Source organism: Nocardia sp. A7 (assembly GCF_046549215.1).
Lineage (GTDB): Bacteria > Actinomycetota > Actinomycetes > Mycobacteriales > Mycobacteriaceae > Nocardia.
Genome location: NZ_JAJPWE010000003.1, coordinates 688427 through 799678 on the forward strand (window position 1 = coordinate 688427; position 111252 = coordinate 799678).

At 67.3% G+C, this 111252-nt stretch carries 117 protein-coding genes and 1 tRNA gene (2 of these 118 only partly in view); 55 read left to right on the forward strand and 63 right to left on the reverse strand.

Annotation, left to right across the window (positions count from 1 at the left end; translation table 11 throughout):
- Positions 1-54, forward strand: the 3' end of a protein-coding gene (locus ACLJPD_RS21015; RefSeq protein ID WP_410874317.1) for an HIT family protein. Its footprint begins 372 nt before the window's first position; 54 of the gene's 426 nt are visible here — the last part of the coding sequence; its start codon lies off the left edge, out of view; the stop codon is at positions 52-54.
- 49 nt (positions 55-103) lie between these two features.
- Here ACLJPD_RS21015 and ACLJPD_RS21020 read toward each other — a convergent pair whose 3' ends face one another.
- The 4 genes from ACLJPD_RS21020 to ACLJPD_RS21035 all read right to left on the reverse strand — a co-directional run bounded on the left by ACLJPD_RS21020 (position 104) and on the right by ACLJPD_RS21035 (position 2970).
- Entirely contained in the window at positions 104-853 is a 750-nt protein-coding gene (locus ACLJPD_RS21020) for an SDR family NAD(P)-dependent oxidoreductase (protein WP_410874318.1), read from the reverse strand.
- A gap of 766 nt (positions 854-1619) precedes the next feature.
- Positions 1620-1691, reverse strand: a tRNA-Thr gene (locus tag ACLJPD_RS21025).
- 79 nt (positions 1692-1770) lie between these two features.
- Positions 1771-2007, reverse strand: a complete 237-nt coding sequence (locus tag ACLJPD_RS21030) for an MbtH family protein (RefSeq protein WP_022565839.1) — start codon at positions 2005-2007, stop codon at positions 1771-1773.
- Positions 2008-2136: 129 nt separating this feature from the next.
- Complete coding sequence (locus ACLJPD_RS21035; protein WP_410874319.1) at positions 2137-2970, reverse strand: alpha/beta fold hydrolase; 834 nt, start codon at positions 2968-2970, stop codon at positions 2137-2139.
- A gap of 172 nt (positions 2971-3142) precedes the next feature.
- Here ACLJPD_RS21035 and ACLJPD_RS21040 point away from each other — a divergent pair, with 172 nt between their 5' ends.
- The 4 genes from ACLJPD_RS21040 (at position 3143) to ACLJPD_RS21055 (ending at position 7107) form a co-directional block, all read left to right on the forward strand.
- A complete protein-coding gene (locus ACLJPD_RS21040) occupies positions 3143-3301 on the forward strand; it encodes a hypothetical protein (RefSeq protein ID WP_165610244.1) in 159 nt (52 codons plus the stop codon).
- Between the two features lie 44 nt (positions 3302-3345).
- Positions 3346-4869, forward strand: a complete 1524-nt coding sequence (locus ACLJPD_RS21045) for a trehalose-6-phosphate synthase (RefSeq protein WP_410874546.1) — start codon at positions 3346-3348, stop codon at positions 4867-4869.
- A 64-nt stretch (positions 4870-4933) separates the two neighbouring features.
- Complete coding sequence (locus ACLJPD_RS21050) at positions 4934-5641, forward strand: response regulator transcription factor (protein WP_410874320.1); 708 nt, start codon at positions 4934-4936, stop codon at positions 5639-5641.
- Between the two features lie 68 nt (positions 5642-5709).
- Positions 5710-7107 carry an ATP-binding protein gene (locus tag ACLJPD_RS21055; protein ID WP_410874547.1) on the forward strand — a complete coding sequence of 466 codons (1398 nt, stop codon included), beginning with the start codon at positions 5710-5712 and terminating at the stop codon, positions 7105-7107.
- 1 nt (position 7108) lies between these two features.
- Here the strand turns inward: ACLJPD_RS21055 and ACLJPD_RS21060 are convergent, their stop codons facing one another.
- From ACLJPD_RS21060 to ACLJPD_RS21115, 12 genes are all read right to left on the reverse strand, one after another.
- Positions 7109-7594, reverse strand: coding sequence for a h domain protein (locus tag ACLJPD_RS21060; protein WP_410874321.1), 486 nt, complete (start codon positions 7592-7594; stop codon positions 7109-7111).
- On the reverse strand, positions 7591-8355 hold the full coding sequence (locus ACLJPD_RS21065) for a hypothetical protein (RefSeq protein ID WP_410874322.1): 765 nt from the start codon (positions 8353-8355) through the stop codon (positions 7591-7593). Before ACLJPD_RS21065 ends, ACLJPD_RS21060 begins: the two co-directional genes overlap by 4 nt.
- Positions 8352-9755, reverse strand: a complete 1404-nt coding sequence (locus ACLJPD_RS21070) for an MCE family protein (protein WP_410874323.1) — start codon at positions 9753-9755, stop codon at positions 8352-8354. Before ACLJPD_RS21070 ends, ACLJPD_RS21065 begins: the two co-directional genes overlap by 4 nt.
- Positions 9752-10972: an MCE family protein gene (locus ACLJPD_RS21075; protein WP_410874324.1), complete on the reverse strand. Its 1221-nt coding sequence runs from the start codon at positions 10970-10972 to the stop codon at positions 9752-9754. The genes ACLJPD_RS21070 and ACLJPD_RS21075 overlap by 4 nt, the downstream gene beginning before the upstream one ends.
- The gene (locus ACLJPD_RS21080; RefSeq protein ID WP_410874325.1) at positions 10969-12231 is read right to left on the reverse strand and encodes an MCE family protein; all 1263 of its coding nucleotides are present in this window, start codon (positions 12229-12231) and stop codon (positions 10969-10971) included. Before ACLJPD_RS21080 ends, ACLJPD_RS21075 begins: the two co-directional genes overlap by 4 nt.
- Positions 12228-13295, reverse strand: coding sequence for an MCE family protein (locus tag ACLJPD_RS21085; RefSeq protein WP_410874326.1), 1068 nt, complete (start codon positions 13293-13295; stop codon positions 12228-12230). Before ACLJPD_RS21085 ends, ACLJPD_RS21080 begins: the two co-directional genes overlap by 4 nt.
- A complete protein-coding gene (locus ACLJPD_RS21090; protein ID WP_410874327.1) occupies positions 13288-14316 on the reverse strand; it encodes an MCE family protein in 1029 nt (342 codons plus the stop codon). Before ACLJPD_RS21090 ends, ACLJPD_RS21085 begins: the two co-directional genes overlap by 8 nt.
- On the reverse strand, positions 14313-15515 hold the full coding sequence (locus ACLJPD_RS21095; RefSeq protein ID WP_410874328.1) for an MCE family protein: 1203 nt from the start codon (positions 15513-15515) through the stop codon (positions 14313-14315). Before ACLJPD_RS21095 ends, ACLJPD_RS21090 begins: the two co-directional genes overlap by 4 nt.
- Before the next feature lie 4 nt (positions 15516-15519).
- On the reverse strand, positions 15520-16371 hold the full coding sequence (locus ACLJPD_RS21100) for an MlaE family ABC transporter permease (RefSeq protein ID WP_410874329.1): 852 nt from the start codon (positions 16369-16371) through the stop codon (positions 15520-15522).
- Positions 16372-16376: 5 nt separating this feature from the next.
- On the reverse strand, positions 16377-17141 hold the full coding sequence (locus tag ACLJPD_RS21105; RefSeq protein WP_410874330.1) for an MlaE family ABC transporter permease: 765 nt from the start codon (positions 17139-17141) through the stop codon (positions 16377-16379).
- A gap of 323 nt (positions 17142-17464) precedes the next feature.
- Positions 17465-18367, reverse strand: coding sequence for a 3-oxoacyl-ACP reductase (locus tag ACLJPD_RS21110; protein ID WP_410874331.1), 903 nt, complete (start codon positions 18365-18367; stop codon positions 17465-17467).
- 43 nt (positions 18368-18410) lie between these two features.
- On the reverse strand, positions 18411-18599 hold the full coding sequence (locus tag ACLJPD_RS21115) for a ferredoxin (protein ID WP_410874332.1): 189 nt from the start codon (positions 18597-18599) through the stop codon (positions 18411-18413).
- A 186-nt stretch (positions 18600-18785) separates the two neighbouring features.
- On the opposite strand from ACLJPD_RS21115, the gene ACLJPD_RS21120 reads away from it, so the two are divergent.
- The 4 genes from ACLJPD_RS21120 to ACLJPD_RS21135 all read left to right on the forward strand — a co-directional run bounded on the left by ACLJPD_RS21120 (position 18786) and on the right by ACLJPD_RS21135 (position 21869).
- Positions 18786-19979 carry an acyl-CoA dehydrogenase family protein gene (locus tag ACLJPD_RS21120; RefSeq protein WP_410874333.1) on the forward strand — a complete coding sequence of 398 codons (1194 nt, stop codon included), beginning with the start codon at positions 18786-18788 and terminating at the stop codon, positions 19977-19979.
- 22 nt (positions 19980-20001) lie between these two features.
- Positions 20002-21099 carry an acyl-CoA dehydrogenase family protein gene (locus ACLJPD_RS21125; RefSeq protein WP_410874334.1) on the forward strand — a complete coding sequence of 366 codons (1098 nt, stop codon included), beginning with the start codon at positions 20002-20004 and terminating at the stop codon, positions 21097-21099.
- A gap of 114 nt (positions 21100-21213) precedes the next feature.
- A complete protein-coding gene (locus ACLJPD_RS21130) occupies positions 21214-21453 on the forward strand; it encodes a type II toxin-antitoxin system Phd/YefM family antitoxin (protein WP_378910179.1) in 240 nt (79 codons plus the stop codon).
- The gene (locus ACLJPD_RS21135) at positions 21450-21869 is read left to right on the forward strand and encodes a type II toxin-antitoxin system death-on-curing family toxin (RefSeq protein ID WP_410874335.1); all 420 of its coding nucleotides are present in this window, start codon (positions 21450-21452) and stop codon (positions 21867-21869) included. The genes ACLJPD_RS21130 and ACLJPD_RS21135 overlap by 4 nt, the downstream gene beginning before the upstream one ends.
- Positions 21870-22093: 224 nt before the next feature.
- Here the strand turns inward: ACLJPD_RS21135 and ACLJPD_RS21140 are convergent, their stop codons facing one another.
- Both ACLJPD_RS21140 and ACLJPD_RS21145 read right to left on the reverse strand, forming a co-directional pair.
- Complete coding sequence (locus ACLJPD_RS21140) at positions 22094-22375, reverse strand: hypothetical protein (protein ID WP_410874336.1); 282 nt, start codon at positions 22373-22375, stop codon at positions 22094-22096.
- Between the two features lie 104 nt (positions 22376-22479).
- Positions 22480-24123: an acyl-CoA synthetase gene (locus ACLJPD_RS21145; RefSeq protein ID WP_410874337.1), complete on the reverse strand. Its 1644-nt coding sequence runs from the start codon at positions 24121-24123 to the stop codon at positions 22480-22482.
- Between the two features lie 60 nt (positions 24124-24183).
- Between ACLJPD_RS21145 and ACLJPD_RS21150 the strand changes: the two genes are divergently transcribed.
- Complete coding sequence (locus ACLJPD_RS21150) at positions 24184-24966, forward strand: crotonase/enoyl-CoA hydratase family protein (RefSeq protein ID WP_410874338.1); 783 nt, start codon at positions 24184-24186, stop codon at positions 24964-24966.
- Between the two features lie 52 nt (positions 24967-25018).
- Here ACLJPD_RS21150 and ACLJPD_RS21155 read toward each other — a convergent pair whose 3' ends face one another.
- Positions 25019-25435, reverse strand: coding sequence for a VOC family protein (locus ACLJPD_RS21155; RefSeq protein WP_410874339.1), 417 nt, complete (start codon positions 25433-25435; stop codon positions 25019-25021).
- A gap of 148 nt (positions 25436-25583) precedes the next feature.
- Between ACLJPD_RS21155 and ACLJPD_RS21160 the strand changes: the two genes are divergently transcribed.
- On the forward strand, positions 25584-26582 hold the full coding sequence (locus ACLJPD_RS21160) for a sigma-70 family RNA polymerase sigma factor (protein ID WP_410874340.1): 999 nt from the start codon (positions 25584-25586) through the stop codon (positions 26580-26582).
- A gap of 13 nt (positions 26583-26595) precedes the next feature.
- Here ACLJPD_RS21160 and ACLJPD_RS21165 read toward each other — a convergent pair whose 3' ends face one another.
- Positions 26596-28125, reverse strand: a complete 1530-nt coding sequence (locus ACLJPD_RS21165) for an acyl-CoA synthetase (protein WP_410874341.1) — start codon at positions 28123-28125, stop codon at positions 26596-26598.
- Between the two features lie 21 nt (positions 28126-28146).
- Positions 28147-29184 (reverse strand): LLM class F420-dependent oxidoreductase, encoded by a 1038-nt coding sequence (locus ACLJPD_RS21170; RefSeq protein WP_410874342.1) that lies wholly within the window; start codon positions 29182-29184, stop codon positions 28147-28149.
- A 60-nt stretch (positions 29185-29244) separates the two neighbouring features.
- Between ACLJPD_RS21170 and ACLJPD_RS21175 the strand changes: the two genes are divergently transcribed.
- The 5 genes from ACLJPD_RS21175 to ACLJPD_RS21195 are packed head-to-tail and all read left to right on the forward strand — an operon-like array spanning position 29245 to position 33715.
- Positions 29245-30210, forward strand: coding sequence for a Zn-ribbon domain-containing OB-fold protein (locus ACLJPD_RS21175; RefSeq protein WP_410874343.1), 966 nt, complete (start codon positions 29245-29247; stop codon positions 30208-30210).
- 46 nt (positions 30211-30256) lie between these two features.
- Complete coding sequence (locus ACLJPD_RS21180; protein WP_410874548.1) at positions 30257-31252, forward strand: thiolase domain-containing protein; 996 nt, start codon at positions 30257-30259, stop codon at positions 31250-31252.
- A complete protein-coding gene (locus ACLJPD_RS21185) occupies positions 31249-32418 on the forward strand; it encodes a thiolase domain-containing protein (protein WP_410874344.1) in 1170 nt (389 codons plus the stop codon). Before ACLJPD_RS21180 ends, ACLJPD_RS21185 begins: the two co-directional genes overlap by 4 nt.
- On the forward strand, positions 32415-33305 hold the full coding sequence (locus ACLJPD_RS21190) for a TIGR03619 family F420-dependent LLM class oxidoreductase (protein WP_410874345.1): 891 nt from the start codon (positions 32415-32417) through the stop codon (positions 33303-33305). The genes ACLJPD_RS21185 and ACLJPD_RS21190 overlap by 4 nt, the downstream gene beginning before the upstream one ends.
- Positions 33302-33715 carry a nuclear transport factor 2 family protein gene (locus ACLJPD_RS21195; protein WP_410874346.1) on the forward strand — a complete coding sequence of 138 codons (414 nt, stop codon included), beginning with the start codon at positions 33302-33304 and terminating at the stop codon, positions 33713-33715. The genes ACLJPD_RS21190 and ACLJPD_RS21195 overlap by 4 nt, the downstream gene beginning before the upstream one ends.
- A 65-nt stretch (positions 33716-33780) precedes the next feature.
- On the opposite strand, the gene ACLJPD_RS21200 is transcribed toward ACLJPD_RS21195, so the two are convergent.
- Positions 33781-35070 (reverse strand): cytochrome P450, encoded by a 1290-nt coding sequence (locus tag ACLJPD_RS21200; RefSeq protein ID WP_410874347.1) that lies wholly within the window; start codon positions 35068-35070, stop codon positions 33781-33783.
- Positions 35071-35202: 132 nt separating this feature from the next.
- Here ACLJPD_RS21200 and ACLJPD_RS21205 point away from each other — a divergent pair, with 132 nt between their 5' ends.
- Together ACLJPD_RS21205 and ACLJPD_RS21210 are read left to right on the forward strand one after the other, a co-directional pair.
- Entirely contained in the window at positions 35203-36366 is a 1164-nt protein-coding gene (locus ACLJPD_RS21205) for a steroid 3-ketoacyl-CoA thiolase (RefSeq protein ID WP_410874348.1), read from the forward strand.
- A gap of 365 nt (positions 36367-36731) precedes the next feature.
- A complete protein-coding gene (locus ACLJPD_RS21210; protein ID WP_019044759.1) occupies positions 36732-37148 on the forward strand; it encodes a helix-turn-helix domain-containing protein in 417 nt (138 codons plus the stop codon).
- A 132-nt stretch (positions 37149-37280) separates the two neighbouring features.
- Here the strand turns inward: ACLJPD_RS21210 and ACLJPD_RS21215 are convergent, their stop codons facing one another.
- The 5 genes from ACLJPD_RS21215 to ACLJPD_RS21235 all read right to left on the reverse strand — a co-directional run bounded on the left by ACLJPD_RS21215 (position 37281) and on the right by ACLJPD_RS21235 (position 41909).
- A complete protein-coding gene (locus ACLJPD_RS21215) occupies positions 37281-38315 on the reverse strand; it encodes a hypothetical protein (RefSeq protein WP_410874349.1) in 1035 nt (344 codons plus the stop codon).
- Positions 38312-38827 carry an ImmA/IrrE family metallo-endopeptidase gene (locus tag ACLJPD_RS21220; protein WP_410874350.1) on the reverse strand — a complete coding sequence of 172 codons (516 nt, stop codon included), beginning with the start codon at positions 38825-38827 and terminating at the stop codon, positions 38312-38314. The genes ACLJPD_RS21215 and ACLJPD_RS21220 overlap by 4 nt, the downstream gene beginning before the upstream one ends.
- Before the next feature lie 11 nt (positions 38828-38838).
- Complete coding sequence (locus tag ACLJPD_RS21225) at positions 38839-39957, reverse strand: hypothetical protein (RefSeq protein WP_410874351.1); 1119 nt, start codon at positions 39955-39957, stop codon at positions 38839-38841.
- 202 nt (positions 39958-40159) lie between these two features.
- Entirely contained in the window at positions 40160-41071 is a 912-nt protein-coding gene (locus tag ACLJPD_RS21230; protein ID WP_410874352.1) for an SDR family oxidoreductase, read from the reverse strand.
- Positions 41072-41132: 61 nt separating this feature from the next.
- The gene (locus tag ACLJPD_RS21235; RefSeq protein WP_410874353.1) at positions 41133-41909 is read right to left on the reverse strand and encodes an SDR family oxidoreductase; all 777 of its coding nucleotides are present in this window, start codon (positions 41907-41909) and stop codon (positions 41133-41135) included.
- A 70-nt stretch (positions 41910-41979) separates the two neighbouring features.
- Here ACLJPD_RS21235 and ACLJPD_RS21240 point away from each other — a divergent pair, with 70 nt between their 5' ends.
- Genes ACLJPD_RS21240 through ACLJPD_RS21255 form a run of 4 tightly spaced genes read left to right on the forward strand, consistent with a single transcriptional unit; the run spans position 41980 to position 45477 of the window.
- Complete coding sequence (locus ACLJPD_RS21240) at positions 41980-42744, forward strand: enoyl-CoA hydratase family protein (protein ID WP_410874354.1); 765 nt, start codon at positions 41980-41982, stop codon at positions 42742-42744.
- On the forward strand, positions 42741-43631 hold the full coding sequence (locus ACLJPD_RS21245) for a CoA transferase subunit A (RefSeq protein WP_410874549.1): 891 nt from the start codon (positions 42741-42743) through the stop codon (positions 43629-43631). The genes ACLJPD_RS21240 and ACLJPD_RS21245 overlap by 4 nt, the downstream gene beginning before the upstream one ends.
- Positions 43628-44395 (forward strand): CoA-transferase subunit beta, encoded by a 768-nt coding sequence (locus tag ACLJPD_RS21250; protein ID WP_410874355.1) that lies wholly within the window; start codon positions 43628-43630, stop codon positions 44393-44395. The genes ACLJPD_RS21245 and ACLJPD_RS21250 overlap by 4 nt, the downstream gene beginning before the upstream one ends.
- Positions 44392-45477: an NAD(P)H-dependent flavin oxidoreductase gene (locus ACLJPD_RS21255; RefSeq protein WP_410874356.1), complete on the forward strand. Its 1086-nt coding sequence runs from the start codon at positions 44392-44394 to the stop codon at positions 45475-45477. The genes ACLJPD_RS21250 and ACLJPD_RS21255 overlap by 4 nt, the downstream gene beginning before the upstream one ends.
- A gap of 22 nt (positions 45478-45499) precedes the next feature.
- Here ACLJPD_RS21255 and ACLJPD_RS21260 read toward each other — a convergent pair whose 3' ends face one another.
- The 5 genes from ACLJPD_RS21260 to ACLJPD_RS21280 form a co-directional block, all read right to left on the reverse strand.
- Positions 45500-47461: a molybdopterin-dependent oxidoreductase gene (locus ACLJPD_RS21260; RefSeq protein WP_410874357.1), complete on the reverse strand. Its 1962-nt coding sequence runs from the start codon at positions 47459-47461 to the stop codon at positions 45500-45502.
- 65 nt (positions 47462-47526) lie between these two features.
- Positions 47527-48717 (reverse strand): acetyl-CoA C-acetyltransferase, encoded by a 1191-nt coding sequence (locus ACLJPD_RS21265; protein WP_410874358.1) that lies wholly within the window; start codon positions 48715-48717, stop codon positions 47527-47529.
- Between the two features lie 9 nt (positions 48718-48726).
- Positions 48727-49347, reverse strand: a complete 621-nt coding sequence (locus ACLJPD_RS21270; RefSeq protein WP_410874359.1) for a TetR/AcrR family transcriptional regulator — start codon at positions 49345-49347, stop codon at positions 48727-48729.
- Positions 49348-49393: 46 nt separating this feature from the next.
- Positions 49394-50200: an SDR family oxidoreductase gene (locus ACLJPD_RS21275; protein WP_410874360.1), complete on the reverse strand. Its 807-nt coding sequence runs from the start codon at positions 50198-50200 to the stop codon at positions 49394-49396.
- Positions 50197-51378: an acyl-CoA dehydrogenase family protein gene (locus ACLJPD_RS21280; RefSeq protein ID WP_410874361.1), complete on the reverse strand. Its 1182-nt coding sequence runs from the start codon at positions 51376-51378 to the stop codon at positions 50197-50199. Before ACLJPD_RS21280 ends, ACLJPD_RS21275 begins: the two co-directional genes overlap by 4 nt.
- A 79-nt stretch (positions 51379-51457) precedes the next feature.
- Here ACLJPD_RS21280 and ACLJPD_RS21285 point away from each other — a divergent pair, with 79 nt between their 5' ends.
- The 7 genes from ACLJPD_RS21285 to ACLJPD_RS21315 all read left to right on the forward strand — a co-directional run bounded on the left by ACLJPD_RS21285 (position 51458) and on the right by ACLJPD_RS21315 (position 58931).
- Positions 51458-53011, forward strand: coding sequence for a FadD3 family acyl-CoA ligase (locus ACLJPD_RS21285; protein ID WP_410874362.1), 1554 nt, complete (start codon positions 51458-51460; stop codon positions 53009-53011).
- On the forward strand, positions 53008-53880 hold the full coding sequence (locus ACLJPD_RS21290) for an enoyl-CoA hydratase (RefSeq protein WP_410874363.1): 873 nt from the start codon (positions 53008-53010) through the stop codon (positions 53878-53880). The genes ACLJPD_RS21285 and ACLJPD_RS21290 overlap by 4 nt, the downstream gene beginning before the upstream one ends.
- Positions 53881-55023 carry an acyl-CoA dehydrogenase family protein gene (locus tag ACLJPD_RS21295; protein ID WP_410874364.1) on the forward strand — a complete coding sequence of 381 codons (1143 nt, stop codon included), beginning with the start codon at positions 53881-53883 and terminating at the stop codon, positions 55021-55023.
- 28 nt (positions 55024-55051) lie between these two features.
- Positions 55052-56083, forward strand: coding sequence for an acyl-CoA dehydrogenase family protein (locus ACLJPD_RS21300; protein WP_410874365.1), 1032 nt, complete (start codon positions 55052-55054; stop codon positions 56081-56083).
- A gap of 10 nt (positions 56084-56093) precedes the next feature.
- Positions 56094-57143 (forward strand): acyl-CoA dehydrogenase family protein, encoded by a 1050-nt coding sequence (locus ACLJPD_RS21305; RefSeq protein ID WP_410874366.1) that lies wholly within the window; start codon positions 56094-56096, stop codon positions 57141-57143.
- A gap of 80 nt (positions 57144-57223) precedes the next feature.
- Positions 57224-57676 (forward strand): MarR family winged helix-turn-helix transcriptional regulator, encoded by a 453-nt coding sequence (locus ACLJPD_RS21310; protein ID WP_410874367.1) that lies wholly within the window; start codon positions 57224-57226, stop codon positions 57674-57676.
- A 16-nt stretch (positions 57677-57692) separates the two neighbouring features.
- On the forward strand, positions 57693-58931 hold the full coding sequence (locus tag ACLJPD_RS21315) for an MFS transporter (protein ID WP_410874368.1): 1239 nt from the start codon (positions 57693-57695) through the stop codon (positions 58929-58931).
- 11 nt (positions 58932-58942) lie between these two features.
- Here ACLJPD_RS21315 and ACLJPD_RS21320 read toward each other — a convergent pair whose 3' ends face one another.
- The gene (locus tag ACLJPD_RS21320; protein ID WP_410874369.1) at positions 58943-59365 is read right to left on the reverse strand and encodes a hypothetical protein; all 423 of its coding nucleotides are present in this window, start codon (positions 59363-59365) and stop codon (positions 58943-58945) included.
- Between the two features lies 1 nt (position 59366).
- A complete protein-coding gene (locus ACLJPD_RS21325; protein WP_410874370.1) occupies positions 59367-60542 on the reverse strand; it encodes a Rieske 2Fe-2S domain-containing protein in 1176 nt (391 codons plus the stop codon).
- 207 nt (positions 60543-60749) lie between these two features.
- Here ACLJPD_RS21325 and hsaA point away from each other — a divergent pair, with 207 nt between their 5' ends.
- The 5 genes from hsaA to ACLJPD_RS21350 all read left to right on the forward strand — a co-directional run bounded on the left by hsaA (position 60750) and on the right by ACLJPD_RS21350 (position 64989).
- A complete protein-coding gene (gene hsaA / locus ACLJPD_RS21330) occupies positions 60750-61913 on the forward strand; it encodes a 3-hydroxy-9,10-secoandrosta-1,3,5(10)-triene-9,17-dione monooxygenase oxygenase subunit (protein ID WP_410874371.1) in 1164 nt (387 codons plus the stop codon).
- 4 nt (positions 61914-61917) lie between these two features.
- Positions 61918-62787, forward strand: coding sequence for a 4,5:9,10-diseco-3-hydroxy-5,9,17-trioxoandrosta-1(10),2-diene-4-oate hydrolase (gene hsaD / locus ACLJPD_RS21335; protein WP_410874372.1), 870 nt, complete (start codon positions 61918-61920; stop codon positions 62785-62787).
- On the forward strand, positions 62787-63692 hold the full coding sequence (hsaC, locus tag ACLJPD_RS21340; protein WP_410874373.1) for an iron-dependent extradiol dioxygenase HsaC: 906 nt from the start codon (positions 62787-62789) through the stop codon (positions 63690-63692). The genes hsaD and hsaC overlap by 1 nt, the downstream gene beginning before the upstream one ends.
- 17 nt (positions 63693-63709) lie before the next feature.
- Complete coding sequence (gene hsaB / locus ACLJPD_RS21345; protein ID WP_410874374.1) at positions 63710-64285, forward strand: 3-hydroxy-9,10-secoandrosta-1,3,5(10)-triene-9,17-dione monooxygenase reductase subunit; 576 nt, start codon at positions 63710-63712, stop codon at positions 64283-64285.
- 95 nt (positions 64286-64380) lie between these two features.
- Positions 64381-64989 carry a YdeI/OmpD-associated family protein gene (locus ACLJPD_RS21350; protein ID WP_410874375.1) on the forward strand — a complete coding sequence of 203 codons (609 nt, stop codon included), beginning with the start codon at positions 64381-64383 and terminating at the stop codon, positions 64987-64989.
- On the opposite strand, the gene ACLJPD_RS21355 is transcribed toward ACLJPD_RS21350, so the two are convergent.
- The 3 genes from ACLJPD_RS21355 to kstD all read right to left on the reverse strand — a co-directional run bounded on the left by ACLJPD_RS21355 (position 64933) and on the right by kstD (position 68284).
- A complete protein-coding gene (locus ACLJPD_RS21355) occupies positions 64933-65469 on the reverse strand; it encodes a hypothetical protein (RefSeq protein ID WP_410874376.1) in 537 nt (178 codons plus the stop codon). The two genes, ACLJPD_RS21350 and ACLJPD_RS21355, sit on opposite strands and share 57 nt — an antisense overlap.
- A gap of 199 nt (positions 65470-65668) precedes the next feature.
- On the reverse strand, positions 65669-66529 hold the full coding sequence (locus tag ACLJPD_RS21360; RefSeq protein ID WP_410874377.1) for a MaoC/PaaZ C-terminal domain-containing protein: 861 nt from the start codon (positions 66527-66529) through the stop codon (positions 65669-65671).
- A gap of 51 nt (positions 66530-66580) precedes the next feature.
- Positions 66581-68284, reverse strand: coding sequence for a 3-oxosteroid 1-dehydrogenase (gene kstD, locus ACLJPD_RS21365; RefSeq protein WP_410874378.1), 1704 nt, complete (start codon positions 68282-68284; stop codon positions 66581-66583).
- A 172-nt stretch (positions 68285-68456) separates the two neighbouring features.
- On the opposite strand from kstD, the gene ACLJPD_RS21370 reads away from it, so the two are divergent.
- The 3 genes from ACLJPD_RS21370 to dmpG are packed head-to-tail and all read left to right on the forward strand — an operon-like array spanning position 68457 to position 71228.
- Positions 68457-69242: a 2-keto-4-pentenoate hydratase gene (locus tag ACLJPD_RS21370; protein WP_410874379.1), complete on the forward strand. Its 786-nt coding sequence runs from the start codon at positions 68457-68459 to the stop codon at positions 69240-69242.
- An 18-nt stretch (positions 69243-69260) separates the two neighbouring features.
- The gene (locus tag ACLJPD_RS21375; RefSeq protein ID WP_410874380.1) at positions 69261-70166 is read left to right on the forward strand and encodes an acetaldehyde dehydrogenase (acetylating); all 906 of its coding nucleotides are present in this window, start codon (positions 69261-69263) and stop codon (positions 70164-70166) included.
- 12 nt (positions 70167-70178) lie between these two features.
- Positions 70179-71228: a 4-hydroxy-2-oxovalerate aldolase gene (gene dmpG / locus ACLJPD_RS21380; protein ID WP_410874381.1), complete on the forward strand. Its 1050-nt coding sequence runs from the start codon at positions 70179-70181 to the stop codon at positions 71226-71228.
- A 55-nt stretch (positions 71229-71283) separates the two neighbouring features.
- On the opposite strand, the gene ACLJPD_RS21385 is transcribed toward dmpG, so the two are convergent.
- Complete coding sequence (locus ACLJPD_RS21385) at positions 71284-72042, reverse strand: SDR family oxidoreductase (protein WP_410874382.1); 759 nt, start codon at positions 72040-72042, stop codon at positions 71284-71286.
- 69 nt (positions 72043-72111) lie between these two features.
- On the opposite strand from ACLJPD_RS21385, the gene ACLJPD_RS21390 reads away from it, so the two are divergent.
- Positions 72112-72459 carry a winged helix-turn-helix transcriptional regulator gene (locus ACLJPD_RS21390; RefSeq protein WP_410874383.1) on the forward strand — a complete coding sequence of 116 codons (348 nt, stop codon included), beginning with the start codon at positions 72112-72114 and terminating at the stop codon, positions 72457-72459.
- 48 nt (positions 72460-72507) lie between these two features.
- Positions 72508-73356 (forward strand): GNAT family N-acetyltransferase, encoded by an 849-nt coding sequence (locus tag ACLJPD_RS21395; protein ID WP_410874384.1) that lies wholly within the window; start codon positions 72508-72510, stop codon positions 73354-73356.
- Positions 73357-73366: 10 nt separating this feature from the next.
- On the opposite strand, the gene ACLJPD_RS21400 is transcribed toward ACLJPD_RS21395, so the two are convergent.
- The 13 genes from ACLJPD_RS21400 to ACLJPD_RS21460 all read right to left on the reverse strand — a co-directional run bounded on the left by ACLJPD_RS21400 (position 73367) and on the right by ACLJPD_RS21460 (position 86164).
- The gene (locus ACLJPD_RS21400) at positions 73367-73816 is read right to left on the reverse strand and encodes a hypothetical protein (protein WP_410874385.1); all 450 of its coding nucleotides are present in this window, start codon (positions 73814-73816) and stop codon (positions 73367-73369) included.
- Positions 73813-75087, reverse strand: a complete 1275-nt coding sequence (locus tag ACLJPD_RS21405) for a DUF58 domain-containing protein (protein WP_410874386.1) — start codon at positions 75085-75087, stop codon at positions 73813-73815. The genes ACLJPD_RS21400 and ACLJPD_RS21405 overlap by 4 nt, the downstream gene beginning before the upstream one ends.
- Positions 75084-76046, reverse strand: coding sequence for an AAA family ATPase (locus ACLJPD_RS21410; RefSeq protein ID WP_056818940.1), 963 nt, complete (start codon positions 76044-76046; stop codon positions 75084-75086). Before ACLJPD_RS21410 ends, ACLJPD_RS21405 begins: the two co-directional genes overlap by 4 nt.
- Before the next feature lie 17 nt (positions 76047-76063).
- Positions 76064-76558, reverse strand: a complete 495-nt coding sequence (locus ACLJPD_RS21415) for a hypothetical protein (protein WP_410874387.1) — start codon at positions 76556-76558, stop codon at positions 76064-76066.
- A 70-nt stretch (positions 76559-76628) separates the two neighbouring features.
- Positions 76629-77558, reverse strand: a complete 930-nt coding sequence (locus ACLJPD_RS21420; protein ID WP_410874388.1) for a DUF4129 domain-containing protein — start codon at positions 77556-77558, stop codon at positions 76629-76631.
- Positions 77559-77697: 139 nt separating this feature from the next.
- Entirely contained in the window at positions 77698-78735 is a 1038-nt protein-coding gene (zapE, locus tag ACLJPD_RS21425; protein ID WP_410874389.1) for a cell division protein ZapE, read from the reverse strand.
- Positions 78736-78749: 14 nt separating this feature from the next.
- The gene (locus ACLJPD_RS21430) at positions 78750-79166 is read right to left on the reverse strand and encodes an NUDIX domain-containing protein (RefSeq protein WP_410874390.1); all 417 of its coding nucleotides are present in this window, start codon (positions 79164-79166) and stop codon (positions 78750-78752) included.
- A 44-nt stretch (positions 79167-79210) separates the two neighbouring features.
- Positions 79211-80395, reverse strand: coding sequence for a lipid-transfer protein (locus ACLJPD_RS21435; RefSeq protein WP_410874391.1), 1185 nt, complete (start codon positions 80393-80395; stop codon positions 79211-79213).
- The gene (locus ACLJPD_RS21440; protein ID WP_410874392.1) at positions 80392-80814 is read right to left on the reverse strand and encodes a MaoC family dehydratase; all 423 of its coding nucleotides are present in this window, start codon (positions 80812-80814) and stop codon (positions 80392-80394) included. The genes ACLJPD_RS21435 and ACLJPD_RS21440 overlap by 4 nt, the downstream gene beginning before the upstream one ends.
- A complete protein-coding gene (locus ACLJPD_RS21445) occupies positions 80811-81794 on the reverse strand; it encodes a bifunctional MaoC family dehydratase N-terminal/OB-fold nucleic acid binding domain-containing protein (protein WP_410874393.1) in 984 nt (327 codons plus the stop codon). Before ACLJPD_RS21445 ends, ACLJPD_RS21440 begins: the two co-directional genes overlap by 4 nt.
- 14 nt (positions 81795-81808) lie before the next feature.
- Entirely contained in the window at positions 81809-82972 is a 1164-nt protein-coding gene (locus ACLJPD_RS21450; protein WP_410874394.1) for an acyl-CoA dehydrogenase family protein, read from the reverse strand.
- Positions 82957-84036: an acyl-CoA dehydrogenase family protein gene (locus tag ACLJPD_RS21455; RefSeq protein WP_410874395.1), complete on the reverse strand. Its 1080-nt coding sequence runs from the start codon at positions 84034-84036 to the stop codon at positions 82957-82959. The genes ACLJPD_RS21450 and ACLJPD_RS21455 overlap by 16 nt, the downstream gene beginning before the upstream one ends.
- Before the next feature lie 4 nt (positions 84037-84040).
- Positions 84041-86164, reverse strand: a complete 2124-nt coding sequence (locus ACLJPD_RS21460) for an acyl-CoA dehydrogenase family protein (protein ID WP_410874396.1) — start codon at positions 86162-86164, stop codon at positions 84041-84043.
- 125 nt (positions 86165-86289) lie between these two features.
- Here ACLJPD_RS21460 and kstR point away from each other — a divergent pair, with 125 nt between their 5' ends.
- The 7 genes from kstR (at position 86290) to ACLJPD_RS21495 (ending at position 94645) form a co-directional block, all read left to right on the forward strand.
- Entirely contained in the window at positions 86290-86904 is a 615-nt protein-coding gene (kstR, locus tag ACLJPD_RS21465; protein ID WP_410874397.1) for a cholesterol catabolism transcriptional regulator KstR, read from the forward strand.
- Between the two features lie 344 nt (positions 86905-87248).
- Positions 87249-89819 (forward strand): trehalose-phosphatase, encoded by a 2571-nt coding sequence (otsB, locus tag ACLJPD_RS21470; RefSeq protein ID WP_410874398.1) that lies wholly within the window; start codon positions 87249-87251, stop codon positions 89817-89819.
- 134 nt (positions 89820-89953) lie between these two features.
- A complete protein-coding gene (locus ACLJPD_RS21475; RefSeq protein WP_410874399.1) occupies positions 89954-90838 on the forward strand; it encodes a metal ABC transporter solute-binding protein, Zn/Mn family in 885 nt (294 codons plus the stop codon).
- 8 nt (positions 90839-90846) lie between these two features.
- Entirely contained in the window at positions 90847-91686 is an 840-nt protein-coding gene (locus ACLJPD_RS21480; RefSeq protein WP_410874400.1) for a metal ABC transporter ATP-binding protein, read from the forward strand.
- A complete protein-coding gene (locus ACLJPD_RS21485) occupies positions 91686-92552 on the forward strand; it encodes a metal ABC transporter permease (protein WP_410874401.1) in 867 nt (288 codons plus the stop codon). Before ACLJPD_RS21480 ends, ACLJPD_RS21485 begins: the two co-directional genes overlap by 1 nt.
- 99 nt (positions 92553-92651) lie before the next feature.
- Positions 92652-93827, forward strand: a complete 1176-nt coding sequence (locus tag ACLJPD_RS21490; RefSeq protein ID WP_410874402.1) for an acyl-CoA dehydrogenase family protein — start codon at positions 92652-92654, stop codon at positions 93825-93827.
- Between the two features lie 14 nt (positions 93828-93841).
- Positions 93842-94645: an enoyl-CoA hydratase/isomerase family protein gene (locus ACLJPD_RS21495; RefSeq protein ID WP_410874403.1), complete on the forward strand. Its 804-nt coding sequence runs from the start codon at positions 93842-93844 to the stop codon at positions 94643-94645.
- On the opposite strand, the gene ACLJPD_RS21500 is transcribed toward ACLJPD_RS21495, so the two are convergent.
- The 6 genes from ACLJPD_RS21500 to carD form a co-directional block, all read right to left on the reverse strand.
- The gene (locus ACLJPD_RS21500) at positions 94642-94920 is read right to left on the reverse strand and encodes a DUF4190 domain-containing protein (protein WP_410874404.1); all 279 of its coding nucleotides are present in this window, start codon (positions 94918-94920) and stop codon (positions 94642-94644) included. The genes ACLJPD_RS21495 and ACLJPD_RS21500 overlap by 4 nt on opposite strands.
- A gap of 50 nt (positions 94921-94970) precedes the next feature.
- Positions 94971-95960, reverse strand: coding sequence for a 23S rRNA (guanosine(2251)-2'-O)-methyltransferase RlmB (gene rlmB / locus ACLJPD_RS21505; RefSeq protein WP_410874405.1), 990 nt, complete (start codon positions 95958-95960; stop codon positions 94971-94973).
- Positions 95960-97363, reverse strand: coding sequence for a cysteine--tRNA ligase (cysS, locus tag ACLJPD_RS21510; RefSeq protein ID WP_410874406.1), 1404 nt, complete (start codon positions 97361-97363; stop codon positions 95960-95962). The genes rlmB and cysS overlap by 1 nt, the downstream gene beginning before the upstream one ends.
- A 134-nt stretch (positions 97364-97497) precedes the next feature.
- Complete coding sequence (ispF, locus tag ACLJPD_RS21515; RefSeq protein WP_410874407.1) at positions 97498-97965, reverse strand: 2-C-methyl-D-erythritol 2,4-cyclodiphosphate synthase; 468 nt, start codon at positions 97963-97965, stop codon at positions 97498-97500.
- Positions 97962-98702 carry a 2-C-methyl-D-erythritol 4-phosphate cytidylyltransferase gene (gene ispD / locus ACLJPD_RS21520; RefSeq protein WP_410874408.1) on the reverse strand — a complete coding sequence of 247 codons (741 nt, stop codon included), beginning with the start codon at positions 98700-98702 and terminating at the stop codon, positions 97962-97964. Before ispD ends, ispF begins: the two co-directional genes overlap by 4 nt.
- Before the next feature lie 15 nt (positions 98703-98717).
- Positions 98718-99206 (reverse strand): RNA polymerase-binding transcription factor CarD, encoded by a 489-nt coding sequence (gene carD, locus ACLJPD_RS21525; RefSeq protein WP_019044685.1) that lies wholly within the window; start codon positions 99204-99206, stop codon positions 98718-98720.
- Positions 99207-99559: 353 nt separating this feature from the next.
- Between carD and ACLJPD_RS21530 the strand changes: the two genes are divergently transcribed.
- Complete coding sequence (locus ACLJPD_RS21530; RefSeq protein ID WP_410874409.1) at positions 99560-100306, forward strand: hypothetical protein; 747 nt, start codon at positions 99560-99562, stop codon at positions 100304-100306.
- A gap of 79 nt (positions 100307-100385) precedes the next feature.
- Entirely contained in the window at positions 100386-101786 is a 1401-nt protein-coding gene (gene radA / locus ACLJPD_RS21535; RefSeq protein WP_410874410.1) for a DNA repair protein RadA, read from the forward strand.
- 154 nt (positions 101787-101940) lie between these two features.
- On the opposite strand, the gene ACLJPD_RS21540 is transcribed toward radA, so the two are convergent.
- Positions 101941-102609, reverse strand: a complete 669-nt coding sequence (locus ACLJPD_RS21540; protein ID WP_410874411.1) for a hypothetical protein — start codon at positions 102607-102609, stop codon at positions 101941-101943.
- 81 nt (positions 102610-102690) lie between these two features.
- Positions 102691-103314: a carbonic anhydrase gene (locus ACLJPD_RS21545; RefSeq protein WP_410874412.1), complete on the reverse strand. Its 624-nt coding sequence runs from the start codon at positions 103312-103314 to the stop codon at positions 102691-102693.
- A gap of 91 nt (positions 103315-103405) precedes the next feature.
- Here ACLJPD_RS21545 and ACLJPD_RS21550 point away from each other — a divergent pair, with 91 nt between their 5' ends.
- Complete coding sequence (locus ACLJPD_RS21550; protein WP_410874413.1) at positions 103406-104284, forward strand: A/G-specific adenine glycosylase; 879 nt, start codon at positions 103406-103408, stop codon at positions 104282-104284.
- 24 nt (positions 104285-104308) lie between these two features.
- Here the strand turns inward: ACLJPD_RS21550 and ACLJPD_RS21555 are convergent, their stop codons facing one another.
- Positions 104309-105052 (reverse strand): alpha/beta fold hydrolase, encoded by a 744-nt coding sequence (locus ACLJPD_RS21555; RefSeq protein WP_410874414.1) that lies wholly within the window; start codon positions 105050-105052, stop codon positions 104309-104311.
- A 168-nt stretch (positions 105053-105220) separates the two neighbouring features.
- On the opposite strand from ACLJPD_RS21555, the gene ACLJPD_RS21560 reads away from it, so the two are divergent.
- From ACLJPD_RS21560 to ACLJPD_RS21575, 4 genes are all read left to right on the forward strand, one after another.
- Entirely contained in the window at positions 105221-105544 is a 324-nt protein-coding gene (locus tag ACLJPD_RS21560) for an antibiotic biosynthesis monooxygenase family protein (protein ID WP_410874415.1), read from the forward strand.
- A gap of 227 nt (positions 105545-105771) precedes the next feature.
- Positions 105772-105972, forward strand: coding sequence for a CbtB domain-containing protein (locus ACLJPD_RS21565; RefSeq protein WP_019044677.1), 201 nt, complete (start codon positions 105772-105774; stop codon positions 105970-105972).
- Positions 105963-106739, forward strand: coding sequence for a CbtA family protein (locus ACLJPD_RS21570; RefSeq protein ID WP_410874416.1), 777 nt, complete (start codon positions 105963-105965; stop codon positions 106737-106739). Before ACLJPD_RS21565 ends, ACLJPD_RS21570 begins: the two co-directional genes overlap by 10 nt.
- Positions 106740-106776: 37 nt before the next feature.
- A complete protein-coding gene (locus ACLJPD_RS21575) occupies positions 106777-107229 on the forward strand; it encodes a hypothetical protein (RefSeq protein ID WP_410874417.1) in 453 nt (150 codons plus the stop codon).
- A 38-nt stretch (positions 107230-107267) separates the two neighbouring features.
- Here the strand turns inward: ACLJPD_RS21575 and ACLJPD_RS21580 are convergent, their stop codons facing one another.
- Both ACLJPD_RS21580 and ACLJPD_RS21585 read right to left on the reverse strand, forming a co-directional pair.
- The gene (locus ACLJPD_RS21580) at positions 107268-107705 is read right to left on the reverse strand and encodes an OsmC family peroxiredoxin (RefSeq protein ID WP_410874418.1); all 438 of its coding nucleotides are present in this window, start codon (positions 107703-107705) and stop codon (positions 107268-107270) included.
- Between the two features lie 95 nt (positions 107706-107800).
- Positions 107801-108247: an SRPBCC family protein gene (locus tag ACLJPD_RS21585; RefSeq protein WP_410874419.1), complete on the reverse strand. Its 447-nt coding sequence runs from the start codon at positions 108245-108247 to the stop codon at positions 107801-107803.
- Between the two features lie 135 nt (positions 108248-108382).
- On the opposite strand from ACLJPD_RS21585, the gene ACLJPD_RS21590 reads away from it, so the two are divergent.
- Entirely contained in the window at positions 108383-109684 is a 1302-nt protein-coding gene (locus ACLJPD_RS21590) for a sensor histidine kinase (protein ID WP_410874420.1), read from the forward strand.
- Between the two features lie 45 nt (positions 109685-109729).
- On the opposite strand, the gene ACLJPD_RS21595 is transcribed toward ACLJPD_RS21590, so the two are convergent.
- Positions 109730-110377, reverse strand: a complete 648-nt coding sequence (locus tag ACLJPD_RS21595) for a vWA domain-containing protein (protein WP_410874421.1) — start codon at positions 110375-110377, stop codon at positions 109730-109732.
- A 234-nt stretch (positions 110378-110611) separates the two neighbouring features.
- On the opposite strand from ACLJPD_RS21595, the gene ACLJPD_RS21600 reads away from it, so the two are divergent.
- Positions 110612-111252, forward strand: partial view of an MFS transporter gene (locus ACLJPD_RS21600; protein WP_410874422.1) — the 5' portion only. 550 nt of this gene lie beyond the right edge of the window; 641 of the gene's 1191 nt are visible here — the first part of the coding sequence; its start codon is at positions 110612-110614; the stop codon falls past the right edge of the window.

A 111252-nucleotide genomic window follows, 5' to 3' on the forward strand; every position in this document is an offset into this window, starting at 1 on the left:
AAGATCAAGTCGGCCCTGCGCGACCTCGGCTACGGAGCCAACGTCCCCGCCTGATCGCCCGTTGATGCGAACGACCAGGCCATCAACTCCTCGGACGAGGTGATCACTGCGCGGTGTAACCACCATCCACGAGTTGGTAACCGCCGGTGATGAATGTGGATGCGTCACTGACCAGGAAAAGCACCAGATTCGCCACCTCCTCCGGGGTGCCCAACCGCCCGACGGGATGCTTGTCGGCCAGGAACTTCGTGGCCTCGATGGTGTCGTCCAGCAGCGGGGTGCGAATAAATCCCGGGGCTACGGCATTGACCCGAACACCTTGCTTCGCATATTCGAGCGCCGCGTTCTGCGTGAGCCCGACCACGCCGTGTTTGGCAGTGACATACGCCGACGACATCGGAAAACCGACGCTGCCAAGAATCGACGCCATATTCACAATGGATCCGCCACCGGCGGCGACCATCACCGGCAGCTGGGCGCGCAACGCGTAGAACACCGAATCCAGGTTCACCGACATCACCTTGCGCCAACTCTCGGTCGAGTAGTCGCCGATCAGGTTCGATTCGCCGCTGATACCAGCGTTGTTGACCGCGATCCGCAATGGCCCGAGGTCCTGAGCGGCCGCAACACTGCGCCCCACAGTCTCCGGATCCGCGGCGTCCCCATCGAACGGAACCGCGATTCCGCCCGCCCCGACAATTTCGTCAGCGACCTTCTTCGCAGCCTCGCCGTTCAGATCGAACACCAATACCGAAGCCCCGTTGGCCCCCAGTTCGAGCGCCACCGCCCGCCCGATCCCCGACCCGGCCCCGCTGACAATCGCCGAACGACCACCCACGTCATATACAGCCATGCGCCATTCTCCTATCTCAACGTTTCCGCGGACAGAACAAGAAGAGCTTCACCGATCACCGTACGGCAGGCGATGACCGCCATGACATCTCCGATTTCGCGCCGGTGTTCGCACTGACCAGTCGGGTGCCGCGATCGACGCGATGTCCTTGCCGATCAGTACGCGGCCACCGGCAGCGCTGCCCGCCACAATCGGACCGCGCCGTCGTGCCGTCCCCGGCATCGGCGGTCGTCAACTAGGCAGTGTGCTGCAGCTCGGGTCGGAGGTTCGATTCCTGCCGCGAGCGAAGCGCCGAGCCCACTCGCCGTGTGATGCAAAAAAACTATCGTGGCGGATGTAGACATCCTCGAAGTTGGCGTATACAGTCGCTGTTGTTCAGCAAATCAGAGGGCCGGGCAGGCGAGCTGCCCGGGACAGTTCGACCGTTCCGCCTGGCGGAGAAGAGGATCCGGTGCAGTCGGCCGGACCGCTGGCGGTGCGATGAAGCAAGTGAAGTAGAAGTACCAGTAAGTGAAGTAAGTGCAGTACCAGCAAGTGCAGTGTAGTAACGCAGGAAAGGCCCCGGCGCCAACGCGCCGGGGCCTTCCGTCGTTGAACCGAGAAACCCTGCGCAGCACTCGAACACCCATCCCGCCGACGATGCAGGCCGCGGAGTTCCGCCTCGACAGAGGCGAGCGTGATGGGCGTCCAGATGCTGGGGCACAAGTCGGTACCGGCTAGCGCGCAAAGAAGGCTCTGACCTTAGTCAGAGCCTTCTTTCGAGATGAGCCCCCTGTCAGGATTGAACTGACGACCTTCGCTTTACAAGAGCGGTGCTCTACCACTGAGCTAAGGAGGCGGGTACTGCGGCGACAACTATAGCCGCATACGCCGACCGCGCGACACCGGATCGGTGTCACGCGGTCGTGCGGAGGAGATCAGGACTGGGCGCGGGCTGCGTCGTCGGCGGCCATCGCGTCACGCAGGCTCTTGGGCCGCATGTCGGTCCAGTTCTTCTCGACGTACTCGACGCACGCTGCCCGGCTTTCTTCGCCGAACACGACACGCCAGCCCGCCGGGACCTCCGCGAACGCGGGCCACAGGGAGTGCTGCTCTTCATCGTTGACCAGAACGAAGAAGCGGCCGTCCTCGTCGTCGAAGGGGTTGGTGCTCATTTCACCTCACTGGATACTGGCGCTGTGTACAGGGTCACTGCGCGGCTGCTGAGCCACGAGCGTTGTGTCGACAGTAGCAAGGCATAGGTTACCGGTAGGGAGTTACCCAATGCTGCCTCGCCTAAGCGATCAGGCGGCGAAGAAGTCGAGCAGGATCTTGTTGACCGCCTCGGGCCGTTCCAGGTAGCCGTAGTGGCCCGTATCGGGGACCTCCTGGTAGCGGGCGCCGGGAATGGCCTCGGCCACTTCGCGCGACAGATACGGCGGGATCATCCGGTCATCGGCGAACCCAATTGCCAAGCAGGGCACCGTAATCGAGCGGTATGCGGCAACTCGATCGAAATTGTGATCCATCGCCCGCTGGGCCCGGATGCCGGGTGACGGGGTGCCCACGGTGAACTCGAACAGGTCCAGCCAGTCGCGCGCCGCGTTGGCGTCGGCCATCGTCGCGGGCGACAGGTTCATCACCGCCGCCAGTGCCGCCTCGAACTTCGGCGGCAGCTGCACCGCCGAGGCGTCGAGGTCCTGCTCACCCGCCGAGAGCGTCTTCTGGAACTGATCCAGCCGCCCGTGACCGGCCATGAACACGGCCTTGCGCACCAGATCGGGCCGGGCCAGCGCCAACTCCTGCGCCACTCGCGCACCCATCGACGTCCCCGCGATCAGCGCGGGCCCTTCGTCGAGGAACTCGATCAGCGCGGCGGTATCGGCGACCAATTCCTCGATCCGCATCCCACCCGCGGCCTCGAACGACGGCGCGATCCCGCGGTTGTCGAACACGCAGACCCGATAGCCCGCCGCGACCAACGCGGGCACCTGGTGCAGCTCCCATACCCGGCCCGGCGACCCGGTCCCCATGATCAACACCACCAGCGGACCCCCACCCTTGACGTCGGTGCCCTTGGTACGGTCGCCCTTGACCTGATAATTCAGTGCGATGCCGTTCACCGTGGCCACTGGCATGAAGAAACCTCTCTGCGGGGTGGATCGTGTACTGGCACCACGGTAACGGGACCGCCACGACACGGCACCGGGGCGGGGTGTTACGCGTCGCTTGTTCATCGGCCGTGCGCCGGCGCCCGATAGTATTGGCCACTCGCAGGTAGAGCGCAGGGAAACCGGGAGGACGAACCATATGGCCGCGAAGAGCACCGCCAACGACATCGCCGATGATGAGCTCGAGCCGCTTGCCGACGAAACCGCCCGCCAGGCACAGAAGGTCGTCGCGGCACACGCCGAAGACGCCGACGAGTGCCGCATGCTGCTGTCCATGCTCGGCATAGCCCCCGCCTGACACAGCGCACCCCTGCGACGCATAAGGATGCGTAAGTGGACCAAATGATCGATCAACCGTCCAACGACCGTCCGTCTGAAGAAACCCTCGCACCGAGCGGATCCGGTCCGGGATTCGTTGTCGTCGCCAACCGGCTGCCGGTCGACCTCGAGCGCCTGCCCGACGGCACCACCAAGTGGAAGCGCAGCCCCGGTGGGCTGGTAACCGCGCTGGAACCGGTGCTGCGCAGTAACAAGGGCGCCTGGGTCGGCTGGGCCGGTGTGCCCGATGCCGAGGTCGAACCCATCATCGAGGATGGGCTCGAGCTGTATCCGGTGCCGCTCACGGCGCAGGAGGTGGAGGACTACTACGAGGGGTTCTCCAACGGCACCCTGTGGCCGCTCTACCACGATGTGATCGTGCGCCCGGTGTACGACAGGGCATGGTGGGCTGCCTATGTCGAGGTCAACCGCCGTTTCGCCGAGGAGACCGCGAAGGTGGCCGCCGAGGGCGCGACGGTCTGGGTGCAGGACTACCAGTTGCAGCTGGTGCCCAAGATGTTGCGCATGCTTCGGCCCGATCTGACCATCGGCTTCTTCCTGCACATCCCGTTCCCGCCGGTCGAACTGTTCATGCAGATGCCGTGGCGCACCGAGATCGTCGAGGGCCTGCTCGGCGCCGACCTGATCGGTTTCCACCTGCCCGGCGGCGCGCAGAACTTCCTCTACCTGGCCCGTCGCCTGGCCGGTCAGCCCACCTCGCGCGGCACGATCGGTGTTCGTTCGAAGCTGGGTGTCGTGCAGGTCGGTTTCCGCACGGTGCGCGTCGGCGCGTTCCCCATCTCGATCGATTCCGCCGAACTCGACGAGTCCTCGCGTCACCGTTCGGTGCGGGAACGGGCCGCGCAGATACGTGCTGAGCTGGGCAATCCCAAGAACATCATGCTCGGTGTCGACCGCCTCGACTACACCAAGGGCATCGACATCCGGCTCAACGCGCTGCAGGAACTCCTCGAAGAGGGTCGGATCGATCCGTCCGAGACGGTGATGGTGCAGCTGGCCACCCCCAGCCGCGAACGCGTACAGAGCTACATCAAGATGCGTGGCGACATCGAACGTCAGGTGGGCCGGATCAACGGCGAGTTCGCCCGCGTCGGCTACCCGGTCGTGCACTACCTGCACCGCCCGATCCCCCGCGACGAGCTGATCGCGTTCTTCATCGCCGCCGACGCCATGCTGGTCACACCGCTGCGCGACGGCATGAACCTGGTCGCCAAGGAGTACGTGGCCTGCCACAGCGACCTCAACGGCGCCCTGGTGCTGAGCGAGTTCACCGGTGCCGCGGCCGAGCTGCGCCAGTCCTACCTGTGCAACCCGCACGATCTGGACAGCGTGAAGGACGCGATCATCGGCGCACTCGACGACGACCGCGACACCAAACGCCGACGCATGCGGTCGCTGCGCCGTCAGGTGCTCACCCACGATGTCGAACGGTGGGCGCGCGCGTTCCTCGACGCCCTCTCGCACGGCAGTGTGGCGGGTTCGGCACTGATGAGCGACGAGCAGACCTACCCGGCCGACGCTCACTGACCTACACAGCGACCTCACAGCGTCGGTCCAGCCACTTCCCAGCGGGGTGGTGGACCATAGGGGTATGAGTGGTGTGCCGGAAGCGCGGGTGCTCGTCGTCGACGATGAGCCGATGATCGTCGAGCTACTGGCGGTGAGCTTGCGCTACCAGGGGTTCGAGGTGGCGACGGCGGCCGACGGTGCGCAGGCACTGGATCGGGCGCGCACGTTTCGCCCGCAGGCGCTGATCGTCGACGTGATGATGCCCGGCATGGACGGCTTCGGCCTGCTGCGCCGGTTGCGCGCCGACGGTATCGACGCGCCGGTGCTGTTTCTGACCGCGCGCGACGATGTGGACGACAAGATCACCGGGCTCACCCTCGGCGCCGACGACTACGTCACCAAGCCGTTCAGCCTGGAGGAGGTGGTGGCGCGGCTGCGGGTGATCCTGCGGCGAGCCGGCCATGCCGAACCGAAGCAGGCGAGTACGCGGTTGCGCTTCGCCGACATCGAACTCGACGACGACACGCACGAGGTGTGGAAAGCCGGCGAGCCGGTTGCGTTGTCCCCCACCGAGTTCACGCTGTTGCGCTACTTCATGGTGAACGCCGGCAGCGTACTCAGCAAGCCGCGAATCCTGGATCACGTGTGGCGCTACGACTTCGGTGGTGAAGTCGGAGTCGTGGAGACGTACGTGTCGTATCTACGCAAGAAGGTCGACACCGGCGAGCATCGGTTGATCCACACGCTGCGTGGGGTCGGCTATGTGATGCGCGAGCCGGCGAGCCGGTGACGGCGCCGTCGCGCACCGGGATCGGCCGACGGCTGGCCGCGATCCCGCTGCGGGTGACGCTGGTGCTGATGCTGGTCGCGATGGCCGGATTCGGTTTGGTCGCTTCCGGTTTCGTCGTCACCACAGCGATGAAGAACTCGCTGCAGGACCGCACCGATCAGCAGCTGCACGACGCCGCGCTCGAATGGGAGCGGCGGGTGAGCAATCCCGCGCCGCCGCCACCGCCCTCACACGAGATCAGGCAGCTCCCCAGCCAATACTTCCTGCGTGCCGAAAGTGCCGACGGAAAGCAAACTTTCGGCTTCGACAATGTCTTCGGAACCAGCGCCACCCCTGCCCTGCCCGACCCGCCGTCCCTCCAGCCGGTCACGGTGGGCTCGGTGGGCGAGGACACCGAGCAGTGGCGCGTGCTCACATTGCAGACCCCAGAGGCGAAGGCGACGGTCGCACTGCCGCTGACCGACAACATCGAGACGGTGCGCAACCTCATCGTGCTGCAATTGCTCGTCGGCGCGATTGTGCTGACCGCCTTGGCGGTTGCCGCCTATTTCGTCGTCCGAAGCAGTTTGCGGCCGCTGCGCCGGGTCGAGGTGACCGCCGCCGCGATCGCCGAAGGTCAGCTGCATCGCCGGGTTCCGGTGCGCGGCAACGATACCGAGGTCGACCGGCTGTCCCGCTCGCTCAACAGCATGCTGACCCAGATCCAACAGGCCTTCGCCGCCACCGAGGCCTCCGAAACCGCCGCGCGCGAATCCGAGGCGAAGATGCGCCGTTTCGTCGCCGACGCCAGCCACGAACTGCGCACCCCACTCACCACGATCCGCGGCTTCGCCGAGCTGTACCGCCAAGGCGCGACCACCGACCCCGCGATGTTCATGAACCGCATCGAGCACGAGGCCCAGCGCATGGGCCTGCTGGTCGAGGACCTGCTCATGCTGGCCCGCCTCGACGCCCAGCGCCCCGTCGAACTGAGCCCGGTGGACCTGCTGGCCGTGGCGGGCGACGCCGTCCACAGCGCCCGCGCGGTCGAAGCCGCCGAAGGACAACACCGCCCGATCACCCTGGAAATCGCCGATGGCCCCGGCACCCTGGAAATCCTCGGCGACGAACACCGCCTCCGCCAGGTCCTCACCAACCTCCTCGACAACGCCCGCACCCACACCCTTGACGGCACCTCGATCACCGTCCGCCTGACCCCCGCTCCCGACGAGGTCCAGTTCGAGGTCGCCGACACCGGCCCCGGGCTCACCACCGAAGACGCCAACCACGTCTTCGAACGCTTCTACCGCGCCGACATCTCCCGCACCCGCCGCAGCACCGGCAGCGACAGCGCCAAAGGCAGTGGCAGCGGGCTCGGGCTGTCGATCGTGGCCGCACTCGTCGCGGCCCACGGCGGCACAGTGCGCGTGGAAACCACCCCGGGCGGCGGCGCCACCTTCGTGGTCCGCCTGCCGCGTGGGGAGTAGATCAGACCGGGGTGACCTGGGAGACCAGCCAGCGGTTGTCGGCCTTGTCCAGGGTGACCCGTACGCGGCTGCCCGAGGTGGTGCCCTGCGGCGAATCCTTGCTGGTGGTCAGCTGATTCAGGTACAGCAGCACGACAGCGTGTTCCGGGTCGGCCGACACCACGCCCTCGGCCTGGGTGGTGGCCTTGACGGTGAGCTGCTTCTCCTTGGCGCCCGGCGCGATGGCCTGTTCGATCAGTTTCAGGTACTCGGTCCGGAACTGTTCGGTGAGATTGTCCGCGGCCCTTGGCAGTTCGGTGTCGACGGTGGCGGGCTCGTAGGTGAACATCGCGCTCACCGTGCGGCCTGCGGTACTCATCGCATCGGTGCGCGCCTGCTCGGTCTTGTCCTGCTGCCAGAGCTGGAACCCGCTGACGCCCAGCACGACGGCCGCGATCACGCCGACCGCCGCGAGGGCGCTGAAGACGATCTTGATTCGCTTGCTCATCCGACGAACTCCACCTTCGACACGGTCATCCCGGAATCGCCCTTCGACACGGTGATCCGGAATCGGTACTGGCGCGCCTGCGGTTCGGCCGACCCGGTATTGCTCACCATCTGCTTCGCGGCGACCAGCACCTTCGCCGAATTCTCGTCGACGGACTCGATGCCCGACTCGACGACCTCACCGCTGGAGACCACCTTGGCCTGCTTCACCACATCCATGAACGGGTCGACGCGGCCGTCGAACTCGTTCTTGAACTCCCCCGAGGCCACCGCCAGGATCCGGTCGATGTCCTCCTTGGCGGAGTCGGCGCGAATGGTGGTCAGGTTGATGACCGCCTGACGCGCGGTCTGCGTGTACTGCGCGCGCAGCTCCTCGTCCTGACTCCCCGACCGAGCGGCGAGCGCGGTGAACGTGGCACCGACGACCAGTGCCAACACCAGCACCGCCGCGGCGGCGAGCCCGACGATCTGGCCGAGCCGAGCCAGCTTCACATCTTCTTCGTCGAGTTCGGCCGAATCATCGTCGGCCTCGGAGTCCACCACTTCGGACTTCGTCAGCCCCACGACAGCGGTCTCGGTGTCTTTCGCCGGCCCGACAGCAGCCGTCTCGTCAACGACGTCCTTCGCGGACTTCACCAGTTCGACCGTGGCAGCGGGCGCCGCCGCGTCCACCGACCGGTCGACGACCGTCGCATCCTCCACCGGCGGACCCGCCGACCGTGCTGCCCGCCGACGCGGGCGGCGGTTGCTGTTCTCACTCATTGTTGCTGCTCCTCCAACATCGCCTGCCAGCTGGCCGGGACGGTGCCCGAACCATCGGTGGCGATATCACCTTGGCGGTACATGCGACCGTCCGGGCCGAGATAACTGCCGGTGGACGGATCATAGGGGCGCGCGGCGGCGGGGGTGACTCCGCCGGTGGACGCGCCGGTGGGGGCCGAGGCCGGGGCTACCGGCTGCGGCGCGCCGAACGGCGGGTTCGTGCCCTGCGGCACGTACCCCGTCCGGCACAGTTCGGGAGTGGGCGCCCGGACACCGGGATACTCCATGCACGGCGTATTGCGGATACCGCGCACCTCGATCGGGGAATCCTGCGCCACCTTGCAATACAACCCCGGCGGGGTGTCCATCGGGGTGAGATCGCTTGGCTCACGCCATTGGTCCGCGGGCAGGAAGCCGGTGGTGCAGGCAGGCGGGTCGTTGACGACGGTCATGAAGTCGACCATCACACCGTATTGGGTCGGTCCGCGCATGACCGTCTTCAATGCCGCGATCAACGGCGGGAAAACGACCAGGAGCTGTTCGATACCAGCGTGATACGTCACGCCGACCTGCCCGAGGCTGACCAGGTTGCTCATCAACAGCGGCAGGGTGGGCCGCAGACTCTGGAACTGCTCGTTGACTTTCTGCATCGCGGAAGGGCTGTCGTGCAACAGGTTTCGCAGCGACGGATCGTGTGCGCGGAGCTGATCGGTGACGATCGCGAGATCCATTGTCCAGGAACGAATATTGGCATCGGATTGGATCTGGGTGTCCAGCAGTGGGCCGATCTGATCGAGCAGCTTCTTCGTCGGTTCCACATCGGTCTCGGCCTGCTGCACCAGCAGCGCCGCCGAGTCGATGAACCGCTGCAGATCAGGGCCCGCGCCGTTGAACGCCTTGAAGGCCTCGTCGATCACCTGCCGCAGCCGGGTGTCGGCGACCGTCGCGAGCAGTTTGTCGGTCTGGTCGAGCAGCGAACCGACATCCTGGGGCAGCCGGGTGCGCTGCACCGGGATCACCGAACCGTCGCGCAGATCGCCCGAGCTGGAATCGGCCTCGGGCACCAGGTCGACGTACTGCTCACCGATCGCCGAAACACTGCGCACCCAGGCGGTCGAATCCGACGGCACCTTGTAATCGCTGTCGATCGACAGATCCGCCTCGACCCCGGCCGGGGTGAGGCGCACTGCCTCGACCTTGCCGACGTTGGTGCCACGGTAGGAGACATTGGCGGTCGGGTAGAGCCCGCCGGTGGCGGCGAGTTGCACCGTCACGTTGTAGCGACCGATCCCGAACATCGCGGGGAGCTGCACATACATCCCGCCCATCACGACCAGACCGATCACGGTGAGGACCGCGAAGATCGTGAGCTGAACGTGGACGAACCTGGTGAGTTTCATCGTCCCGCACCTTCCTGGCCGGGCAGCGGCACGGTGATTCCGGGGATGGCGGGCAGGCCGGGCAGTGTCGGCAGTCCGGGCAGTGTCGGCGTCGGTTGCGCACTGGGCGCGGGCGCCTCCGGGAGTTTGGTCGGATCGCCCGCGTCGGTCGCCGTAGTAGGCGCGAAACTACCGACCACGCCTTCGACGCCACCGAAGCGCCCGCCCAGCGGAGTACCGGTGAGCCAGTTGCTGTCCAGGCGCTTACCGGTCATGTCGACGGTGATGTAGAGATTGAGGTAGTCGCCCATGATCGCGTTGCCGATGTTCTTGATCGGGAACGGAAAGGTCGGCAGGATGCGCATCGATTCGATGAGATTGGTGCCGGTGTTCGCCAGCGTTTCCAGTACCGGGCCGAGGCTGGCCAGGTTCGCCTTCAGGTCGTCGCCGCTGGTCTGGATGATCCGCTCGGTGACATCGCCGAGCTCGCCCAGCGCCGTGACCGCCCTGGTGATGTTGGCGGTGCGGTCGGCGAGCGCGGTCAGCGCGGGATGGATCTCCTCGATCGCGCGGGCCAGCACCTGCTTCTGGTCGGCGAGGTTGCCCGCGAGCCGGTCCAGGCCGCTCATCGCGGCGATGATGCTGCCGGTCTGCTTGTCCAGACCGGTGGTCAGCTCGTTGAGCTGGGGCAGCAGATCCGCGATCTCGGCCTCACGACCGTTGAGCGCGGCGTTCATTTCCCTGGTGATGGTCTCGAGCTGAGCGATGCCGCCGCCGTTGAGCACCACCGACAGCGAGGACAGCACCTGCTCGGTGGTCGGGTAGGCCCCGGCCCGCTCCAGCGGGATCACGTCGTTGTCGCGCAGCTGACCCTGGGCGGGCGTCGTGGTCGGCGCGGACAGTTCGACGTGATTGCTGCCGAGCAAGCTGGTCTGGCCGATCTTGGCGACGGCGTTGGCGGGCAGTTTCACCTCGGGATTCAGCGAGACCGTGACCAGCGCGTGCCAGCCTTCGACATCGATCCCGGTGACATTGCCGACCTCGACGTCGTCCACCCGCACCGGCGAATTACGGGTCAGGGTCGTGACATTGGGCATCTGGATCCGCACGGTGTACGAACCAGGGCCGCTGCCCTCGGAGCCCGGCATGGGCAGCGAGTTCAGCCCGTCCCACTGACAACCGGTCGCACCGAGCGTCACCGCGACGCTCACCGCCAGCCCGGAGATTATCCGTTTCACCGCTGTCCTCCTGGAACCGCAAGTCCGGCAAGCCCGTTCGGAATGGTCACCGGAGCAACCGCGGGCGGGGCATCCGGTTCCGCCTGCCCGGCCAAGCTCGGCGGGCTGTACACCAACTGGTCGGGGAAGGCCGTCACGCCGCTGGCCGGATTGATCATGATCGGCGCGTAGTTCATCCCGAGCGAACTGATCACCGGGGCGAGGAATTCCGCGCACAGATCCGCCGACCGGTCCGAGTTGTTGTGTTCGAGCGCCCGGATGGAACCGCAGAGGAAGCTCAGCGGATTGGCCGTATTGTTCAGCGAGACAGCGCCGGTGAGCGAACCCTGGGCCGGCTTGTAGATCTGGTAGAAGTTCACCAGCGCGGTCGGCGCGGAATGCAGCACCCGTTCGATTTCCGGGCGCTTGTCGACCAGGATCTGGGTGACATCGGCAAGCCGCTCGACACCGTCGGTGAGCTCGGCGCCGCTGCCTTCGAGGAAGCGCTTCACATCCGCGAGCGCCACGTCCAGACTGTCCAGGCCCGCACCGAGTTCCGCCGAGGCGCCCGCGAGCACCGAGGCCACCGAAGCCAACCTGCCGCCGAACTGCACGATCTGCTCGTTGCTCGCCGAGAGCACCTCGACGAACTTCTGCAGGTTGCGGATGGTGCCGAACAGGTCGGTTCGCCCGTCGGACAACGTATTCAACGTCGCCGACAGTTCACGCAGGGTGTCACGGAACCGCTGGCCGTTGCCGTCGAGGTTGTCGGCGGCGGTGTCGACCAAGCGGCCGAAGGAGCCCTTCGCGTCGTCGCCCACCGGCCCGAGAGCCGTTGCGAGATTGGACAACTCGGCCTTGATGTCGTCCCACTCCACCGGGACCGCGGTGCGCTCGATCGGGATCTGGGCACCGTCGGCCAGCTTCGGGCCACCGGTGTAAGCGGGCGCCAACTGGATGAAACGAGCCGACACCAGCGAGGGCGCGATGAGCACGGCGCGGGCGTCGGCGGGCAGGTCGATGCCACTGTCGACGCTCATCCGCACCTGCACTCGACCTTCGCCCGGCTCGATCGCGTCGATCTTGCCGATCGTCACACCGAGCATCCGCACCTCGTCACCGGCGTAGAGGCCGGTGGTCGTGGCGAAAGCGGCGGTGATCTTGGTCTTGCCGACGCCGAGGCCGATGTAGACCCCGACCGCGACCAGCGCGACGATCACCACCGCGGCGACGGCCAGGGTCCAACGCGGCACGCCGCGCACTGTCGATGCGATGCTCATCGCGGCGGATCCTCCTCGGAAGGCACGATGGCCGGCGGCGCCGGATGCGTGAAGATGTCGATCAGGTCCTGTGGCACCTGCTCGGGCCAGACCAGCGCGTCCACCAGCGGGCGCAGCTCGGTACTCGTCGCGTTCACCACGTAGGCGTTGAACCACGGCCCGTTGCCGACCTGCTCGCCGAGCGCCGTGGCGTAGGGGCCGAGATTGTCGACCGCCTCCGTCAGGTTCTGCCTGTTGCGCTGCAGCAGGGCGAGCACCGAATTGAGCCGGTCCAGTGTCGGTTTCATCTGCGCCTCGTTGTCGGCGACCAGCCCGGAGAGCTGCTTGGCGACCGAGTCGATGTAGACGATCAGCTGGTTGATCGCGGCGCGCCGGTTGTCGAGCTCGCCGAGCAGGGCGTTGCCGTCGAGCAGTAGCGCGTTGAGCTGCGAACTACGGTCGGCCAGGATCTTGGTGACGTTCTGCGCCCGGCCGAGCAGATCGGTCAACGCCTGGTCGCGGGTATTGATGCTGCGCGAGAGCGCGGTGACACCGTCGAGGGCGTTACGCAGTGGGCCCGGTGTGTCGGCGAAGGCGGCCGAGAGCGTGTCCAGTGTCTTGTCGACCTGGTCCAGGTCGAGGTCGCGCACGGTCGCGCCGAGGTCGCTGAGCGCCTCGTTGAGCGAGTACGGCGAGGTGGTCCGATCGAGCGGGATGGTGTCGGCGGTGCGCAACTCGCCCGGTCCGGTCGGCACCACGTCCAGGGACTTGCGACCGAGCACCGTGTTGGTCTTGATCGCGGCGGATGTCTTCTGGCCCAGCACGATCGACTCGTCGAGAGTGAACTTCACCAGCACCTTGGGGCCGTCGAGCGACACCTGGTCGACTTCGCCGGAGCGCACACCGGCCACATGCACCGGATCGCCCGGCACCAACCCGCCCGCGTCGACGAAGTGCGCGGTGAAGGTCGCGCCGGAGCGGATGAACGGCAGCTTGGTGTACTGCAGCGTGGCCAGCGAGATCGTCACCACCAGCACGATGCCGACGATGCCGACGGTGACGGCCGACGAATTCTTCTCACTCATTGGGCGTACACCTTCCGGTCGCCTGCAGACCCGGCATCTTGACCTCCAAGGGCTTGCCGTCCGGGCCGTCGATCAGGAAGTTGGTACCGCACACGTACAGCTGCAGGAACGAGCCGTAGGCGCCGATGCGGACGAGCTGCTTGTAAGTCTCGGGCAGTTTGTCGAGCACCCACTGGATGTCGTCGGAGCCGTTGTCGAGGTTGGTGGCGAGCCTGCCGGTCTGCTCGATGGTGTTGCGCAGGTCGGGACGCGCGGTGGTCAACAGGTCGTTGATCTCCTTTGTCGCACCGGCGATCCGCGGCAGGGCCGCGCCGATCGGGTCACGTTCGGCGGCCAATCCGCTGACCAGGCGCTGCAGTTCGGCGATCGTGGTGGAGAACTGCTCGTCGCGATCGTCGATGGTGGCCAGCACGGTGTTCAGGTTGTCGATCACGCTGCCGATCAGGGCGTCGCGATCGGCGAGGGTCTTGCTGAAGCTGCCACCGCTGTTGAGCAGCGAGACCAGCGTGCCACCCTGGCCCTGGAAGATCTGCAGCAGCGCGGAGGTCAGGTCGTTGACCTGACCCGGATCGAGGCCGCGCAACAGCGGCTTGAACCCGCCGAGCAGCAGATCCAGATCCAGCGCGGGCGTGGTCTGCTCTTTGCCGATAGTGGAGCCGTCGGGGAGCTCGCGCGCCGATCCCGGCCCTTCCTTCAACTCCAGGTACCGGTCACCGACGAGGTTCTCGTACTTGATCGCCAAGCGCGTGCTGGAGAGCACCGAGTACTTGGTGTCCACGTCGAACTCGACGTGCGCTAGATCGTCGTCGCCGACCTTCACCGAGCTCACCGACCCCACCGGCACACCGGCGATGCGCACCTTCGAACCGGGCAGCATGCCCGAGGAGCTGGTGAACACCGCCTTGTAGCCGTTCTCACTGGAGAACCGTGCCTGACTCAGCACGATCGCCAGGCCGGCGAATACCAGCGACATCACCACGGTGAAGATCGCGAGCTTGACCGTCGTGGCCGTGTTCTTCACCGTGTCACTCCCGGCAATCCTTCCAGCAAGAGCTGGAAAACCTTTGGCGCGCTGTTCAATTCGGGCGAACCGGTGCGCGGCGTGTAGGGCGCGCCCTGGCTGGTATCGGTCACCACGTAGTTCGCGTGGCTGTCGGGCACCCGGTCGAGGATGCCCTCGCAGTGCGGACCACCGGTGGCGTTCACCCTGGGTAGGTCCTCCGGGTAGGTGTAGGGCTTGTCGCCGAACATGAAGTTGGTGTTCATACCGACACCCGGCATGCGACCGCCGAACATCTCCTCGGCGAGCGGCATCAGCGGGCCGATGCCGTCGATGATGCATGTCAGCGCGGGCGCGTATTCGAACAGCAGGCTGGTGGTCGGCCGCAGCAGGTCGAGCGCGGTGACGAGCTGGTATTCGTTCTCCCGCAACACCGAACCGGTGGTGTCGGACAGGCCGATCACGTTCACCAGCACATCATCGAGCTGGCCTTGCAACTCCGACAACGTCTTCGCGGTGACCGTGGCGTTGTCCACGGTCCGCAGCAGCGCGCCGGAGGCATCGGCGTAGATCTCGGTCACCTGAGCCGTCTTGTCCATATCCTGTTGCAGCGTGGGCAGATACGGGTTGAGCTCGCGCAGGTAGCGGTCCGACCGGACGAGCAGGTCGCCGAACTTGTCGCCGCGGCCCTCCAGCGCGGTACCGAGTGCGGTCAGGGTGGCGTTGAGCTTCTCCGGTTCCACCTGGGCGAGCACATCGGACAGGTGCTGGAACAGCGTGTTGAACTCCACCGTCACCGAGCTCGCCGCCACCGTGCTGCCGGGCTTCAGCGAGCTCGACGAAGGGTTTTCGGGGACAACGAAATTCACGTACTTGGCGCCGAACACCGTGGTCGAACGAATGTCGACACCCGCGTTCGACGGCACCAGTTTCAGCTGTTCGGGGTCCACCTCGAGCAGGATCTGTGCGCCGTCCTCGCGCAGGTTGATCTCGGCGACCCGGCCGATCTCGACGCCGCGCACCTTCACCTTGGCGTCGGGGTCGAGCACGAGGCCCGCGCGCGGTGCGTCGACCAGTACCTGCGCGGTGGTGGTGAACGCGCCTTGGAAGAGGGCGAACGCGAAGGCCGCGAGCCCGACGAGCATGCCGACCATCGTGAGCGCGGCGAGCTTGCGCCCGAGCCCGCCCTGCAATGCGGCAACGATCCGTGAAGTGTCCATCACGCTATCCCGAGAGGTGGAAGTTGCCGGAGGTGCCGTAGATGGCCAGCGAGATCAGCAGCGTCACTGTGACGACCGCGATCAGCGACGACCGCACCGCGTTACCGACCGCGATGCCGACGCCGACCGGACCACCCGCGGCGTGGAAGCCGTAGTAGGTGTGGATCAGCATCACGGCCAGTGCCATCACGATCGCCTGCGCGAACGACCAGAGGATGTCGCTCGGGATGAGGAAGGTCGAGAAGTAGTGGTCGTAGACGCCGCCCGACTGGCCGTAGATCACCACGGTCGCGAAGCGGCTGGCGATGAACGAGGCGATCACGGCGAGTGCGTAGAGCGGCACGATCGCGATCATGCCCGCCAGCACCCTGGTGCCGACCAGGAACGGAATCGGCCGGATCGCCATCGATTCCAGCGCGTCGATCTCCTCGGCCACCCGCATCGCGCCGAGCTGGGCGGTCGCGCCCGCGCCGATGGTCGCGGCCAGACCGATGCCGGAGATCACCGGCGCCGCGATGCGAACATTGATGAGCGCGGCGAAGAAGCCGGTCAGTGCTTCGACGCCGATATTGCCGAGCGAGCTGTAGCCCTGCACCGCGATGGTGCCGCCCGCCATCAGGGTCAGGAAGCCGACGATCACCACGGTGCCGCCGATCACGGCCAAAGCACCACTGCCCATGCTGATCTCGGCGATGAGCCGGATGGTCTCGGTGCGGTAGTGCACCAGCGCGCGGGGCACCGAGGCGAGTGCCTTGACGTAGAAGATCGCCTGATTGCCCAGGGCATCCAGCGATTTCGACATCCGGTCGAAACGACGGACCGTGCGCGGAAACTTGCTGCGAACTATGAATGCCATCGTGGTCACCGCACCGTGAATTTCAGGCCGATCGCGGTGACGACCACATTCACCACGAACAGCGCCATGAATGCGAATACCACTGTTTGGTTCACCGCGTCACCGACGCTCTTCGGGCCACCTTTGACTCCGAGCCCGAGATAACAGGCGACCATTCCGGCGATCAGGCCGAACATGCCCGCCTTGATTTCGGAGATGATCAGCTCCGGCAGATTCGTCAGCAGCGGAATCCCGTTGACGAACGCGCCGGGGTTCACGCCCTGGAGGAAGACCGAGAACACGAAGCCGCCGACGATGCCGATGGTGCACACCAGGCTGTTGAGCATCAGTGCCACGAACATCGAGGCGAACACGCGCGGCACGACCAGTCGGCTGACCGGGTCGATGCCGAGCACCTTCATCGCGTCGATCTCTTCGCGAATCGTGCGCGCGCCCAGGTCGGCGCAGATCGCGGTGGCGCCCGCGCCCGCCACGATCAGCACCGTGACGATCGGGCCGACCTGCGTGACGGCACCGAACGCGGCGGCCGCTCCACTGAGATCCGCGGCACCGATCTCGCGCAGCAGGATGTTGAGCGTGAAGACCACCAACACGGTGAACGGGATGGCCACGAGCAGAGTCGGCACGATCGAGACGCGCGCCACGAACCAGGCCTGGTCGATGAATTCGCGCCATTGGAACGGCTTGCGGACGGTGGCACGCGCCACTTCCGCGCCGAGTTCGAAGAATCCGCCAACCGCCCGCAACGGGACAGCAAGGAGGTTGTTCATTCCGAAACCTCCTCAATCGACGGGCGGACCGATGTGTCCGCGTACCCGTACTTCACCGCCACCCCGATCTGAAGACTGCCCAAAGACTAGAACATGTTCCTGTTAATGTCTGCCATTTTCGTAGACTCAGAACAGGACTTTTCTCGTGAAACGCCGTCAAAACTGAAACGGACACTTATCCAAATCGCGCGACCTTGCTGTGAGGCGCCACACACCTGACGGTCATGTCTACCAATACCTGGACTGGTGATCAACACGACAGGCGAGACAAGAACGCGCGGTTGCGCGGTGGGCCAACTTCGGGCAAACCGCGATGGGCTGCCTCAGCCCAGATCGCGCAGGTCGCGCGCCGAAAAGGTGTGGTCGGCGGGGCGCTCCGCGAAATAACCACCGAGGGCGGCGGCCAGGTCTGCCTCGGACCATTCGGCACCCTCGGCGTCGAAGCGCTGCTCGACCGTCGGTGCCGCCATCAACGCCACCATCGGTCCGTAGACGACGAAGACCTGCCCGTTCACCAGGTCGGCGGCGGGTGCGGCGAGGTAGGCGACGAGCTTGGCCACGTGCTCGGGCGCCAGCGGATCGACCGCGCCGTCGGGCGCTTCGGCGAAGACCGCCTCGGTCATAGCCGTCCTGGCCCGCGGGCAGATCGCGTTGGCGCGCACACCGAACCTGGACAGCACGCGCGAGGCGGTCAGCGTGAGGGCGGTGATGCCCGCCTTGGCCGCGCCGTAGTTCGCCTGACCCTCCGGTCCGAGCAGACCCGCCTCCGAGGAGGTGTTGATCAGCCGGCCGTAGACCGGCGCGCCCGCCGCCTTCGACGCCGCGCGCCAGTGTGCGGCGGCGTTACGGGTGAGCAGGAAGTGTCCGCGCAGGTGCACCGCGATCACCGCGTCCCAGTCCTCGTCGGACATGTTGAACAGCATGCGGTCGCGGGTGATGCCCGCGTTGTTGACGACGATGTCGAGGCCGCCGAGCGATTCCTGCGCGGTCGCGACGAGCGCGTCGGCGGTGGCCCGTTCGGCGATGGAGCCGCCGACGAATTCTGCCTTGCCACCGAGCTCGCGGATCGCGGCGATGGTTTCGGCCGCCGCGTCCTCGGTAAGGTCATTGACGACCACGGCCGCGCCTGCCGACGCCAGCGCGAGAGCTTCGGCCCTGCCGAGCCCGGCGCCCGCGCCGGTCACGATCGCGACCCGGCCCTCCAATGAAATCTGCGTCACACTCATTCGGCCGACTCTAGAACGTGTTCCACCATCCGACAAGAGCGGATCACGCCAACCTCAACGCGGCCTTGGGGCACTGCGCGACGGCTTCCTCCGCGTCGGCGAGACGATCGGGCTCGACATCGCCCTCGGCGGCGGTCAACATGTCGTCGTCGTCAAGTTCGAACATGTCAGGGGCAATTCCGACACAGACGCCGTTCGCTTCACACCGGTCGAAATCGACGATGATCTTCATGAGAACTTCCTTCCACACGGTCTTCGCGACACTAACCCAGACAGCCCGGACCGCGGAGCGGAACAGGCGACTGATCACCACCAATACTGGAACATGTTCCAGTTCATATGCAATGATCGGTTTCGGCGGGGCTCATTCCCTGCGCCCCGCCACCCGCCCTTTCAGCTCGACACCGAGGTAGGAAGCATGCGCGTCGCGTATACGCCGCAGCAGGAAGAATTGCGCGCCGAGCTGCGCGAATATTTCGCGAAGCTGATGACGCCGGAACGCCGCGCGGCCCTGAGCCTGCAGACCGGCGAGTACGGCGAAGGCGGTGTCTACCGCGAGGTCGTGCGTCAGATGGGCCGCGACGGCTGGCTCACGCTGAGCTGGCCCAAGGAGTACGGCGGCCAGGACCGCACCACGATGGATCAGCTGATCTTCGTCGAAGAAGCCGCCATCGCGGGCGCGCCGGTCCCGTTCCTGACGCTCAACTCCGTGGCGCCGACGATCATGCAGTACGGCACCGAGGAGCAGAAGAAGTTCTTCCTGCCCAAGATCGCCTCCGGTGAGCTGCACTTCGCCATCGGCTACTCCGAGCCGGGCGCCGGTACCGACCTGGCCTCGCTGCGGACCGCCGCGGTGCGCGACGGCGACGACTTCGTGATCAACGGCCAGAAGATGTGGACCAGCCTCATCGCCTACGCCGACTACATCTGGTTGGCCGTGCGCACCGATCCGACGGCCAAGAAGCACAAGGGCATCACGATGCTCATCGTGCCGACCGACGCCGACGGCTTCTCCTGGACACCGGTGCACACGATGGCCGGGCCCGACACCAGCGCCACCTACTACCAGGACGTGCGGGTGCCCGCCTCGTCGGTGGTCGGGCCGGAGAACGGCGGCTGGTCGCTGATCACCAACCAGCTCAATCACGAGCGCGTCGCCCTCACCTCGGCGGGTCCGCTGTCGCTGGCGGTCGCCCAGACCGTGGCGTGGGCACGCGAGACCGTCGGTTCCGACGGCACACGCGTGATCGACCAGGAATGGGCCCGGCTCAACCTGGCCCGGGTGCACGCCAAGGTCGAATACCTCAAGCTGCTGAACTGGGAGATCGCCAGCCGCGCCGATCAGGGCGGTGAGGCCGCGCCGAAGCCGTGGGATGCCTCCGCCTGCAAGGTCTACGGCACCGAACTGGCCACCGAGGCCTACCGCCTGCTGATGGAAGTCGTCGGCCCGCACGCCTATCTGCGCCAGGACTCCCCCGGCGCCGTCCTGCGCGGCCGGCTCGAGCGGATGCACCGCGCCGCACTGATTCTCACCTTCGGCGGCGGCACCAACGAGGTGCAGCGCGACATCATCGCCATGACCGCCCTGCGCCAGCCCGCGTCCGCCCGCTGATCTCGAAAGCCGGTATCTCCCGATGGATTTCACTCCCACCGAAGCCCAGACCGATCTCGCCCGGCTGACCGGCGAGATCTGCGCCAAGCTCGTCACCGCCGATCGGCTGCGTGAACTCGACACCGCCGCCCGCTTCGACGAACAGCTCTGGCGCTCGCTCGCCGAGACCGGCGTGCTGGCCGCGGCGCTGCCGGAAGCACTGGGCGGCAGCGACTTCGGCATGCTCGAGCAGACCGCGATCCTGCGCGAACTCGGCCGCGTCGTCGCCGCGGTGCCCTACCTGTGGTCGATCGTCCTCGGCGCGGGCGCGCTGGCGAAGTTCGGCGATGCCGACCAGCAGGCGCTGGCGGCGCGGGCAGGTGCAGGCGAGATCGTGCTCACGGCCGCGCTCGCCGAGGAACTGCGCGCCAGCACCGACGCACCCGGCATCGTCGCCGAGGCCGCCGGTGCCGCGTGGACACTCACCGGCACCGCGACCACCGTCGCCTACGCCGACCGCGCCGAACGAATCCTGGTGCCCGCCATCACGTCCCACGGTGTCGGGGTCTTCGTGATCGATCCAAAGCACGCGTCGGTCACCCGCACCGCCCAGCAGGTCGTCGACCTGAGCCCCGAGTTCGTCGTCGAACTCGCCGCCACCCCGGCCGACCTGCTCGGCACCATCGAGGCAGGCGCCGACATCCTCACCTGGCTGCGCGAACACGCCTGGCTCGGCCTCTCGGCCCTGCAACTCGGCACCCTGGAACGCGCACTCGAACTGACCGCCGAGCACGCCCGCACCCGCGAGCAGTTCGGCAAGCCGATCGGCTCGTTCCAATCGGTCGCCCAGCGCCTGTCCGACGCCTACATCGACATCGGCGGCCTACGCCTCACCGTCACCCAGGGCGCCTGGCGCCTCGCGGAGGACCTCCCCGCCGCCGAGGCCATCCACATCGCCAAGTTCTGGGCCGCCGAAGCAGGCCACAAGGTCGCCCACACCGTCGTCCACATCCACGGCGGCCTCGGCATCGACCGAGACCACATCACCCACAACTACTTCACCGCCGCCAAACACCACGAATTCGCCCTCGGCGGCGCCACCCCCCACCTCCTCGCCCTCGGCGCGGAACTGGCGCAGTAGTTGAACTAAACGTGCTCGCACCTCGCCAGGTAACCACGCGAGGTGCGGGCGGCGCTGTGTGCGTACAGGACGCGTAGTTCGTACGAACTTCACGCGAAGATGTACAATTCGTCAATGACTGCAGCCCCCACGCCTGAGAACTGGGAGCTCCCGGTAAGCGAAGCCAGGGAGCGCCTCGCCGACGTGATCGCGGCCGCCGAGGCCGGTACCGTCGTGCACTTGACCCGCCACGGCCGCCGCGTGGCGGCCGTTGTGCCGGACTCGATGGCCGAAACCGCAGACAGCCAAGTCCGCGCACTATCGCGACAATTCGCCGAGCGTCACAGGAGCCTGCTCGACAGGCTCGCCAAGTGAGCAAAGCGGACATCTACTTCCTCACGGTCGCTGACCTGCGAGCAATCGCCGAGGATGCGGCAGGGCAATACGTCGTACGCGACGCGGGACTGCTTGCGTCGGCGGCCGCCCGCCCGGCTACCACGGTGTACGGCACCGACGCTTACCCAGGCATCTGGGAGAAGTCCGCGGCGCTCCTACATTCGATCGCAGCCAACCATCCACTTGTCGACGGCAACAAGCGCCTTGCCATCGCAGGCGCGATCGTCTTCCTCGCCTACAACGGCATCGACACGAGCTCTCTCGACGAAGACCTCGTCTACGACCTCATGATCGACGTCGCCAGTGGCACAGTTGTCGATGTCCCAGAGATCGCATCCCGCCTCGCTACCGCGTTGAAGCACGATCCGACCTCAACTGAATCCCGAGTGCTTTAGGCCACCCGCCCGCGTCCGGGCAGGCAACCGTCATGCCGACCAGCAGGCGCGGGCAGGTGCCGGCGAGGTCGTACTCACCGCCGCGGTCGCCGAGGAACTGCGCGCCAGCACCGACGCACCCGGCATCGTCGCCTAGGCCGCCGGTGCCGCGTGGACACTCACCGGCACCGCGACCACCGTCGCCTACGCCGACCGCGCCGGCCGAACAGCTTTACGTCGCCGACTCATCGCGGGCGCCGCTCCCGCCGCTCGAGTACCCGGCGCATCAACTCGTCGCGATCCTTGATTGCGTTCGAACCGTCCATTTGGCCGGCGAGAGCGCTGTGCGCCGCCTCGACAAGGCCCTGATCGGCGTCTGGATACGCCCCGGCGACCCGGTTCAGCGCAGCGATCGTCCGCATGTCCAGATCAACGCACGACGGGACCACACAGCCCTTCAGCGCGCGGCTCAGCAAGACCTCGAACTGGCCTGGCAGGTCGGGCGGAATGTGCCCGGGTCTCCCCATCGTGGCCACGATACTCGGGAACCTTCGACGACAGTTTCGGAAACGTACACCACGAATGCCCGCCCGGCGACGCTGCCGAGCGGGCTCCTTCGTGTCGAGCGGTCCTACGCCGAGCCTGCCTCGGCGTGTTCGTCGGCGGGGCGCTCGTCGGTCTGGGATTTCGCCCAGCGGTAGTCGGGCTTACCCGCCGGTGAGCGCTTGATCTCGTCGACGAACCACAGGCTGCGTGGCTGCTTGTAGGAGGCGATCTCCTGGGCGAGGATCGGCTTCAGATCGGCCAGGGTGGGGCGGTTCTCGCCGCGACACTGCACGACCGCGCAGACCCGCTGGCCCCAGCGCTCGTCCTCGACACCGACCACCAGCGCGTCGAAGATCTCGGGGTGCGCCTTGAGGGCGCCCTCCACCTCTTCGGGGTAGATCTTCTCGCCGCCGCTGTTGATGCTCACCGAGCCGCGGCCGAGCATGGTGACCGAGCCGTCCTCCTCGACGCGCGCGTAGTCTCCGGGAATCGCGAAGCGAACTCCGTGGAACTCCTTGAACGTCGCGGCCGACTTGACCTCGTCCTTGTAGTAGCCGAGCGGGATGTGCCCGCTGCGCGCCAGCAGGCCGACGACACCGGAACCCGGTTCCACCGGATTGCCTTCCTCGTCGAGCACCTGGGTGGCCGCATCGATCTTCACCCGAGGGCCACCGGTGTGGGTGGCGCCCTTGGCGACCAAGGAGAGCCCGCCGAAGCCGGTCTCCGAGGAGCCGATGGAGTCGGAGATCATCCGGTTGGGCAGCACTTCGAGGAACTTGTCCTTGAGTGTGGGCGAGAACAGCGCCGCACTGCTGGCCAGTACGTACAGGGTCGAAAGATCGTAGGGCTCACCGGTTTCCGGGTTGCCTTCGGCGAGGGCGTCGAGCATCGGGCGGGCCATGGCGTCACCGGTGATGAAGATCAGGTTGATGCCGTGCTTGTCGACGGCCTGCCAGACACCGTGCCCGCTGAACTCGGGGATCATCACGGCCTTGCCACCGCCGAAGAGGCTGTGGAAGGTGGCCCACTGCGAGCCGCCGTGGATCATCGGCGGGATCGGGAAGCGCACCATCTGCGGGTTGGCCGCGCCGATCTTGGCCAGCTCCCATTCGTCCTTGGTGTACTCGCCGGTGACGAAGTTGATGCCGGCACCGAGAACCCGCCAGACATCCTCGTGCCGCCACATCACGCCCTTGGGCAGGCCGGTGGTGCCGCCGGTGTAGAGCATGTAGATGTCGTCGGGCGAGCGTTCCTCGAAGTCGCGTTCACCCGACGAACCGGCCAGCGCCGCTTCGTACTCCACGGTGTCCGCGCCGGTGGGCCCCTCGGTGCCGTCGTCGACGACGATCACCGTTTTCAGGGCGGGCACCTGCGCCCGCACCGCGGCCACCCTGTCGGTGTAGCGGCGCTCGTGGATCAGCGCGACCATGTCGGAGTTGTCGAAGATGTGCAGTAGCTCGTTCTCGACATAGCGGAAATTGACATTGATCATCACCGCCCGCGCCTTGAAGACGGCCACCATCGCTTCGACGGCCTCGACGGTGTTCCTGGAATAGATTCCGACTTTGTCGCCGGGACGCACACCCTGTTCCAGCAGGTAGTGGGCCAACTTGTTGGCCCGCTCCTCTAGTTCGGCGTAGGTCGACTCTCGATGTTCGCCGACCAGCACGATCCGGTCGGGCATCAAGTCGACGGCATGTTCGACGAGATCGGCTATGTTGTAGCTCACAAGGACAAAAATAGAACGTGTTACTGTTTCTGACAAGACCAGATCGTCAGGAGAATTCAGATGGCCCACTGCTTGGTCGAGAAGCGCGACCATGTCCTCATCGTCACCATGAATCGGCCGGAGGCCCGCAACGCCCTGTCCCGCGAGATGATGGCGATCATGCTCGACGCCTGGGACCAGGTAGACAGCGATCCCGACATCCGCGTCGCGATCCTCACCGGTGCGGGCGGGGCCTTCTGCGCGGGGATGGATCTGAAGTCGATGAGCTCGCAGCATCCGGGGGACACCGCCGCCAGCGGCAGCTGGGACCCGGCCTACCTCCCCGCACTGCTGAAGGGGCGGCGACTGGCCAAGCCGCTGATCGCGGCAGTCGAGGGCCCGGCCATTGCCGGTGGTACCGAGATCCTGCAGGGCACCGACCTGCGCGTGGCCGGGGAAAGCGCCAAGTTCGGCGTCTCCGAGGCCCGCTGGGGCCTGTTTCCGCTTGGTGGTTCCGCGGTGCGGCTGGCCCGGCAGATCCCGTACACGGTGGCCGCTGATCTGCTGCTGACCGGTCGGCATATCACCGCTGCCGAGGCCAAGGAGATCGGCCTGATCGGACACGTTGTCCCCGACGGAACCGCCCTCGACAAGGCCATGGCGCTGGCAGGCCAGATCGCCGACAACGGCCCGCTCGCCGTCCAGGCGATGCTGCGCACCCTGCGCGAAACCGAGGCCATGCCGGAGAACGAGGCGTTCCCCATCGAGGCCAAGATCGGCATCGAGGTGTTCAAATCAGCCGACGCCAAGGAAGGTCCGCGAGCCTTCGCCGAGAAGCGCAAGCCGAACTTCACCGGCTCCTGACACGCCACCGGGGCGCCGGGCTCTGTGCCGGGCGCCCTGTGGGCATCGGTGCTTATGCCCCCGGGTAGTTCATGTAGAACGGCTCCCACTGGTGGCCGTCGGGGTCGATGAACGTGCGACCGTGCATCCCGACCTCGGCCTCCTGGGCGCGCTTGTCGTCGTTGGTCTCCTCGGTGGCGCCCGCGGCGACGGCGGCGTCGGTCAGCGCGTCCACCTCATCGGCGCTGGCCAGCGACAGCGCGTACCCGGCGGCGGCGGTGTTGATGGTGTCGGCGATCGGACGCGTGCTGAAGGTCGAGAAGAACGGCTTGGTCAGCAGCATCAGGCAGATGTTGTCGTCGATGACGATGCACGACGCGTTCTGATCGGTGAAATCCTCGTTGACCTTCCAGCCCAGCGCCTCGTAGAAGCTCTTCGAGCGGTCGAGGTCGGCGACGGGCAGGTTGATGAAGATCATCTTGTTGCTCATGGGGATCAGCCTTTCGGGGCGTCGTTGCGGTCTCGAACATGTAGACGCGGCGGCGAACGAGGATTCATCGCAACCGAGCAGAGTTCGCGAATCGAGACAGTCCGGTTCACCACTGTCAGCTGTCGGACCCCTGTGGCATCGTGAAACTATGAGCGACGCCACAACCGCCACCACCGGCCCCGATCCCGCTGTACTCGCCGAATTCGAGACGCATCGGCGCGAGTTGTGCGCGTATGCCTATCGCATGCTCGGCTCCTCGTTCGAGGCCGAGGACGCGGTGCAGGAAACCTTCACCCGCGCCTGGCGCTCCTACGATTCCTTCGAGGGCCGCGCGAGTCTGCGCTCGTGGCTGTACAAGATCGCCACCAATATCTGTTTGGACATGCTCGACCGTCCACAGAGCCGCGCCAGACCGATGGATCTCAACGGGCCGGGCCGCCCGGATTCGCCGCTGCCCATGCCCCAGCCCGATTACGTGTGGATCGAGCCGATCCCGAACGCGCTGGCCTTCGGCGCCGACCCGGCCGACCACGCCTCCACCAAAGACACGTTGCGCCTGGCCTTCGTCGCGGCCTGCCAGCATCTGCCCGCCACCCAGCGCGCGATCCTGATCATGCGCGAGGTGCTGCGATTCTCCGCGGGTGAGACCGCCGAGGCGCTGATGATGTCGCCCGCGTCGGTGAACAGCGCGCTGCAGCGGGCACGGGCCACCATGTCGAAGGTGCAGCCGACCGTGGCCGACAGCTTCGACGAGACCGATCCCGATCAGCGCAAACTGATCGACGATTTCGTCACCGCGTTCGAGGCCTACGACATGGACGCCTTGACCACCCTGCTCAAAGCCGATGTGGCGCTGTCGATGCCGCCGTTCGATCTGTGGATCTCGGGCCCGGAGAACGTGGCCGCGTTCATGCTCAGCACTGGTGCCGCCTGCCGCGATTCGCGGATGGTGCCGCTGGCCGGTGCCAACGGTTCGCCCGCCTTCGGCCACTACAAGCCGAGCGAGGAGCCCGGCGTCTGGGTGCCGTGGTCGATCACGGTGCTCGAACTCGAGGGCGACACCATCGCCGGCCTCAACTTCTTCCTCGACACCCAGCGCCTGTTCCCGCTCTTCGGGCTCGAGCCGGAGTGGCGCGAGCCCGTCTGAGCGGGCAGGGAATTCAGAGCAGGCGGCGCTTGTACAGCTTTCCGTTGGGATCGCGGGGCAGCTCCGCGCGGTATTCCACCGTGCGGGGCAGCTTGTACTTGGCGAGCTGACCGGCGGCGAATTCCAGGAGTTCGGCGGTGAAGTCCTCGTCGCCCAGACCGTCGACCGGCTGCACGAACGCCTTCACCTGCTGGCCCCAATCCGGGTCGGGCACACCGAGAACCGCTACGTCGGCCACCTTCGGGTGGCTCATCAGCACGCCCTCGATCTCGGCCGGGTAGATGTTCACCCCGCCGGACAGGATCAGATCCGAGCGCCGGTCGCACAGGAACAGATAGCCGTCTTCGTCGAGGTAACCGATGTCGCCGACGGTGAACAGGTCACCGACGCGCGACTCCTCGGTCTTCTCCTTGGCATGGTGGTATTCGAAGCTGGACGCACCCATCCGCATGTAGACCAGGCCCTCTTTGCCCGCGGGCAGTTCGGTGCCGTCGGTCTCGTCGAGCACCTTGATCACCGACCACGGCCAGGCCTTACCCACCGAGCCGGGCTTGGCCAGCCACTCGGTGCCGTCGATCACGGTGCCGCCGCCCTCGGTGGCCGCGTAGTACTCGGTGACAACCGGGCCCCACCAGTCGAGCATCTGGCGCTTGGTCTGCGGCGGGCACGGCGCGGCGCCGTGCACCATGCTGCGCAGCGAGGACACGTCGTAGCGGGCGCGCACGTCGTCGGGCAGGGCGAGCAGGCGGTGGAACTGGGTGGGCACCATGTGGCTGTGGGTCACCTTGTGCCGCTCGATCAGCGCGAGCATGTCCTGCGCGTCCCACCGGTCCATCAGAACGAGCTTGTGCCCCAACTGGATCGAGATGGTCGAGAAGTTCAGCACGGCCGTGTGATAGAGCGGCGAGCCGCAGATGTGCACGTGGTCGTCGTAGGGTGCCAGCCCGAACAGGCTGAAGAACGCCTTGTTCGGAGCGGGGACCTCGTCGGGGTCGGCGCCGGTCAGCGGGCGGCGAACGCCCTTGGGCCGCCCCGTGGTTCCCGAGGTGTAGAGCATCGGCGCGCCGACCGAACGGTCCGACGGCCTGCCGGTATCGGCGGCACCGAGCCACGACACCGGCCGGAAGCCCGGCACCGTGCCGACCGCGAACCGGGCGTTCTCGGGCAGTTCGGCGAGGTCGGCGGCCTCGGCGGCGGTGGCCGCGAACCGCTCGCTGGCCAGGAACGCCGCGGCGTCACTGTCGCCGAGGATGTAGGCGATCTCGGGCGCGGTCAGGTGCCAGTTCACCGCGACGATGTACAGCCCCGCCTGATAGGCGGCGAAGTACGCGGCGATCGCCTCGACGCCGTTGTGCAGCATGCTGACCACGACGTCGCCGGTCCGTAGGCCGATGCCGTGTAGCCCGTTGGCGTAGCGGTTGGCCAGGGTCGCCAATTCTCGATAGGTGATCTCCCTGCCGTCCGGGTCGACGACGGCGATCCGCTCGGGATCCGTCGCGGCGATATTCCACAGTCCGAGGACTTCCGTTGTCTGCTGGCTCACCCCTCGAATTTAGAACGTGTTCTACATGCTGACAAGGGGTTGGAGCCGACGCATTTGTTCGGCATCCGACACCGAGATCAGCATCATCGTCACGCCGGCGTCCTCCCATTCCTTCAGCCGGGAACGGACGTGGGCCTCGTCGCCGAAGATCGCGGTGTCGGTGATCAGCTCGTCGGGCACCGCCGCCGCGGCCTCGGCCTTGCGCCCCGCCTGGAACAGCGCGGAGATCTCGTCGACCTCGGCGCCGTACCCCATCCGCTTGTACACCTGCGCGTGGAAATTCAGCTCGGGCGCTCCCATCCCGCCGATGTAGAGCGCGCTCACCCAGCGCATCCGCTCGATCTCGCCCGCCGGATCGTCGGTGATCACCACCTGCGCGCTCGCCGCGATCTCGAAATCGGCGCGCGACCGACGGGCGCCGGGCCGCGCGAAGCCCTCGTCGAGCCACTCGTTGTACATGCCGGCCAGTCGGGGTGCGTAGTAGATCGCGAGCCAGCCGTCGGCGATCTCAGCGGTCTGCGCGACGTTCTTCGGACCCTCCGCACCCAGCCAGATCGGCAGATCAGCGCGCAGCGGATGCACGATCGGCTTGAGCGGTTTACCGAGGCCGGTCGCGCCGGGGCCCTCGTACGGCAGGCCGTAGTGCTTGCCGTCCGACGTCACCGGGGCTTCGCGGGCGAGCACCTTGCGCACGATGTCGACGTACTCGCGCGTGCGCCGCAGCGGCTGCGCGAAGGGCTGGCCGTACCAGCCCTCCACCACCTGCGGACCGGAGACGCCGAGGCCGAGGACGGCCCGGCCGCCGCTGAGATGGTCCAGCGTGAGCGCGTGCATCGCCGCGGCGGCGGGCGTGCGCGCCGACATCTGCGCGACCGAGGTACCGAGCCGCACCCGCGACGTGGACGAGCCCCACCAGGCCAGTGGGGTGAAGGCGTCCGAGCCCCATGACTCGGCCGCGAACACCGCGTCGAAGCCCGTTTCCTCGGCCGCGATCACCAGCTCGCCCGCGTCGGCGGGGGGCTGTGCGCCCCAGTATCCGAGTTGCAATCCGAATTTCATGATCGGCGCCCTTTCGGCGAATCCTTGCGAGCAGAATAAGAACCTGTTCTACTCGATATCGTGACCCAGGGGAATACCGCAGTGGAAGTATTGAGTGCACCCCTCAGGGTGCAGTTCGACTACACCAGGTCCGTCGGACCCATCATCGGCGCCTTTCTGACCGGACTGCGCGAACGCCGGATACTCGGCGCGCGCGGCAGCGACGGCCGAATACTCGTGCCACCGCCCGAATACGATCCACACACCTGCGAGGCGCTGGCCGACCTGGTCGAGGTCGCGGCGACCGGCACTGTCACGTCCTGGACGTGGGTGTCCGAGCCGCTGCCCGGCCAGCCGTTCGACCGGCCGTTCGCGTGGGCGCTGATCCAGCTCGACGGCGCCGACACGGCCATGCTGCACGCACTCGACGTGACCGATTCCGGCCAACTCAGCACCGGAATGCGGGTCAGTGCCCGCTGGGCCGAGGAGCGCAGCGACCGCATCCAGGACATCGCGTGCTTCGAACCCGGCGAGAGCACCAGCCCCGCCGACTATTCCGAACAAGCACCGATCACCATACTGACCACCCCCGTCGACCTCGACTACAAGCACACCGCCTCCCCCCAGGAGAGCATCTACCTGCGCGGACTCGCCGAAGGCAAGCTCATCGGCGGCCGCTCCGAAGCGGGCGGACGGGTGTACTTCCCGCCGCGCGGCGCCAACCCGACCGACGGCACGCCCACCGACGACCTGGTCGAACTGCCCGACAAGGGCACGGTGACCACCTTCTGCATCGTCAATGTGCCGTTCCTCGGTCAGCGGATCAAGCCGCCGTACGTGGCCGCCTACGTGCTGCTCGACGGGGCCGACATCCCGTTCCTGCACCTGATCCTGGGCTGCGAGGCGAGCGAGGTACGCATGGGCATGCAGGTCGAGGCGGTGTGGAAACCCCGCGAGGAATGGGGCCACACGCTGGCCAACATCGACCACTTCCGGCCCACCGGGGAGCCCGACGCTCCCTACGAGTCCTACCAGCACCACCTCTAGAGAGGCGACGTTGACCACATCAGCATCCTCCGGCAGCGACGCGAGCCTGCCCGAGATCGCGGTGGTGGGCTTCGCCCACGCACCACACGTACCCGAAACCCACGGCACCACCAACGGCGTCGAGATGCTCGTGCCGTGCTTCCAGCAGCTCTACGCCGAGCTCGGCATCACCAAGTCCGATATCGACTTCTGGTGCTCGGGCTCCTCCGATTTCCTTGCCGGACGCGCGTTCTCGTTCATCTCGGCGATCGATGCGATCGGCGCCGTCCCACCGATCAACGAGTCGCACGTGGAGATGGACGCCGCGTGGGCATTCTACGAAGCGTGGGTGAAGCTGCGTTCCGGACAGGCGCAGACCGCACTCGTGTACGGCTTCGGCAAGTCGTCGGCGGGCACGCTGCGCCAGGTGCTGACCATGCAGCTCGACCCCTACCTGGTCGCGCCGCTGTGGCCCGACGCGGTCTCGGTGGCGGGCTTGCAGGCGCGTGCCGGTCTGGATTCCGGCCGGTGGACCGAGCAGGACATGGCAGCTGTTACCGGCGGTGACCTCGGCGCACCCTATGTGGCCGACCCGCTGCGCGCCCACGACATCGCCCCGATCACCGACGGTGCCGCCGCGATCGTGCTCGCGGTCGGCGACCGCGCGCGCGAGCTCTGCGACCGGCCCGCCTGGATCACCGGAATGGCGCACAACATCGACGCCCAGGCATTCGGTGGCCGCGACCTGACCCGCTCCCCCTCCACCACCAAGGCGGCCGCGGCGGCTACCGGCGGCAACACCGCCTTCGACGTCGCCGAACTGCACGCGCCGTTCAGCCACCAGCAGTTGATCCTCGCGGAGGCGATCGGGCTGTCGGCGGACACGCGCATCAACCCGTCCGGCGGCGCGCTCGCCGCCAACCCGATGTTCGCGGCGGGCCTGGAACGCATCGGCTGCGCCGCCCAAGCCATCATGTCCGGCACCGCGAACCGGACTCTCGCTCATGCGACCAGCGGCCCTGCGCTGCAACAGAATCTGGTCGCCGTCATGGAGGTCAAGTGAGCTTCCCCGCAGCGGTGCTCGGCACCGGCCAAACCCATCACGTGACAAAACGCACGGACGTGTCCATGGCGGGCATGTGCCGTGAGGCCATCGATCGTGCACTCGATGACGCGGGTCTGACCATCGCCGACATCGACGCTGTCGTCGTCGGCAAGGCCCCCGACTTCTTCGAGGGCGTCATGATGCCCGAGCTGTACATGGCCGAGGCGCTCGGTGCGGCGGGCAAGCCGATGATCCGCGTGCACACCGCGGGCTCGGTCGGCGGCTCGACCGGCGTGGTCGCCGCCAACCTGGTGCAGGGCGGGGTACACAAGCGCGTCCTCGCCATCGCCTGGGAGAAGCAGTCGGAGTCGAATGCCATGTGGGCGTTGTCGATTCCGGTGCCGTTCACCATGCCGGTCGGTGCGGGCGCGGGCGGCTACTTCGCTCCGCACGTGCGCTCCTACATCCGTCGCTCGAACGCGCCACTGCACATCGGCGCGATGGTGGCGGTGAAGGATCGGCGCAACGGCGCGAAGAACCCTCTCGCGCACCTGCATCAGCCCGACATCACCCTCGAATCGGTGCTGGCATCCCAAATGCTCTGGGACCCGATTCGTTTCGATGAGACCTGCCCGTCGTCGGACGGCGCGTGTGCCGTGGTGATCGGCGATGCCGAGGCCGCGGCGGTGGTCGAGGCCGAAGGCAAGAAGGTGGCCTGGATCCACGGCACCGCGATGCGCACCGAGCCGACCACCTTCTCCGGTCGTGACCAGGTGAATCCGCAGGCGGGCCGGGACGCGGCCGCCGCGCTGTGGCAGGCGGCCGGGATCACCGACCCCCTGGACGAGATCGATGTCGCCGAGATCTATGTGCCGTTCTCCTGGTTCGAGCCGATGTGGCTCGAGAACCTCGGCTTCGCCGCCGAGGGCGACGGCTGGAAACTCACCGACAAGGGCGAGACCGAAATCGGCGGACGCCTCCCGGTGAATCCGTCGGGCGGTGTTCTCTCGTCCAACCCGATCGGCGCCTCCGGTCTGATCCGGTTCGCCGAAGCGGCCAAGCAGGTGATGGGGCGCGCGGGCGAGTACCAGGTACCGAATGCGCGCAAGGCCCTCGGTCACGCGTACGGCGGTGGCTCCCAGTACTTTTCGATGTGGGTCGTGGGAAGCGAGCGTCCGGCATGAAGTTCACCGTCGGTGTCGCACTGAGCCCCTTGGACCAACTCACCGAGCTGGCCAAGACTGCCGAGGAATGCGGGTTCACCTCCATCGGCCTGCCCGACTCGCTGTTCTACATGAAGTCACAGGCCGCCGACTACCCGTACACCCCGGACGGCAGCCGCTTCTGGGGCCCGGAGACGCCGTGGGTCGATCCGCTGATCGCCGCCGCCTCCATGGCGGCGGTCACCACGAAGCTGCGGTTCTACACCAATGTCCTCAAGCTCGGCTCGCGCAATCCGTTGCTGCTGGCCCGGCAGGTCGGCTCGATCGCCAATATGTCGGGCAACCGGTTCGGTTTCGGCATCGGGATCGGCTGGGCACCTGAGGAATTCGAATGGTGTGGGGTTCCCTACGCCCGCCGTGGCGCGCGGGTCGACGAGATGATCGAGGTCATCCGACTCGTCCTCGACGGCGGCATGGTCGAGTTCCACGGCGAGTTCTTCGATTTCGACGAGTTGCAGATGAGTCCGCCGCCGAGCGAGCGGGTGCCGTTCTACATCGGCGGGCACACCGGGCCGGCGCTGCGCCGGGCCGCCCGCATCGGTGACGGCTGGACCTCGGCGATGATGAAGTTCGACGACCTCGTCACCACCATCGGCACGCTGCGCGACCTGCGTGCCGAATACGGCCGGGCCGAGGAGCCGTTCGAAATCCAGTCCGTCTGCATCGACAAGTTCGGTCGCGACGGCTATCAGGACCTGGCCGACGCGGGAGTCACCGACAACATCGTGGTGCCGTGGCTGGCCGACGGTATCGGGTTCGACGGCGAACTCGCCGCCAAGCAGGACTCCCTGCGTCGCTTCGCCGACAAGTACATTGCCGATCCCATCATCGCGAAGGTGCCTCAATGACCACCATCGAACGCACCGCCCGCGCCGCGAGTCTGGCCTCTCAGGCCGCGGTCAAGGCCAAGGACCGCAGCGCGTGGGTAGCCCTGTTCGCCGAGGACGGCATCGTCGAAGACCCCGTCGGCCCCTCGGGTTTCGATCCCGAAGGGGTAGGCCACCGCGGCCACGAGGCAATCGGCGCCTTCTGGGACAAGGCCATCGCCCTCACCGAATCCATCGAATTCCGGTTCGAGGACTCTTTCGCCTGCGGCAAGGAAATCGCTTTCACCGGCCTGATCCGCACCACCATCGGCGGCCATGTCATCGATGCCGAGGGTGTGTTCACCTACAGGGTCGACGCGAAGGGAAAGATCGCCGCCTTGCGCGCCTTCTGGGAAGTAGACCGCGCGGTCGCGACCACGCGCCCCGCATAGCCGAAGCTGTAAGCACGAGAACAGCCCGGGACCTTTCGGTCCCGGGCTGTTCTGGCTGTTACGACTCAGTGCGCGACAGGACAGCCGGCGGGCTTGTAATCGACCGGCAGCTCCTTGATCCCATTGAGCCAACCCGAACGCAAACGTTTCGGATCTCCGATCTGCGTGATATCGGGCAGATGATCAGCAATCGCGTTGAAGATCAGATCGACTTCGAGCCGAGCCAGATTCGCCCCGACGCAGAAGTGGGCGCCGGTGCCGCCGAACGACAGGTGCTGATTGTCGGTGCGGGTGATGTCGAACTTCTCCGGATTCTCGAACACGTCCTCGTCGAAGTTTGCCGAGCGGTACAGCATCACCAGCCGCTGACCCTTCTTGATCTGCACGCCACCGAGTTCGGTGTCCTCGAGCGCGGTGCGCTGGAAGGAGGTCACCGGGGTCGCCCAGCGGATGATCTCGTCCGCCGCCGTGGCGGGGCGCTCCTTCTTGAACAACTCCCACTGGTCGGGGTTCTCCATGAAGGCGATCATGCCGTGGGTGATGGCGTTGCGGGTCGTCTCGTTGCCCGCGACGGCCAGGACGATCACGAAGAAGCCGAATTCCTCCGGCGTGAGGTGCTCGCCGTCAACGTCGGCCTCGATCAGCGTGGTCACCAGATCATCGGCCGGATTGGCCTTTCTGGCCTCGGCCATCTGGTAGGCGTAGCCGAGGATCTCCATCGACGCCGCGACCGGATCGGCGGTGCTGTCCGGATCGTCGTAGCTGGTCATGTCGTTGGACCACTCGAAGACCTTCATCCGGTCCTCCTGCGGCACACCGATCAGTTCCGCGATCGCCTGCAGCGGCAGCTCACATGCCACCTGGGTGACGAAGTCACCGCTGCCGGACTCGAGGGCTCGCTTCACAATGCCTTCGGCACGGGCCGAGAGTTCGGCGCGCAGGCCGTTGATCGCGCGCGGGGTGAAGCCCTTGGCGATCAGCTTGCGCAGCTTGGTGTGCTCGGGGGCGTCCTTGTTCAACAGGACGAAGCGCTGCAGTTCGATCTGCTCGCGCTGGATGTCGTCGTTGAAGCGCGGGATCGCGGTGTTCTCGTAGGTGGAGAACACCTCGCTGCGGCGCGACACCTCTTTGACATCGGCGTGCTTACTCACCACCCAGAAGCCGTCGTCATGGAACCCGCCCACCTCGGGCGACTGCTCGTTCCACCAGATCGGCGCCGTACGACGCAGTTCGGCATACTCCTCGGCCGGAATCCGCTCGGCGTAGATAGCTGGGTCGGTAACGTCGAACCCGTCCGGCAGGTTCGGCCGGGCACCCGTCACAGGGCCGGCGTGGTCGGTGCTCGGATCTACCACCAGATGTCTCCTTCGACAAACTGAAACACGTTCTACAATCATTCAATCACAGGGGTTGCCGCGACGGAAGAACCACGCGGTTTTACCCCGAAGACAAGATCAGAACCTGTTGCAGTTAAGAGGGAGATTCAGATGGGCACACCCGTGATCGTCGAGGCCGTGCGTACCCCGATCGGCAAGCGGCGAGGGCAGCTTTCGGGACTGCACGCCGCCGAACTGCTCGGCCTGGCCCAGCGCGGCCTACTCGATCGGGCAGGCTTGGACCCCGCCGAGGTCGAGCAGGTGATCGGCGGCTGCGTCACCCAGGCGGGCGAACAGTCCAACAACGTCACCCGCGTCGCCTGGCTGCACGCGGGCCTGCCATGGCAGACCGGCGCCACCACGATCGACGCCCAGTGCGGTTCGGCCCAACAGGCCAACCACCTCGTCGCGGGTCTCATCGCCACCGGCGCGATCGACGTCGGCATCGCGTGCGGCGTCGAGGCGATGAGCCGGGTGCCGCTCGGCGCCAATGTCGGCACCGAGGCGGGTCCGCGACGACCCGCGTCGTGGTCGATCGATATGCCCGACCAGTTCGGCGCCGCCGAGCGGATCGCCCGCAGGCGCGGGATCACCCGGTCCGATATCGACGAATTCGGCTTGCGCTCACAGCAGTTGGCGGCCAAGGCCTGGGCCGAGGGCCGCTACGACCGTGAGGTGCTCGCGATCTCGGCGCCGGTGCTCGACAGCGAGGGCGCCGCCACCGGTGAGAAAGTGGAGGTCACCCGCGACCAGGGCCTGCGCGCGACCACCATCGAAGGACTGTCCGCGCTGAAACCCGTCATGGCGGACGGCATCCACACCGCGGGCACCTCGTCGCAGATCTCCGACGGTGCCGCAGCGGTACTGCTGATGGATGAAAGCGTCGCGCGCCGAAAGGGTTTGCGCCCGCGCGCCCGGATTCACACCCAGGTACTCGTAGGCGCCGAACCAGAGTTCCATCTGGACGGGCCGGTACAGGCGTGCACCCGACTGCTCGAGCGCTCCGGAATGACGATTGGCGATATCGATCTTTTCGAGATCAACGAAGCATTCGCGTCCGTCGCACTTTCGTGGGCTTCCGTACATCAACCTGACATGGAACGGGTAAATGTCAACGGCGGTGCGATCGCAATCGGGCATCCGGTGGGCTCTACCGGCTCCCGATTGATCACGACAGCGTTGCACGAGCTCGAACGCACAGGTCAGGGCACTGCCATGGTGCTCATGTGCGCCGGCGGAGCACTCGCGACCGGCACCATCATCGAACGCCTGTAGACTGGTCGGTATCGAAACCGGGCGCCCAGGTTGAACATTCATCCCAGGGCGCCCGGAACGTGTCGTACGCCACAAAGTCACGGGGGGCAGCGAGATGATGAGATGTCAGCTATCTTTGAGCTACCGCGCGGCCATGGTGAAAGAACCCCACGACGGGCACGAACCCGGGTACCCCCGCGCTCCACAAGAGTCGTTGGCGTGACCCGCAAACGCGACCGCCGCCGCCCCTGCACGCAGGTGAGCGTCGGAATTCGTAGAGAAATCCCCGATCAGGCGTAGGTTTTCAGTTACTGAGCCGCTAATATCAATGATACGTATCCGAGATAACGACTGTTAGTACAGTGAAGGGAATTGGGCGGCTCACAATGGCTGATTTCGCGGCGCGGCTGAACAAGCTGTTCGAAACCGTGCATCCCCCGGGGCGCAAGCCGCACACCAACGCAGAGGTTGCGGCTGCGCTGACTGCCTCCGGGCATCCGATCTCGAAGCCGTATCTCTCGCAGTTGCGGTCGGGACAACGAACGAATCCGTCCGATGAGACGGTGGCCGCCCTGGCGAAGTTCTTCAAGGTCAAGCCTGACTACTTCTTCAACGATATTTACGCGGCCAAGATCGATCACGACCTGGAGCTGCTCGCGCAGCTGCAGGGTTACGGACTTCGTCGACTGTCGAGTAGGGCATTCGACCTGTCCGAAGAATCACAGAATCTACTCACCTCGATGGCGGAGAAGCTGCGGGCCAGCGAAGGCTTGCCCGAAATTCCTCCGGACGGAACAGAATAGGATCCACGCAGCGACCGGCCTGACGCACCTGATGGTGTCCTGGGTACGGCCGTAAAAACGTCGGATACGCAGACAACGGGCCTGAGACGGTGGGAAACCACCAGCTCAGGCCCGTTTTCTGTGGGGCACCACTCAGCTCGGCGTAGCGGCGTTCTGCGGTGTGGACTTCGCGGCCGCCACCGCGTTCTCGTACTGACCCGCGAGCGCGAGCACCCAGCCGCGAGGGGATATGCCGGACGGCGGTGCGATCCAGCGCGCGTCGACGAACAAGTCCCCCAACGGATTTCGTGCCCACTCGGCCACCACCGCGGCCCGCTGCGGCACCGAGTTCGGCGGCTCACCGGCCGCCGGGATGACGATGCCGCTGCCCGAGAGCAGATACAGCGCGTCCATCACCTGAGCCATGTGATCGGAAGCCTTCAGCTGTGCCGAGGTGGCGTTCTGTTCGGGCGCGATCACCTCGGGGAACCGGCCGACCATCAACTGGTGCAGCGGCCGGATCTTGCGCAGCAGGACCCTGGCCCGCCACCAGAGTTCGATCACGATCGACACGGCGCCGAGCGCGATCAGCAGCGCCGCGATCTCCCAGGCGGCCCAGCCCCACAGCGGTTCGCCGGGCGGTGTCGGCTCGGCGCGCTGGAAGGCGCGGCCCACATTGGCGACGGCGAGCACCGCGACCAGGGCGGTGCCGGTGATGTAGACGGCGATGCCGCGACCGAGGATGGTCCAGTCCAGGTTGCGCAGACCGGTGGTCACGATGAACACCGCGCCGAGCGCGACGGTGATCCAGCCGAAGGTGAACGACCAGGCCAGGGTGATCGCGATCGCGACCGCGCCGATGCCGTACACGACCATCGCGACCTGGCGCAGATTGCGCCGCGAGACCACCGGCCAGGCGGCCGAGGCCACGACCGAGGTGGCCGTGGTGAACAGGATCCAGGCGGAGATGACGATGCCGGTGGACAGCCAGCCGCTGTGCACACCGCCCTTCATCAGATTGTCGACGGCAACAGCCATCTCGGGAATGGCGACGGTGACCGCGAGTGCCACGGCGGCGACCGCGACGACGATGGCCACGCGGGCGGTCGTCGCGGGCTTCACCAGCACGCGACCCACTCGCGCACCCGCGGCAACCCAGACCAGCAGGGCTGTCAACCACAGTGTCATCCGAGTGCCTCATCGAATCGAAGGACCGAGACGCCTGCGCCCCGGTTGCTGAATACGCGCAGGCGCGTCATGAGCATGGCCGCGAAGGTCTCGGCTTCCCATTCGGCGAGATCGTCGGCGCCGTCGTCGACGATCTGCGCGTGGGCGCGCTGGCTGAGCATGTAGGCGATCAGATCGTCGCTGACCTCGAGGGTTGTCTCGACCGCGGGCGTGCCTTCGTGGTCGAAGACGATATGGCCCAGCTCGTGCGCGAGCGTGTGATCGCGACTCGGCAGGGCATCGGCGAGCACGATGATGTCGCGATCGGGATAGAACCGGCGCTGACCGCACACGCCGGGGCCGAGATTGGCGCTGGTGATCTCGATTTCGCGATTGCGCTCCACCGCGACGGCGTGCACCACCTCGTCGAGGCTGGTCGCGTCGAAGTCGGCGGCCACCGCGCACACCGCGTCGACGGCGGCCGCGACGCGGCGATAGGACCGGGAGGTGCTCTGGGTCTTGCTCTTACTCATCGAAGATCCCCTCACGACCTCGGTCCGAAGAACTCGGCACGCGCCGCGTTCACCCGCGCTTGGGCGGCCGCGGCACCTTGGAAACTCACTGCGCCCGAACCGGTTCCGGCCAGGGTCAGCGCGATCAGACCACCGATCACCGACAGGAGTTCGGGTTCGGGCAAGCCGCTGTTGTCACTGGTCGGCTTGACCTCGTGGTTCGGCTTGGCCGCCGGTGCCGGTGCCGCCGCGGCGGGCGGGGGCGCGGCGGGGGCAGGCGCCTCGGCGGCGGGCGGTGCCGCGGCCGGAACAGGTACTGCCACAGCGATATTCGGTACACCGGGGATCGCCGGGGCCGGGGGGATCGCGATCGACGGCAGGGCCGGTGCGGCCGGGACCGAAGGGATCGGGATCAGCAGCAACAGCAGGGGCGAGGCCGATCCGACTGCCGCCGAACCGACCGCGGCCGACCCAACGGCAGCCGACCCCGCGCCGGCGGAACCTACCGCCGCGGAGCCCGCAGCAGCGGAACCGACTGCGGCGGAACCTGTTCCGAGAACAGCCGAGCCCGCGCCGAGGGCGGCCGAGCCGGTTCCCGCGGCGGCTGAGCCGACCGCGGCCGAACCGGTGCCGAGTACTGCCGCGGCGGCCGCGGAACCGGTACCGAGAACCGCGGCGGCGCCTGCCGAGCCGGTACCGAGGATGGCAGCCGCGCCCGCGGAACCGGTACCGAGGACTACGCCGAGGCCGGCCGACCCGGTGCCGAGCAGCACGCCGAGTCCGGCCGAGCCGGTACCGAGGACCACGCCCGCGGCTGCCGAGCCCGCACCTGCCGCGGCGGAGCCGACGGCGGCCGAACCGGAGAGGGGGCCGGCGACGTCCTTCTTCGGGACGTCATCGCTGGATCGGCCGGGGATGGCGAGGGGGGTCCATTCACCTTCGTCGGCGACCGGGGCACCCGACTGCGGGTTACCCGGCGCGATCTCCGGGGTCGGGTTGTTCCCCTGCCCGCTGCTCCCGGTGCCGGGCGCCTGCGCGGCGGGTGTCGGCGGTTTCTCCGGGGCGGCCATGGCGATGGCCGGCCCTAACAGCGCACAACCGGCCAGCACGCTCGCAGCGGCAAATACACGCAACACGCGACCAATGGCCATGCGCTAGATCATCCCCTTAGTTTTTCAGCGCAGAATTACCCCCGGTCGCGACACATTCCGGGATCGACGAACAGTAGCCCATAGTAAACCCAGGGCTTCGAGCCCGCAGCAGAGAGCAAGAGTCGTCCAGCCCCCTGGACGTGTGTGAAATGCCATAAGCGCAGGCCGGGGACCCCTCCCCGGCCACCCGCCACGAAGTTTGCTACGCGCCGTACACCGGCTCCGGCGGAGTGCTCTTCTCGATCAGTTCCTTGACGACCGGACCCAACTCGGCGGGGTTCCAGCGGGCGCCACGATCGACCGGAGTCCCATGCATCCAGCCCTGCGCCAGCGCGACCTTTCCGCCTTCTACCTCGAACATCCGGCCGGTCACCCCGGCGGATTCCGTGCTGCCGAGCCACACGACCAGCGGTGAGACGTTCTCCGGAGCCATCGCGTCGAAGCCCGCGCCGGGGGCGGCCATGGTGTCGGCGAAGACCGTCTCGGTCATCCGGGTACGGGCCGCGGGGGCGATGGCGTTCACGGTCACGCCGTAGCGCCCGAACTCCGCCGACGCGGTCAGTGTGAGACCCGCGATACCAGCCTTGGCCGCGCCGTAGTTGCCCTGACCGACGCTGCCCTGCAGGCCGGCACCGGAGCTGGTGTTGATCACGCGAGCGTCGACCGGGCGGCCCGCCTTCGACTCGCCCCGCCAGTACTCGGCCGCGTGCCGCATGGTGGCGAAGTGGCCCTTGAGGTGCACGCGGACCACCGCGTCCCACTCGTCCTCGCCGAGGTTGACCAGCATGCGGTCGCGCACGAAGCCGGCGTTGTTGACCAGGACGTCGAGCCCGCCGAAGGTGTCGACGGCCTGGCGGATCAGGCGGCGAGCGCCTTCCCAGTCGGCGACGTCGTCGTAGTTGGCGACGGCCTCGCCACCGGCGGCGATGATCTCGTCGACGACCTGCTGGGCGGGGGTTTCCGTGGTCGCCGCACCGTCGAGCGCGGTGCCGACATCGTTGACCACCACGCGGGCGCCCGCCGCGGCGAAGGCCAGGGCGTGGGCGCGACCGATCCCCCGGCCCGCGCCGGTCACGATCACCGTGCGCCCGGCGCAGATCAACTGGTCATCCATCTGAAACTCCTGTTGTCAGCGGCGATTACGCCGCGAGGTCGGTCTGGGCGGAAGTAACGAGCTAGTTGTTCGCGTTGGCTGCGTCGAGGAAGGCGGGGCGTTCGCCGCCGCCGTGGACGAGTAGGGCGGCGCCGCTGATGTGGGCGGCCAGGGGTGAAGTCAGGAAGAGGGCGGCGTTGCCTACGTCGGCTGGGCGCGCCATTCTGCCCATCGGCACGGTCGCGCCGACGGCGGCGACCCCGTCGGCGTCGCCGTAGTGCAGGTGGCTGAGTTCGGTTTCCACGGGGCCGACGACGACGGAGTTGAGTCGGACTTTCGGGGCCCACTCGACGGCCAGGGAGGTGACCAGGTTGTCCAGGCCCGCCTTGGCCGCACCGTAGGCGGCGGTGCCGGGTGAGGGGCGGTGCCCGCTGACGCTGGTGATCATCACGATCGAGCCGCCCGCGTCCTGTTTCTGCATCAGCGCGTTGGCCTGCTGGGAGATCAACAGGGGCGCGAGCAGATTCAGCTCCACGATCTTGGTGTGGAATTTGGGGCTGGCGGCATCGGCCAGCGCGAACGGCGCGCCACCGGCGTTGTTCACCACATGGTCGATCCGGCCGTGCCTGGCGACGATCTCGGCGAACATGGCCGACACCGCGTCGACGTCGCGCACATCGCAGAGCAGGTGTTCGGTGCTGCGGTCCCCCACCACGATGGGTTCGTCGGCCGGTCTGCGCGCGCAGGTCAGCACCGTCGCGCCCGCGGCGAGGAAGGCCCGGCTGATTCCGGCGCCGACGCCGCGCACACCGCCCGTCACCAAAACGATCTGCTCGGAAAGGTCGATTTCTACAGCCACCGTGTTAACCTACCAAGCAATTGCTTGCTTTGTCTCGGGTTCGCCGAGGCTCCCACGAGGGGACATCGCGATGGGGATAAACCGTCACACCGAAGCCGACGGCGTCGAAGTCGTCACAGTCGACTATCCGCCGGTCAACGCCCTGCCCTCGGACGGCTGGTTCGCGCTGGCCGAGGCCGTCAGGGCAGCGGGCCGCAACCAGGAGACCCGGGTGGTCGTGCTGCGCGCGGAAGGCCGCGGGTTCAACGCGGGCGTCGACATCAAGGAGATGAACGCCGACTCCGGCCATACCGCGCTCATCCGCGCCAACCACGGCTGCTTCGAGGCCTTCGCCGCGGTCTACGACTGCGAGGTGCCGGTGGTCACCGCCGTGAACGGCTTCTGCCTCGGCGGTGGCATCGGCCTGGTCGGTAATTCCGACGTCATCGTCGCCTCCGACGACGCCACGTTCGGTCTGCCCGAAGTGGACCGCGGCGCGCTCGGTGCCGCCACGCACCTGTCCAGACTGGTCCCCCAGCACCTGATGCGCACCATGTTCTACACCGCGGGCAAGCTCACCGCCCAGCAGTTGCACCACTTCGGCTCGGTGTACAAGGTGGTGCCGCGCGCCGAACTCGACGCTGCCGCAATGGAAGTCGCGAAGAACATCGCGAACAAGGACGGCCGCGTGATCCGGGCCGCCAAGCGCGCGCTCAACGGTATCGACGTGCAGGACGTGCATCGTTCCTACCGCTACGAACAGGGCTTCACGATGGAGCTCAACCTCGCCGGTGTCGCCGACGAGATCAGGGCGCGCTTCGATGACGATCTCGCCGCGCAGAAGAAGGAGAGCTGACCGCCATGCGCGACAAGAGAATGACCCTCGATGAGGTGGTCGGCGAGCTGCGCAGCGGCATGACCATCGGGATCGGCGGCTGGGGTTCGCGGCGTAAACCGATGGCGCTGGTACGCGCGCTGCTGCGCTCCGACGTCACCGACCTCACCGTGGTCACCTACGGCGGCCCCGATCTGGGTCTGCTGTGCTCGGCGGGCAAGGTCCGCAAGGCCTACTACGGGTTCGTGTCGCTGGATTCGGCGCCGTTCTACGACCCGTGGTTCGCGAAGGCCCGCACCGAGGGTGCGATCACCGTGCGCGAGATGGACGAGGGGATGGTGAAGTGCGGGCTGCAGGCAGCCGCGGCGCGACTGCCGTTCCTGCCGATCCGGGCCGGGCTCGGGTCGTCGGTGCTCGACTTCTGGGAGGGTGAGCTGAAGACCGTCGCGTCGCCCTATCCCGCCGCTGACGGTCGGATCGAAACGCTGGTCGCGATGCCCGCGCTGAATCTCGACGCGTCGTTCGTGCATCTCGATCTGGCCGACAAGCACGGCAACGCCGCTTACACGGGCGTCGATCCGTACTTCGACGATCTGTACTGCCTGGCCGCGCAGCGCCGTTATGTCTCGGTGGATCGCCTCGTCGAGACCGAGGAACTGGTGAAAGCCGTTCCACAGCAGTCGATCATCCTCAACCGCATGCTGGTCGACGGTGTGGTCGAGTCGCCCGGCGGTGCGCACTTCACCTTCTCCGGCAGCTACGGCCGCGACGAGAAGTTTCAGAAGCACTATGTGGCGGCCGCGAAGACGCCGGAGTCGTGGGCCGAGTTCAAGGCTCGTTACCTCGACGTCTCCGAAGACGAATACCAGTCCGCCGTCGCCACTTTCGCCGAGGAGCAGCAGCTATGAATTCCGCAGTGCAGAGTGGGCCCACCACGCGTGCCGAGGTCTGTGTCGTCGCGGCGGCGGAGATCTTCCGTGGGGCGGGCGAGATCATGGCGAGCCCGATGTCGACGATCACCACCATCGGCGCGCGACTGGCCCGGCTCACCTTCGAACCCGATCTGCTGCTGTCCGACGGTGAGGCGCTGTTCTTCGCCGAGGTGCCCGCCATCGGCGCGAAAGCTCCTGTCGAGGGCTGGATTCCGTTCTCGCGGGTGTTCGATGTGGTCGCCGCAGGCCGTCGTCATGTGGTGATGGGTGCGAATCAGATCGATCGGTTCGGGAACCAGAATCTGTCGGCCTTCGGTCCGTTGCAGCAGCCGTCGCGCCAGATGTTCGGTGTGCGTGGCGCGCCAGGCAACACCATCAACCACGCGACCAGCTACTTCGTGCCCCGGCACAACAACCGGGTATTCGTCGACAAGGTCGACATCATCTCCGGAATCGGCTACGACAGAATCGATCCCGAGAATCCGGCGTACCGCTTCCACCATCTGCACCGCGTGGTGACCAACCTGGGTGTGTTCGACTTCAACGGCCCCGACCACACCCTGCGCGCACTCTCGCTGCACCCTGGCGTGAGCGCGGCCGAGGTCGCTGAGAACACCTCGTTCGAGATCGCCGAGCTGGGTACCGCGGGCGAGACCCGGCTGCCCACCGAGGAAGAGCTGCGGATCATCCGCACCGTGCTCGACCCCAAGGGTTTCCGCGAGAAGGAAGTTGCGGCGTGAGCGGGCGTTTGCGGACTCCACTGACCGAACTGGTCGGCATCGAGCACCCGATCGTGCAGACCGGGATGGGCTGGGTCGCCGGGCCCAGGCTGGTCGCGGCCACCGCCAACGCGGGCGGACTCGGCATTCTCGCCTCGGCGACCATGACTTTCGAGGAGCTGGAAGCGGCGGTCGCCAAGACCAAGTCGCTCACCGACAAGCCCTTCGGCGTGAACATCCGCGCCGACGCCACCGATGCCGCCGAGCGCATCGAACTGCTCATCCGTGAGCGGGTTCGGGTCGCGTCGTTCGCGCTGGCGCCGAAGAAGGAACTCATCGCGCGGCTCAAAGATGCCGGTGTCGTGGTTGTTCCGTCGATCGGAGCGGCCAAGCACGCGGTGAAGGTGGCGTCATGGGGTGCCGACGCGGTGATCGTGCAGGGTGGTGAAGGCGGCGGTCATACCGGCCCGGTCGCCACCACGCTGCTGCTGCCGTCGGTGCTCGACGCGGTCGACATTCCGGTGATCGCGGCGGGCGGCTTCTTCGACGGTCGCGGTCTCGCCGCCGCGCTGTCCTATGGTGCGGCGGGCGTCGCGATGGGCACCCGTTTCCTACTCACCCAGGAGAGCACCGTCCCCGAGGCGGTGAAGCAGGAGTATCTGGCTCGCGGCCTGCAGGACACCGTGGTGTCGGTGAAGGTCGACGGCATGCCGCATCGGATGCTCAACACCGAACTGGTGACCAAGCTCGAGCACTCCGGTGGCTGGCGAGGTCTTTCGGCGGCGGTGTCGAACGCGGCCAAGTTCAAGTCGATGACCGGCATGAAGTGGTCGACCCTGGCCCGCGACGGCCTGGCGATGCGAAAGACCAAGGACCTCAGTTGGTCTCAGGTCGTGATGGCCGCGAACTCGGCCATGCTGACCAAGGCCGGTCTCGTCGAGGGCCGCACCGACGCGGGCGTGCTGCCCGCGGGCCAGGTCACCGGCATCATCGACAGCCTGCCGACCGTGGCGGAACTGATCGACCAGATCGTCACCGACGCGGTGGCCCGCATCGCGGCGGTCAATGCGTTGACCAGCGAGCCCGCCACCGAAACTCACTGACCGATCGAGGCTCCCCGACAGGTCATCGCGGTGTCACGCTGACTCGGTTGTCGTGGAATACCGCGCCGCCGCCGTAGTCCGAATCACGTTCGGCGATCGTGGCATTCACGGTGGTACCGCCGCTGAACTTGGCCCAGCGAGCTTTGGTGGTACCCGCGACGCCGGGCCGCACCCGGTCCGACACCTCGGCGACTGCCTCGAAGGAGCCGCGAGCATTGGACACGACCACGGCGGCACCATCGACGATGCCACGCGCGATGGCGTCATCGGGGTGCAGGGTGATGCTGGATTCACCTGCTCTGCGGCGTAATTCGGGGTTGGAGCCGAAGGTGCTGTTCAGGAAGTAGTGCGAGGCGGCGGAGATCAGCACCAGACCGTCGCCGGCGTCGGCGGGGGGTGTGTAGTCCGGCATGCGGTCGTGACCTGCCGATTCCGCCCTGGTGGACACGAATTGGAGTTTGCCTTCAGGGACCGGACCGGCCTGCACCTTCAGGAACCCGTCCGCACGAAGACGTTCGAGGTCGAAGCCCTTGAGCAGTTGTGCGGCCAGTTCCTCGTCGGAGTCGTAGAGCGCGGGCTCTGTGAGACCGAAGTGCTGGGAGAGTCGACGGAAAGTCTCTGTGGTGGAGAGGCATTCGCCGGGCGGCTCGACGGCCGGTTCGTTCCAGATCAGATAGAGGTGCCCGTAACCCGCGAGCACATCGAGGTGTTCGGGCTGCATCGTGGCGGGCAGGACGATGTCGGCGTAGTCGACGGTGTCGGTGCCGAAGTGCTCGAGGACCACGGTGAACAGGTCTTCGCGCGACAGCCCCTCGATCACGCGACGCTGATCGGGATTCGAACCGACCGGATTGGCCCCGATCACGAACAGCGCCTTGACCGGTGGCCCTTCGGTCTCGAGCAGCGCTTCGCCGAGGCGGGTCATCGACAGTGTGCGGACCGGGTGCGGCAGCAGGTCATCGCGATGCAGTGCCGCCTCGTCGAGCCGGAAGTGCCCGCTCGTCGAATAGTGCAGTCCCCCACCTGGTATCGCCCAGTCGCCGGTGACGCCGGGCAGGCATCCCAGCACCCGTAGCGCCATCCCGCCGCCCGCATGCCGCTGCATGCCTTGCGACGCGCGGATGGCAGTCGGCCTGGTGCGCGCGATCCGCTCACCGAGCGCGATGATCTGCTCTTCCCGCAAACCCGTGATCGCGGCGACTCGCTCAGGCGTGAATTCCTCGATGCGATCCCGGAATTCGGGCCAGCCCTCGGTGTGCTCGGCGATGTACTCGGAATCCTGTGCGCCCAGCGAGACCACCACGTGCAGCAGGCCGAGCGCCAGCGCCGCATCGGTGCCGGGCAGCGGGGCGAGGTGTTCGTCGCAACGTTCGGCGGTCTTGGTACGAATGGGGTCGATGGAGACCAGGTAGGCGCCACTGTCCTGGATGAATTTCCACAGGTGGTGACCGGAGCTGAGCGGGTTGGTGCCCCACAGCAGGATCAGCTTCGACTTCGCGAAATCCTCGGGATCCATGCCGCCGGAGGTGCCGAGGGTATAGCGCAGGCCCGCGCCACCCGCGACCGAGCAGATGGTCGGCGCGTGGTGCGAGGCTCCGAGCAGGTTGAACATCCGGCGCCCCGGAAGACCTTCCAGCCCTTGGATATAGCCGAGGCTGCCGGTCCCGTGGAACGGCCAGACCGCCTCACCGCCGAATTCGTCGATGATGCCGGTGACCCGCGTGGCGATCTCGTCGAGCGCGGTGTCCCAGCTGATCCGCTCGAACTGCCCCGACCCCTTCGGCCCGACCCGGCGCATCGGATACCGGAGCCGGTCCGGCGCACCGACCTGCTCGAGATACCGGTTCACCTTCACACACAGCGCACCGCGCGTGACCGGATGTTCCTTGTTCCCCCGGAGCCCGGTCGCAACCCCGTCCTCGACGGTCACCACCCACGAGCACGCGTCGGGGCAATCGAGCGGGCATGCGCCGAGCACCTTCACCAGGCCATCGTAGGCCGGAGGAACATCACCCGTCGGAGGTGGCATCGCTGCCGGAACCCGCAGATCTAGGCGCCGAGCCGCTCGATGATGGTCACGTTGGCCGTGCCGCCACCCTCGCAGATGGTGAGCAGGCCGTAGCGGCCGTTCACGCGCTCGAGCTCGTGCAGCAGGGTGGCGAACAGTTTCGCACCCGTCGCGCCGAGCGGATGGCCCAGCGCGATGGCCCCACCGTTGACGTTCACCTTCGCCGGGTCGGCGCCGATCTCCTTGATCCAGGCCAGCACCACCGGCGCGAAAGCCTCATTGATCTCGATGACGTCCATGTCGTCGATGGTCAGCCCGGTCTTCTCGAGCGCCCACTGCGTCGCCGGGATCGGGGCGCTGAGCATGAAGATCGGGTCCGCGCCGCGTGCACTCACATGGTGGATCCGGGCGCGCGGGGTGAGGCCGTATTCCGCGACCGCCCATTCCGAGGCGAGCAGGGTCGCGCTGGCACCGTCGGAGATCTGGCTGGCGACGGCGGCGGTGAGCGGGCTGCCCTCGCTCAGCGGCTGCAGGGTCGCCATCTTCTCGAGACTGGTCTCGCGCGGGCCCTGGTCGACCGTGAAGTCACCGACCGGCACGATCTCGGCCTCGAAGCGGCCTTCGGCAATGGCCGCGCGAGCGCGTTCGTGGCTGCGCAGCGCCCACTGCTCCATGTCCTCGCGGGTGATGCCCCACTTCTCGGCGATCAGTTCGGCGCCGCGGAACTGCGAGACCTCGCCGGTGCCGTAGCGGGAGTCCCAGCCGGTGGCGCCGACGAACGGGGAGTCGAAGCCGTATTCCTTGCCCGCCAGCATGGCCGCCGAGATCGGGATGGCGCTCATGTTCTGCACGCCGCCCGCGACGATCACCTCGGCGGTGCCGCTCATGATGGCTTGGGCGCCGAAGTTGATCGCCTGCTGGCTCGACCCGCACTGCCGGTCGACGGTGACGCCGGGAACCTCTTCCGGGTAGCCCGCGGTCAGCCACATGGTGCGACCGATATTGCCCGCCTGCGGACCGACGTTGTCCACGCAGCCGACGATCACGTCGTCGACGACGGCGGGGTCGATCCCGGTGCGCTCGATGAGCCCGCGCAGGGCGGCGGCGCCGAGGTCGGCCGGGTGCACGCCGGCCAGCGCGCCGTTGCGCTTGCCGACCGCGGTACGCACCGCATCGATCACATAGGCCTGCCGCAACGGGGTGTAGGGGCGGCGCTCGGCGGGTGCGGTCATCGAAGACTCCTAGTGCGTGGTGCTCCCGGGCAGGGTGAGCCCGTCGAGCACGATGGTGAGATATTGCTGGGCAAGGTTTTTCACGGTGATCGGGCCGCCGGGGGTGTACCAGCGCACGGCCACCCACACGGTGTCGCGCAGGAAGCGGAACGCTAGTTCCACGTCGAGTTCGGGCCGGAAGCTGCCGTCGGCGACACCGGCGGCGAGCACCCGGCGCCACAGATCGCGGAACTCGATATTGAAGTCGCGGATGTAGGCGAACCGTTCTACATCGCGCAGGTTCTTGGCCTCGGCCTGGTAGATCGCGACTGCGGCGTGGTGTCGGTCGAACGCCTCGTAGGAGGCGATTACCAAGGCCTCCAAGGTGTCTCGCGAACTCAGCGACGCGGCCGCGATCTCGCGGTAGCGGCCGAACAGGTCGTCGAGGAAGCCGCGCAGGATCTCGTCGACCATCGACTCCTTGGAGTCGAAGTGGTGGTAGAGACTGCCCGACAGGATGCCCGCCGAGTCGGCGATGTCGCGCACCGTGGTGGCACGCATGCCGCGTTCGGCGAACAGGCCTGCGGCGAGGTCGAGCAGCTCGGCGCGGCGGGTGCGTTTCACGGTGTCGGGTGCGGTCACACTCGTCATCGTACAACCAAGCACTTGCTTGGTTCAGCTGAACCCGCCGCGGCGATCATGCGCGCTGACTGCTCACCGAGACAACCTCGCCGGTCAGATACGAGGTGTAATCACTGGCCAGCATGGCGATCGTTGCCGCCACTTCCCATGGTTCGGCGGCGCGACCGAAGGCCTCGCGCTCGCTGAGCGAGTCGAGCAATTCGGCCGAGCTCACCTTGTCCAGGAACGGATGGCGGGCGATGCTCGGCGCGACGGCATTGATCCGCACGCCGAATTCGGCGGCTTCGACCGCGCTGCACCTGGTCAGCGCCATCACGCCCGCCTTCGCGGCGGCGTAGTGCGCTTGGCCGTGCTGGGCGCGCCAGCCGAGGACGGAGGCATTGTTGACGATCACGCCGCCGTGGCCTGCGCCACGGAAGTAGCCGAGGGCGGCACGGGTGCAGCGGAACGTGCCGGTGAGGGTGATGTCGAGAACCTGGTCCCACTGCGCGTCGGTCATGTCGACCACCGGGGTCTCACCGCCGAGGCCGGCGTTGTTGACCATGATGTCGATCCGGCCGAGTTCCGCCGCGGCAGCGCTGATCAGCTGGTTGACCTGGCCGGTGTCGCGGACGTCACAGACCACGGCACCGACCTTCTGCTCCGGGAATTCCTTCGACAGCACCTCGGCGGTTTCGGTCAGACGCCGTTCGTGCCAATCGGAGACGACGACATCGGCACCTTCCTGGAGAAGCCTGCGCGCGGTGGACGACCCGATACCGGTGCCCGCCGCCGCGGTGATCACGGCCTTGCGGCCGGTCAGCAGTCCGTGCCCGGGAATCGGCGCCGGAGCGACCGACAGGGGGGAATTCTGCTCGGTCACGGGCGCGCCTCTCGCGGCAGGCCGAGCACACGCTCGGCGATGATGTTGCGCTGCACTTCGTTCGAACCTCCATAGATCGTGTCGGCGCGGCTGAACAGGTACAGCCGCTGCCATGCGGTCATGTCGTCGGGGCCGAGGACCAGTCCTGCCGCACCCTGAACGGCCATCGCCAGTTCGCCGAGGTCGCGATGCCAGTTGGCCCACAACAACTTCGACACCGAGGCGCCGCCGTCGTCGCCTTCGCTCATGGTGCGCAGCGCGTGCGCGCGCAGCACCCGCAGACCGACCCAGGCGCGATCGAGGCGATCGGCGATCAGCGGGTCGTCGGCGGCGCCGGTGCGCCGCGCCAGGTCTTCGATGTCGGAGAGTTCGCGCGCGAAGCGGATCTGCTGGCCGAGGGTGGAGATGCCGCGTTCGAAGGTCAAGGTGCCCATGGCGATTGGCCAGCCGTCACCCGGTTCGCCGACGACCAGGTCCGCGTCGGTGACCGCGTTGTCGAAGAACACTTCGTTGAATTCGGAAGTGCCGGTGAGCTGTTCGATCGGCCGCACCTCGATGCCCGGCTGGTTCATCGGGACCAGCAGATACGACAAGCCCTTGTGCCTGCTCGAGCCGCGCTCGGTGCGGGCGATGACGAAACACCAGTCGGCGACGTGCGCGAGGGACGTCCAGATCTTCTGACCGTTGATCACCCACCTGTCGCCTTCCAGGCGCGCCGTGGTGCTGACCGCGGCGAGGTCGGAGCCCGCGCCCGGTTCGGAATAGCCCTGGCACCACAGCTCGCCGACCGAGCGGACGCCGGGAAGGAAGCGCTGCTTCTGTTCCTCGGTGCCGAAGGCCAGCAGTGTCGGGCCGAGCAGTTCCTCACCCACGTGCGAGACCCGCGCGGGAGCGTCGGCCTTCGCGTATTCCTCGTGGAAGATCACCTGCTGGCGCACACTCGCATCGCGACCGCCGTATTCGACCGGCCAGCCGAGGCAGGTCCAACCCGCCTGGGCGAGGTGGCGGTCCCACGCCAACCGCTCTTCGAAGAATTCGTGCTCACGGCCAGGGCCGCCGGTTCCACGCAGGTCAGCGAACTGGCCCGAGAGATTTTCGGCAAGCCAATCGCGTATTTCCGCGCGAAACTCCGCGTCGGAGGTCGCGGTATCGGAATCTGAGGTCTGGATCACGCCCACCTCGGTAGGATAACCTACCAAGCACTTGCTTTGTTGGCTGCTTCGCCAAGAACAGCGACCGCACTACGGTGAGGACCCCGTGACAACCCCTGCACACACCACCCCGCAGGCGCTGCGACACATCGCCGCGGCGCATCCGGACGAGCCCGCCCTGCTCGACGGCCCGACCCGCCTGACCTGGACCGAGCTGCTCGACCAGGTCCGCATCGCCGCGCGCGCCCTGATCGCCCGCGGCATCGCGCCCGGCGACCGGGTCGCGATGTGGGCGCCGAACACCCACCACTGGGTGGTCGCCGCGCTGGCCGCGCATTCCGTCGGGGCCGCGCTGGTGCCGTTGAACACCCGATATGTGGCGGCCGAGGCTGTCGACGTGCTGGCCCGCGTCGACGCGAAGGCGTTGTTCGTCGCCGGTCCGTTCCTCGGCCGCGATCGGGCGGCCGAACTCGCGGCCGCGGCGCCGGAACTCGGTATCGGGACTGTCGTTGTCATCCCGGTCGAGGCATCCGCGAGCGCGGCGGCCGGCACGACTCTGACCTGGGACGAGTTGATTGGACAGGCCGCGACCGTCTCCGCCGAGACCGGCGAGGAGCGGGCCGCGCAGGTCTGTCCCGACGACATCTCCGACATCCTGTTCACCTCCGGCACCACCGGCCGCAGCAAGGGCACCCTCGTCGCGCACCGGCAGGCGCTGAGCGTGGTCCGCGCCTGGGTCGAGTGTTCGACCCTGCGCGCGGGCGACCGGTATCTGATCATCCCCCCGTTCTTCCACAACTTCGGTTACAAGGCGGGCATTCTCGCGTGCCTGGTCACCGGGGCCACGATCGTGCCGCAGGCCACCTTCGATGTGCCCGCCGCACTGGCGCTCATCGAGTCCGAGCGGATCACCGTGCTCACCGGTCCGCCGACCATCTACCAGACCATCCTCGAGCATCCCCAGCGTGCCGAGCGCGACCTGTCCTCGCTGCGCGTGGCGGTGACCGGCGCGGCAACAGTGCCGGTGGTACTGATCGAGCGGATGCGCGACGATCTCGCCTTCGAGGTCGTCATCACCGCCTACGGCCTGTCCGAGACGGCCGGTTTCGGCACCATGTGCCGCCCCTCCGACGACGCGGCCACGATCGCCAACACCTGCGGCGGGCCGATCGCCGACTTCGAACTGCGCCTGTCCGAGGCCGGTGAGGTGTTGCTGCGCGGCCCGAACGTGATGCTGGGCTACCTCGACGATCCCGAGGCCACCGCCGAGGCCATCGACGCCGACGGGTGGCTGCACACCGGCGACATCGGCATCGTCGACGAGCGCGGATACCTGAAGATCACCGACCGGCTCAAGGACATGTACATCACCGGTGGGTTCAACGTGTATCCCGCCGAGATCGAACAGACCCTGGCCAGGCTCGACGGTGTCGCCGAATCGGCGGTCATCGGCGTGCCCGACGAGCGGATGGGCGAGGTCGGCAAGGCCGTCGTCGTGCGCCGGGCAGGCTCGACGCTGACCGCGGACGAGGTGATCGCCTTCGCCGCAGCCACATTGGCGAATTTCAAAGTGCCCAGGCTCGTCGAGTTCCGCGACCAGCTGCCCTACAGCGCCGCGGGCAAGGTGCTCAAGCGTGAGCTACGTGAGGAGAAGTCGTGAGTTCCGAAACCGAGACCGAGGTCGTCACCTATGCGGTGCGCGGATCGGTCGCCGTCGTCACCATGAACCGGCCCGACTTCCGCAACGCGCAGAACTCGAAGATGACCTACGCCCTCGACGCCGCCTTCGTGCGGGCCGTCGAGGATCCCGAGGTCAAGGTGATCGTGTTGGCGGGCAACGGAAAACACTTCAGCGCCGGGCACGACATCGGCACGCCGGGTCGCGACCACGATGTGCACTACGAGAACAAGGCCGCGCTGTGGTGGGACCACCTGGACCGTCCCGGCGGTGATCAGCGGTTCGCGCGCGAGTCCGAGGTGTATCTCGGCATGTGCAGGCGCTGGCGGGAGATACCCAAGCCGATGGTGGCGATGGTCCAGGGCGCGTGCATCGCGGGCGGGCTGATGCTGGCCTGGGTGTGCGACCTGATCGTCTGCTCCGACGACGCGTTCTTCTCCGATCCTGTTGTCCGGATGGGCATTCCGGGGGTGGAGTACTTCGCGCACCCGTGGGTGATGGGTCCGCGCGCGGCCAAGGAGTTCCTGTTCACCGGTGATCGGTTCGGGGCGGCGCAGGCCAAGGAGTGGGGCATGGTCAACCGGGTCGTGCCGCGTGCCGAGCTCGAGGCCGAGGTGATGGGGCTCGCCGAGAAGATCTCCGCCATGCCGCAATTCGGGTTGGCGCTCACCAAGAAGGCCGTCAACCAGGCCGAGGATCTGATGGGCATGCGCAGCGGCATGGACTCGGTCTTCGGGCTGCACCATTTCGCACACGCGCACAACGCCGAGGTCGGCGCCGATTCCCTGGGCGGGATGAACGCTCGCTCGATGAAGAGCGCCGCCACCACCGAACAGAACGGGACGAAGTAAGTGGATCTCGAGATCGACCCGGCTGCCCGGGAATTCCAGCTGGAGGTGCGCGAGTTCCTCGCCGCCAACGTCCCGTCCGCGCCGTTGCCGTCGATGGATACGGCGGAAGGGTTCGCCGCGCACCGGGAATGGGAGGCGAAACTCGCCGAGGCACGGCTGTCCGCGGTCTCGTGGCCGCGCGAGTTCGGTGGACGAGACGCGACGATCCTCGAATGGGTGCTGTTCGAGCAGGAGTATTACGCCGCCGGTGCACCGGGGCGGGTCGCGCAGAACGGCATCTTCCTGCTCGCGCCGACCCTCTTCGAGCACGGCACCCCCGAGCAACTGGCGCGGATCCTGCCGCGGATGGCGCGCGGTGACGACATCTGGGCGCAGGCCTGGTCCGAGCCCGAGGCGGGCAGCGACCTCGCGAGCCTGCGTTCGACCGCTCGGCGCACCGAGGGCGGCTGGCTGCTCAACGGCCAGAAGACGTGGAGCTCCCGCGCGTCCTTCGCCGATTGGGCATTCGGGCTGTTCCGCAGCGATCCCGAGGCGCAACGTCACCACGGGCTGACCTACGTGATGTTCCCGCTCACCGCCGAGGGTGTGAGCGTGCGGCCGATCCCCCAGCTCGACGGCGAACCCGGCTTCGCGGAGATCTTCCTCGACGATGTCTTCGTGCCGGATCACGATGTGATCGGCGGGGTGAACGAAGGCTGGCGGGTCGCGATGGCGACCTCGTCCAACGAGCGCGGCCTGTCCCTGCGCAGCCCCGGCCGATTCAGCGCCACCGCGCAGCGGCTCGTCGACCTGTGGACCGAGTCCACCGAACCCAGCGACACCGCCGCCCGAAACGCGGTGGTAGACGCCTGGATCGGCGCCGAGTCCTATCGCCTGCACACCTTCGGCACCGTCACCCGCCTCCAAGACGGTGGCCAGCTCGGCGCGGAGTCGTCGATAACCAAGGTGTACTGGTCCGAGCTCGACATCGCGATGCACGAGACGGCGCTTGACCTGCTCGGTGCGGCCGCCGAACAGCGCAGCACCTGGACCGACGGCTACCTGTTCTCCCTCTCCGGCCCGATCTACGCGGGCACCAACGAGATCCAGCGCAACATCATCGCCGAACGCATCCTCGGTCTCCCTCGCGAGAGCAAGCGATGAACGCGCACGTCAATCCAGGAGGTGTGCGATGAGATTCGCGCTCAGTACCGAACAGCTCGACTTCGCCGCCGAGGTGCGCAAGATTCTCGATGCCGGACAGGTGCCCGCGGCGGTGCGCGCGTGGGCCGGTGGTGACACCGGCAAGGGGCGCGCGCTGCTGCGGCAGATCGCCGAGATGGGTGTCTTCGGCTTGCTCGTCGACGAGAAGTACGACGGGGCGGACGCGACCACCGTCGATCTGGTCGTCGCGCTGATCGAACTCGGGCGCGGCGGCGTGCCAGGACCCGTGATCGAATCCGCCGCCGTGATCCCGGCACTGCTGCAACGTCTTCCGGATGACGCACCCGCGCAGCGCTGGTTGCCCGCGCTCGCGAGCGGCGAGGCGCTGGGCACCATCACCTTCGAGCCCCAGCGCGGCATCGCCCTCGACGCCGATATCGCCGAGCCGGTACTCGTCGCCGCCGACGGTCGACTGGCACTCGGCGTGCTGTCCTCCGATGTCGAGACCAGCGCAGGAGCGAGTTCGGTGACCTCGATCGACCCCGCCCGCAGGCTGTTCCGGGTCACCGCCGACGAGTTGATCGCCGAGGGCTCCGAGGTCGAAGCGGCCATCGACTATGCCTTCGACAGCGGTGTCCTCGCCTGTGCCGCACAGCTTCTCGGTGCGGGTCGAGCGATTCTCGAGCAGACCACCTCCTACGCCAAGCAGCGCAAGCAGTTCGGTCGGGCGATCGGCGAATTCCAGGCGGTGAAGCAGCAACTCGCCGATGTGCTGATCGCGTTGGATCTGGCCGAACCGCTGGTGTACCGCGCTGCGCTCACCCTGGATTCGACCGACCGCGCCCGTGACGTCTCCGCGGCCATGGTGGCCTGCGGTGACGCGGCTCATCGCGCCGCACGCGCCGGCCTTCAGGTGCACGGCGCCATCGGCTACACCGCGGAATTCGACCTCTCGCTGTGGCTGACCAAGGTCGCCGCCCTGCGGACCGCTTGGGGCACAGCCGATTTCCACCGCGCCAGAATCGCCGCCGCCCTACGCGCCGCCGTCGCAGCGGTCTGAGGAGGAACCCATGTCATCTGATGAACTGCTCGAATTCCGTACTTCCGTGCGGGCCTTGCTCGGCAAGCACGCCACGCCTGCCGCGCTGCGCGAGGCCATGGACACCGACCTCGGATACGACCCGAAGTTGTGGCGGATGCTGTGCGAGCAGGTCGGGGTAGCCGCGCTCGCGGTGCCGGAGCAGTGGGGTGGCGCGGGGGCCGGGCTCGTCGAATCACTCATGGTCGTCGGCGAATTGGGGCGCACGCTGAGTGGGGTGCCGATGCTCGGGTCGGCGGTACTCGGGGTGCAGGCCGTTCTGCTGGCCGACGACGAGCAGTCCTGCGCCCGGCTGTTGCCCGATCTGGCGGATGGGTCGCGCACGGCGGCCCTGTGCTGGGCCGGCGCCGATGGCTGGGATTCGACGGGAGTTGGCGTGAGCGACGGGAAGCTCAGTGGCGCAGCCTATTACGTACTACACGGCGCGCAGGCTGACCTGCTGTTGGTGCTGACCGATGACGGACTGTTCGAGACAACGGCCGACGCCCCCGGCGTGACCGTCACCGCGACACCCGCACTCGACCCCACCCGCACACTCGCCACCATCACGTTCACCGATGCCCCCGCCACCCGGATCGGCACCGGTGAGCCAGCGGTACTGCGCCGCCGATTGCGCGAAATCGCCTGGGCGGCAATGGCTGCCGAGCAGGTCGGCGCGGCGAGGCGCTGCCTGGAGATGACGGTCGAATACACCGCGTCGCGCGTGCAGTTCGGTCGTCCGATCGGCAGCTTCCAGGCGCTCAAGCACCGGATGGCCGATATGTACGTGCTGGTCGAGTCGGCCGACTCGGCCGCACAGGCCGCCGCCAAGGCCGTCGCCGAGAACAGCCCATCGGCCGCCGAAGACGCCTGGGTCGCGCGCAAGCACTGCACCGAGGCCTTCACCACGGTGGCGGCGGAGACCATCCAGCTGCACGGCGGCATCGCCATCACCTGGGAACACGACGCCCACCTGTACTTCAAGCGGGCCCACGCCACCGCCGAACTGTTCGGCACCGGCCGACGCCCGGTCGCGGCCTGAACTCACCGAAAGCCCTGGTTGCGGCCAGGGCTTTTTCGGCATGTTGAGTTAGATAGTTAGCTTATGTAATATTAACTCCTGTGAAGCAGACCGAGCAGCCATCCGCAGACGACATCGTGGTCGACCTGTTGGTCACTGCCGGTCGGCTCACCCGACTGGCCGGGGCGATCAGCAACGACGATCTGCCCCGCGCGGTCCTGCGGGCCCTGGCCGTACTCGACGAGCACGGCGGTCTGCGGGTGAGCGATTTCGCCCGGATCGACAGATGTTCCCAACCGGCGGCAACGGCGCTGATCGGTCGACTCGTCACCGACGGATTCGCCGGCCGCACCAAGGACCCGCACGACTCCAGGGCAGCGCTCGTCGAGCTCACCCCGGCCGGCCGGACCCGCCTCACCGAGGCCAGGCGCGCGTTCGCCGCCGCCATGGCACCCGGACTCGCCGATTTCGATCTCGATCGGCTGATCCGCCTCGATACCGACATGAACGACCTGCTGACAGCCCTCCGCTCGGTTGCCCGCGGTCATCAGTGATGCATCAGGAGCGCCAGTGAGCAACACCCAGCTGACTCGCGACGACAGCGCCGCAACCACCAGCCAGCCCAAGGCCGTCTGGGCCGTCGCGTTCGCGAGCGTGGTCGCGTTCATGGGCATCGGCCTGGTCGACCCCATTCTCAAGCCGATCGGCGAGCAGCTGAACGCGACGCCCTCGCAGGTGTCACTGCTGTTCACCAGCTACATGGCTGTGACCGGTGTCGCCATGCTGGTCACCGGCGTCATCTCGAGCCGCTTCGGCGCCAAGAAGACGCTGCTGGCCGGGCTGGCGATCATCATCGTGTTCGCCGCGCTGGCCGGCATGTCCGGCAGCATCGGCGAGATCATCGGCTTCCGCGCAGGCTGGGGCCTCGGCAACGCCCTGTTCATCGCGACGGCGCTGGCCACCATCGTCGGCGCGGCCACCGGCGGTGTCGCGAAGGCGATCATTCTCTACGAGGCCGCGCTCGGTATCGGCATCGCTACCGGTCCGCTCCTCGGCGGTGTGCTCGGCGGAATCAGCTGGCGTGGACCGTTCTTCGGTGTTTCGGTGCTGATGGCCGTGGCCTTCATCGCCATCGTCGTGCTACTGCCCGAGCTGCCGAAGGCGGCGCATCCGACCTCGATCACCGCGCCGTTCAAAGCATTGCGGCACAAGGGATTACTGACCGTCAGCATCACCGCGCTGCTCTACAACTTCGGCTTCTTCACCCTGCTCGCGTTCACCCCGTTCCCGCTGGACATGGGCACCTACGCGATCGGCTTCATCTTCTGCGGCTGGGGCATCCTGCTCGCCGTGTCCTCGGTGTTCCTCGCCCCGAAGCTGCAGGCGCGCTTCGGATCGCTGCCGATGATGGCCCTCTCGCTCGCCCTGTTCGCGATCGACCTGGCCGTGATGGGGATGTTCACCGAGCACAAGATCGTGCTGATCGTCGGCGTCGTCATCGCCGGCGCGTTCCTCGGCGTGAACAACACGCTGATCACCGAGGCCGTGATGATCTCGGCGCCAGTGGAACGATCGACCGCGTCGGCGGCGTACAGCTTCGTCCGATTCGGTGGCGGTGCGGCGGCGCCTTGGGTGGCGGGCAAGCTCGGCGAGCACAACATGTCACTACCGTTCTGGCTCGGCGCGGCATTCACCGCCGCCGCCGTCGCGGTGCTGTTCCTCGGCCGCAGCGCGCTGGCCCACATCGACGACCACGACCCCGCCCCACACAGCATCGAGGAAGCGCAAGCCGTCACCGTCGGCGATTGACGTCGCGCCGACTATTCACCGACCTCGAGCACGCCCTCGTCGACCGCCCACTTGATCGACTTCTCCAGTGACGGACAGGATTCGGGTCGGCCCGGCCGCGCACCGTGTGCGGCCAACTGCGCGAAGACCGGGCAGTGCGCGTCGGGTCGGTCGGTCCACTGCACCGAGGTCTGGTGCGCGCTCGACTTGCGCACCAGCACCTGCGCCGAACAGGTCTGACACCGTAGCGGCGTCAGACCTGTATCGAGATAGTGCTGTTTGTCGACCACGGTTTGCGCCCGCACCGCTGCCTGCCGCACGGGCTGATCCGCGAAATCGGGCGCTTTGGCCCAGGTCGGGCGAGTCCCCACACGCTGCGAGGAATCGCCCGACCCCGGCTCCGCCGAAGCGAGCCGCGACGGATCGCCGGACCTTTGCGGCTCGCTGGGAGTCATGTCACACGCCCGCTTCTTCGGATTCGGCCTTGCGGCGCAGGTTCTCCGCCACCTCGGCCTCCCACGCCTGGTTCGCCTTGGTCGTATCGACCTCGAATTCGAAGCGCTGGGTCATCTTCTCGGTGACATCGGCGATGTCGACGTAGAACTGGTCGTACCAGCGACGCAGCTGGTAGACCGGGCCGTCCTCCTCGCAGAGCAGCGGATTCTCGACCTTGGACTTGTGCTTCCAGATCTCCACATCCTGCAGGAACCCGTCGCCGAAGAAGTTGGCCATCGTCTCGGCCAGCTTCTGCGCGGCATCGTCGGGCAGGCCCTTGGGCTTCTCGACGGTGAGGCCCCACTGCAGCACGAACGAATCCTGGCTGACCGGGTAGTGGCAGTTGATCAGCTGAACCTTGATCTCGTAACCACTGTAGATGTTCACCAGCGGATTGATCATGTAGGACGGCCCGAAGTAGGACGCCTCCGACTTCAGCAGCGTGTCACCGCCGTGCTTGGCCGCCATGCCGACATCCGGGCGACCCTTGGTCTCCAGGAACTGCGTCGCCACATGGCCTTCGAAGACGTTCTTGAAGAACGTCGGGAAGGCGTAGTGGATGTAGAAGAAGTGCGCCATGTCCACGACGTTGTCGATGATCTCGCGGCAGTTGGCGCCCTCGATCAGCAGCGAGTTCCACGTCCAGTTGGTCCAGCCGCTGTCGTGGGTCTCGGTCGGATTGCCCTGCGCGTCGGTGTACGGACCCTCGATATGCGGGATCGTGACCTCCGGGGGCGGTTCGTTGCCCTCGTGGTCGTGCCAGACGAACAGCTGACCGTTGCGCTCGAGCGTGGTCCACTTCCTGGTGCGGGCCAGCGGCGGAACGCGGCGCGCGTACGGAATCGCGGTGCACTTTCCGCTCGCGCCCCAGCGCCAGTCGTGGAACGGGCAGGCGATGTCGTCGCCCTTCACCGTGCCCATGCTCAGATCGCCGCCCATATGCCTGCAGTAGGCGTCGAGCACGCGGAGCTCGTCGTTGGTATCGGTCCACACGACAAGCTTGGTACCGAAGATCTCCACCGCGTGCGGTTTACCGTCGCGGTAGGTCGACGCGAGGCCGATGCAGTGCCAGCCGCGCGCGAACCTCGTCGGCGGTGCACCGACATCGAGTTCCCTCACCTTGGGGTTGATCGCCATCCCGAACCCTCCTCGTTCACTAGAACACGTTACAAAACTGAGCCACTTCACGCCAGTTGTCCAGCGAACTTCTGTACTTACTCCTGTTATATCCGAGGTAGGGCGATCTTCTCGACAGAAATGAGAACCTGTTCTAATCTCAGAGTCGAACCAAGCAGACGAATAGAACCGGTTGTCGATCCGACACAGGCAGGAGCGGGCTCCGAAATGACGCAAGAAGTGACCGAACGGGTCGAGGCACTGCTGCCGACGCTGCGTGAGCGCGCGCAGGAGGCCGAGGACCTGCGCCGCATCCCCGAAGAATCCATGAAGGCGCTGCAAGAGACCGGTTTCTTCCGGCTGCTCCAGCCCAAGCAGTGGGGCGGCCACGCCGCCGACCCGGTGGTCTTCTACGACAGCGTGCGCAAGCTCGCCAGCGCGTGTGGTTCCACCGGCTGGGTCGCGGGCATCATCGGGGTGCACAACTGGCACCTCGCGCTGTTCGATCAGCAGGCCCAGCAGGACGTCTGGGGCGATGACACCGATGTGCGCATCTCGTCCTCGTACGCGCCGATGGGTGCCGGACAAGCCGTCGACGGTGGTTACATCGTGCGCGGCTCGTGGGCCTGGTCCTCGGGTTCCGATCACGCCACCTGGGCGGTTCTTGGCGGTCCGGTGATCAAGAACGGCAAGCCGGTCGACTTCGGCAGCTTCCTGATCCCGCGCTCGGACTACCGCATCGATGACGTGTGGAATGTCGTCGGCCTGCGTGGCACCGGCTCGAACACCGTCGTCGTCGAGGACGTTTTCGTCCCGACGCACCGGTTCCTGAGCTTCCGCGCGATGAGCGAGGGCCGCGCGCCGGGCATCGAGCAGAATCCGGACGCCGTGTACAAGATGCCGTGGGGCACCATCCACCCCACCACCATCTCCACGCCGATCGTCGGCATGGGTTACGGCGCCTACGAGGCGCACGTCGAGCACCAGGGCAAGCGCGTGCGCGCGGCCTACGCCGGCGAGAACGCCAAGGACGACCCGTTCGCCAAGGTGCGCGTGGCCGAGGCGGCCAGCGATATCGACGCCGCGTGGCGTCAGCTCTCGGGCAACGTCGCCGAGGAGTACGCGCTGCTGCTGGCGGGCGAGGAGGTGCCGTTCGATCTGCGCGTGCGCGCCCGTCGCGACCAGGTGCGTGCGACCGGTCGGGTGATCGCCTCGATCGACAAGCTCTTCGAGTCCTCCGGCGCGACCGCGCTCGCCAACGGCACTCCGCTGCAGCGCTTCTGGCGTGATGCGCATGCCGGACGGGTACACGCGGCCAACGATCCCGAGCGCGCCTACGTCATGTACGGCACGCACGAGTTCGGTCTGCCCGTCACCGACGCCATGGTGTGAGCCGATGACCCGGACCGCTGAACTGACCTACGAAACGACCTCACGCTTCGCGCAGGTCACCCCCGATCTGAAACTGCACTACCACGAAGCCGGTGTGGGCAACGCGACCACGATCGTGCTGTTGCACGGTGGCGGACCCGGCGCCTCGGCGTGGTCGAACTTCGCCCGCAATATCCCCGTGCTGGCCGAGCACTATCACGTGATCGCGCCCGATCAGCCGGGATACGGCAAGTCCGACAAGCCGATCGACCACCCGCAGTACTTCGTGCACAGCTCCAACGCACTGCTCGCGCTGCTCGATCACCTGGAGATCACCGACCGGGTGCACCTGCTCGGCAACTCCCTCGGCGGCGGCGCCTCGGTGCGGTTCGCACTCGACCACCCCACACGCGCGGGCAAACTCGTGCTGATGGGTCCGGGCGGGCTGAGCACCAACCTGTTCGCGCCCGACCCCACCGAGGGCGTGAAGCTGCTCTCGAAGTTCACCTACGAACCGACCAGGGACAACCTGGAGAAGTTCCTGCGGATCATGGTCTTCGACCAGTCGCTGGTCACCGACGAACTGATCGACGAGCGGTTCGCGCTCGCCAACACCCCCGAGTCGCTGGCGGCGATGAAGGCGATGGGCAAGTCCTTCGCCGGTGCCGACTACGAGAAGGGCATGCTGTGGCGTGACGCGTACAAACTGCGTCAGCCGGTACTGCTGATCTGGGGTCGCGAAGATCGGGTGAACCCCCTGGACGGCGCGCTCATCGCCACCAAGGTGATCCCGCGCGTCCAGCTGCACGTATTCGGTGGCTGCGGGCATTGGGCGCAGCTGGAGAAGTTCGACGAGTTCAACCGGCTCACGGTCGATTTCCTCGGGGAGAAGTAATGAGTATTCGTGCCCTCGGCTACATGCGCATCGAGGCCACCGACATGGCGGCCTGGCGCGAGTACGGCCTCAAGGTGCTCGGGATGATGGAAGGCACCGGGCTCGACCCCGATGCCCTCTACCTGCGCATGGACGATTTCGCCGCGCGACTGGTGATCGTTCCCGGCGAGCAGGACCGGCTGCTGGTCTCGGGCTGGGAGGTCACCGACGCCCGCGGCCTGCAACAGCTACGCGAGACCCTTGGCAAGGCTGGAGTCGCCTTCACCGAGGGCACAAAGGACGAGCTGGGTGAGCGCCGGGTCGAGGGCATGATCCGGTTCCAGGACCCGTCCGGCAACACCCTGGAGGCGTTCTACGGCGCGCAGTACCTGGGCCGCCGCTTCGTGAGCCCCTACGGCCACAAGTTCGTCACCGCCGAGCAGGGCCTGGGGCACGTCGTGCTGACCTGCACCGACGACGCCGCCGCACAGGCGTTCTACCAGGACGTACTCGGCTTCCGGCTGCGGGACTCCATGCGCCTGCCGCCACAGATGGTCGGCAGGCCCGCCGACGGCGACCCGGCCTGGCTGCGCTTCTACGGCTGCAACCCGCGCCACCACGCGCTGGCGTTCCTGCCGCTGCCGAATCCGACCGGCATCGTGCACCTCATGGTCGAGGTGGAGAACTCCGACGACGTCGGCCTCTGCCTGGACCGCGCCATCCGCAAGAAGGTGAAGATGTCGGCCACCCTCGGTCGCCACATCAACGACAAGATGCTGTCCTTCTACATGAAGACTCCCGGCGGGTTCGATATCGAATTCGGCTGTGAGGGACTCGAAGTCGACGACCACGACTGGGTCGCCCGCGAATCGACCGCGGTCAGCCTGTGGGGTCACGATTTCACCGTCGGATTTCGGCAGCAATAGGAACGGCGGCCAGGGACATGACCGAACAGACACCGGCGATCGACGGCAGGCAGTTCCGCACTGTGCTGGGACAGTTCTGCACCGGCATCACCGTGATCACCGCGCTCGATCCGGACGGTGCGCCCATCGGGTTCGCCTGCCAGTCCTTCGCCGCGCTCTCCCTCGACCCGCCCCTTGTCCTGTTCTGCCCCACCAAGGGGTCGCGGTCGTGGGCGGCGATCGAGGTGGCGGGCAAGTTCTGCGTGAACGTGCTCTCCGAGGAACAGCAGCCGGTCTGCGCGCGCTTCGGTTCGCGTGAACCCGACAAGTTCGCCGGAGTCGGTTGGCGCACTTCCGAACTCGGCGTGCCGGTGCTCGACGACTCACTGGCCACGATCGAGTGCACCGTCGAGTCCGTTGTCGACGGCGGCGACCACTACATCGTCATCGGCTGGGTGCACGCCCTGTCGGAATCCGAGACAACCGCAGGCCGCCCCCTGCTGTTCTATCGCGGCCAATACACCGGCATCGAGCCGGACAAAACCACTCCGGCGCCCTGGCGCGCGGACCTGGACCACTTCCTCACCACCACCAGCCTCGACACCTGGCTCTGAATCGATCGGGCGTGGCCGCGCACTGTGCGGCCACGCCCGCTTCTTTATTCTTAAGTGCTCATTCGTTGAGCACTTTGGCTTGGACAATGGTTCACATGACCATCGAATACCTCATCTGCGCCGACGCGAGAGCTTGGGAATCGTGGCTGTCCGCCCACCACTCGTCCGCGGACGAGGTCTGGGTGCGCATCGCGAAGAAGGGCGCACCCGAGCCATCGGTGACGATCACCGAAACCCTGGACGGCGCCCTCTGCTACGGCTGGATCGACAGCCAACGCCGCAGCCTCGACACCCACCACTACCTGCAGCGATACTCCCCCCGTCGAGCTCGCAGCCCCTGGTCGCAAGTCAACGTCGCCAAGGCCGAAGCCCTTATCACCGCCGGATGCATGCAGCCCGCCGGATACGCGTCCATCGAGTCGGCCGTCGCCGACGGCCGCTGGGCAGGCGCGTACGAGCGCCAACGCACCGCCGAAACCCCCGCCGACCTCCACACCGCCCTGTCCACAACCCCCGAAGCCCGAACCGCCTACACCGCCCTCAGCCGCTCCGACCAGTACCGACTGTTCCTCCCCATCCTCCAAGCAACCACCCCCCAAGACCGCACCCGACGCATCGCCCACGCGATCACCACCTTGAAATCAAGATCACCAGGCCCGCAGGGATTTCCGCTCTCTGGCGATAGTGCCGTGGTGACCTGGTGATCCATCGTCCAACTGGGCACCCCGCGCGTTCAGCGCCGCCACCACGCGATCGATGACGATGTAAGGGCGGTTACGCAGCAGATCGGCACTGACGCGAATGATCGACCAGTAGTCGATCAGCAGCAAGCGGGTCAGCGATTCCGGCGGCGACTCGGCGCCGGGATCGACCAGCCCGAGTACAGCGCGCGCCCGCGCGCAGCCACGCACCCGTTGGTGAACGTCGGCGAAGGCCAGAGCAGTCGAGGGGTCGAGGCCGGTGGCTCGGCACAGGGCGTCGAGGGCCGGGATGGCTTGGTCGCGGGGAAGTCGACAGGTCCAGTGGACCGCCGCCTTGGCCCGGCCGATCGCATCGAGCGGTCTGCCTTTGCGCGAATACACATCCGGCACAACTCGCTCGAAGTCATGGCGCAACTGGTGTCGCGTGAGCGCGCCCGCCGCCAACGCCCACGACCCCACAAACGGTTCATCGATTACCCCCATGCCGCGAGATCGTCCCCCACCCCACCGACAAGCGGATTCACGAGCTGAACTCCGCACGGAGGCAAGCGAACAGCCCCCGAGATCACTCACGCAGGGCGGCGACGATGAAGAGTCGGGTTGGACACATGATCACCAGGCCACCAGAAATTTTCGCTCTCGGGCGATGGTGCCGTGATGGCCTGGTGATCAGTAGTCCAGATCAGGCAATCCGCAACGACACGTCGCTGAGGACCGGCGCGTCGTCTCGTTCGACCACGGTGACGACCGCGATCAGCTCGTCGGCCTCGCGCCAGACCTTGGTGCGCAGGGTCTCGCCCGGGTAGAGGACGCCGGCGAATTTGGCGCGGAAGCCGCCTACCCGGCTCGCGTCGCTGTCGAGCAGCGCGTCCGTGATGGCCTTGCACACCGTGCCGTAGGTGGACAGGCCGTGCAGGATGGGGGCGGGAAAGCCTGCGCCACGGGCGAATTCGGGGTCCGAGTGCAGGGGGTTGCGGTCACCGGACAGGCGGTACAGCAGGGCCTGCTGCGGCATCGTCGGGGTGAGCAGTTCCGCGTCGGGCGCGCGGTCGGGCAGTTCGGTGCGGGTGCTCGGGCCGCGCTCGCCGCCGAAGCCGCCCTCGCCCTTGGCGAAGATCGAGGACCGGACCGTCCACAGCGGTTCACCGTCGGACCCGGTGACGGTGTGCTCCTGCACGATCACCGCGTTGGCGCCCTTGTCCCAGATCTCGGCGATCCGGCCGACCGAGACCGCCTTGCCGGTGGCGGGAATCGGCTTGTGCACCAACACTTCCTGATGGCCGTGCACGACCTTGGCCAGGTCGATCTCGATGCCGGGGAAGCTCACCTTCGGCGGCTCGGTTTCGCCGAGGGTCGGCGCCACCGTCGCGAACGTCGGCAGCACCTGGGGTGTGCGATCGTCGAGATAGGCCAGCTCGGCCGGGTCGGTGGGGCGGGCGCCCGCGCCAAGGCCGAGGTGGTAGAGCTGCACGTCGGTGGGTGTCCAGCTGAACTCGCGGGCGGGCAGTGTCGCGCCGAGCGCGGTCGCCAGATCAATGGGCATTGGTTACTCCTGCATTTCTGCTGAGTGTGCGTGGCTTGTTCGGGCTGACGCTCATGCGTTCGCCTTCGCCGAGTCGGTCGACTTCTTGGCGACGATGTCGAGGACCGCCAGGTACGCGAAGGTGATCGCGGGGCCGATGGTGGCGCCGGGGCCCGCGTAGGTGTGGCCCATCACCGGCGAGCTGGTGTTGCCCGAGGCGTAGAGACCGTCGATGACGGAATCGTCCTCGCGCAGCACACGTCCGGCGGTATCGGTGACCAGGCCGCCCTTGGTCCCGAGGTCGCCGGGCACCATCTTCGCCGCGTAGAAGGGGCCCTGCGACAGTTCGGCCAGGCACGGATTCGGCTTCACGGTCGGGTCGCCGTAGTAGCGGTCGTAGTGGCTGTTGCCGCGGCCGAAGTCGTCGTCCTTGCCCGCGGCGGCGAAGCCGTTGAAGCGTTCGATCGTCGCGGTCAGGTTGTCGACGGGCACACCGATGCGCTCGGCCAGTTCCCCGATGGTGTCGGCCTTGACGATGTAGTCGTTCTCCATCCAACGCGACGGAAAGCGCTGTCCGGGTTGCAGTCCCGCGAAGATGTAGCGGTTGCGGTAGCGCTGGTCGAACACCAGCCAGGCCGGGATGTTCTCGCCGGGGCCCTCGCCCTGACCGTACTCACCGCCGTACATGGTGTGCACCGCCTCGACGTAGGGGGCCGACTCGTTGCCGAACCGCTCGCCGCGGTCGTTGACCATGATGGTGCCGGGCAGGTTCCGTTCGGCCAGCGCGAACCAGGGCTTGCCACCCTTGAAGATCGTCGGACCCCACCAGGCGTCCTCCATGAACCCGACCGTCGCACCCACTGCCATACCCGCGAGGATGCCATCGCCGGTGTTGGCCGCAGCACCGGTTGTCCACTCAGTGGTTATCGGCTGACGCTGGTACTTGGCCCGCATGTCGGCGTTGTGCTCGAACCCGCCCGCGCCGAGGATCACTCCGTAGCGCGCGGTGAACGTGACTTTTTCGCCGTCGGCGACGGCCTTGACACCGGTGACCCGCCCGTCGGTGACCACCAGCTCGGTGAGCGGGGTGTTGAGCAGCACCGGCACGCCCGCGTCGAGCAGGCCCTTGCGCATGGCGGCGATGATGGCCTGGCCCATGCCGAGCAGGTGCTTGCCGGTCCACTTGGCCAGGTAGGTGCGCGCGCCGACGCGCAGCGCCCGCATCATGCCCTTGGGGTGCCGGCGGATCAGGTTGAGCCGCACGAAGTCGGCCTGCATGACGACCACGTTCAGCGGCGCCTTGGCGTAGGGCGGTTCCAGATTGGCCAGTTCCGCGCCGAGCACCTTGCCGTTGAACGGCGTCGGCTCGCACGAACGCCCCTGGCCGAGGCCGCCCGGCGCCTCGGGGTAGTAGTCGGAGTAACCGGGAACCCACTTCATCTTCAGCGGGGTGTGGTCGAGGACGAAGTCGAACGCCTCGGAGCCACGCTCGAGGTAGGTGTCGATCTTCTCGGCGGGCACCACGTCGCCGATGATGCTGTGCAGGTAGGTGCGCGCGTCCTCGCGGTCGTCGGGCCTGCCGGACGCACGCAGCGCCTTGTTGCCCGGAATCCAGACGCCACCGCCGGATCGGGCCGTCGACCCGCCGTAGTGCGCGGCCTTCTCCAGCAGCACGACACTCAGTCCCTTGTGGGCCGCGGCGAGGGCAGCGGTCATCCCAGCGGCGCCGCTCCCGACGACCACGACATCGTATTCCCGATCACTCATGTAGAACACGTTATAGAAGGGCTCGGTTGTTGGACAGATAAAAATGGAACTCAGTAGAACATGTTGCAGAAATCACCAGATGTAGCGTTGTATTGTCAGGTGAACGGCTGACGCTGAATTGGGAAACCGGTTACAGTTTTGGCGTCTAGATCCTTCCGACCGTGCTGCCAAGGAGGTCCGCGTGCTGCCTGACGCGGTACGAACCCAACTCGCCGACGAACTGGCCCGCGCCGAAGACGAGCGCGTCGCCGTATTGCCGCTCGTCGACCGGTTCCCCGAGATCGATGTGGTCGATGCCTACGAGATCCAGCTGCTCAACATCCAGCGTCGGCTCCGGTCCGGCGCGAAAGTGGTCGGGCACAAGGTGGGGCTCTCGTCGAAAGCGATGCAGGAGATGATGGGGGTCGACGAGCCCGACTACGGTCACCTGCTCGCCGACATGGAGGTCTACGAGGACGTCCCCGTCGACACCTCGAAGTTCCTGCTGCCCCGGGTGGAGGTCGAGGTCGGGTTCGTCCTCGGCGCCGACCTGCCCGGTGAGGACTGCACCGAAGCCGACGTGTTGGCCGCGACCGTCGCGTACGCGCCCTCGATCGAACTCATCGACTCGCGCATCAAGGACTGGAAGATCGGCCTGACCGACACCATCTCCGACAACGCCTCCTCGGCCGGGTGGGTCCTTGGCAAAGAACGCGTCGCACCCGGCGACATCGACATCAAGGCCATTGACGCCGTGCTCACCCGCAACGGCGAGGTCATCGCCGAGGGCCGCAGCGACGCGGTGCTCGGCGATCCGGTGATCGCCGTCGCGTGGCTGGCACGCAAGGTCGCGACCTTCGGGGTGCGGTTGAAGAAGGGCGACATCGTGCTGCCCGGTTCCTGCACCCGCGCCATCGACGCCCGCCCCGGTGACGACTTCCACGCCGAGTTCTCCGGGCTCGGGTCCGTCCGTCTGCGTTTCAGCTGAACTTCACTAGGAGACACCGTGACCAGCAAAGTCACCGCCGCGATCGTGGGGTCCGGCAATATCAGCACCGACCTGCTCTACAAGCTGCTGCGCTCGGACAAGATCGAGCCGCGCTGGATGATCGGCATCGACCCGGATTCGGAGGGGCTGAAGCGGGCACGCGGGCTCGGTCTGGAAACCTCCGCGGAGGGCGCGGACTGGCTGCTCGCCCTCGACGAGAAGCCGGATCTGCTGTTCGAGGCCACCTCCGCCTACGTGCACCGCGCGTACGCGCCGAAATACGAGGCCGCCAGCATCCGCGCCGTCGACCTCACCCCGGCCGCGGTCGGCCCGGCCGTGATCCCCGCGGTGAACCTGGATTCGCTGCGGGATGCGCGCAACGTCAACATGATCACCTGTGGTGGTCAAGCCACGATTCCCATGGTGGCGGCGGTGTCGCGCGTCGTGCCGGTGGCCTACGCCGAGATCGTGGCGTCGGTGGCCTCGGTATCGGCCGGTCCGGGAACCCGCGCGAATATCGACGAGTTCACCAAGACCACCTCCAAGGGTGTCGAGACCATCGGCGGCGCGCAGCGGGGCAAGGCCATCATCATCATGAACCCGGCCGAGCCGCCGATGATCATGCGCGACACCATCTTCTGCGCCATCCCCGAGGACGCTGATCGAGATGCCATCTCCGAGAGCATTTTTCGTATGGAGAAGTCGATCCAGGAGTACGTGCCCGGTTACCGGCTGCTCAACGATCCGCAGTTCGACGAGCCGTCGGTGATCTCCGGTGGGATGGCGAAGGTTTCGATCTTCGTCGAGGTCGAAGGCGCGGGCGATTTCCTGCCGCCCTACGCGGGCAACCTCGACATCATGACCGCCGCTGCCACCCGCGTGGGTGACGTGCTGGCCGACCAGATCATCTCGGCTCGGGTGTAAGGAGTTTCGACCATGAACAATATCCTCAAGCCCTTCTCGGGCGAACTCGATGTGCGTGTCACCGACACCTCGCTGCGCGACGGCTCGCATCACAAGCGTCACCAGTTCACCGTGGCCGAGGTGCGCGATATCGTGGCGGCCCTTGATGGTTCGGGTGTCCCGGTTATCGAGGTGACGCACGGTGACGGTCTCGGTGGTTCCTCGTTCAACTACGGTTTCTCGAAAACCCCTGAGCAGGAGCTGATCAAGGCTGCCGCCGAGTCCGCCAAGCAGGCCAAGATCGCCTTCCTCATGCTGCCGGGCGTCGGCGTCAAGGAAGACATCAAGATCTCCCAGGACAACGGCGCGTCCATCTGCCGTATCGCCACCCACTGCACCGAGGCGGACGTCTCGATCCAGCACTTCGGTCTCGCGCGCGAACTCGGTCTGGAGACCGTCGGTTTCCTGATGATGGCCCACTCCACCACGCCGGAGAACCTGGCCGCACAGGCCCGCATCATGGCCGACGCGGGCTGCGAGTGCGTCTACGTCGTCGATTCCGCGGGCGCCCTCGTCCTCGAGCAGGTCTCGGACCGCGTCTCGGCCCTGGTGGCCGAACTCGGCGACGACGCCCAGGTCGGCTTCCACGGCCACGAGAACCTCGGCCTCGCCGTGGCGAACTCGGTCTACGCCGTACGCGCGGGTGCCACCCAGATCGACGGCTCGGCGCGCCGCTTCGGTGCGGGCGCGGGCAATCTGCCGGTGGAAGCCTTCATCGGCGTCTGCGACAAGCTCGGCATCAAGACCGGCGTCGACTTCTTCGCCGTCACCGACGCAGCCGAGGACGTGGTCCGCCCGGCTATGCCGTCGGAATGCCTGCTCGACCGCCAAGCCCTGATGATGGGCTACGCGGGTGTGTACTCCAGCTTCCTGCGCCACGCCGAACGCCAAGCCGAACGCTACGGCGTCTCCGCCGCCGAAATGCTCGTCCGCGCGGGCAAGCGCAAACTCGTCGGCGGCCAGGAAGACCAGCTCATCGACATCGCGTTGGAACTCCAGCGCGAAGCTTCCGTCACCGCCTGACAAGACACTTCTGACGGCGTGACCCGGCACCTCGGGTCACGCCGTTCGTCGTTCGTCACCGCGTGAGCGCACCGGCGGCGAGGTAGTCGTCGCCGCCGACGAAGTACGTGTGGCCGTCGGCGACCGCTTCGGTGCCTGCCCGAACGATCACACCCGCGAAGTCATCGACAGTGGGCAACGGGCCTGCCGCGCGGCGGGACTCGACACTGCCCGGGTCGCGCCGTTCCAACAGGCGCACGATGATCGTCCCGTCGATCATGTCGCCGGACACCACCGTGAAACCGACTCCGCGCTCCCGGAATTCGGGAATCAGCGCACGTAGCGCATCCTCGCCTGCCCGCTTGCTCCGCGCGATCGGCGTGTAACCCGGAGGCACGTTGTCGTTGTCGTGGATGAAGTGCGCCTGATGGCTGGTCACGAACACGATCCGACCACCCTCTGGCATCAGCGGCAGTAGCGCCGTCGCCAGGTTCACCTGCGCATCCCGGTTGAGCCGGAGTGCGTACCCGGGGTCGGCATCTCGCTCCAGCCCACCGGATGCGTTGAGTACCAAAGTGTCCAGTCGCCCGAACAACCGGCCGACCTCCTCGACCATCGCCTCGACAGCCGCCGGATCGGACACATCGGCACCGAGCACCGAGGCGCTCCCGCCCGCCGCAACGATCCCGTCCACAACATGCTGCGCCCGCTTGCGCTTCTCCCGGAAGTTCACGACGACGTGCGCCCCCGCCGCCCCGAACTGCGCGGCCGATTCCGCCCCGATCCCGCGAGAGGCCCCGGTTACCAGCACGATTCGCTGATCTGTCGCATCCATCGTCGATCTCCTCGTCCATCCCGACCGGCCGTCATGCTTCTGATTCAGAAGCAACTATCGTGCTTCTGAATGAGAAGCGCAACCGGCGACGAACCCTCGCAAGCGATCCTGGCCGCGATCGACCTACTCGGCCAGCGCTGGATGCTGCGCGTGATCTGGGAACTGGAGCCCGGCCCCCTCGGCTTCCTCGACATCCGCCGACGCATGGGCAACTGCTCGTCGAGCATGCTCTCGGACCGGCTACAGCAACTCCAGTCCGCGGCGCTGATCCGCAAGAACGGCGCACGCGGCGCCTACGAACTCACCACCGAAGGTGCCCTTCTCGCCGAATCCCTCCAGCCCCTGTGGGACTGGTCCGAGAACCGGACGTCCTCCGGCGACGGCAACGGCCGAATCCCGTGGCGGCCCGACCGCTAGTCCATTGATCGCCGGAAAACCGCTGGACAGGGGCGATATAACTGGCTGATGAGCGAGGATGCATTGTTCTGCGATACCGGCATGGCTGCACGGATCGAGCGGATGGAGACCGATGCCATTACCGGTGGGGTGAGCGCGGGGCTCCGTAGGGGGACAGTGGAGTTCAGTGGGTTCGCGCAGGAGATCGCTGGTGGCGCGGCATGTTTCGCGGGGCCCGGGTCCCCACTGAACAAGGTCGTCGGTGTCGGGTTCGCCGGAGTGCCGACGGTTGCGCAGTGGGACGCGGTCGAACAGGCTTATGCCGAGGTGGGGGCGCCGGTTCAGGTGGAATTGGCGCATCTCGCGGACCCACGGATCGGCGCCGACCTGACCGCCCGCGGGTACCGGTTGACGTCGTTCGAAAACGTTCTCGGCCTGCGTCCGAGGGGGCGCGCCTGGCCGACACCGCAGTCGGTCGAGGTGCGTCGCGATGACGAGAACGGATTCGATACCTGGCTCGATATCGTCGTCGACGGCTTCGCCCACCCCGACGACGACGGTCTACCCGCCCACGAAGAGTTCCCCCGCGACATCCTCGCCGCTGTCGTACGAGACCTCGCCGCCGCCGGCAACACGCATCGCTACCTGGCCTACCGGGACGGCATTCCCGCAGGCGGCGGCAGCCTCCGCATGACAGGCGGCATCGCCGCGCTCGCCGGGGCGGCGACCCTGCCCGAGCACCGTCGACAAGGCGTCCAAACAGCGCTGCTCTCGGCCCGCCTCGGTGCCGCGGCCGCGGCCGACTGCGACCTCGCGGTCGTCACCACCGAGCCCGGATCCAAATCCCAGAAGAACTCCCAGGCCCAAGGCTTCGCGCTGCTCTACACCCGAGCGGTGCTGGTCAAAGACCCCGCATGAAGCTCGAGTCCTATTCGACGCGGATCTCTTCGACGGTCGGGCCCTTGGCCGACAGACCGCTCACCAGCAGGGCGTAGATCGCGACGACGAGGATGGGGGCGGCCAACGGGGCCCAGATCAGTTGGACGGGAACCAGGGCCGCGGTGGCGGCGGCGATGGTGAACAGGACCGCGCCGCCGACCGAGGGGATCGTGGTGGGAACCACGCCTTCGGGTGCGTGCAGGACGGCGGCGTTCAGCAGATAGGTGGTAGCGACCAAACCTGTTGCCGCTGCCGCTATCACGCCCACATCGGCGATGGCGAGGGCCGCGATGGCGACCAGGACCGCGCCGACCGAGGCCGGGCGCCACCACCAGCTCGCGATCACCAGCGCCAGCGCGGGCACTCCGGCGAGAGGGTTGATCAGCGCGACCGCGGCGACCAGCAGCAGGCCGGCCAGCAGGGCGAGGAATCGAGTCATCGGCGTACCCGGGCGGCTCGGCGGTGGGTGGGGAGCAGGCGCATGGCCTGGTCGAGGCGGGTGCCGTCGGGCCAGGCGATGATGTCGACGCCGACGGTGCCCATGTCCCGATACATCGAGGCGCGTTCGAGCTGCCACATCTTGGCCATGGTCGGGTCGAGGCCGTCTTCGAACGGGGTGCCGCGCAGGACGTCGACCGCGACGACCACGTGGCCGCGTTTGCGCAGGTCGATCAGCGACAGCGCGAATTGGGTGTCGAGCAGGGTGGAGAAGGCGACCACGATCGCGCCGATCGGGACGGCCGCGTGCGGTGCGAGGGTGCCGGTGGTCGCGACGTGTTCGTCGCCGACCCCGAGGACGGTGTCGACGATGCGATAGAACTGCCTGCGGCCGATATCGGGGCGCAGCCAACGGGGCGATTCGCCGAGGCAGACGACAGCGGTGCGATCGCCGGACTGCAGGGTCGACTGGACCACCTGGGCCGCGCCGCGCACCGAGAGTTCCAGCGAGTCGCTGGCCGGGCCCGGCGCCTGCTGGGAGGTGTCGACCATGACGACGACGTCGGCGGAGCGGTTGGTGAACCGCTGGGTGACGTAGAGCCTGCCGCGCCGCGCACTCACCGGCCAGTTGACGGTGCGCAACTGGTCGCCCGGCAGGTAGGTGCGGATGTCGGCGTATTCGACGCCGGGGCCGTGCCTTCGGGTCAGATGGGTACCGATGCGGTCGGGAAGTTCGGTGCGCGGCAGGCGCATTCGCTGCGGATCCGCAATGGGGTAGACGTAGAGTTTGGCCGCGGGCAGCTCGGTTGTCGCCACCGCGAGACCCGCGGGGCTGAGCGCGGACACCTTGACCTGCACCGGATAACGACCCCAGCGGGTGGCCGAGAGCCCGAGGCGCATGCCCGCGGGGGCACCCCCGGAATCGTGGGCCTCCTCGACCTCGAGTTCCAGGCCGGGCAGCGGCAGGGCTGTCATCCGCAGCAGCGCGTGCCCACTTTCGACGAAAGCGACAGCACTGCAACCGATCGTCTCGGTCTCGAAACAGCGAATGGTGCCGCTGCCGTCGACCTGGACCCTGGTCGGTGCCTGCTGCCACGGCGCGGTGGCGAGCACACCGAGCATCGGTGCGGCGAAGACGACCAACTGCCACTGCCCGAGCAGCACCGCGACGACCAGCGCCGCCGCGGCGCAACCGGCCAGGATGAACACCAGTGGCGCGGGCCGCCACCGGAGGTCGACCTCGACCGTTCTGGATTCGTCGCGATGCTTCATGTGCTCGTGGCGCGGGGCACCGGTAGCCGGCGGAGTAGTTCGGTGATGACGTCCTCGCCGCGGATACGGCGCACCCACATTTCGGGACGCAAGGTGATGCGGTGCGACATCGCCGCTACCGCAAGCGCTTTCACGTCTTCGGGGATCACGTAGTCGCGGCCGAGCAGCAGCGCCCTCGCCCGCGACATCTGCACGAGGTCGAGTTCGGCGCGCGGACTGGCACCGACTTCCACCTGCGGATGGCTGCGGGTGGCCGAGGCGAGCGCGACGACGTAGCTCACCACGTCGGGGTGCACGGTGACGAATTCGACCGACTGACGCATTTCCATCAGCCCCTGGGCGTCGACCACCTGGCCGACTTGCGGTGCGGTGGAACCACGTTCGAGCCTGCGCCGGATCATCTGCGTCTCGTCGGCCTCGGAGAGGTAGCCCAGACGCAGCTGGATGGCGAAGCGGTCGAGCTGGGCCTCTGGCAGCGGGTAGGTGCCCTCGTACTCGATCGGGTTGTCGGTGGCCAGCACCACGAAAGGCTGTGGGAGCAGGAAGGTTTCGCCGTCGATGCTCACCTGCCCCTCGGCCATGGCCTCCAGCAGGGCGGCCTGGGTCTTGGGCGGGGTGCGGTTGATCTCGTCGGCGAGCAGCACATTGGTGAACACCGGACCGCGACGGAAATTGAACCGGCCCGACGCCATGTCATAGATCGTCGAACCGAGCAGGTCGGCGGGCAGTAGATCCGGCGTGAACTGCACCCGGGTGAAGTCCAGTCCGAGCGCGGCCGCGAAAGACCGCGCGATCAAGGTCTTTCCGAGGCCTGGCAGGTCCTCGATGAGTACGTGCCCACCCGCCAGCACGGCAATCATGATGAGTTGCATCTCATCGCGCTTGCCGACTACGACACGACCCAGCTCACGCAGTACGGCATCGGAGCGCTGGACGGTCACGTTCAACGGCATTGTCATCGGTGGCCTCTAACCCCTCACATCGTCTGCAAACGGCGCAGGATCTCATCCAGCGCCTCCCTACCCGGCGCGCGACCGGTCTGATCGCGCAGCGAGGAGTTCGCCGGATCCACCCAGCGCCACAGTTCGGGTCCGAACTGCAGCTGACCGGCGGCCTCGGTGGCCCGGCGATTCTTTGATACCCGTAACCCGGTGGATAATTCGAACTCTTTGGCAAGCAACGGACGCAGGTGGCGGTCCCAGTCGGCGCGGGTGCCGTCGGCGCGAGCGGTGAGCATCTCGGCGCGCGCGTGCCAGCGACCGAGCATCTCCGCGGGCCCGTTGTCGATGTACTCGGTCAGCGGTTCCTCGCGCACGACGCGGTGGCGCAGCGACCGGACCAGCAGCGCCAGCGCCACGGCCACCGGCACGGCGACCGCGAGCAGCACCGAGTCACGATCCAGCCGCACCAACGCCACTTCGATCACAGCCACCGCGAGCACGGCCGTGACAAACACCGAAGTCCTACTCATGCTGTGCTCCCTTGCATGCTCGGGCGCCCTGCGTGGTTACGCTTCGCTACCGCCTCCGGGCGCTGACCGCTCATGCCGCCACCAACCTGCGCTGCAGATCGCTGAGCACGATGCGCAACAGTTGTTCGGCGCGCATGCGCTGCCATTCGAGCATCGAGTGCGGGCTGAATCGCGCCTCCTCGAACAGGGCGACGAGCTCGCGTGCCGAAGCATCGTGCAGCACACCGCTTTCGAAGGCTCGGGCCAGCACTTCCATCGGGGTGTCGGAGGCGAGTGGGCGGGCGGCGCGGTCGCTGGACAGGCCGCGCTCCATCGCCACATAACAGGCGATGATGGCGGTGCGTGGGTCCTGGCCCGGGGCGTTCATCGCGGCGAGGCCCATTTCGGCGGCGCGCGTGAGGGAATCGACCGCGCTGGGACTCGGTTCGTCCTCGACAGGAACGACGGGGACCGGTTCGCGGCGCGCGGCCACGGCGACGACGACCAGGCCGACCAGCGCGACCACGATCAGCACGATGGCCAGGATCGCCGCGATCACCAGGGTGGTGCCGGTGAGTTCAGTGGGCCCTGTCGTGGGGTCGGCGGCGTGGGTGTCGGTGGTGGGGACCGGGCCGGAACCCTCGGCCAGCGTCTCGGCGGCGGGCTGCATCGGGCGGGCGCCGGGCAGCAGGAACAGCGCCGTGACGCCGCCCGCGAAAATGAGCGCGACCGCGGCGACCGCGATCGGGACCAGCAGCGCCATCCTGTGCCACTGGATGCGCGGCACGGCGTCGCGTTCGGCCTCCGGCATCGCCAGGGGCAGACGATGTTGGCTGGCGATCACGCCCGCGACCAGGATGACGATCGAGACCAGCAGCAAGACCGGCATCACGGCGATGAGCAGCGGAGAAGGGGCTCCGGACGAGGTCTCGCCGGAACCGGGCAGTGAGCCCTGCAACGCGATCGTCGAAGCGACGACCAGTGCGATCACGACAATCGCCCGCGTAATGGGCTGATTCACCCCGATCACAGCTGTACCACCAAACCCCAGAAGACTGCACAAAACAGCCACATAGTTACATGCCGAGTGGTCCGCTCGAGAGGAAATCGATACTTTTGGACCCCTCGACTCTTATTGTCCCCCTGCTATCAAGGGCTTGCTACGCAGTGCGAACGTTCGCCACGCCAGTTAATGGCAACTCACCGAGGCGGCTGGCGGTGCGAGCGAGATCAGGAATCGCAGGAACGCCCGCTGTCAGTTCCTGTGAGGGTTCACAGGCATAAATGGTGAACGGGAGATCGGCGTCGTAGAGGACGTCGACGAGGTTCACCAGGCGCATGGACCAGTCGGGTGGGACTTCGCGCAGTGCGGGGACCTCGCGCAGGGTCCAGTGGGGGTAGCGCTCGGCGAGGTGGAGGTAGTCGGCGGCGCTGGTCGGCGCGGCACAGATGTCGTGGAAGTCGACGGTGATGGTGTCGGCGGTGCCGCGGGCGCGGATGGTGCGGCCGTTGCCCAGGGGAAGGTCGGCGACGGACCGCTCGACGTCGACCGCCGAGGAGACACTCGGCTGATTCGACGGGGTGAGCACGTAGCGGCCCGCGAGGAAGCCGGTGTCGCGGTGAGGGGTGGCGGTGCGGTAGTCGAGTGGGCCGTCCAGGGCGACGATGTCGAGGTGAGTGCGGATCTGCCCGATGGTGGGCAGGAAGTGGTCGTGGAACAGCGGGTTGGGTAGAAGGTCATGGGGGCGGTAGTTCGAGGTGACGACGAGGGTGCGGTGGTCGGCGAAGAGGGCGTCGAGCATGCGGGCGATGAGCATGGCGTCGCCGATGTCGTTGACGTGGAATTCGTCGAAGCAGACCAGGTCGGCATCGCCGAGGAGCTCGTCGATGGCGCGCTCGATCGACCCGAGCGCGTGGGTGGCGGTGTGCAGGGCCGCGAAGAAGGAGTGGAAGTGAAAGCGGCGCTTGCGATTTGTGTCGATCGAGGCGAAGAACCGGTCCATCACCATGGTCTTGCCGCGTCCAGGGCGGCCGTGCAGATAGATGCCTGATGGAACCGCGCGTCGCATCGGGATGCCGAACATGCCCCCACGCCCGTCGCCGTGCCGGCGTGGACGGCCGCGCTGGTCGAGCAACGATTCGAGCGCGTGTGCGGCCGCTCGTTGTGCCGGGTCGAGCACCACGGTGTCGGGTTTCATACGAACCTCCTCGGTTATTCAGCCGGCCAACCGAATTCGGAATAGGGCGCGGCCGAATTCAGGGCGGAAAGGCCGAGGGCGGAATATTCGATCAGGTCGGCGGGTAACTCAGAAAGCGGAAACCATTGCAGTGCATAGCATTTATCGGGTTCGCAATTGAAAGGTTCACCGCGCCAATTTTCGACACGAAAGAACAGGCCGAGCCGGGAGTCGCGGCCGGGGGCGGTGACGTGGGCGACGTGGAACAGGCGAAGGGCAGCCGGATCGATGTCGACCCCGACTTCCTCCGCGGCTTCGCGGGCCGCGGCCGCCGCCACCGACTCGTCTGCTTCGAGTTTTCCGGACGGCAGGTGCCAGCGGTGATCGAACTCGTCGCCGCTGCGGCGCAGGCTCAGCAAGACCTCGTCGCCGCGGATCAGCAGGATGTGCACGTCGACCAGGTGGCGGGGAGTCACCTGGTCGAGCGTACGAGAGGCTACGACGTCAGGACCAGTCCCGAGGTGGGGACGCCGGTGCCCGCGGTGACCAGGATGCGTTCCAGGGCGTCCACCTGGTTGACCGAGGTACCGCGAATCTGGCGGACCGCTTCGGCGATGCCGTTCATGCCGTGGATGTAGGCCTCGCCGAGCTGGCCACCGTGGGTGTTGAGCGGTAGGCGGCCGCCGAGCTCGATGGCGCCGTCGGCGATGAACTCCTTCGCCTCGCCGCGGGCACAGAAACCCAGCTCCTCGAGCTGCATGAGGACGAACGGGGTGAAGTGGTCGTAGAGGATCGCAGCCTGCATGTCGGCCGCGGACAGGCCGCTCTGCGCCCACAGTTGGTCGCCGACGAGACCCATTTCGGGCAGACCGGTCATGGCGTCGCGGTAGTAACTGGTCATCACGTACTGGTCGGCGCCGCTGCCCTGGGCGGCGGCCGCGATGATCGCGGGGCGCTGCGGGAGGTCGCGGGCACGTTCGGCGCTGGTGACCACGATGGCGACGCCACCGTCGGATTCCTGGCAGCAGTCGAGCAGGTGCAGCGGTTCGGCGATCCAGCGCGAATCCTGGTGCTGTTCCAGGGTGATCGGCTTGCCGTAGAAGAAGGCGTTGGGGTTCACCGCGGCGTGCTTGCGATCGGCCACCGCCACCGCACCGAAATCGGTACTGGTGGCACCGGTGACGTGCATATAGCGGCGGGCGACCATCGCGACCTGCGCGGCGGGCGTGCCGAGACCCTGCGGGTAGGCCCAGCCCGCGTCGATCCCCGAGGAGGTCGGCGCGGCTGCGAGCGCGGGCGAGAACTGACCGAATCGGGCGCCGGATCGCTCGTTGAACGCACGGTAGGCGACCACGACATCGGCCACACCGGTGGCCACCGCCATCGCGGCCTGCTGCACCGTCGCGCAGGCCGCACCGCCGCCGTAACCGATGTGGCTGAAGAACTTCAGGCTCGGAATGCCCACCGCCCTCGCCACCGCGGCCTGGGTGTTGGTGTCCATGGTGAAGGTGGTGAGGCCGTCGACGTCGTCCGGTGTGAGACCGGCATCGGCGAGGGCGGCGCTGACTGCCTCCGCGGCCAAACGCAATTCGCTGCGACCCGAGTCCTTGGAGAAGTCGGTGGCGCCGATGCCGACAATGGCGGCGCGGCCCGAGAGACCGGCCTTGGCGGTAGTGCTCATTTCGACTCCAGCTCGGGGAGGGCGATGACGGCGGTGGCGGTGATGTGTTCGCCGAGACTGTCCTTGCCGTGCACGTCGATGGTGACCTGGGTGCCGTCGATCTCGGTGACCGTGCCGGAAAGGGTCAGGGTGTCACCGGCGTACAGCGGCACACCGAGGCGAAGGGCGATGCGCTTGACCCGCGCACGCGGCCCAGCCCAATCGGTGACGAAACGCTGCACCAGACCGGTGTCGGTGAGGATGTTGACGAAGATATCGGTGGACCCACGCTCGACCGCCTTGTCGCGGTCGTGGTGCACGTCCTGGAAGTCCCTCGTGGCCATGGCCGTACTGATGACGAAGGTCGGATCGGCGTGGATCACCAACTCCGGCAAGGTGGTTCCCACCGCGATGGTGGCGAGTTCGACGGTGGGGGTCATCGGGGCGTCCTTTCCGGACGGGCGGCCTGCCAGTACGGCAGCACGGTGCCGTCGGCGAGCTTTTCGAAGGCGGCACGCACCGGCAGGTCGATGGCGACCTCGGTCGGCTCGACGCCGCGCAGTTCGCCGAGGACGCGCACGCCCTCGTCGAGTTCGACCAGGGCGACCACGAAGGGCAGGTCGCGCCCCGGCACCTTGGGCGCGTGGTGCACAACGAAGCTGAACACCGTGCCGGTACCCGCGGCGACCACGTAGTCGGTGGTCGCCGATTTGTCCTGCCACAGCGCGGGAACGGGCGGGTGACGCAGCGTGCCGTCGGGCAGACGTTGAATCCGCAGTTCCCCGACTTCGGTTCCCGCCCAGAAGAACTCGGTATCACGCGAGATCACCGGGCCGACCCGACCAACGGGCGCCATTGCCGGAGTCTGCTGATCCGTCGTGGTTACCGCATCAGCGGCGGCCCCCGGCGCGAACTTCAGAATGCGGAAGAGCATTTCGGTGACGACCTCGTCGCCGACCGACCAGGTGGTGGCGAAGGTCAGGAACCAGCCGTCGCCGAGTCCGGTTCGCTTGGGGCCCTTGAACTCCGAGAGAACGCTGGACACCGTCACCTCCTCCCCCGGCTCCAGGTAGCGGTGGTAGGTCTGTTCACAATTGGTGCCGACAACGGAGGTATAGCCCGCGTCGTCGAGCAGCTGGGTCGCCAGGCCGAGCGGGTCGTCGGCGGTCCGAGAGCCGCGCAGGCCGTTCATCGTCCACACCTGCGCCATCGCGGGTGGGGCGACGATGCCGGGATGGCCTGCCGCCCTTGCGGCTTCGGCGTCGACATAGATCGGGTTGGTGTCGCCCAGTGCCTCGACCCAGTTGTGAATCATCGGCTGGTTCACCGGGTCACGGCCGGCACGCGGCGCCGATGGCCCTGCCGCCGACAACTTCGCCAGCGCTGCCGGGAGATCTTCGGGGGTCATGCTGTCCGGCACGCGCCGCTCCTTGTTCATCGGGGGACGCGCGGCAGGTCAAGGCCCGCGGTGGCGACCAGTTCGCGCATGATCTCGTTGACGCCGCCACCGAAGGTGACGACGAGATTCTGCTTGGTGCGCCGGTCCAGCCAGCCGAGCAGGTCGGCGGTGCCGGGCTCGGCCGGGTCGCCGTAGCGGCCGATGATCTCCTCGACCACGCGACCCGCTTCCTGCAGCGATTCGGTGGAGAAGATCTTGGTGGCCGAGGCGTCGGCGATCACCGCGTTCTGCGCCGCGGCGGTGTCGGCGGCGGCGACCTGCCAGTTCAGCAACTCGTTGAGCCGCACCATGGTTCGCACCCGGCCGAGCGCGCGGCGAACCTCCGGCTCGTCGAGTACGCCGTGCTCGGCCGACCAGTCACGCAGGCGGTCGTAGAGCTGTTCGATCTTGCCCGACGGTCCGAGGCTGACGCGCTCGTGGTTGAGCTGGGTGGTGATCAGCCGCCAACCGCGATTCTCTTCGCCGACAAGCATTTCCGCGGGGACACGCACGTCGTCGAAGTAGGTGGCGTTCGTGTGGTGGGCGCCGTCACAGGTGATGATCGGCGTCCAAGAGTAGCCGGGGTCCTTGGTGTCCACGATCAGAATCGTGATGCCGCGATGGCGGGACTCGACCGAGCCCGTGCGGACCGCCATCCAGACGTAGTCGGCTTCGTGGGCGCCGGTGGTGAAGATCTTCTGCCCGTTGACGATCCAGTCACCGTCACCGTCGCGCACTGCCGTGGTGCGCAGCGCGGCGAGGTCGGTGCCCGCCGACGGCTCGGAATAGCCGATGGCGAAATGGATGTCACCGGACAGGATTCCGGGCAAAAACTTCTTCTTCTGCGCGTCGGTGCCGTACTTCTGCAAGGTCGGGCCCACCGTCAGCAAGGTGACCAAGGGCAGCGGAACATCCGCGCGCACGGCCTCATTGAAGAAGATCTGCTGTTCCATCGGGCCGAAACCCTGGCCGCCGAACTCCTTGGGCCAGCCGACACCGAGCCAGCCGTCGCGGCCCATCCGGCGCACCACCTCACGGTAGGTGTCGCCGTGCCGGTCCACCGCCATCGCCGCGGCTTCGGCCGGGCTGATGAGATCGGCGAAATAGGAACGCAATTCTTCGCGCAACCGCCGCTGTTCGGCGGTCAGATCGATGAACATCTTGCTCCCAGAAGGTCGAGCCGCAGCCCCGCACCGCCGAGTAGCCGGGCGAGGTCTTTGGCCTGCGAGTAGTAGCGGTGCATCGGATGGGTGATATCCACACCGAGCCCACCGTGCAGGTGGTGACATTTCTGCATGGCGCGCGGAACCTCGGCGGCCGCCCAGTAAGCGAGAACCTCGAGGTCTTCGTCGATGCGGTATTGGTGCTCGGCCGACGAATCAGCCTGTGCCAGTGCCCAACACGCCGACTCGGCGGCCACGTGCAGCGTGCGCGAGACGACGTACAGATCGGCGATCTGCTGAGCCACCGCCTGGAACTCGGCCAGCGGCCTGCCGAACTGTTCCCTGGTGCGCACATGCTCGGCGGTGAGCGTGAGCGCACCTTTCAACAGACCGTCGGCGACCGCGCCGATGCACGCCAGGGCATGGCGGTGCAGCACGGGCAGCGCGTCGGGCAGCAACTGGTCGGCCGGGATCTCGACATCGTCGAGGACCAGCGTGGCCTCCGGGATGCCCGCCGAACCGGCCACCGGGATGATCTCGAGCCCCGGTGCGACCGAATCGACAAGTGCCACACCGATATCGGTCGGCACCAGAATCCAGCGCGCCTGCGAGGCGTAGATCACGCCCGTCTTGCGGCCGGTGATCCGCACCGTGTCGCCCTCGCGTACCGCCTTGGTGGTCGGCGCGGTGGTGAACGGCGCGCCCTGCTCACTGAGTGCGGCGGTGAGCACCGTGCCCTTGCCGACCTCGGCGAGCACACGCTCGGCCACCTCGTCGGACAGCATGCCCAACAGCGGCAGCACCCCGAATCCGAAGGTCGGCAGTGCGGGCACCGCGGCGGCATCGGTGGCCAGCTCCATGAGCATGGCCGAGACCTCGAGCAGTCCCATGCCGTCGCCGCCGAACCGTTCCGGTACCGGCACGGCGAGCAGACCGGAGTCGACCAGGCTCGGCCACAGAGCCATATCCCTGGCCGGCTCACGTTCGAGCAGGCTCACCACTACCTCGGCTACGGCGTCGGCGCTTTCGTCGCGGGTGAAATCCACGGCGTCCTCCCTCATCGAGCTAACTGTCCGCATCGCGCGGCAGGCCGAGAATCCGTTCGGCGGCCACGGTCAACAGGATCTGCTCGGTACCGCCCGCAATCGAGAGACACCGGGTAAGCAGGAATTCTTTCAGAGCATCACTGTCCAGAGAACCCTCTTGGCCGACAAGCTCGAGCGCGTATTCCGCCAGCTCCTGTCGATGCCGGACCCCGACCAGTTTGCGAACGCCCGCTTGGGCACCCGCGTCGACGCCTGCCATCGTCGCCACCGCGATTCGCTGTTCCAGCAATGACCCAGCGATCGACGAGGTGATCAGTGCGCCGAAACGGTCCTCGCGCAGCTCTGTTCCCCAGCCACCGACCGGGAAACGGTCGAGCAGGGCTTCGAGTGCGCCGCCGATGCCGCCACCGCCCATGGCCACCCGCTCGGCCGACAGCGTGGTGCGCGCGATCTTCCAGCCGTTGTTCAGCGCGCCGACCAGGCAGTCGTCGGCCACGAACACGTCATCGAGGAAGACCTCGCTGAACTTCTCCTCGCCGGTGATCTGCACCAGCGGCCGCACCTGCACGCCCGCGGCGCGCATGTCGACCAGGAAGTAGCTGATGCCACGATGTTTGGCCGCGGTCGGATCGGTGCGGGCCAGGCAGATGCCCCAGTTCGCGGTGGAGCCGAGCGAGGTCCACACCTTCTGACCGCGCAGCACCCAACCGCCGTCGACCTTCTCGGCGGTGGTGCGCAGCGCGGCGAGGTCGGACCCGGCGCCGGGCTCGCTGAACAGCTGACACCAGATGACCTCACCGTGCAGCGTCGGCCAGACGAAGCGATCGATCTGCGCCTCGCTACCGAAGCGCAACAGCGTCGGCACGGCCCAGCCCGCGACGGCCAGGTCGGGGGTCGTCAGTTCGGCGCGGCGTAGCTGTTCGGCGATCTGTAGGCAGGCCATCGGGTCGGCGGCGCGGCCGTAGGGACGCGGCCAGTGCGGCATCACCAGACCCGCCTCCACCAGCGCACGCGCCCGGTCAGCGGGCGCGAGGGCGGCGATCCCCGCGATCTCGTCGACCAGTGCGGTATCGACGGCGGCATCACCGAGCACCCGCTCGGCGCCGGTGGTGCGGCGCTGACCGTCCCTGCTCAGCTCGGCGACCCTGGCCCGCCAGCGCGCCGAACCACCGAGGAGCTGGCGCAGCGAGCTCGCCCGGCGCAGGTAGAAGTGCGCGTCGTGTTCCCAGGTGAAGCCGATGCCGCCGAGCACCTGGATGGCGTCCTTGGCGTTGTCGACCGCGGCGTCGAGGGCCACCGACGCGGCGACAGCGGCGGCGATCGGGAGCTCGTCCCCGCCCTCGTCGATCGCGGCGGCGGCGTCGGCGGCGACCGCGCGGATCAACTCGGTGCGGCACAGCATCCAGGCGCACAGGTGCTTGATCGCCTGAAAGCTGCCGATCGGTTTGCCGAATTGTTCACGGACACGGGCATATTCGACGGCGGTACGCAGAGTCCAACCGGCCACGCCCGCCAGTTCGGCGACCGCGAGCGCCACGAAGAGATCGGTGACATCGGCCGTCGGCGCGAAGCCGTGTTCGGCGGAAACAGCCACCTCGGCGGCACTCACGCGCGCCAGCGGCACCGTGTGGTCGCCGTGGGTCAACGGCGTAATCGTCACCGCCGCAGCGGGAATCAGCAGCCAGCGGGTGCCGTCGATGGTGTTCGCGGGGAGCAGAACCTGCGTATCCGCATCAGCGCCGTAGACGAAATCCCAAGTGCCGGTGACACTCCAGCCCGCATCGGTGGCTACCGCCTTCGCGGCCTGCTCGTCACCGGGCACCGCGACGGCGCACGGGGCGCCCTCGGCGAGCGCACCCTCGGTGATCAGTCCGGCCAGTGCGGTGGCGAGTACCGGACCGCCGACCAGGTCGTCGCCGGTTTGCTCGAGCATCACCGCGAGGTCGGCGACCGTACCGCCGAGTCCGCCGTTGTCCTCGGACAACGCGACCTCGAACAGCCCGAACTCACCGAGCGCGGGCCAGTACTCGCGCCAGGCACCCGATCCGCCGGCCCGCATTGTTTCAATCGGCGCGACCGTGCTCGCCCAGCTCCGCAGCGACGCTGCGGCGGCTTTGTGCTCGTCAGTGGTGGCGATGGTCACAACAAGATCCGCCCTTCCGGCGTGGTTCCCACTCCTAGAACATGTTCTAATATCTGGGCCGGGCATAAGTCAAGAGCGCTACACTCGGCCGATTGAGATTCCACAGATGCGAAAGGGTTTCCACGATGGACAGTCCCGCACCAACGCCCACCGTGACCACGCTGTCCGAGGACGAGCTCAGCTCCAGCGCGCAGCGCGACCGGCGCAAGCGCATCCTCGACGCGACCCTCTCGCTGGCCTCCAAGGGCGGCTACGACGCCGTGCAGATGCGGGCGGTCGCCGAGCGCGCCGATGTCGCCGTCGGCACCCTGTACCGCTACTTCCCGTCCAAGGTGCACCTGCTCGTTTCGGCGCTGGCCAGGGAATTCGAGATGTTCGAGGGCAAGCGCAAGCCGCTACCCGGCGACGGCCCGTCCGAGCGGATGCACGGCCTGCTCACCCAGATCACCCGGATGATGCAGCGCGACCCGCTGCTCACCGAGGCGATGACGCGCGCGTTCATGTTCGCCGACGCCTCCGCCGCCGCGGAAGTGGATCGGGTCGGCAAGGTGATGGACCGGGTCTTCGCCCGCGCGATGAGCGACGGCGAACCCGATGATCGTCAGCTCGCCATCGCCCGTGTCATCTCCGATGTGTGGCTGTCGAACCTGGTGGCCTGGCTCACCCGGCGCGCGTCCGCGACCGACGTCACCGAACGTCTCGAACTCACCGTCGACCTGTTGCTGGGCGATCGCGGATAACCCAGCAACCCGGCATACCCCCGGGCGAAATCATTACAAATCGCCCACCACTGTTGACACACGTCGGCTGTGCGCCTTCCAGTAGGAAGATGCATAGCCGACGTCGCATATGCGAAACAGCGCATCTACCGGGCCCGCGTGCCTCGCCGATGCGCCTGCGTACCCGATGAGCTCGGCAAACCCGACGGTCGGTACCGAACCGATGGTCCGAAATTTGCCCTGTGGTCGCGAGCAAACGACCCACTGTCGTGTTCACAACCTGCCGCGCCGCTCGCGCGGGAGAATTGACGCAGTATTGTTTTGCGCGCCCCCTGATCAACTCCTCCCATCACTAGGTTGGATGCGTGAGCGCACAGGAACTGCCCTTGGATGTCCGCCGTGCACTGGCGTCGGTTGCGCGCGTGCCACGGCTATTGGTTGCCTCGGACTACGACGGGACAATCGCCCCCATCGTGTCCGACCCGGCGAAAGCGTTTCCCCAGCGGGAATCGGTGAGCGCGCTACGCGCGCTGGCCGGGTTGGCCAATACGACGGCGGCGGTGATCTCCGGTCGGGCACTACGCGATCTGGCCGCGCTCTCGCGCCTGCCGGTCGAAGTGCAACTGATCGGCAGTCACGGCTCGGAGTTCGACGTGGGCTTCGTGCACGCGATCGACAACGACGCCAAACAGCTACTGACAGAGATCAATTCCGCGTTCTCGAAGATCGCCGCCGAGAACCCGGGCGTGACCGTCGAGATGAAGCCCGCGAGCGCCGCGCTGCACGTGCGTAACGCCAGCCCCGAGATCGCCAGGCGCGCACTGGTTTCCGCACGGCAGGGCCCGGCGTGCTGGGTGGGCGTGCAGGTGACCGAGGGCAAGGCGGTGATCGAGCTCGCGGTGATCCCGACCGACAAGGGCACCGCGCTCGACACCATCCGTCATCAGGAAAGCGCTTCCGCCGCAGTGTTCTTCGGCGACGACGTCACCGACGAGAAGGCGTTCCGCGTGCTGTCGGGGCCCGATGTCGGCATCAAGGTCGGCGAAGGCGAGAGCATCGCCAAGCTGCACGTGGACTCCACCGAGGACGTGGCGCGCGCACTGGCGTTCCTGGTCGAGGAGCGGCGCACCTGGCTGGCCGGGGCGAGCGCGCCGCGGATCGAGCGGTTGAGCATGCTGGCCAGCCCGCGCTCGGTCGCCCTGCTCACCCCCGATGCGACGGTCACCTGGTTCTGCCATCCCGAGCCCGATTCGGCGGCGGTGTTCGCGCACCTGCTCGGCGGCGCGGCGGCCGGGCACTTCACCGTGGCACCGGAGCGACCCAGCCTGCCGCTGTCGCAGCGGTATGTCGACGGCACCATGACGGTCGAAACACGTTGGGCCAGTTTGCAAGTGGCCGACTACCTGCCCCACGATGTGGCGCCCAACCGGACCGACCTGACCCGCGTGATCTCCGGCGCGGCGAAGGCCGTGGTCACCTTCGCGCCGCAGCCGGAGTTCGGGCAGGTGCCGGTGCGCATGGAAGCCGTGCGCAACGGAATCGTCGTCAGCGGCACCAACGATCCGATGGTGCTGCGCTCCCCCGGTGTCGAGTGGCAGATCCTGTCCGACGGCACCAATGAACAGGCACGCGCGGTGGTCGACCCGTCCGTCGCGCCGGTGGTGCTCGAATTGCGCTGCGGAACAGCCGATCTCGCGCCCTCGATGACGCCGGAACCACAGCGTCGTCAGCTCGCCGAGCAGTACTGGTCGCAGTGGGCGGCCGGGTTGCAGTTGCCCCCGCTCAAGCCGGATCTGATGAAGCGTTCGGCGCTGACACTGCGCGGACTGGTGCACCGCCCGTCGGGGTCGATCCTGGCCGCGGCGACCACCTCGCTGCCCGAGGACATCGGCGGCGTGCGCAACTGGGACTACCGCTACTGCTGGCTGCGTGACGCATCGCTCACCGCGCAGGCACTGGTGACGCTGGGCTCGCTGACCGAGGCCGAGGAGTTCCTGGGCTGGGTGCACAAGGTGCTCGACACCCTGCCCGGGCCCGAGCGCCTGCACCCGCTGTACACGATCTACGGCGAGACCCTGCCGCCCGAAGCCGTGATCGACCTGCTGCCCGGTTATGCCGGGTCACGGCCGGTGCGCGTGGGCAACGCGGCCAATATGCAGGTGCAGCTCGACGTGTTCGGGCCGATCGTCGACCTGATCACCTCGATGGCGCGCGAACGTGAGCGCCAGGGCATCACCGAACCGGCCAAGGCACTGCCGGACGCCGACTGGGAACTCGTGCACGCGATGGTGTCGGCGGTGCAGCGGCGCTGGACCGAGCCCGACCACGGCATCTGGGAGATCCGCGGCAATCCGCGCCACCACGTGTACTCGAAGGTGATGGGCTGGCTCACCATCGACCGCGCCCTGACCCTGGCGGAGCGCTTCGATCGGGGCGCCGATCCCGAGTGGGTGATCTTGCGCGACACGATCGCCGACGAGGTGAAGGCGAAGGGCTGGAACGACGAGGTCCAGTCCTACACCGCCGCCTACGACGGCACCGACCTGGACGCGGCCACCCTGCACATCGGCCTGAGCGGCCTGATCGACCCCGCCGACCCGCGCTTCGCCGCGACGGTGGTGGCCACCGAGGCCGAACTGCGCAGCGGCGCGACGGTGTACCGCTACCACCACGACGACGGCCTGCCCGGCGGTGAAGGTGGCTTCCACCTGTGTGCCGCCTGGCTGGTCGAGGCGTACCTGCTGATCGGCAGGCGCTCCGACGCCGAGGCGCTGTTCGCTCAGTTGGTGGCGGCGGCGGGGCCCACCGGTCTGCTCAGCGAGGAATACGATCCGGTTGCTGAGCGTTCACTCGGTAATCATCCCCAGGCTTACAGCCACCTCGGTTTGCTGCGCTGCGCCCAACTCTTGAGCCAGCCGGTCAACGCGCTGGTGTGACAACGCTCGACAAAGCCGGGTTCGAATTTCGAGCCCGGCTTTTCGATGCGGTTCGTACTGGGTATTCGATGCTGCTAATCTAAAACGGTAACGATTTCCATTACGATCTAGAGCTTGCTCGCCAGGAGTGCCGCGTGAACCCTCGATTCGCCCGCTTGTTTGCCGGTCTCACGGCAGGAGTGGCCGCCGTGGTCGTCCTCAGCGCCTGCGGCACCAGCTCCACCGATTCCGACACCCCGCAGATCGTCGCCTCCACCAACGTGTGGGGATCCATCGCGACCGCCGTCGCCGGGCCGGACGCGCAGGTGAGCTCGATCATCAGCGATCCCGCCGCCGACCCGCACTCGTTCGAGACCTCGGCCACCGACACCGCCAAGATCAGCGACGCCGATCTCGTCGTGTTCAACGGCGGGCATTACGACGAGTTCATCGAGAAGGCCATCGCGGGCAAGGACAAGCGGACCGTCGAGGCCTTCGAGCAGCGCGCGGACAAGAGCGACGACAACGAGCACGTCTGGTACGACGTGACCACCGTCGCCGCCGTCGCCGACCGGATCGCCGCCGAGCTCGGCGAGGTCGACGCCGCACACGCCAGTGCCTACACCGAGCGCGCGGTCGCCTTCAAGAACCAGCTGATCGGCGTGAGCACCATCACCGGCACCATCGCCACCCAGACACCGAACGCGCCGGTCGCCCAGTCCGAGCCGCTCGCGCACTACCTGCTGACGGCCGCGACCGCGCAGGACAAGACCCCGCACGAGTTCCAGGAAGCGATCGAGCAGGAGACCGACCCGGCCCCGGCCGCCGTCGCCGCCACCCGCGATCTGATCACCGCCAAGCAGGTCAAGGCGCTGATCTACAACACCCAGACCGAGGACAAGATCACCCAGGACCTGCGGGCCACCGCGCAGTCCGCGGGCATCGCCGTTGTCGAGGTCACCGAAACCCTGCCCGCCGGAATGGATTACATCCAGTGGCAGACCGCCAACGCCAAGGCGCTCGCCGCGGCCCTGCGCTGAGGACGTCCATGACCGAGGCAACCGCACTGTCCGCCGCGCCGGAAACCGACACCGCCGAGGCGGCGATCCGGCTGCGCGCCGCGACCATGGCCTTCGGCGACCGCACGCTCTGGCGCGACCTCGACCTCGACGTGCGACCGGGCGAATTCATCGCCGTCCTCGGACCCAACGGCTCCGGCAAGACCTCGCTGCTGCGCGTGCTGCTCGGCACCCTCGACCTGAGCTCGGGCAACGCCCAGATCGCGGGTAGACGCGCCGGAGTGGGCAATCCGGGCATCGGTTACATCCCCCAGCAGAAGACCATCGACGCCGGCGTGCAGTTGCGCGGTGTCGATCTGGTCGGGCTCGGGGTGGACGGGCATCGGTGGGGGTTCGGGTGGCGTGGTCGGCACAGCCGGGCCGAGCAGGTCGATGCCGCCATCGCCGCGGTCGGTGCCGGCTCGTTCGCGCACGCACCGCTGGAGACGTTGTCCGGTGGTGAGCAGCAGCGGTTGCGGGTGGCACAGGCGTTGGTCGGCGATCCGTCGGTGCTGCTGTGTGACGAACCGCTGCTGAGCCTGGACATGGCGAACCAGCGGCTGGTCGCCGAGCTGGTCGACAGGCGTCGCCGCGAACACGACACGGCGGTGCTGTTCGTGACCCACGAGATCAATCCGATCCTGCCGCTGGTGGATCGGGTGTTGTACCTGGTCGATGGCGGTTTCCGGATCGGCACGCCCGATGAGGTGATGACCTCGGAAACACTGTCGGAGCTCTACGGCACCGAGGTCGAGGTACTGCGCGTGCGCGGGCGCCTGGTGGTCGTCGGGACCGGTGACGACATGGACGCGCTGGGCGGTACGGCCTGATGGAAAAGCTCACCAAGGTGTTCGGGCAGATGTTCGACTTCGGTACCACGGCGAATCTGCTCAGCTATGACTTCGTGCAGCAGGCGCTGTTGGCCAGTGCGCTGTTGGGCTTGCTGGCCGGGTTGATCGGGCCGTTGATCGTCGCCAGGCAGATGTCGTTCGCGGTGCACGGGACCAGTGAGCTGTCGCTGACCGGTGCGTCGGCGGCGCTGCTGGTCGGTGTGGGGGTCGGGTTCGGCGCTATCGCGGGTTCGGTGGTCGCTGCCGTGTTGTTCGGGTGGCTGGGTTCTCGTGCGCGCGAACGTGATTCGGTGATCGCGGTGGTGTTGTCGTTCGGGCTCGGGTTGTCGGTGTTGTTCCTGTGGCTCGCGCCGGAGCGGGCCGGGTCGAAGTTCTCGCTGCTCACCGGGCAGGTCGCCGGGGTCGGCTATGACGGGCTCGCGTTGCTGGTCACCTGTACCGCCGGGGTGCTAGCGGTGCTGGCTGTCGTGTATAGGCCGCTGCTGTTCGCCAGCGCCGATCCCGAGGTCGCGATCGCGCGCGGGGTGCCGGTGCGGGCGCTGTCGGTGGTGTTCGCGGTGCTGCTCGGGATCACGGCCGCGTTCGGTGTGCAGATCGTCGGCGCGCTGCTGGTGCTGGCGTTGCTGATCACGCCTGCCGCGGCGGCCGCGCAGGTGACCTCGAGCCCGATGCGGGCGACGGTGCTGTCGGTGATCTTCGCCGAGGTCGCCGCGGTCGGCGGGTTGCTGCTGTCGCTGGCGCCCGGCGTTCCGGTGTCGACCTTCGTCACGGCGATCTCCTTCACGATCTACCTGGTGTGCCGGGTCGTCGGCCATCGCAATCGGCAGTTCGCCCACGCGCGCTGAACCGTGACCGTACGCACCGGCTGAGGTCGCGGTACGAGATCGCGCGGCGGTGACCGAATCCGCCGCGAGCCGGGTGGATCGGCGCGCAGAATGGCCAGCATGATCGACTTCACCGTTCCGGATGGTCTGGCCGCACTGCGGGATCGGGTCCGCGCTTTCGTCGTCGACCAGATTGTGGGGTTCGAGCGCGATCCGCGGCTCACCGCGCACGGCCCGAACGACGAACTGCGGGCCGAACTCGTCGAGCTGGCCCGCGCGGAGAAGCTGCTGACCGTGCAGGCACCGGTGGAATACGGCGGGCTGGGGCTCAGCCATGTCGAGCAGGCGCTGGTCTACGAGGCGGCGGGGTGGTCGACGCTCGGGCCGGTCGCGATGAACTGCGCCGCGCCCGACGAGGGGAACATGTTCCTGCTCGGCAAGATCGCCGATCCCGAGCAGGTCGACCAGCATCTGATGCCGATGATCCGCGGCGAGCAGCGCTCGGTTTTCGCGATGACCGAACCCGGTGGGGCGGGCTCGGATCCCGGACAGCTCAGCACCGAGGCGGTCTTCGACGGCGAGAACTTCGTGATCAACGGCCGCAAATGGTTGATCACCGGTGCCGACGGCGCCAAGACCTGGATCATCATGGCCCTGCTCACCGAGAACCCGCACCTGCCCGCCGGGCCGACCCTGTTTCTCACCGAGGGCGACGCGCCGGGCATCGTGATCGAGCGGATCATGAACACGATGGACCGCAACTACGTCGGCGGGCACGCGGTGGTGCGGTTCGACAACCTCACGCTGCCGCCCACGGCCGTGCTCGGCCGCACCGGACAGGCCCTGCGGTACGCGCAATTGCGGCTCGCGCCCGCCCGGCTCACCCACTGCATGCGCTGGCTCGGCGCGGCGGCTCGCGCACAATCCATCGCCCTGGACAACGCGCGCACCCGCACCGCCTTCGGCAAGCCGATCGGCGAACACGAAGGCGTGTCGTTCATGCTCGCCGACAACGAGGTGGCCCTGCACCAGTGCAGGTTGACCATCTGGCACGCCTGCTGGCTGATGGACCAGGGGCAGCAGGCCAGACACGAGTCGTCGATGGCGAAGTCGTATGTCTCCGAGGAACTGTTCAAGGTCACCGACCGATGCGTGCAGGTGCTCGGCGGAATCGGGATCAGCGACGAGACGGTGGTGGAGATGTTGTTCCGGGATATGCGCGCGTTCCGTCTGTACGACGGGCCGACGGAAGTGCACAAGTATGCGATCGGCAGACACTTGCTGGCCGGTCGCTAGTACGATTCGATCCCATGAGTTCGGAATTGCTCGTCGATGTCGAAGGCGGCGTCGCCTTGTTGACGCTCAACCGACCAGCCAAGCAGAATGCCGTCACCCCCACGATGGCGGCCGAGCTGAGCGCGGCGCTACGACGCTGCGATACCGAGGACGCGATCCGCGCCGTCGTGATCACCGGCACGCCACCGGCCTTCTGCGCGGGCGCGGACCTGGCCGCGCGCGGTGGCGACGTGAGCGCGACCCTCGATCCCCCGCCCTGGCAGGTTCGTAAACCGGTGATCGCCGCGGTGAACGGCCACGCGGTTGGGATCGGGCTGGCGCTGGCTCTGCAGTGTGACCTGCGGTATTTCGCCAAGGACGCGGTGTACGGGCTGAACCAGGTGCGTCGCGGGGTGCTCGCCGACGGGTTCGCGCACTGGACGGTGCCGCGGCTGGCCGGGCTGGCCAATGCCGCCGACATCATGCTCACCGGGCGCACCTTCGACGGTGACGAAGCCAAGTCGCTCGGCCTGGCCAATGCCGCGCTGCCCGCCGACGAGGTGCTGATGACCGCGATGGCGGTGGCCACCGACATCGCCACCGGGACCGCTCCCCTGCCGGTCGCGCTCACCAAGCGGCTGATCTGGGAGAGCCTCGGCATGACACCTGCGGTGGTCGGGCAGCTCGAATCCGAGCTGAACGCGCAGGTTGCCAAGAGCGTCGACGGTGGCGAGGCGATGGTGGCGTTCAAGGAGCGTCGCCCACCGAACTGGACCGGCAGCGTCAGCGGCGAATGGCCTGCCTGGGACGCTCCCGGCGAGCGCCCGAGCCTGGACTAGAAGTTCCCGTTGCAGGAACCGGCCAGATACAGCATCGCGAACAACAGCATGCAGATGGTGCCGAAGATGCCGGCGATGTAGCCGATCATCACCTGCGACCGGCCGCTGAGGCCACCGTAGGACGCGTCGATATCGTTGAGTGCCCGCTTACCGAGCACCCACGCGATCGGCCCGAAGATCCCACAGCAGAACGGGCTGAGCAGCCCGAGCACAAGGATCATGTTGGCCTGCGGGTGCTCGACCGTCTCACCGATCGGCTGATTAGGGATCGCCACAGCTCGAATTGTACGGTGACAGAGCAGATTTGCCCGGCAACCGTGCGGACTCAGCCCAGACGGCGCTGTCTGGCGATGTCTGCGAGGACAACACCGGCGGCGACCGAGGCGTTGAGGGACTCGACCGGGCCCGCCATCGGGATGCTCAGGATCGAGTCGCAGTTCTCGCGCACGAGCCGCGACAGGCCCTTGCCCTCCGAACCGACCACGACGACCGTCGGCACACTGCCGTCGAAGTCGTCGAGGGTGGTGTCACCGTCGGCGTCGAGGCCGATGATCTGAATACCCTGAGAAGCCCAATCCTTCAGTGTGCGAGTCAGATTGGTCGCCCGCGCGACAGGCAGCCGGGCGGCGGCACCGGCACTGGTACGCCATGCCACGGCGGTGACGCTCGCGCTGCGACGCTGCGGGATCACCACACCCTGACCGCCGAACGCGGACACCGAGCGGATGACGGCGCCGAGGTTGCGCGGGTCGGTGATGTTGTCCAGCGCCACCAGCAGAGCGGGCTCGGCGGTGGACTTCACCCGGTCCATCAGGTCGTCGGGGTGGGCGTAGCGGTACGGCGGCACCTGCAGGGCCACGCCCTGGTGCATTCCGTTGGCGCTCAACCGATCCAGATCGGTGCGCGGCACCTCGAGGATGGAGATACCCATGTCGGCGGCGCGCTGCACGCTCTCCGAGAGGCGGTCGTCGTTCTCGGTGCCGACCGCCACGAACAGGGCGGTCGCTGGCACGTCGGCGCGCAGGCACTCGAGCACGGGGTTGCGGCCGAGCACCAACTCGGGACCTTCGTCGGACTTGCGGCCTACCCGCGGCACACCGGACTTGCCGGTCGGACGGCCCTGTGCCGCATTGGCTTTGGCCTTCTCGGCCGCTCTGGCACGCTTGGCGGCGGGGTGCTTGGTACGCGCGGCGGCGGGCGGGGTCGCACCCCTGCCCTCCAGCCCACGGCGGTGCTTGCCACCGGACCCGGCGACCTGCCCCTTCTTGGTGCCGCCCTTACGTACCGCTCCGCGTCGCTGTGAATTGCCTGCCATCAGTTCGCCTTTCCGCTCGATGCGCCCAGCGACCATTCCGGCCCCTGCGGGGTATCGGTTACCTCGATACCCGCGGCGATGAGCCGATCCCGTGCGGCATCGGCTTCTGCCCAGTTCTTGTCGGCCCGCGCATTCGCCCGGCGATCCAGCTCCGTGCGGACGAGCACGTCGAGCGCGTCGATCGCCGCCGAATTGTCGGCGGGGGTGTACCAGTGCCCGTCGAGCGGGTCGACGCCGAGAATTCCCAGCATCGCCCGCACCTGACCGGCCAGTTCGACCGCGGTCTCCACCGCACCGGCTTCCAGCGCGCGATTGCCTTCGTGCACCACGTGGTGAATTTCGGCGAGCGCCTTCGGGACTGCCAGATCGTCATCGATCGCGGCGGCGAAACCGTCGGTCCATTTACCGACAGGCACCTCGCCCGCCCGGTCCAGCACGCGTTGCACGAAGGCTTCGATGCGCTGATACGAGGCGACCGCGTCGTCGAGTGCCTTGTCGGAGTATTCGAGCATCGAGCGGTAATGCGCGCTGCCCAAGTAGAAACGCAATTCTACCGGGCGCACCCGAGTGAGAACATTCGGCACCGAGAGCACGTTGCCGAGCGACTTCGACATTTTCTCTCCGCCCATCGTCACCCAGCCGTTGTGCAGCCAGTAACGCGCGAAACCGTCGCCTGCCGCTTTGGACTGGGCGATCTCGTTCTCGTGGTGCGGGAAAATCAAATCCATTCCACCGCAATGGATATCGAATTCCGCGCCGAGATAGAACTCGGCCATCGCGGAGCATTCCAGGTGCCAGCCGGGGCGACCGGGGCCCCAGGGCGAGGGCCAGCTTGGCTCGCCCGGCTTGGCGGCCTTCCACAGCGTGAAGTCGCGAGGGTCACGTTTGCAGCGGGTCGGTGTCTCGCCCTGGTGCACGTCGTCGAGGCGGTGGCCGGACAGCTCGCCGTAATTCGGCCAGCTCATCACGTCGAAATAGACATCGCCCTCGGCGGCGTAGGCGTGGCCGCGCTCGATCAGGCGCTGCATCAGGTCGACCATCTGGGTGATGTGCCCGGTGGCGCGCGGTTCGGCCGAGGGCGGCAGGACGCCGAGGGTTTCGTAGGCGGAGTCGAACGCGCGCTCGTGGGTCGCGGCCCATTCCCACCACGGCCTGCCCGCTTCGGCGGCCTTGTTCAGGATCTTGTCGTCGATATCGGTGACATTGCGGATGAACCGCACGTCGTAGTCGTGCGCGAGCAACCAGCGGCGCAGCACGTCGAAGGCGACGCCGCTGCGCACGTGACCGATATGGGGCTGACCCTGCACCGTGGCCCCACACAGATACACCGAGGCACGGCCGGGGACCAACGGGGTGAATTCCCGCATGGTTCGCGTGTCGGTGTCAAAAAGGCGCAAGGTCACGGCGTTCGATCCTAGTCGGTGGGATTGTGGTGGGGTTGACCGGCCGGTTCGTGGCGCCGTGGTTTATGGAACGGCTGATCGAATGGACCGAGTCGGCACTGCGCGGTAGGAAAGATTTCAGGGGCCCACAGGGGCTACGAACACGCTGCGATCAGACAGGTGGCGATGGCGGCGATACCCTCGCCGCGTCCCGTCAGACCGAGACCGTCCGTCGTGGTGCCGGACACCGAAACGGGCGCGTCGAGCAGTTCGCCGAGCACCTTCTGCGCCTCGGCGCGGCGAGGGCCGATCTTCGGGCGATTGCCGATGACCTGCACCGCGGCGTTCACGACCGCGAAGCCCTCTTCGGTCAGCAGCCTGCGCACCTCGGTGAGCATGGCGGCGCCGGTGACACCGGCCCATTCGGGGCGGCCGACGCCGAAGACAGCGCCGACGTCGCCGAGACCCGCGGCGGAGAGGAGTGCGTCGCACAGGGCGTGGGCGGCGACGTCACCGTCGGAGTGGCCCGAGCAGCCGTCGGCGTCAGCGAACAGCACACCGGCCATCCAGCAGGGGCGGCCTGGTTCGATGGGGTGCACGTCGCTGCCGATGCCGACTCTCATCGGGCGACCGCTTGCACTGCGGAGTGCGCCTCGGCGCGCGCGATTCCGTCGGTACGGAGCGCTTCGGCCAGGCGAAGGTCGAGCGGGGTGGTGATCTTGAAAGCGAGCGGGTCGCCTGCGACGGTTCGCACGTCGACGCCAAGGCGTTCGACCAGGCCCGCGTCGTCGGTGGCGCCGACCTCGGTGGCGTAGGCGCGGCGCAGCAGGTCGGCGGCGAAGCCCTGGGGGGTCTGGATCGCGCGCAGGTGGGCGCGGTCGGGAGTCCCGGTGACGATGCCCGCGTCGTCGACCGATTTCACGGTGTCGACGACGGGCAGCGCGGGGACGACGGCCGGACTACCGGCCTGCAGTTCGGCGGCCACCCGCGCGATCAGCTCAGGTGGGGTGAGCGCGCGTGCGGCATCGTGCACGAGGTAGAACGCCGCGTCGGGCGCGGCCGCGATGCCCGCGCGCACCGAGTCGGTGCGTTCAGCACCGCCGACCACCACCTGCACCGGCACAGGGACCATCGAACCGCCGGTCAGCGAGGGGGTGTCGGACAGCAAAGAGGTGGCGGCCTCGACCAGCTCGGCGGGTACGACCACGACGACCCGGTGCACCGCACCGGACGCGATCAGTCCGTCGACGGCCAGCCGGACCATAGGTATACCGCCGACCGGAACGAACGCCTTCGGGGTGGGTTCACCCAGGCGCACGCCACGACCGGCGGCAGGGACCAGTGCTACGACAGGTCGCACTTTGATTGTGTAATTCTAGGAAGCCGCGGCGAGAACCTCGTCGAGCAGCGATTCGGCCTTGCCGTCGTCGGTGCCCTCGGCGAGCGCGAGCTCACCGACGAGGATCTGACGAGCCTTGGCAAGCATTCGCTTCTCACCGGCGGACAGGCCGCGGTCCTGCTCACGACGCCACAGGTCACGCACCACTTCGGCCACCTTGTTCACATCGCCGGAGGCGAGCTTCTCGAGGTTGGCCTTGTAACGGCGGGACCAGTTGGTCGGCTCCTCCGTGTGTGGCGCGCGCAGCACCTGGAAGACGCGATCGAGACCTTCCTGGCCGACGACGTCACGGACGCCGACGTATTCAGCGTTCTCTGCGGGAACCCGAACGGTCAGGTCGCCTTGCGCGACCTTCAGGACCAGATACTCTTTCTGCACACCCTTGATGGTGCGGGTCTCGATTGCTTCGATCAGCGCCGCTCCGTGGTGGGGGTAAACGACGGTGTCTCCGACCTTAAAAATCATGTGTCCCGTGCCCCTTTCGATGTTCACAGTTTAACATGCGACTCGATAACGGCGCGATCAACTGTGCAGGTCAGGGCCACAACGAGGCCAGCGCAGGGGTTGACATCCGAGAATTGTTGTGCATTGTGTTGTGCCAGAACGGGTTAACCACCAGCACAGCGACCGGTTATCGCACAGCCACGGCCCGGCATCGATCCGGCAAACCCGTTCGAGACACCGAACTGTTACTTCCGCACCCGCGCGTCGCGAGCCCGAACGTCACCCGTGCGAAGTGAACTACTACGCTGCCTAGTTACTACCCTCCGATCCCCATGGGAACGGAGTGAGCCCGGTCGACATGGAGGACACAAACCGTGACTGCCCTGAAAGCTGTGACCGCCCTGTCGGCGCGACGTCGCATGGTGACGGTTGCCGCGCTCGCCGCTGCCGCGGGCATCGCCCTGACCGGCTGCAGTGCCGGCCAGCACACCCAGACTTCGACGCAGGCCGCCGCCATCAACGGCAACCACGCCAATGTCGGCGACATCGCGCTGCGCAACGTGCACATCGTGTACCCCGAGGCCACCGCCGAGCACAGCAAGGGTGGCAAGGCCGTGATCGCGCTGTCGATCGTCAACGGTAGCGAGACCGTCACCGACGAGCTGACCAGCGTGAGCACCGACCTGGGCCAGATCAAGATCACCGGCCCCGCCGGCGACGCCAAGTTCGTGCTGAAGCCGCAGCAGACCGTGGTCGTGGGTCCGTCGTCGGCCGCTGCCGGCGATCACAACGCCACCGGGTCTGCGACGCCGACCACCACGGCGGCACCCACCAGCACCTCGGCCGCGCCGACCAGCACCTCGGCCGCGCCGACCAGCACCCCGGCCGCGCCGACCAGCGCCGCGGGCGACACCCCGTCGATCGATCCGGCGAAGAAGCCGGCCACGATCGAGATCACGGCGCTGGCCACCGACATCGTCCCCGGCCTGACCTACAACGTCACCTTCAACTTCAAGGACGCGGGCACCGTGCAGGTGGCGGTCCCGGTCGACGCCGCCGCGGTGCCGCGGATCGAGAACGACAAGTCCGGTCCGGCGCCCGAGGGTGCGGGCGGTCACTGACACCAGCACGTCGAGAAGAGCCGTCGCGAACTGTCGCGGCGGCTCTTTTTCTGTCGGTACAGGTCCGTAGGGTGCGCGTGTGGCCAAGACCAAAGCAGTCTTCCGGTGCTCCGCGTGCACGCACGAGGTGTCCAAGTGGGTGGGTAAGTGCCCTGATTGTGGGGCGTGGGGAACGGTGAACGAGGTGGCCGTTTCGGCGTCCACCACGGCGCCGGGCCGTCGGGCGATGCTGCCGACCACGGCCGCGGCACCGTTGTCGCAGATCGACGCCAAGGTCACGCAGGCGCGGTCCACGGGGGTGAGCGAGCTCGATCGGGTACTCGGGGGCGGTGTGGTGCCCGGGTCGGTGGTGCTGCTGTCGGGTGAGCCGGGAGTCGGCAAGTCGACGTTGTTGCTCGAGGTCGCGTTCCGGTGGGCGTCGGCGCGCGAGGAGACCGCGCTGTATGTGACCGCGGAGGAATCCGCCGGGCAGGTGCGATTGCGAGCCGATCGGACCGGTGCGGTGCACGACCGGGTGTACCTGGCGGCCGAGTCGGATCTGTCGATCGTGCTCGGGCATGTGGAACAGGTGCGGCCGTCGCTGCTGGTGGTGGACTCGGTGCAGACCATGCTGGCGCCGGAGGTGGACGGGGTGATCGGCGGTGTCACCCAGGTGCGCGCGGTCACCGCGGCGCTGACCTCGCTGGCCAAGGCGACCGGGATCTCGGTGCTGCTGGTCGGGCACGTCACCAAGGACGGCAATGTGGCGGGCCCGCGCACGCTCGAGCACCTGGTGGACGTGGTGTTGCAGTTCGAGGGTGACAAGAATTCGTCGCTGCGCATGGTCCGTGGCATCAAGAACCGGTTCGGTAGCGCCGACGAGGTCGGCTGTTTCGAACTGCACGAGGACGGCATCGCCTGCGTCGACGACCCGTCCGGGTTGTTCCTGCACCATCGAACGGACACCGTCTCCGGCACCGCGGTGACCGTGGCGATGGACGGCAAACGACCGCTGGTGGCCGAGGTGCAGGGACTCACCGTGAAGACCGAGATTCCGCAGCCGCGCCGAGCCGTGAGCGGGCTCGACTACAACCGCGTCTCGATGGTGCTCGCGGTGCTGCAGAGCCGAGGGCGGATCTTTCTCGGCAAGCACGATGTGTACGCGGCGACCGTCGGCGGGATGCGCTTGTTGGAGCCGACCGCGGACCTGGCCATCGCCTTGGCCATCGCGTCCGCCGAGGCCGATATCGCGCTGCCCGCGGGCTGGGTGATCCTCGGCGAGGTCGGGCTGGCGGGTGAGGTTCGCAAGGTCACCGGGCTCGGCAGGCGGCTGGCCGAAGCCGAACGGCTTGGGTTCACGACCGCTCTCGTTCCGCCCGGTTCGGAGAAGACCAAGACCGGCACGATGCGGATCCACGAGGTCGGGGACCTGCGTTCGGCGCTGCGTTTGGCCGACCTCCGCAAATCCCGCGCACCCCGCGAGACGGTGGCCGTGGAATAACTCCGGCAACCGGCCGAATCAGCGCCTCTCACCCATTTCCGCGCCAATGTCCATTGACGCGGTCACCGATCCTGCGAACACTGCAAATCGACCCATCTCGAACATGTGACCTATGGCGCACCCGCACAATGCCCCGGCATGCGGGGACGCGCGATCAAGAGGCGAGGTTGAAGGGCTCCGCGGCGCTGCGAACGGCACCGAGTTCGGCGACCACCATGTACGCGCCCGCGGGCACCTGCAGTCGGTCGCCCGCGCACTGCGGCTGCGAGGTGGTGCCGAACCAGGTGCCCTTGTACGAGAGTTGTTCACCGGCCTTGAGCGTCTTCATCTCCGCCGGGCCGTCCTCGTTGCAGTCGTTGCTGGCCCACAGCCTGCGCTGCCCGTCGAGGGTGTAGACGAGGAACTGCGGGCCTGCGCCGAGGTCACGCGAACAGGCCGCCGACGAGATGTTGGTGATCACGGTGCCGAAGGCGGGCTGGTCGCCGACCTTGTAGGTCGGCTGGCCGACGGTCACCTTCAACGCCAGCGACTGATCCTGGCACGGCTGCGCCGCCGGCTGGGCGGCAGCACTGGTTGTCGCCGGCGCCCCGCTGCTCGGGGTGGCCGACGTGCTGCTCGGCGTCGAGCTCGTCGCGGACGCACTCGACTCCGCCGACGTCGTGGTCGTCGCGGCCGCGGAGTCGGCACCGGCCGAGTCGCCGCCGCGCGCGACCATGGTGACGAGCCAGATCACGATCGCGAGCGCGACGACGATGACGCCGATCGCGAGTGCACGGCGACGCCAGTAGATCTCCGGTGACAGCGGTCCATTCGGTTCCAGCACACTTCAAAGGTAAGCGCAGCGCGCGAGGGCGCGCTCGATGACCTCGGCGTGTCGGCGGTCGAACCGGGCGAAAGACCCGGTTCAGACCACCTCGCCGATATTGCCGACGGTGCGCCGCAGCTGCGCTCGACCGTCTTCCAGCTTGTAGGTGACGCAGGCGATAGCGCACTGACCAGTGGCAACACGCTGGGAGATGATCATCGACCGCTGCAGCAGCAGCTTGCTCGTCTCCTCCACGTGCCGTGCCTCGAGCTCGTCGACCGTGCTGAGACCTTCGCGGCGGCCGACCAGGATCGACGGGGTCACCCGCTCGACCACACTGCGAATGAACCCACCGGGCACCTCGCCGCCGTCGAGCGCGTCGATGGTGGCCTTCACGGCGCCGCAGCTGTCGTGGCCGAGGACCACGATCAGGGGCACATTGAGCACCTCGACGCCGTATTCGATCGAGCCGAGCACCGAACTGTCCACGACGTGACCCGCTGTGCGCACCACGAACATGTCGCCGAGCCCCTGATCGAAGATCAGTTCGGCGGCGACGCGGGAATCACCGCAGCCGAACAGGATCGCGTGGGGGTTTTGGCCCTTGACGAGTTTGGCTCGGTCCGCGGCACCCTGGCTAGGATGCTGCAGGGTGTCGTTGACGAAGCGCTCATTGCCTTCGCGCAGAGACTTCCAGGCGCTTATCGGATTGGAACCAGGCATACCGACCATTGTGCACAAGGGCCTCGGTTACCAGCGAGTCCGCCACGTTAAGCGTCGGCAACGAGAGCCTGGCTCAGAGGGAACGGGAACGGTGAGCATCGACGCGCAAGCCCTGCTGGACTGGTTCGGCGAGACGGCACGCGAACTGCCGTGGCGCGAGCCGGACGCGACCGCATGGCACATCCTGATGAGCGAGATCATGCTGCAGCAGACGCCGGTGGTGCGGGTGGAACCCATCTGGCGCGAGTGGGTGGCGCGCTGGCCGGTGCCATCGGCGATGGCGGCGTCGTCGCAAGCGGAGGTGCTGCGGGCGTGGGGCAAGTTGGGGTATCCACGGCGGGCCTTGCGGTTGCACGAGTGCGCGCGGGTGCTGGCGGCCGAGCACGGTGATGTGGTGCCCGCCGATGTCGACGTGCTGCTGGGCCTGCCGGGAATCGGCGCGTACACCGCTCGCGCGGTGGCCTGCTTCGCCTACGGACAGCGAGTTCCGGTGGTGGACACCAATGTTCGGCGCGTAGTCGCACGGGCCGTGCACGGTCGCGAGCCGGGCAATCCGTCTTCGCGCGATCTCGCGGAAACCGAAGCGCTGCTTCCTGTTCCGGTGCCGCGGGCAGCGACATTCTCGGCGGCTCTGATGGAACTGGGTGCCCTGGTCTGCACGGCCCGCAATCCCGACTGCGCCCGTTGCCCGCTGCCTCGTTGCGCATGGGTGGATGCGGGCAAACCCGCCGCCGAGGTCGCGCGCAAGGTGCAGAAGTACGAGGGCACCGACCGTCAGGCGCGCGGGCGGTTGCTCGACGTGCTGCGCGACGCGTCAGGCCCGGTCGAGCGGATCCGCCTCGACCTGGCATGGACCCGCGACCCCGGTCAGCGCGCGCGGGCATTGGACTCGTTGCTGGTCGACGGGCTGATCGAGCAGACCGACGACGGCCTGTTCGCCCTCGCGGGCGAGGGCAGCGCCGCCAGATAACGTCAGATCGCAGCGGAGCCCGGTTCAGCGCGTCACACGACGCAGGAACCGGCCGACGTGTTCGCGGTACGCCTCGGGCTGTTCATCGTGCACCAGGTGGCCCGCCCCTTCGACGCGCACGTACTCCGCGTCGGGAACCACCTCGGCCATCGTGCGCATCTGCCCCGGCGGGGTGATGGTGTGCTCACCTTCGATGAGCAGCGCGGGCACCCGCACCGACTTCCATTCGGTCCAGAAGTCGCGGGTGCCCCATTCCTCGGAGATCGCGCGGAAGGTGTCGACCTCGCCGTGCAGGCGGTACCCATCGGGTGTCGCGGTGAAGGCGCGCAGGAAGTAGGTGCCCGCGACCGGGCCGAAGTAATCGAGCATCGCTTGTTCGTCGGCGAACGGTTGCGGCCAGGAGTGAATCAGTTCGGCCCAATGGGCGGCGGTGCGGCCGGTGAAATCGGGGGCGATGTCCTCGACGACGATCGCGCGCACCCGCTCGGGATAGGTCGCCGCGAACATCCACCCGTGGATCGCGCCCATCGAATGCCCGACGATCACCATCGGCTCGGTGATCGCGGCGGTGCGCTCGGCCAGATCGGCCACGAACGCCTCCGTCGTGAGCTCGGCAGGCGTCGGCCGCCCGTGCCCAGCGGCATCCACGGCATAAACATGCCCGTACTCCCGTAACCACGGCACCTGGTCCGCCCAGGTCCGCGCACTCCCCATCAGCCCGTGCAACAGCAGAATCGGAACCCCTGACCCACCTTCGTCGTACAACACACCCCGATACTGCCCCAGCTCCGCAACGTCGCCGCAGGCGAGTTCGCGGCCCGCCTCGATCTGGACTGACCAGAGGGTGCGACGAAGGAGCGCCCGCCGGGAGGGAAGATCGAGGCCCGCCAGGGCCGCGAACACCCGGTGCCAGCCGGCGAAGATACTGTCAGCCCTATGGCTGTTGTGAAGATCAATGCGATCGAAGTTTCCGAGGGCGCGGGCCCCGAGTTGGAGAAGCGGTTCGCCGCGCGGGCGGGTGCCGTGGAGAATTCGCCCGGGTTCCTCGGGTTCCAATTGTTGCGCCCCGTCGCCGGCGACAACCGGTATTTCGTGGTAACGCAATGGGATTCGGAGGAATCGTTCGCCGCGTGGCGCGACGGTCCGGCCCGTGCTGCGCACGCCGGAAACGGTGGCGACGGCGAGCGCCCCAAGCCGGTGTCGACGGGTGCGTCGCTGCTCGAGTTCGAGGTCGTCCTCGACGTGCCGGCGAAGGCCTGACAGCGGCGTTTCCGCTGGACATGCGCGAACAAGTATTGACGTGGGCGGCTCGCGGCTGTCACAGTTCGAGGCAACATCCGCGAGGGTGCGCGGTAATTCCGGTGTGAGTCCGGAGCGGTCGCGCCACTGTCATCCATGTACCGGGTACCCGGTGCCGGAGAGCCAGACACCGGCACCTTCGCACCACACTTCAACCGTGGGACGCGTATCCCTACAGGAGGACCCGAATGGCAATCGCGCATTCACCCAGCCGGTCGACCGGCCTCGACACCCTCGCAACCGTGCTGGTCACGGTCGGTGTCGTCCTGCTTGCACTGCTCGCCCTGTACCTGGTCGGTTTCGACCAGGGGGCCGTCTCGCGTAGCGGGATGTTCCTGCACGAGCTGATGCACGACGGACGTCACCTGCTCGGTGTCCCGTGCCACTGATCGGACCGTTCAAGACCCTGCTGTTGCGCGGCCTGCTGGCCGGCCTGATCGCCGGCCTGCTGGCCGCGACAGTGGGCTACTTCGTCGGCGAGCCCCAGGTGGACGCCGCGATCGCCATCGAGGAAGCCGGTTCCGCCGGACATTCGCACGCACCGGAAGCTACCGAGGGGCACTCCCACGGGGGCGAAGAACCACTGGTCAGCAGGTCGGGCCAGAAGGCTGGTCAGTTCCTCGCGCTCGGCTTGGCAGGCATGGCATTCGGCGCCTTGTTCGCGTCGGCGGTGAACGTGGCGCGCCGGTTCACGAAACTGTCCGGGCCCCAATTGTCATTGACCGCAGCGGTTCTCGCGTGGGCGGCGATCGTCGCGGTGCCGTTCTTCAAGTATCCGGCCAACCCGCCCGCGGTGGGTGATCCCGAAACCATCAACGAGCGCACCTGGCTGTGGGTCGCGGCTGTCGTGCTCGGCCTGCTGGCCGTGTCGGCCGCCGTCGCGGCCTATCGCGCGCTCGTCGCGTCGGACACGCTGCGGCTCGTCGCCGGGGTCGGTGCGTTCGTCGTGGTCACCACGGTCGGCTACGTGCTGCTGCCCGGTGTGAACGAGGTGGCCGACGACTTCCCCGCCACCCTGCTGTGGAATTTCCGGGTAGCCTCGCTGGCCGAAACCACCACGCTGTGGGTGAGTTTGGGGTTGGCGTTCGCCGCGCTCACGGAATTCGCTTCGCGGCGTAGCACTCCGGTAGTGGACCAGGTTCCTACCGCAGGGTGATCCTCGCGAGTAGCCGAGACAGGCAGTGTCTCCTGTCATGACCGGCACTGCCTCTCTCGTCTCCGCCACTCGCCCCCGCGCCGTGCACGTCGCCTTCGGCGGACTCTTCACCGCCCTCGCCGCCGGAGTTGCCGAAGGACTGTTGCGCGCCGTTCGTGGTGGCGACGAATTCGGCGCCACCGCAGCGGGTTTGCTCCCTCGACTCGCCATTTACCTGGCCGTCGCCGGGGTCGCGCTGTACATGCTCAACGGCAGCCGCGTGGCCCGCGCTGTGCTCACCGTCGGCATCGGCGTGGTCGGCCTGGTCTCGCTGATCATCGAGCCGCTGGCGGTCGTGCTGTCCACCGACGACTACACGACGCTGTTCGACGGCATGTCCGAAAGCTCGATCGTGCTGGCAGGCTGCCGCACAGTGCACGTCCTGGCCGTGGTCATCGCGATTCCTGCCATGTACACCCCCGCCGCGCATCGCTGGTTCACCCAGCGCTGAACTGATCGTCCTTGTGAAAAACGGCCACGCGAGTTCGATCAGACCAGCGCCGCGTCCAGCTCGATCTCGGCCACCCCGGTGAGGGCCTTGCTGACCGGGCAACCGTTCTTGGCCGCGAGAGCAGCCGCGGCGAATCCGTCGGCATCCAGGCCCGAGGCGCGCCCGCGCACGGTCAGTTTGATCTTGCTGATCGCGAACCCGCCCGCCGGGTCCGGCGCCAGTGTCACGTCCGCGGTCACATCCAGGCTTTCCGGTGTACCACCGGCGTTGGCGATCTCGCCCGACAGCGCCATCGAGTAGCACGACGAATGCGCCGCACCGATCAGTTCCTCCGGGCTGGTGCCCTCGGCCGTGTCGGCCGCCCGGCGCGGGAAGCTCACGTCGAACTTGCCCACCCCCGAGCTGGCCAGTTCGACCTGCCCGGACCCGTCCTGCAGTCCGCCTGACCAGAGTGTGCGTGCGCTACGAGTCGGCATCGCGATCCTTTCGATTCGTGTGTGGTGCGTTCGGTGACGAACCTACTCGCGCGCAGGCGGATTACGACGGGGTCACCTCGAGACACTGCGCTGAATCAGGACACTTTGCTGGTGACTTCGTCGAGGCGTTCGAGCTTGTCGGGCCAGACCTGCTGGTGCAGATCTCGGATCGCCGCTGTCGGGAACCCGGAGTGGCGCAGGCGCAGGCGGATACCCCGCGGCTGCTTGAGGAATTCGGCGGCGACCACCGTTTCGACGCCGTCGGTGGCGGCGGTGACCCAGGTGAACTCGACCCGGCGGTTCGGTTCGAGCAGCAGGATGCGGCCGTAGTGGGGATTGCGCTTGTCGGCGGAGCCGGTGTCGAAGTAGAGCGGCTCGTTGTGGGCGGGGCGCATCAGGACCGATCCGGGAACGGCCAGCCACAGATCGAGGCCTTGGGTCCAGGCCGCGTAGAGCAAGCTGGGCTGCGCTGTCATCACGCGCTCGACGGTGAGCTCGTGCGGGCGCGTGGACAGGTCCGGAGGGCGAACTTGCTGGTCCATCAGCCGACTCTACCGGTGCTGACCGGCCGAATGCCGCATCGGGTGCGCGAGCAGCGGCTCTCCAAGTCGTACCCAGCGCGGGAATACGTGCGCAGGCCGACGCGGGTGGCGCGTGCACACCATAGGGTTGGACCCGTGGGAGCGTCTGCGAAGTGGGAGCGTGGCTCGGTCGTTCAGGACTGGGGCCTGGCAGTGGTGGTCGCGGTGATCCAGCTGGCCGGTAGTTCCGGTGCGAATTCGCATCAAACCGGAGTGCGGTCGCTGGATGCGTTCGCGTATCTGCTGCTGCTCGCGGGGCCGATCGCGCTGAGTTTGCGGCGGGTGCTGCCCGAACCAGTGCTGCTGGTGGCGTTCGTCGCCGCGGTGGCCTATGTGCTGCGCGACTACGGGTTCGGGCCGATCTTCCTTTCGCTGATCATCGCGTTCCTTTCCGCGGCGATCCACGGATCACGGTGGCGCACATACCCGGTGGTGGCCGTCGGCTATCTGTTGATGGTGTGGCCACTGCCTGCCCTGCTGGGACGCCATTCCGATGCGTGGCAGATATTCGGGCTGCTGGGCTGGGTCGCTGTGCTGGTCGGGATCGTCGAGGGCGTGCGGCAACGACGGACAGTGGTGCTCGCACGTGCGCAGCGGGCCGAGGCGGCGCGACGTGACGACGAGGCCCAGCAGGCCAGAGCGGCCGCCGAGGAGCGGCTCGCCATCGCCCGCGAGCTGCACGATGTGCTCGCGCACAGCCTTTCGCTGATCAACGTGCAGTCGTCGGTGGCGCTGGAACTCTTCGATCGCAAACCGCAGCAGGCGGCGGCGGCGCTGGCCACGATCAAGACGACGTCCAAAGAGGCACTGGCCAAAGTTCATACCCTGCTCCACGCGATCCGCAGCGGGACAAGCGTCGCACCGGATTACCCCGAAAGCACTGTTACCGAGCCGGATTCGATCGTGCCCGCCGCACGACCCGAGCCACCCCGACCCGCCCCGCGCGCACCCGAGCCCACCCTCGAGGACCTCGATACCCTCTTGGAACGCACCCGCGCGACCGGGCTCGACGTCGATACCAAGATCATCGGCATGCCCAAGAAGCTGCCGAGCGTGATCGATGTGGCGGCGGCCAGGATCGTGCAGGAGTCGCTGACCAATGTGGTGCGGCACGCGCCAGGAGCCACGGCGCTGATCACCCTGCGATATACGCCGGAATCGATCGGTATCACCGTCGACAACACCAGGCCCACCGGAACCGCTGTACGAACGGGCATCGGCGGCAACGGGATCATCGGGATGCGGGAACGAGCGCACGCGTTGGGTGGGGCGCTGACCGCTGGTCCGCGACCGTCCGGCGGGTTCCGCGTGGCGGCCCGGTTGCCCGCCCGCCCCGCGGCTTTGTCGCCACCTGAGGCACGCGCGGAATCCGTCAACGGCGAGCAGGCCCGAGCATGAGGAGCCGTTCGTAGCGCGTTTCGAGAAGGTCGACGTGGCGTAGGACTACTTGCCCTGGTCGGCTTGGCGACGCTCGGCAGTGGAGAAGTGGGCGCGGCGGGCTGCCCCCGCGGGGGCGGCTTGGGCTCGGGCGGAGTAGGCGGAGAGGGCGTCGAAGGCGCCGCGGACGCCGCCTGCGACCGGGGCGTAGGTGATGGCCGAGCCGGGGTCGAAGCCGAGGTCGGCGCCTACTTCCACCGCGTCCATGTTGGCGCCGAGGAAGACGAAGGTCCAGTTGTAGACGTCTTGCTGCTGGGTGATGAGGGACTTCACGGCGGCGTGGGTCCACTCACGGCTGGAGTTCTCGTGGCCGTCGGTGAGGACGACGATGATCACGGTGCCGGGACGTTCGTGTTCGGGGCGCTCGGCCAGTTCGGTGCCCACGCTGGTGACGAGCTTGCCGAGCGCGTCGTAGAGCGCGGTCCCACCGCGCGGCTGCAAGCTGGGCGCGGGCACCTGAGCCAGCGGCACATTCGCGTAGACGACGTCGTAGGTGGTGTCGAACTGCGCGAGCGTGACCTCGATCTTCTTCGGCACCTCCCGCTGCTGTTCGAAATAGGCGGCCAACCCACCTTCGGTATCGGCCTTGATCGTCTGCATCGAGCCCGAGCGGTCGAGCAGAACGGCGATCAGTGTGCGGTCGGAATCAGTCATGTGTGCGAACACCCCCGTGTCGGTTGGACAAGCAATTCCCACCGTACGCCCCGGAATCGGCCTGTCAGACCGGCGAAAAGAAGTCGCCAAGGTATCGCCAAGCCTGAATTTCCACCACCACGTTCGAACTGATCGAAGCCATCTCGCGGTCGACGCCGCGCGAACGCGGCGTTTGAGTCGGATGCGGTGGCGTTTCGGGCGAGAGCTACGGCGGCCGACGATGTTGCACCTGCCATGACGACGACTTCAAGGGCCGACGCGACGGTAGAGACCACCGATCGCCGGGTCTGGCCCGCCCTGCTGACCATGTTCCTCGGCAGCTTCACGCTGGTGACCGCGGAATTCCTACCCCCCGGTGTACTCACCGTGCTGGCAAACGATCTGAATGTGCCGGAGGGAGTCGTCGGGCTCTCGGTGAGTGCGACGGCCCTGACCGCATTGCTGGCCGCACTCGGCTCGGGCGCGCTGTTTCCCTGCATGGATCGACGCACCCTGCTGATCGGGCTGACCATCGGCGCGGCGGTATCGAACGTGGTGGTGGCGCTCGCACCGAACATCGTCCTGTTGCTGATCGCGCGGCTACTCCTCGGGCTGGCTGTCGGCGGCTACTGGTCGATGGCGCTGGTGATCGCCGCGAAACTCGTGCCCGCCGAACGGCTCGGCAAGGCGATGATGATCGTGAACGCGGGAACGACGGTCGCGACGGTGGCCGGAGTGCCGCTCGGCGTGCTGCTGAGCACCTACGCCGGCTGGCGGACGACCTTTCTGGTCGCGGCCGCGCTGACCGCCGCCACCGCCGTCGCCGTCCGACTGATGCTCCCGCCGATCGCGCCGAGCAAGGGCATCGGCTTCGCCGCACTCGGAAACGCCCTGCG

Bases quoted from the DNA above. Each gene is read 5' to 3' on its own strand.
- ACLJPD_RS21020 (WP_410874318.1), bottom strand. From the start codon at position 853: ATGGCTGTATATGACGTGGGTGGTCGTTCGGCGATTGTCAGCGGGGCC.
- ACLJPD_RS21030 (WP_022565839.1), bottom strand. From the start codon at position 2,007: ATGAGCACCAACCCCTTCGACGACGAGGACGGCCGCTTCTTCGTTCTG.
- ACLJPD_RS21035 (WP_410874319.1), bottom strand. From the start codon at position 2,970: ATGCCAGTGGCCACGGTGAACGGCATCGCACTGAATTATCAGGTCAAG.
- ACLJPD_RS21040 (WP_165610244.1), top strand. From the start codon at position 3,143: ATGGCCGCGAAGAGCACCGCCAACGACATCGCCGATGATGAGCTCGAG.
- ACLJPD_RS21045 (WP_410874546.1), top strand. From the start codon at position 3,346: ATGATCGATCAACCGTCCAACGACCGTCCGTCTGAAGAAACCCTCGCA.
- ACLJPD_RS21050 (WP_410874320.1), top strand. From the start codon at position 4,934: ATGAGTGGTGTGCCGGAAGCGCGGGTGCTCGTCGTCGACGATGAGCCG.
- ACLJPD_RS21055 (WP_410874547.1), top strand. From the start codon at position 5,710: ATGCTGGTCGCGATGGCCGGATTCGGTTTGGTCGCTTCCGGTTTCGTC.
- ACLJPD_RS21060 (WP_410874321.1), bottom strand. From the start codon at position 7,594: ATGAGCAAGCGAATCAAGATCGTCTTCAGCGCCCTCGCGGCGGTCGGC.
- ACLJPD_RS21065 (WP_410874322.1), bottom strand. From the start codon at position 8,355: ATGAGTGAGAACAGCAACCGCCGCCCGCGTCGGCGGGCAGCACGGTCG.
- ACLJPD_RS21070 (WP_410874323.1), bottom strand. From the start codon at position 9,755: ATGAAACTCACCAGGTTCGTCCACGTTCAGCTCACGATCTTCGCGGTC.
- ACLJPD_RS21080 (WP_410874325.1), bottom strand. From the start codon at position 12,231: ATGAGCATCGCATCGACAGTGCGCGGCGTGCCGCGTTGGACCCTGGCC.
- ACLJPD_RS21085 (WP_410874326.1), bottom strand. From the start codon at position 13,295: ATGAGTGAGAAGAATTCGTCGGCCGTCACCGTCGGCATCGTCGGCATC.
- ACLJPD_RS21095 (WP_410874328.1), bottom strand. From the start codon at position 15,515: ATGGACACTTCACGGATCGTTGCCGCATTGCAGGGCGGGCTCGGGCGC.
- ACLJPD_RS21100 (WP_410874329.1), bottom strand. From the start codon at position 16,371: ATGGCATTCATAGTTCGCAGCAAGTTTCCGCGCACGGTCCGTCGTTTC.
- ACLJPD_RS21105 (WP_410874330.1), bottom strand. From the start codon at position 17,141: ATGAACAACCTCCTTGCTGTCCCGTTGCGGGCGGTTGGCGGATTCTTC.
- ACLJPD_RS21110 (WP_410874331.1), bottom strand. From the start codon at position 18,367: ATGAGTGTGACGCAGATTTCATTGGAGGGCCGGGTCGCGATCGTGACC.
- ACLJPD_RS21115 (WP_410874332.1), bottom strand. From the start codon at position 18,599: ATGAAGATCATCGTCGATTTCGACCGGTGTGAAGCGAACGGCGTCTGT.
- ACLJPD_RS21120 (WP_410874333.1), top strand. From the start codon at position 18,786: ATGCGCGTCGCGTATACGCCGCAGCAGGAAGAATTGCGCGCCGAGCTG.
- ACLJPD_RS21125 (WP_410874334.1), top strand. From the start codon at position 20,002: ATGGATTTCACTCCCACCGAAGCCCAGACCGATCTCGCCCGGCTGACC.
- ACLJPD_RS21130 (WP_378910179.1), top strand. From the start codon at position 21,214: ATGACTGCAGCCCCCACGCCTGAGAACTGGGAGCTCCCGGTAAGCGAA.
- ACLJPD_RS21140 (WP_410874336.1), bottom strand. From the start codon at position 22,375: ATGGGGAGACCCGGGCACATTCCGCCCGACCTGCCAGGCCAGTTCGAG.
- ACLJPD_RS21150 (WP_410874338.1), top strand. From the start codon at position 24,184: ATGGCCCACTGCTTGGTCGAGAAGCGCGACCATGTCCTCATCGTCACC.
- ACLJPD_RS21155 (WP_410874339.1), bottom strand. From the start codon at position 25,435: ATGAGCAACAAGATGATCTTCATCAACCTGCCCGTCGCCGACCTCGAC.
- ACLJPD_RS21160 (WP_410874340.1), top strand. From the start codon at position 25,584: ATGAGCGACGCCACAACCGCCACCACCGGCCCCGATCCCGCTGTACTC.
- ACLJPD_RS21170 (WP_410874342.1), bottom strand. From the start codon at position 29,184: ATGAAATTCGGATTGCAACTCGGATACTGGGGCGCACAGCCCCCCGCC.
- ACLJPD_RS21190 (WP_410874345.1), top strand. From the start codon at position 32,415: ATGAAGTTCACCGTCGGTGTCGCACTGAGCCCCTTGGACCAACTCACC.
- ACLJPD_RS21195 (WP_410874346.1), top strand. From the start codon at position 33,302: ATGACCACCATCGAACGCACCGCCCGCGCCGCGAGTCTGGCCTCTCAG.
- ACLJPD_RS21205 (WP_410874348.1), top strand. From the start codon at position 35,203: ATGGGCACACCCGTGATCGTCGAGGCCGTGCGTACCCCGATCGGCAAG.
- ACLJPD_RS21210 (WP_019044759.1), top strand. From the start codon at position 36,732: ATGGCTGATTTCGCGGCGCGGCTGAACAAGCTGTTCGAAACCGTGCAT.
- ACLJPD_RS21215 (WP_410874349.1), bottom strand. From the start codon at position 38,315: ATGACACTGTGGTTGACAGCCCTGCTGGTCTGGGTTGCCGCGGGTGCG.
- ACLJPD_RS21220 (WP_410874350.1), bottom strand. From the start codon at position 38,827: ATGAGTAAGAGCAAGACCCAGAGCACCTCCCGGTCCTATCGCCGCGTC.
- ACLJPD_RS21225 (WP_410874351.1), bottom strand. From the start codon at position 39,957: ATGGCCATTGGTCGCGTGTTGCGTGTATTTGCCGCTGCGAGCGTGCTG.
- ACLJPD_RS21230 (WP_410874352.1), bottom strand. From the start codon at position 41,071: ATGGATGACCAGTTGATCTGCGCCGGGCGCACGGTGATCGTGACCGGC.
- ACLJPD_RS21240 (WP_410874354.1), top strand. From the start codon at position 41,980: ATGGGGATAAACCGTCACACCGAAGCCGACGGCGTCGAAGTCGTCACA.
- ACLJPD_RS21250 (WP_410874355.1), top strand. From the start codon at position 43,628: ATGAATTCCGCAGTGCAGAGTGGGCCCACCACGCGTGCCGAGGTCTGT.
- ACLJPD_RS21265 (WP_410874358.1), bottom strand. From the start codon at position 48,717: ATGACCGCACCCGCCGAGCGCCGCCCCTACACCCCGTTGCGGCAGGCC.
- ACLJPD_RS21270 (WP_410874359.1), bottom strand. From the start codon at position 49,347: ATGACGAGTGTGACCGCACCCGACACCGTGAAACGCACCCGCCGCGCC.
- ACLJPD_RS21300 (WP_410874365.1), top strand. From the start codon at position 55,052: ATGAGATTCGCGCTCAGTACCGAACAGCTCGACTTCGCCGCCGAGGTG.
- ACLJPD_RS21305 (WP_410874366.1), top strand. From the start codon at position 56,094: ATGTCATCTGATGAACTGCTCGAATTCCGTACTTCCGTGCGGGCCTTG.
- ACLJPD_RS21320 (WP_410874369.1), bottom strand. From the start codon at position 59,365: ATGACTCCCAGCGAGCCGCAAAGGTCCGGCGATCCGTCGCGGCTCGCT.
- ACLJPD_RS21325 (WP_410874370.1), bottom strand. From the start codon at position 60,542: ATGGCGATCAACCCCAAGGTGAGGGAACTCGATGTCGGTGCACCGCCG.
- hsaA (WP_410874371.1), top strand. From the start codon at position 60,750: ATGACGCAAGAAGTGACCGAACGGGTCGAGGCACTGCTGCCGACGCTG.
- hsaD (WP_410874372.1), top strand. From the start codon at position 61,918: ATGACCCGGACCGCTGAACTGACCTACGAAACGACCTCACGCTTCGCG.
- hsaC (WP_410874373.1), top strand. From the start codon at position 62,787: ATGAGTATTCGTGCCCTCGGCTACATGCGCATCGAGGCCACCGACATG.
- hsaB (WP_410874374.1), top strand. From the start codon at position 63,710: ATGACCGAACAGACACCGGCGATCGACGGCAGGCAGTTCCGCACTGTG.
- ACLJPD_RS21350 (WP_410874375.1), top strand. From the start codon at position 64,381: ATGACCATCGAATACCTCATCTGCGCCGACGCGAGAGCTTGGGAATCG.
- ACLJPD_RS21355 (WP_410874376.1), bottom strand. From the start codon at position 65,469: ATGGGGGTAATCGATGAACCGTTTGTGGGGTCGTGGGCGTTGGCGGCG.
- ACLJPD_RS21360 (WP_410874377.1), bottom strand. From the start codon at position 66,529: ATGCCCATTGATCTGGCGACCGCGCTCGGCGCGACACTGCCCGCCCGC.
- dmpG (WP_410874381.1), top strand. From the start codon at position 70,179: ATGAACAATATCCTCAAGCCCTTCTCGGGCGAACTCGATGTGCGTGTC.
- ACLJPD_RS21385 (WP_410874382.1), bottom strand. From the start codon at position 72,042: ATGGATGCGACAGATCAGCGAATCGTGCTGGTAACCGGGGCCTCTCGC.
- ACLJPD_RS21390 (WP_410874383.1), top strand. From the start codon at position 72,112: ATGAGAAGCGCAACCGGCGACGAACCCTCGCAAGCGATCCTGGCCGCG.
- ACLJPD_RS21395 (WP_410874384.1), top strand. From the start codon at position 72,508: ATGAGCGAGGATGCATTGTTCTGCGATACCGGCATGGCTGCACGGATC.
- ACLJPD_RS21400 (WP_410874385.1), bottom strand. From the start codon at position 73,816: ATGACTCGATTCCTCGCCCTGCTGGCCGGCCTGCTGCTGGTCGCCGCG.
- ACLJPD_RS21405 (WP_410874386.1), bottom strand. From the start codon at position 75,087: ATGAAGCATCGCGACGAATCCAGAACGGTCGAGGTCGACCTCCGGTGG.
- ACLJPD_RS21410 (WP_056818940.1), bottom strand. From the start codon at position 76,046: ATGACAATGCCGTTGAACGTGACCGTCCAGCGCTCCGATGCCGTACTG.
- ACLJPD_RS21415 (WP_410874387.1), bottom strand. From the start codon at position 76,558: ATGAGTAGGACTTCGGTGTTTGTCACGGCCGTGCTCGCGGTGGCTGTG.
- zapE (WP_410874389.1), bottom strand. From the start codon at position 78,735: ATGAAACCCGACACCGTGGTGCTCGACCCGGCACAACGAGCGGCCGCA.
- ACLJPD_RS21435 (WP_410874391.1), bottom strand. From the start codon at position 80,395: ATGAGCACTACCGCCAAGGCCGGTCTCTCGGGCCGCGCCGCCATTGTC.
- ACLJPD_RS21440 (WP_410874392.1), bottom strand. From the start codon at position 80,814: ATGACCCCCACCGTCGAACTCGCCACCATCGCGGTGGGAACCACCTTG.
- ACLJPD_RS21450 (WP_410874394.1), bottom strand. From the start codon at position 82,972: ATGTTCATCGATCTGACCGCCGAACAGCGGCGGTTGCGCGAAGAATTG.
- ACLJPD_RS21455 (WP_410874395.1), bottom strand. From the start codon at position 84,036: ATGAGGGAGGACGCCGTGGATTTCACCCGCGACGAAAGCGCCGACGCC.
- kstR (WP_410874397.1), top strand. From the start codon at position 86,290: ATGGACAGTCCCGCACCAACGCCCACCGTGACCACGCTGTCCGAGGAC.
- ACLJPD_RS21480 (WP_410874400.1), top strand. From the start codon at position 90,847: ATGACCGAGGCAACCGCACTGTCCGCCGCGCCGGAAACCGACACCGCC.
- ACLJPD_RS21485 (WP_410874401.1), top strand. From the start codon at position 91,686: ATGGAAAAGCTCACCAAGGTGTTCGGGCAGATGTTCGACTTCGGTACC.
- ACLJPD_RS21490 (WP_410874402.1), top strand. From the start codon at position 92,652: ATGATCGACTTCACCGTTCCGGATGGTCTGGCCGCACTGCGGGATCGG.
- ACLJPD_RS21495 (WP_410874403.1), top strand. From the start codon at position 93,842: ATGAGTTCGGAATTGCTCGTCGATGTCGAAGGCGGCGTCGCCTTGTTG.
- rlmB (WP_410874405.1), bottom strand. From the start codon at position 95,960: ATGGCAGGCAATTCACAGCGACGCGGAGCGGTACGTAAGGGCGGCACC.
- ispF (WP_410874407.1), bottom strand. From the start codon at position 97,965: ATGAGAGTCGGCATCGGCAGCGACGTGCACCCCATCGAACCAGGCCGC.
- carD (WP_019044685.1), bottom strand. From the start codon at position 99,206: ATGATTTTTAAGGTCGGAGACACCGTCGTTTACCCCCACCACGGAGCG.
- ACLJPD_RS21545 (WP_410874412.1), bottom strand. From the start codon at position 103,314: ATGCCTGGTTCCAATCCGATAAGCGCCTGGAAGTCTCTGCGCGAAGGC.
- ACLJPD_RS21560 (WP_410874415.1), top strand. From the start codon at position 105,221: ATGGCTGTTGTGAAGATCAATGCGATCGAAGTTTCCGAGGGCGCGGGC.
- ACLJPD_RS21565 (WP_019044677.1), top strand. From the start codon at position 105,772: ATGGCAATCGCGCATTCACCCAGCCGGTCGACCGGCCTCGACACCCTC.
- ACLJPD_RS21575 (WP_410874417.1), top strand. From the start codon at position 106,777: ATGACCGGCACTGCCTCTCTCGTCTCCGCCACTCGCCCCCGCGCCGTG.
- ACLJPD_RS21580 (WP_410874418.1), bottom strand. From the start codon at position 107,705: ATGCCGACTCGTAGCGCACGCACACTCTGGTCAGGCGGACTGCAGGAC.
- ACLJPD_RS21585 (WP_410874419.1), bottom strand. From the start codon at position 108,247: ATGGACCAGCAAGTTCGCCCTCCGGACCTGTCCACGCGCCCGCACGAG.
- ACLJPD_RS21595 (WP_410874421.1), bottom strand. From the start codon at position 110,377: ATGACTGATTCCGACCGCACACTGATCGCCGTTCTGCTCGACCGCTCG.